The organism is Leucothrix arctica, assembly GCF_003172895.1.
Lineage (GTDB): Bacteria > Pseudomonadota > Gammaproteobacteria > Thiotrichales > Thiotrichaceae > Leucothrix > Leucothrix arctica.
Window position 1 is genome coordinate 57,672 of record NZ_QGKL01000029.1, and the last position, 115,343, is coordinate 173,014.

General features: G+C 44.8%; 113 protein-coding genes (2 of these 113 cut by a window edge). 51 read left to right on the forward strand and 62 right to left on the reverse strand.

What is annotated here, in order from left to right:
- The 4 genes in view from DKT75_RS09355 to DKT75_RS09370 are tightly spaced (at most 22 nt apart) and all read left to right on the forward strand, a layout consistent with a single transcriptional unit that may run on beyond the window.
- Positions 1-566: the 3' portion of a hypothetical protein gene (locus DKT75_RS09355; RefSeq protein WP_109823164.1), read on the forward strand. Its footprint begins 646 nt before the window's first position; only the last 566 of its 1,212 coding nucleotides appear in the window; the start codon falls outside the window, past its left edge; the stop codon is at positions 564-566.
- Position 567: 1 nt separating this feature from the next.
- Positions 568-753, forward strand: a complete 186-nt coding sequence (locus tag DKT75_RS09360; protein ID WP_109823165.1) for a hypothetical protein — start codon at positions 568-570, stop codon at positions 751-753.
- Positions 754-775: 22 nt separating this feature from the next.
- Entirely contained in the window at positions 776-1,060 is a 285-nt protein-coding gene (locus tag DKT75_RS09365; RefSeq protein WP_109823166.1) for a DUF350 domain-containing protein, read from the forward strand.
- Positions 1,053-2,615, forward strand: a complete 1,563-nt coding sequence (locus DKT75_RS09370; RefSeq protein WP_158278827.1) for a polyamine aminopropyltransferase — start codon at positions 1,053-1,055, stop codon at positions 2,613-2,615. The genes DKT75_RS09365 and DKT75_RS09370 overlap by 8 nt, the downstream gene beginning before the upstream one ends.
- 59 nt (positions 2,616-2,674) lie before the next feature.
- On the opposite strand, the gene DKT75_RS09375 is transcribed toward DKT75_RS09370, so the two are convergent.
- Positions 2,675-2,968, reverse strand: coding sequence for a hypothetical protein (locus DKT75_RS09375; RefSeq protein WP_109823168.1), 294 nt, complete (start codon positions 2,966-2,968; stop codon positions 2,675-2,677).
- Between the two features lie 429 nt (positions 2,969-3,397).
- On the opposite strand from DKT75_RS09375, the gene DKT75_RS09380 reads away from it, so the two are divergent.
- From DKT75_RS09380 to DKT75_RS09400, 5 genes are all read left to right on the forward strand, one after another.
- A complete protein-coding gene (locus DKT75_RS09380; protein ID WP_109823169.1) occupies positions 3,398-4,183 on the forward strand; it encodes a putative hydro-lyase in 786 nt (261 codons plus the stop codon).
- Positions 4,184-4,219: 36 nt separating this feature from the next.
- Complete coding sequence (locus tag DKT75_RS09385) at positions 4,220-4,954, forward strand: 5-oxoprolinase subunit PxpA (protein WP_109823170.1); 735 nt, start codon at positions 4,220-4,222, stop codon at positions 4,952-4,954.
- On the forward strand, positions 4,951-5,649 hold the full coding sequence (gene pxpB / locus DKT75_RS09390; RefSeq protein ID WP_109823171.1) for a 5-oxoprolinase subunit PxpB: 699 nt from the start codon (positions 4,951-4,953) through the stop codon (positions 5,647-5,649). Before DKT75_RS09385 ends, pxpB begins: the two co-directional genes overlap by 4 nt.
- Positions 5,646-6,611: a 5-oxoprolinase subunit C family protein gene (locus tag DKT75_RS09395; RefSeq protein WP_109823172.1), complete on the forward strand. Its 966-nt coding sequence runs from the start codon at positions 5,646-5,648 to the stop codon at positions 6,609-6,611. The genes pxpB and DKT75_RS09395 overlap by 4 nt, the downstream gene beginning before the upstream one ends.
- A gap of 61 nt (positions 6,612-6,672) precedes the next feature.
- Entirely contained in the window at positions 6,673-7,533 is an 861-nt protein-coding gene (locus DKT75_RS09400; protein WP_109823173.1) for a glutamate cyclase domain-containing protein, read from the forward strand.
- 70 nt (positions 7,534-7,603) lie between these two features.
- On the opposite strand, the gene DKT75_RS09405 is transcribed toward DKT75_RS09400, so the two are convergent.
- Complete coding sequence (locus DKT75_RS09405; protein WP_109823174.1) at positions 7,604-8,188, reverse strand: PhnA domain-containing protein; 585 nt, start codon at positions 8,186-8,188, stop codon at positions 7,604-7,606.
- A gap of 66 nt (positions 8,189-8,254) precedes the next feature.
- Entirely contained in the window at positions 8,255-9,865 is a 1,611-nt protein-coding gene (locus DKT75_RS09410) for a GGDEF domain-containing protein (protein ID WP_109823175.1), read from the reverse strand.
- A gap of 250 nt (positions 9,866-10,115) precedes the next feature.
- On the opposite strand from DKT75_RS09410, the gene DKT75_RS09415 reads away from it, so the two are divergent.
- The 8 genes from DKT75_RS09415 to DKT75_RS09450 all read left to right on the forward strand — a co-directional run bounded on the left by DKT75_RS09415 (position 10,116) and on the right by DKT75_RS09450 (position 19,407).
- Entirely contained in the window at positions 10,116-11,051 is a 936-nt protein-coding gene (locus tag DKT75_RS09415) for a DUF3179 domain-containing protein (protein WP_109823176.1), read from the forward strand.
- A gap of 125 nt (positions 11,052-11,176) precedes the next feature.
- The gene (locus tag DKT75_RS09420; protein ID WP_109823177.1) at positions 11,177-12,145 is read left to right on the forward strand and encodes a Bug family tripartite tricarboxylate transporter substrate binding protein; all 969 of its coding nucleotides are present in this window, start codon (positions 11,177-11,179) and stop codon (positions 12,143-12,145) included.
- Entirely contained in the window at positions 12,145-12,585 is a 441-nt protein-coding gene (locus DKT75_RS09425; protein WP_109823178.1) for a tripartite tricarboxylate transporter TctB family protein, read from the forward strand. The genes DKT75_RS09420 and DKT75_RS09425 overlap by 1 nt, the downstream gene beginning before the upstream one ends.
- An 11-nt stretch (positions 12,586-12,596) precedes the next feature.
- Complete coding sequence (locus tag DKT75_RS09430) at positions 12,597-14,102, forward strand: tripartite tricarboxylate transporter permease (protein WP_109823179.1); 1,506 nt, start codon at positions 12,597-12,599, stop codon at positions 14,100-14,102.
- A gap of 83 nt (positions 14,103-14,185) precedes the next feature.
- Positions 14,186-14,863, forward strand: a complete 678-nt coding sequence (locus tag DKT75_RS09435) for a response regulator transcription factor (protein ID WP_109823180.1) — start codon at positions 14,186-14,188, stop codon at positions 14,861-14,863.
- The gene (locus DKT75_RS09440; RefSeq protein ID WP_109823181.1) at positions 14,850-16,277 is read left to right on the forward strand and encodes a sensor histidine kinase; all 1,428 of its coding nucleotides are present in this window, start codon (positions 14,850-14,852) and stop codon (positions 16,275-16,277) included. The genes DKT75_RS09435 and DKT75_RS09440 overlap by 14 nt, the downstream gene beginning before the upstream one ends.
- Positions 16,274-17,341, forward strand: a complete 1,068-nt coding sequence (locus DKT75_RS09445) for an ABC transporter substrate-binding protein (protein ID WP_109823182.1) — start codon at positions 16,274-16,276, stop codon at positions 17,339-17,341. Before DKT75_RS09440 ends, DKT75_RS09445 begins: the two co-directional genes overlap by 4 nt.
- 89 nt (positions 17,342-17,430) lie before the next feature.
- Positions 17,431-19,407 carry a beta-propeller domain-containing protein gene (locus tag DKT75_RS09450; RefSeq protein WP_109823183.1) on the forward strand — a complete coding sequence of 659 codons (1,977 nt, stop codon included), beginning with the start codon at positions 17,431-17,433 and terminating at the stop codon, positions 19,405-19,407.
- 23 nt (positions 19,408-19,430) lie between these two features.
- Here the strand turns inward: DKT75_RS09450 and DKT75_RS22265 are convergent, their stop codons facing one another.
- Entirely contained in the window at positions 19,431-20,570 is a 1,140-nt protein-coding gene (locus DKT75_RS22265) for a sterol desaturase family protein (protein ID WP_109823184.1), read from the reverse strand.
- A gap of 173 nt (positions 20,571-20,743) precedes the next feature.
- Between DKT75_RS22265 and DKT75_RS09460 the strand changes: the two genes are divergently transcribed.
- Positions 20,744-22,144 (forward strand): Fic family protein, encoded by a 1,401-nt coding sequence (locus DKT75_RS09460; protein WP_211665319.1) that lies wholly within the window; start codon positions 20,744-20,746, stop codon positions 22,142-22,144.
- A 236-nt stretch (positions 22,145-22,380) separates the two neighbouring features.
- On the opposite strand, the gene DKT75_RS09465 is transcribed toward DKT75_RS09460, so the two are convergent.
- The 13 genes from DKT75_RS09465 to phnC all read right to left on the reverse strand — a co-directional run bounded on the left by DKT75_RS09465 (position 22,381) and on the right by phnC (position 32,527).
- The gene (locus tag DKT75_RS09465) at positions 22,381-22,935 is read right to left on the reverse strand and encodes an HD domain-containing protein (RefSeq protein WP_109823186.1); all 555 of its coding nucleotides are present in this window, start codon (positions 22,933-22,935) and stop codon (positions 22,381-22,383) included.
- On the reverse strand, positions 22,935-23,486 hold the full coding sequence (gene phnN, locus DKT75_RS09470; RefSeq protein WP_109823187.1) for a phosphonate metabolism protein/1,5-bisphosphokinase (PRPP-forming) PhnN: 552 nt from the start codon (positions 23,484-23,486) through the stop codon (positions 22,935-22,937). The genes DKT75_RS09465 and phnN overlap by 1 nt, the downstream gene beginning before the upstream one ends.
- Entirely contained in the window at positions 23,487-24,125 is a 639-nt protein-coding gene (locus DKT75_RS09475; RefSeq protein WP_109823188.1) for a DUF1045 domain-containing protein, read from the reverse strand.
- 13 nt (positions 24,126-24,138) lie between these two features.
- A complete protein-coding gene (locus DKT75_RS09480; protein ID WP_109823189.1) occupies positions 24,139-25,284 on the reverse strand; it encodes an alpha-D-ribose 1-methylphosphonate 5-triphosphate diphosphatase in 1,146 nt (381 codons plus the stop codon).
- Positions 25,277-25,975, reverse strand: coding sequence for a phosphonate C-P lyase system protein PhnL (gene phnL / locus DKT75_RS09485; RefSeq protein WP_109823190.1), 699 nt, complete (start codon positions 25,973-25,975; stop codon positions 25,277-25,279). Before phnL ends, DKT75_RS09480 begins: the two co-directional genes overlap by 8 nt.
- Positions 25,972-26,748 carry a phosphonate C-P lyase system protein PhnK gene (phnK, locus tag DKT75_RS09490; RefSeq protein ID WP_109823191.1) on the reverse strand — a complete coding sequence of 259 codons (777 nt, stop codon included), beginning with the start codon at positions 26,746-26,748 and terminating at the stop codon, positions 25,972-25,974. The genes phnL and phnK overlap by 4 nt, the downstream gene beginning before the upstream one ends.
- Entirely contained in the window at positions 26,745-27,593 is an 849-nt protein-coding gene (locus DKT75_RS09495) for an alpha-D-ribose 1-methylphosphonate 5-phosphate C-P-lyase PhnJ (protein WP_109823192.1), read from the reverse strand. The genes phnK and DKT75_RS09495 overlap by 4 nt, the downstream gene beginning before the upstream one ends.
- Positions 27,590-28,714 carry a carbon-phosphorus lyase complex subunit gene (locus tag DKT75_RS09500; RefSeq protein ID WP_109823193.1) on the reverse strand — a complete coding sequence of 375 codons (1,125 nt, stop codon included), beginning with the start codon at positions 28,712-28,714 and terminating at the stop codon, positions 27,590-27,592. The genes DKT75_RS09495 and DKT75_RS09500 overlap by 4 nt, the downstream gene beginning before the upstream one ends.
- Positions 28,715-29,284 carry a phosphonate C-P lyase system protein PhnH gene (gene phnH, locus DKT75_RS09505; RefSeq protein ID WP_109823194.1) on the reverse strand — a complete coding sequence of 190 codons (570 nt, stop codon included), beginning with the start codon at positions 29,282-29,284 and terminating at the stop codon, positions 28,715-28,717. It lies immediately after the preceding gene.
- Between the two features lies 1 nt (position 29,285).
- Positions 29,286-29,741, reverse strand: a complete 456-nt coding sequence (phnG, locus tag DKT75_RS09510; RefSeq protein ID WP_109823195.1) for a phosphonate C-P lyase system protein PhnG — start codon at positions 29,739-29,741, stop codon at positions 29,286-29,288.
- Between the two features lies 1 nt (position 29,742).
- Complete coding sequence (phnE, locus tag DKT75_RS09515) at positions 29,743-30,546, reverse strand: phosphonate ABC transporter, permease protein PhnE (protein WP_109823196.1); 804 nt, start codon at positions 30,544-30,546, stop codon at positions 29,743-29,745.
- Between the two features lie 67 nt (positions 30,547-30,613).
- Positions 30,614-31,624: a phosphonate ABC transporter substrate-binding protein gene (gene phnD / locus DKT75_RS09520; RefSeq protein ID WP_109823197.1), complete on the reverse strand. Its 1,011-nt coding sequence runs from the start codon at positions 31,622-31,624 to the stop codon at positions 30,614-30,616.
- Positions 31,625-31,678: 54 nt separating this feature from the next.
- Positions 31,679-32,527: a phosphonate ABC transporter ATP-binding protein gene (gene phnC, locus DKT75_RS09525; RefSeq protein ID WP_109823198.1), complete on the reverse strand. Its 849-nt coding sequence runs from the start codon at positions 32,525-32,527 to the stop codon at positions 31,679-31,681.
- Positions 32,528-32,920: 393 nt separating this feature from the next.
- On the opposite strand from phnC, the gene DKT75_RS09530 reads away from it, so the two are divergent.
- Positions 32,921-33,934: a serine/threonine protein kinase gene (locus tag DKT75_RS09530; RefSeq protein ID WP_109823199.1), complete on the forward strand. Its 1,014-nt coding sequence runs from the start codon at positions 32,921-32,923 to the stop codon at positions 33,932-33,934.
- Between the two features lie 17 nt (positions 33,935-33,951).
- Here DKT75_RS09530 and DKT75_RS09535 read toward each other — a convergent pair whose 3' ends face one another.
- Genes DKT75_RS09535 through DKT75_RS09565 form a run of 7 tightly spaced genes read right to left on the reverse strand, consistent with a single transcriptional unit; the run spans position 33,952 to position 40,667 of the window.
- Positions 33,952-34,548, reverse strand: a complete 597-nt coding sequence (locus DKT75_RS09535) for a chorismate--pyruvate lyase family protein (protein ID WP_211665323.1) — start codon at positions 34,546-34,548, stop codon at positions 33,952-33,954.
- A gap of 53 nt (positions 34,549-34,601) precedes the next feature.
- Entirely contained in the window at positions 34,602-35,294 is a 693-nt protein-coding gene (gene modC / locus DKT75_RS09540; RefSeq protein WP_109823200.1) for a molybdenum ABC transporter ATP-binding protein, read from the reverse strand.
- Position 35,295: 1 nt separating this feature from the next.
- Positions 35,296-35,979 (reverse strand): molybdate ABC transporter permease subunit, encoded by a 684-nt coding sequence (modB, locus tag DKT75_RS09545; RefSeq protein WP_109823201.1) that lies wholly within the window; start codon positions 35,977-35,979, stop codon positions 35,296-35,298.
- 2 nt (positions 35,980-35,981) lie between these two features.
- On the reverse strand, positions 35,982-36,797 hold the full coding sequence (modA, locus tag DKT75_RS09550) for a molybdate ABC transporter substrate-binding protein (RefSeq protein ID WP_109823202.1): 816 nt from the start codon (positions 36,795-36,797) through the stop codon (positions 35,982-35,984).
- Positions 36,748-38,784, reverse strand: a complete 2,037-nt coding sequence (locus tag DKT75_RS09555) for a transglutaminase TgpA family protein (protein WP_109823203.1) — start codon at positions 38,782-38,784, stop codon at positions 36,748-36,750. Before DKT75_RS09555 ends, modA begins: the two co-directional genes overlap by 50 nt.
- Complete coding sequence (locus tag DKT75_RS09560) at positions 38,777-39,739, reverse strand: DUF58 domain-containing protein (RefSeq protein WP_245923152.1); 963 nt, start codon at positions 39,737-39,739, stop codon at positions 38,777-38,779. The genes DKT75_RS09555 and DKT75_RS09560 overlap by 8 nt, the downstream gene beginning before the upstream one ends.
- A complete protein-coding gene (locus tag DKT75_RS09565) occupies positions 39,732-40,667 on the reverse strand; it encodes an AAA family ATPase (RefSeq protein WP_211665325.1) in 936 nt (311 codons plus the stop codon). Before DKT75_RS09565 ends, DKT75_RS09560 begins: the two co-directional genes overlap by 8 nt.
- Positions 40,668-41,343: 676 nt before the next feature.
- Between DKT75_RS09565 and DKT75_RS09570 the strand changes: the two genes are divergently transcribed.
- From DKT75_RS09570 to DKT75_RS09595, 6 genes are all read left to right on the forward strand, one after another.
- A complete protein-coding gene (locus DKT75_RS09570) occupies positions 41,344-42,474 on the forward strand; it encodes an AAA family ATPase (protein ID WP_109823205.1) in 1,131 nt (376 codons plus the stop codon).
- A 2-nt stretch (positions 42,475-42,476) separates the two neighbouring features.
- Positions 42,477-43,178: a hypothetical protein gene (locus tag DKT75_RS09575; RefSeq protein WP_109823206.1), complete on the forward strand. Its 702-nt coding sequence runs from the start codon at positions 42,477-42,479 to the stop codon at positions 43,176-43,178.
- A 92-nt stretch (positions 43,179-43,270) separates the two neighbouring features.
- On the forward strand, positions 43,271-43,855 hold the full coding sequence (locus tag DKT75_RS09580; RefSeq protein WP_109823207.1) for a thymidine kinase: 585 nt from the start codon (positions 43,271-43,273) through the stop codon (positions 43,853-43,855).
- 72 nt (positions 43,856-43,927) lie between these two features.
- On the forward strand, positions 43,928-44,347 hold the full coding sequence (locus tag DKT75_RS09585; protein WP_109823208.1) for a hypothetical protein: 420 nt from the start codon (positions 43,928-43,930) through the stop codon (positions 44,345-44,347).
- A 117-nt stretch (positions 44,348-44,464) separates the two neighbouring features.
- On the forward strand, positions 44,465-45,595 hold the full coding sequence (locus DKT75_RS09590) for a DUF3080 family protein (protein WP_158278828.1): 1,131 nt from the start codon (positions 44,465-44,467) through the stop codon (positions 45,593-45,595).
- Between the two features lie 74 nt (positions 45,596-45,669).
- Positions 45,670-46,647 carry a hypothetical protein gene (locus DKT75_RS09595; protein WP_109823210.1) on the forward strand — a complete coding sequence of 326 codons (978 nt, stop codon included), beginning with the start codon at positions 45,670-45,672 and terminating at the stop codon, positions 46,645-46,647.
- A gap of 125 nt (positions 46,648-46,772) precedes the next feature.
- Here DKT75_RS09595 and DKT75_RS09600 read toward each other — a convergent pair whose 3' ends face one another.
- Together DKT75_RS09600 and DKT75_RS09605 are read right to left on the reverse strand one after the other, a co-directional pair.
- Positions 46,773-47,825, reverse strand: coding sequence for an aldo/keto reductase (locus DKT75_RS09600; protein ID WP_109823211.1), 1,053 nt, complete (start codon positions 47,823-47,825; stop codon positions 46,773-46,775).
- Between the two features lie 142 nt (positions 47,826-47,967).
- On the reverse strand, positions 47,968-49,530 hold the full coding sequence (locus tag DKT75_RS09605) for an exonuclease domain-containing protein (RefSeq protein ID WP_109823212.1): 1,563 nt from the start codon (positions 49,528-49,530) through the stop codon (positions 47,968-47,970).
- A gap of 235 nt (positions 49,531-49,765) precedes the next feature.
- Between DKT75_RS09605 and bamJ the strand changes: the two genes are divergently transcribed.
- The 4 genes from bamJ (at position 49,766) to DKT75_RS09625 (ending at position 55,164) form a co-directional block, all read left to right on the forward strand.
- On the forward strand, positions 49,766-50,452 hold the full coding sequence (bamJ, locus tag DKT75_RS09610; protein WP_281271413.1) for a BamJ family beta-barrel-assembly machinery protein: 687 nt from the start codon (positions 49,766-49,768) through the stop codon (positions 50,450-50,452).
- A 220-nt stretch (positions 50,453-50,672) separates the two neighbouring features.
- A complete protein-coding gene (locus DKT75_RS09615; protein WP_109823213.1) occupies positions 50,673-51,611 on the forward strand; it encodes a hypothetical protein in 939 nt (312 codons plus the stop codon).
- A 227-nt stretch (positions 51,612-51,838) separates the two neighbouring features.
- Positions 51,839-52,633, forward strand: coding sequence for a sulfotransferase family 2 domain-containing protein (locus DKT75_RS09620; protein ID WP_109823214.1), 795 nt, complete (start codon positions 51,839-51,841; stop codon positions 52,631-52,633).
- Positions 52,634-53,091: 458 nt separating this feature from the next.
- Entirely contained in the window at positions 53,092-55,164 is a 2,073-nt protein-coding gene (locus tag DKT75_RS09625) for a toll/interleukin-1 receptor domain-containing protein (protein WP_109823215.1), read from the forward strand.
- A 53-nt stretch (positions 55,165-55,217) separates the two neighbouring features.
- Here the strand turns inward: DKT75_RS09625 and DKT75_RS09630 are convergent, their stop codons facing one another.
- The 3 genes from DKT75_RS09630 to DKT75_RS09640 form a co-directional block, all read right to left on the reverse strand.
- Positions 55,218-57,131 (reverse strand): PhoX family protein, encoded by a 1,914-nt coding sequence (locus tag DKT75_RS09630; protein ID WP_109823216.1) that lies wholly within the window; start codon positions 57,129-57,131, stop codon positions 55,218-55,220.
- Positions 57,132-57,239: 108 nt separating this feature from the next.
- A complete protein-coding gene (locus tag DKT75_RS09635; protein ID WP_109823217.1) occupies positions 57,240-59,198 on the reverse strand; it encodes a bifunctional 2',3'-cyclic-nucleotide 2'-phosphodiesterase/3'-nucleotidase in 1,959 nt (652 codons plus the stop codon).
- Between the two features lie 68 nt (positions 59,199-59,266).
- Positions 59,267-60,136: an alpha/beta hydrolase gene (locus DKT75_RS09640; RefSeq protein WP_158278829.1), complete on the reverse strand. Its 870-nt coding sequence runs from the start codon at positions 60,134-60,136 to the stop codon at positions 59,267-59,269.
- 154 nt (positions 60,137-60,290) lie between these two features.
- Between DKT75_RS09640 and DKT75_RS09645 the strand changes: the two genes are divergently transcribed.
- From DKT75_RS09645 to DKT75_RS09655, 3 genes are all read left to right on the forward strand, one after another.
- Entirely contained in the window at positions 60,291-61,211 is a 921-nt protein-coding gene (locus tag DKT75_RS09645; protein ID WP_109823219.1) for a DMT family transporter, read from the forward strand.
- Entirely contained in the window at positions 61,208-61,729 is a 522-nt protein-coding gene (locus tag DKT75_RS09650) for a thermonuclease family protein (protein ID WP_211665330.1), read from the forward strand. Before DKT75_RS09645 ends, DKT75_RS09650 begins: the two co-directional genes overlap by 4 nt.
- Positions 61,730-61,885: 156 nt before the next feature.
- On the forward strand, positions 61,886-63,718 hold the full coding sequence (locus DKT75_RS09655) for an ABC transporter ATP-binding protein (RefSeq protein ID WP_109823220.1): 1,833 nt from the start codon (positions 61,886-61,888) through the stop codon (positions 63,716-63,718).
- Between the two features lie 39 nt (positions 63,719-63,757).
- Here the strand turns inward: DKT75_RS09655 and DKT75_RS09660 are convergent, their stop codons facing one another.
- A complete protein-coding gene (locus DKT75_RS09660) occupies positions 63,758-64,171 on the reverse strand; it encodes a GFA family protein (RefSeq protein WP_109823221.1) in 414 nt (137 codons plus the stop codon).
- 166 nt (positions 64,172-64,337) lie between these two features.
- Between DKT75_RS09660 and DKT75_RS09665 the strand changes: the two genes are divergently transcribed.
- Together DKT75_RS09665 and DKT75_RS09670 are read left to right on the forward strand one after the other, a co-directional pair.
- Positions 64,338-65,417, forward strand: a complete 1,080-nt coding sequence (locus DKT75_RS09665; RefSeq protein ID WP_109823222.1) for a CNNM domain-containing protein — start codon at positions 64,338-64,340, stop codon at positions 65,415-65,417.
- Positions 65,418-65,588: 171 nt separating this feature from the next.
- A complete protein-coding gene (locus DKT75_RS09670; protein WP_109823223.1) occupies positions 65,589-67,208 on the forward strand; it encodes a glycerol-3-phosphate dehydrogenase/oxidase in 1,620 nt (539 codons plus the stop codon).
- A gap of 16 nt (positions 67,209-67,224) precedes the next feature.
- On the opposite strand, the gene DKT75_RS09675 is transcribed toward DKT75_RS09670, so the two are convergent.
- From DKT75_RS09675 to DKT75_RS09705, 7 genes are all read right to left on the reverse strand, one after another.
- Positions 67,225-68,298 carry a TRAP transporter substrate-binding protein gene (locus tag DKT75_RS09675; protein ID WP_211665331.1) on the reverse strand — a complete coding sequence of 358 codons (1,074 nt, stop codon included), beginning with the start codon at positions 68,296-68,298 and terminating at the stop codon, positions 67,225-67,227.
- A 59-nt stretch (positions 68,299-68,357) separates the two neighbouring features.
- Complete coding sequence (locus tag DKT75_RS09680; protein WP_109823224.1) at positions 68,358-69,662, reverse strand: TRAP transporter large permease; 1,305 nt, start codon at positions 69,660-69,662, stop codon at positions 68,358-68,360.
- 3 nt (positions 69,663-69,665) lie between these two features.
- Entirely contained in the window at positions 69,666-70,181 is a 516-nt protein-coding gene (locus DKT75_RS09685; RefSeq protein WP_109823225.1) for a TRAP transporter small permease, read from the reverse strand.
- Positions 70,182-70,266: 85 nt separating this feature from the next.
- Entirely contained in the window at positions 70,267-71,250 is a 984-nt protein-coding gene (locus DKT75_RS09690) for a TRAP transporter substrate-binding protein (protein ID WP_109823226.1), read from the reverse strand.
- Between the two features lie 198 nt (positions 71,251-71,448).
- On the reverse strand, positions 71,449-72,801 hold the full coding sequence (locus DKT75_RS09695; protein ID WP_109823227.1) for a sigma-54-dependent transcriptional regulator: 1,353 nt from the start codon (positions 72,799-72,801) through the stop codon (positions 71,449-71,451).
- The gene (locus tag DKT75_RS09700; protein ID WP_211665333.1) at positions 72,779-74,731 is read right to left on the reverse strand and encodes an ATP-binding protein; all 1,953 of its coding nucleotides are present in this window, start codon (positions 74,729-74,731) and stop codon (positions 72,779-72,781) included. The genes DKT75_RS09695 and DKT75_RS09700 overlap by 23 nt, the downstream gene beginning before the upstream one ends.
- Before the next feature lie 105 nt (positions 74,732-74,836).
- Complete coding sequence (locus DKT75_RS09705) at positions 74,837-75,178, reverse strand: DUF2853 family protein (RefSeq protein WP_109823228.1); 342 nt, start codon at positions 75,176-75,178, stop codon at positions 74,837-74,839.
- A 157-nt stretch (positions 75,179-75,335) separates the two neighbouring features.
- Here DKT75_RS09705 and DKT75_RS09710 point away from each other — a divergent pair, with 157 nt between their 5' ends.
- Positions 75,336-76,277: a metallophosphoesterase gene (locus DKT75_RS09710; RefSeq protein WP_109823229.1), complete on the forward strand. Its 942-nt coding sequence runs from the start codon at positions 75,336-75,338 to the stop codon at positions 76,275-76,277.
- On the opposite strand, the gene DKT75_RS09715 is transcribed toward DKT75_RS09710, so the two are convergent.
- Positions 76,266-77,339, reverse strand: a complete 1,074-nt coding sequence (locus DKT75_RS09715; RefSeq protein ID WP_109823230.1) for an aminopeptidase — start codon at positions 77,337-77,339, stop codon at positions 76,266-76,268. The genes DKT75_RS09710 and DKT75_RS09715 overlap by 12 nt on opposite strands.
- 121 nt (positions 77,340-77,460) lie before the next feature.
- On the opposite strand from DKT75_RS09715, the gene DKT75_RS09720 reads away from it, so the two are divergent.
- The 4 genes from DKT75_RS09720 to trmB all read left to right on the forward strand — a co-directional run bounded on the left by DKT75_RS09720 (position 77,461) and on the right by trmB (position 80,724).
- Positions 77,461-78,117, forward strand: coding sequence for a DUF3047 domain-containing protein (locus tag DKT75_RS09720; protein ID WP_109823231.1), 657 nt, complete (start codon positions 77,461-77,463; stop codon positions 78,115-78,117).
- A gap of 250 nt (positions 78,118-78,367) precedes the next feature.
- Entirely contained in the window at positions 78,368-79,018 is a 651-nt protein-coding gene (locus DKT75_RS09725; RefSeq protein WP_109823232.1) for a sugar transferase, read from the forward strand.
- Positions 79,019-79,247: 229 nt separating this feature from the next.
- The gene (locus tag DKT75_RS09730) at positions 79,248-80,018 is read left to right on the forward strand and encodes an AMP nucleosidase (protein ID WP_109823233.1); all 771 of its coding nucleotides are present in this window, start codon (positions 79,248-79,250) and stop codon (positions 80,016-80,018) included.
- Positions 80,019-80,058: 40 nt separating this feature from the next.
- Positions 80,059-80,724, forward strand: coding sequence for a tRNA (guanine(46)-N(7))-methyltransferase TrmB (gene trmB, locus DKT75_RS09735; protein ID WP_109823234.1), 666 nt, complete (start codon positions 80,059-80,061; stop codon positions 80,722-80,724).
- Here trmB and cobT read toward each other — a convergent pair.
- Together cobT and DKT75_RS09745 are read right to left on the reverse strand one after the other, a co-directional pair.
- The gene (gene cobT, locus DKT75_RS09740) at positions 80,704-81,720 is read right to left on the reverse strand and encodes a nicotinate-nucleotide--dimethylbenzimidazole phosphoribosyltransferase (RefSeq protein ID WP_109823235.1); all 1,017 of its coding nucleotides are present in this window, start codon (positions 81,718-81,720) and stop codon (positions 80,704-80,706) included. The two genes, trmB and cobT, sit on opposite strands and share 21 nt — an antisense overlap.
- A 9-nt stretch (positions 81,721-81,729) precedes the next feature.
- Positions 81,730-82,050, reverse strand: coding sequence for a 2Fe-2S iron-sulfur cluster-binding protein (locus DKT75_RS09745; RefSeq protein WP_109823236.1), 321 nt, complete (start codon positions 82,048-82,050; stop codon positions 81,730-81,732).
- A gap of 246 nt (positions 82,051-82,296) precedes the next feature.
- On the opposite strand from DKT75_RS09745, the gene nhaD reads away from it, so the two are divergent.
- Entirely contained in the window at positions 82,297-83,535 is a 1,239-nt protein-coding gene (gene nhaD, locus DKT75_RS09750) for a sodium:proton antiporter NhaD (protein WP_109823237.1), read from the forward strand.
- A gap of 77 nt (positions 83,536-83,612) precedes the next feature.
- Complete coding sequence (locus DKT75_RS09755) at positions 83,613-83,990, forward strand: DUF1294 domain-containing protein (RefSeq protein WP_109823238.1); 378 nt, start codon at positions 83,613-83,615, stop codon at positions 83,988-83,990.
- A gap of 15 nt (positions 83,991-84,005) precedes the next feature.
- Here DKT75_RS09755 and DKT75_RS09760 read toward each other — a convergent pair whose 3' ends face one another.
- On the reverse strand, positions 84,006-84,671 hold the full coding sequence (locus DKT75_RS09760; protein WP_109823239.1) for a glutathione S-transferase family protein: 666 nt from the start codon (positions 84,669-84,671) through the stop codon (positions 84,006-84,008).
- A 102-nt stretch (positions 84,672-84,773) separates the two neighbouring features.
- Between DKT75_RS09760 and DKT75_RS09765 the strand changes: the two genes are divergently transcribed.
- Together DKT75_RS09765 and DKT75_RS22375 are read left to right on the forward strand one after the other, a co-directional pair.
- Complete coding sequence (locus tag DKT75_RS09765) at positions 84,774-85,355, forward strand: LysR family transcriptional regulator (protein ID WP_245923154.1); 582 nt, start codon at positions 84,774-84,776, stop codon at positions 85,353-85,355.
- Positions 85,270-85,653, forward strand: coding sequence for a substrate-binding domain-containing protein (locus DKT75_RS22375; protein ID WP_281271414.1), 384 nt, complete (start codon positions 85,270-85,272; stop codon positions 85,651-85,653). Before DKT75_RS09765 ends, DKT75_RS22375 begins: the two co-directional genes overlap by 86 nt.
- Here DKT75_RS22375 and DKT75_RS09770 read toward each other — a convergent pair.
- The 9 genes from DKT75_RS09770 to glpD form a co-directional block, all read right to left on the reverse strand.
- The gene (locus DKT75_RS09770; RefSeq protein WP_109823240.1) at positions 85,628-85,978 is read right to left on the reverse strand and encodes a hypothetical protein; all 351 of its coding nucleotides are present in this window, start codon (positions 85,976-85,978) and stop codon (positions 85,628-85,630) included. The two genes, DKT75_RS22375 and DKT75_RS09770, sit on opposite strands and share 26 nt — an antisense overlap.
- On the reverse strand, positions 85,971-87,467 hold the full coding sequence (gene glpK / locus DKT75_RS09775) for a glycerol kinase GlpK (protein WP_109823241.1): 1,497 nt from the start codon (positions 87,465-87,467) through the stop codon (positions 85,971-85,973). The genes DKT75_RS09770 and glpK overlap by 8 nt, the downstream gene beginning before the upstream one ends.
- A gap of 82 nt (positions 87,468-87,549) precedes the next feature.
- The gene (locus DKT75_RS09780) at positions 87,550-89,265 is read right to left on the reverse strand and encodes an ABC transporter substrate-binding protein (RefSeq protein ID WP_109823242.1); all 1,716 of its coding nucleotides are present in this window, start codon (positions 89,263-89,265) and stop codon (positions 87,550-87,552) included.
- 26 nt (positions 89,266-89,291) lie between these two features.
- A complete protein-coding gene (locus DKT75_RS09785; RefSeq protein ID WP_109823243.1) occupies positions 89,292-89,570 on the reverse strand; it encodes a DUF2160 domain-containing protein in 279 nt (92 codons plus the stop codon).
- 11 nt (positions 89,571-89,581) lie between these two features.
- Entirely contained in the window at positions 89,582-90,385 is an 804-nt protein-coding gene (locus DKT75_RS22000; RefSeq protein WP_211665334.1) for a carbohydrate ABC transporter permease, read from the reverse strand.
- 3 nt (positions 90,386-90,388) lie between these two features.
- Positions 90,389-91,258, reverse strand: a complete 870-nt coding sequence (locus tag DKT75_RS22005) for a carbohydrate ABC transporter permease (protein ID WP_211665337.1) — start codon at positions 91,256-91,258, stop codon at positions 90,389-90,391.
- Entirely contained in the window at positions 91,251-92,345 is a 1,095-nt protein-coding gene (locus tag DKT75_RS09795) for an ABC transporter ATP-binding protein (RefSeq protein ID WP_109823244.1), read from the reverse strand. The genes DKT75_RS22005 and DKT75_RS09795 overlap by 8 nt, the downstream gene beginning before the upstream one ends.
- A gap of 6 nt (positions 92,346-92,351) precedes the next feature.
- Positions 92,352-93,440: an ABC transporter ATP-binding protein gene (locus DKT75_RS09800; protein ID WP_109823245.1), complete on the reverse strand. Its 1,089-nt coding sequence runs from the start codon at positions 93,438-93,440 to the stop codon at positions 92,352-92,354.
- 38 nt (positions 93,441-93,478) lie between these two features.
- Positions 93,479-95,020 carry a glycerol-3-phosphate dehydrogenase gene (glpD, locus tag DKT75_RS09805; RefSeq protein WP_109823246.1) on the reverse strand — a complete coding sequence of 514 codons (1,542 nt, stop codon included), beginning with the start codon at positions 95,018-95,020 and terminating at the stop codon, positions 93,479-93,481.
- Between the two features lie 174 nt (positions 95,021-95,194).
- On the opposite strand from glpD, the gene DKT75_RS09810 reads away from it, so the two are divergent.
- The gene (locus tag DKT75_RS09810) at positions 95,195-95,962 is read left to right on the forward strand and encodes a DeoR/GlpR family DNA-binding transcription regulator (protein ID WP_109823247.1); all 768 of its coding nucleotides are present in this window, start codon (positions 95,195-95,197) and stop codon (positions 95,960-95,962) included.
- Here DKT75_RS09810 and DKT75_RS09815 read toward each other — a convergent pair.
- The 4 genes from DKT75_RS09815 to DKT75_RS09830 all read right to left on the reverse strand — a co-directional run bounded on the left by DKT75_RS09815 (position 95,959) and on the right by DKT75_RS09830 (position 99,461).
- Entirely contained in the window at positions 95,959-96,465 is a 507-nt protein-coding gene (locus DKT75_RS09815) for a hypothetical protein (protein WP_109823248.1), read from the reverse strand. The two genes, DKT75_RS09810 and DKT75_RS09815, sit on opposite strands and share 4 nt — an antisense overlap.
- Before the next feature lie 76 nt (positions 96,466-96,541).
- Entirely contained in the window at positions 96,542-97,339 is a 798-nt protein-coding gene (locus tag DKT75_RS09820) for an ABC transporter ATP-binding protein (RefSeq protein ID WP_109823249.1), read from the reverse strand.
- Complete coding sequence (locus DKT75_RS09825) at positions 97,336-98,226, reverse strand: ABC transporter permease (RefSeq protein ID WP_109823250.1); 891 nt, start codon at positions 98,224-98,226, stop codon at positions 97,336-97,338. Before DKT75_RS09825 ends, DKT75_RS09820 begins: the two co-directional genes overlap by 4 nt.
- 41 nt (positions 98,227-98,267) lie before the next feature.
- Positions 98,268-99,461 (reverse strand): ABC transporter substrate-binding protein, encoded by a 1,194-nt coding sequence (locus DKT75_RS09830; RefSeq protein WP_109823251.1) that lies wholly within the window; start codon positions 99,459-99,461, stop codon positions 98,268-98,270.
- A 282-nt stretch (positions 99,462-99,743) separates the two neighbouring features.
- Here DKT75_RS09830 and DKT75_RS09835 point away from each other — a divergent pair, with 282 nt between their 5' ends.
- Positions 99,744-100,175, forward strand: a complete 432-nt coding sequence (locus tag DKT75_RS09835) for a hypothetical protein (RefSeq protein WP_109823252.1) — start codon at positions 99,744-99,746, stop codon at positions 100,173-100,175.
- A 92-nt stretch (positions 100,176-100,267) separates the two neighbouring features.
- On the opposite strand, the gene DKT75_RS09840 is transcribed toward DKT75_RS09835, so the two are convergent.
- The 3 genes from DKT75_RS09840 to DKT75_RS09850 form a co-directional block, all read right to left on the reverse strand.
- Positions 100,268-100,594 (reverse strand): hypothetical protein, encoded by a 327-nt coding sequence (locus DKT75_RS09840; RefSeq protein WP_109823253.1) that lies wholly within the window; start codon positions 100,592-100,594, stop codon positions 100,268-100,270.
- Positions 100,595-100,626: 32 nt separating this feature from the next.
- On the reverse strand, positions 100,627-101,511 hold the full coding sequence (locus DKT75_RS09845; RefSeq protein ID WP_146201350.1) for a hypothetical protein: 885 nt from the start codon (positions 101,509-101,511) through the stop codon (positions 100,627-100,629).
- Positions 101,512-101,871: 360 nt separating this feature from the next.
- On the reverse strand, positions 101,872-102,870 hold the full coding sequence (locus DKT75_RS09850) for an alpha/beta hydrolase family protein (RefSeq protein ID WP_109823255.1): 999 nt from the start codon (positions 102,868-102,870) through the stop codon (positions 101,872-101,874).
- A 144-nt stretch (positions 102,871-103,014) separates the two neighbouring features.
- On the opposite strand from DKT75_RS09850, the gene DKT75_RS09855 reads away from it, so the two are divergent.
- From DKT75_RS09855 to DKT75_RS09865, 3 genes are all read left to right on the forward strand, one after another.
- On the forward strand, positions 103,015-104,091 hold the full coding sequence (locus DKT75_RS09855; protein WP_109823256.1) for an AraC family transcriptional regulator: 1,077 nt from the start codon (positions 103,015-103,017) through the stop codon (positions 104,089-104,091).
- Between the two features lie 144 nt (positions 104,092-104,235).
- A complete protein-coding gene (locus tag DKT75_RS09860; RefSeq protein ID WP_109823257.1) occupies positions 104,236-106,812 on the forward strand; it encodes a helix-turn-helix domain-containing protein in 2,577 nt (858 codons plus the stop codon).
- Positions 106,806-108,119 (forward strand): type II toxin-antitoxin system HipA family toxin, encoded by a 1,314-nt coding sequence (locus DKT75_RS09865; protein ID WP_211665339.1) that lies wholly within the window; start codon positions 106,806-106,808, stop codon positions 108,117-108,119. Before DKT75_RS09860 ends, DKT75_RS09865 begins: the two co-directional genes overlap by 7 nt.
- A gap of 33 nt (positions 108,120-108,152) precedes the next feature.
- On the opposite strand, the gene DKT75_RS09870 is transcribed toward DKT75_RS09865, so the two are convergent.
- Positions 108,153-109,046 (reverse strand): LysR family transcriptional regulator, encoded by an 894-nt coding sequence (locus tag DKT75_RS09870; RefSeq protein ID WP_109823258.1) that lies wholly within the window; start codon positions 109,044-109,046, stop codon positions 108,153-108,155.
- Positions 109,047-109,175: 129 nt separating this feature from the next.
- Between DKT75_RS09870 and DKT75_RS09875 the strand changes: the two genes are divergently transcribed.
- Both DKT75_RS09875 and DKT75_RS21810 read left to right on the forward strand, forming a co-directional pair.
- Positions 109,176-110,372, forward strand: a complete 1,197-nt coding sequence (locus DKT75_RS09875; protein WP_245923156.1) for an MFS transporter — start codon at positions 109,176-109,178, stop codon at positions 110,370-110,372.
- Between the two features lie 93 nt (positions 110,373-110,465).
- Positions 110,466-110,627, forward strand: coding sequence for a hypothetical protein (locus DKT75_RS21810; protein ID WP_158278830.1), 162 nt, complete (start codon positions 110,466-110,468; stop codon positions 110,625-110,627).
- Positions 110,628-110,709: 82 nt separating this feature from the next.
- Here the strand turns inward: DKT75_RS21810 and DKT75_RS09880 are convergent, their stop codons facing one another.
- From DKT75_RS09880 to DKT75_RS09890, 3 genes are all read right to left on the reverse strand, one after another.
- Positions 110,710-111,594 (reverse strand): ABC transporter ATP-binding protein, encoded by an 885-nt coding sequence (locus tag DKT75_RS09880; RefSeq protein ID WP_109823260.1) that lies wholly within the window; start codon positions 111,592-111,594, stop codon positions 110,710-110,712.
- A gap of 12 nt (positions 111,595-111,606) precedes the next feature.
- Complete coding sequence (locus tag DKT75_RS09885) at positions 111,607-112,542, reverse strand: ABC transporter permease (protein WP_109823405.1); 936 nt, start codon at positions 112,540-112,542, stop codon at positions 111,607-111,609.
- Between the two features lie 81 nt (positions 112,543-112,623).
- On the reverse strand, positions 112,624-114,030 hold the full coding sequence (locus DKT75_RS09890) for a CmpA/NrtA family ABC transporter substrate-binding protein (protein WP_109823261.1): 1,407 nt from the start codon (positions 114,028-114,030) through the stop codon (positions 112,624-112,626).
- A gap of 354 nt (positions 114,031-114,384) precedes the next feature.
- On the opposite strand from DKT75_RS09890, the gene DKT75_RS09895 reads away from it, so the two are divergent.
- Complete coding sequence (locus DKT75_RS09895; protein ID WP_109823262.1) at positions 114,385-114,723, forward strand: TauD/TfdA family dioxygenase; 339 nt, start codon at positions 114,385-114,387, stop codon at positions 114,721-114,723.
- Between the two features lie 109 nt (positions 114,724-114,832).
- On the opposite strand, the gene DKT75_RS09900 is transcribed toward DKT75_RS09895, so the two are convergent.
- Positions 114,833-115,343, reverse strand: partial view of an aspartate aminotransferase family protein gene (locus DKT75_RS09900; RefSeq protein WP_109823263.1) — the 3' end only. It continues 824 nt past the right edge of the window; only the last 511 of its 1,335 coding nucleotides appear in the window; the start codon falls outside the window, past its right edge — the gene reads right to left on this strand; the stop codon is at positions 114,833-114,835.

The window sequence follows — 115,343 nt, forward strand, 5'->3', positions numbered from 1 at the left end:
GTGTTGGCACGGTTTTAAAAGTCGCTATCGCCTGCATCATTTGTTTGGTCGCTGGTTTCTTCGCGATGATGTCGATGGAATCAACGCTGCTTGAAATTCCGAGTCAAAACTTCAACAACGCCTCAATTAATAAATCCGTCGATTTAGGAACGATATCCCTCGAAGAATCTAGTTTAGTGGCGTTTTCCTTTAGGTCTTCGCGGCAAAGTAGAGACGGTATATTTGACGCTGACGTACTCATTAAAGACAGTGATAACACCGTGGTTACAGAGCTGCCAGTAGAGTTTTGGCGCGAGAGTGGCCGAGACAGCGACGGGGCTTGGACCGAAGACCAGTTCGGTGACGCACCTCGCATCAAACTACCTGCCGGTAATTTCCAGTTGAGTCTTGTGCCATCGGCCATGACTAATTGGAGTGAGTTGACGGTTAAAGGGACGGTGACTCGTAACGTGGTATCGACGCTGCCCATTATTGTTGCGGTGCTGTTCTTAGTATTATTACTCATTTTAGTGACGAGAAAGAAGTCCAAATATATCCAAAAAAGCACTGGGCTAAGGGGCAAATAATATGAGTAAATTAACCATGATTTTGATACTCATTTTCTGTGGCGCAGTGGTGATTTTGCCGCTTTGGGCATCGTGGAAAGGTATTGGTGAGTCTAGCGTCACCACAGAAAAAGATAAAACAACGGGTCGCATACTTTATGTCGGTTCACGCGGTTGGGTCGGTGGTGGCCCTTCTAGCGGTAAATAAATAGTTATTTTTGGAGAGTTTTATGAAATTACGTTTGATGGCACTAAGCCTATTATTACTAAGCACTGGCCCTGCACTTGCAGCAGACACAAGTATGTCTGGCCTGACCTCAGGCATTATCGCGACCGTGTTGTACTCGTTAATCGGTATCATCATGGCAACGATTGGCTTCAAAGTTGTTGACTGGTTAACACCGGGTGACCTTGCTGATGAAGTGGCAAACAAAGGCAACCGTGCCCTAGCCATCTTAGCTGGAAGTATGATTTTGGGCGTCTGTATCATTATCGCGAGTGCTGTCATTGGCTAATCCAGACCGACTGGGTGATAGCGAACCAAACACGCTATCACCTACGATTGCCGACCAGCGATTACTGTTATTTTCAATCTTCATCATCGCTGGCTGTAGCCTCATCTACGAACTGCTAATCAGCAGTCTATCCACTTACTTACTTGGCTCTGGCGTTGTTCACTACTCCGTCACCATCGGTCTATTCCTGTTTTTTATGGGCGTAGGTGCGTGGCTTGCACAGTATGTTCGTGGTAATTTGATGGATGCTTTTGTCCGCATAGAAATTGCATTGGGTTTAATCGGTGGCTTGTCTGCCGTACTGCTCTATGCGGCTTATGCATGGACGCAGTATTACTACCCCGCGATGCTGGTGGTTATTGCCGCGATTAGTATTTTGGTAGGTATGGAAATACCACTGCTAACCCGAGTAATTGAGCAAGGCCGAGGTATCCGCCAAGGTTTGAGTGATGTATTAGCAACAGACTATGTCGGTGCCCTACTCGCCTCTTTATTGTTCCCGTTTATATTATTGCCTTACCTTGGACACTTACTAACAGCATTTGCGATTGGCGCAGTCAATCTCTTGGTGGCACTCGTCGTTGTCTGGCACTTTAGAAAGCACCTCATGCGACCTAAGCTGCAAATAACTCATGCAGCACTGGCCGTTGGGTTATTGCTAGTTGCCAGTCTATTTTCAAATACTTTTACCGGCATATTGGAACGCTCGCTGTACCAAGACCCTGTTATTTTCAGCACACAGTCTACTTATCAAAAGATTGTCGTTACTCAGCGTGGGCGAGATACGCGACTGTTTTTGAACGGTAGCTTGCAGTTCTCAAGCATTGACGAGTATCGCTACCACGAACCATTAGTTCACCTACCGGCAAGTCATAGTCGCACACTGGAGCGCGCGTTGATTATTGGCGGTGGAGACGGTTTAGCGGTGCGTGAGTTGCTTCATTATCCTGAGCTAAAAGATATTGTGCTAGTTGACCTTGACCCTGAAGTAACCAACTTAGGTCGCAACTTTGACAAGATCACCACACTAAATAACAACTCACTCAAAGACCCTCGTGTCACCGTCGCTAACGATGATGCATGGCGCTGGTTGGAAAAAGACGGTGACTTGTTTGATGTCATCATCATTGACTTACCTGACCCAGACACAACGGACATCGCTAGACTGTATACGGTTGAGTTTTACAAAAAAGTAGCCCGTCGTTTAAGCGTAGGTGGGGTGATGATTACTCAAGCATCCAGCCCGTGGGTTGTACGTAATGCGTTTTGGTCGGTTGCAAGCACGCTCGACGTGGTGTTTGAAAACAGCCAAGCTGTGTATAGCCAAGTGCCATCATTTGGCCCTTGGGGGTATGTAATGGCGTCAAACGCGCCATTTGCCAAGCAACGTAATATCCCCGCAAGTACTCGTTATATTACCAACGATAACTGGCAGTTTGTGCTGAAACACCCGACTGATCTTCCACCGATTGAAATGCCCGCTAACTACTTGCAGACGCTTCCGCTAATGCGGTTTTATGCGGAAGGCTATCAAGCTCTGCAAAACGGTGAATAAAGGCTAGGCATAAAAAAGCCTCCCAAATGAGAGGCCTCTTTGACACTATCAATTATGGTTTAACGACGTTTTAGCAGCTTCTTACCGTGAGCAATTCTACGAACATTTCTGCCCGCTCTTGGCTTACTGGCAATCAGGCTACCTCGCGCTATTCGGTTACGTCCTGACAAAGGACGAGGGAGAGTATTCATGACTATCGGCGAATCCTTGCCGTGATGCTCTACAACCGTACCAATCATTGGCACTTTAACGGTTAGAAGAGAATCTTTTCCCACTTGTAGTGTGGCATTTGATGCCCCAATTTGCGTTAACGCAAGCAATGGCAACAAGTAGAACATTCCTTTTTTCATCATATTGTCCTCTTTAAGGTTTGGTAGAGAATTCTCGGGGGGATTTTTTTATAACGAAATAACGAGAGTTCTCTATACCTATAAGCGCAAGAGGCTCAAAAAAAGGCTCACTTAAATTTAAAATAAAAAAGAATTCGACTTAACCTTATAAATATGACTACAAAACAACCATATTGTAAGACGCAGGAAGTTACTTTGCTGACTACTCACGTTACCAGAGTCAGTCTCTATAAATAATGCCACTAATATAACTGCACCACTTTTCTACACAACGAATCAGAAAAGCGACAATAAACTATAAAAAACAACCAAAGCAGTGAAACCCACTATCAATAAATCAAATAAAAGGTTGAATGGCAAAAATAACACTATTCAAACAATAAACCCTTCACTACAATTATGAGACCCTTTTACAATCGGCAGTGGCTTATCATGACAACTGAACTAACACCCGCAGCACTTCGCCAACGCATTAGAAGTGGCGAGCACACAACGAACACCTCTGGTCTTTGTAACGGCTTTGTTCAATGTAATATGGTGATATTGCCAAAAGACTGGGCAACAGACTTTCTCAAGTTTTGCCAAGCAAACCCTAAGCCCTGCCCATTACTAGGTATGTCTGAAGCTGGCAGTTGGGAAATCCCAGAGCTTGCTGCAAACCTAGATGTCCGCAGTGACTTACCGAGTTATAAAATTTTTGAAGATGGTCAAGTGGTCAATGAAGTCACTGATATCGCTGACTATTGGCGTGATGACTTGGTGACATTCATGCTGGGCTGCTCCTTCTCGTTTGAAGAAGCACTCATTGCAGATGGTCTTGAAGTACGAAACATCGCAGAAGACGTCAATGTACCAATGTACCGTACTAACATTCCTTGCCGCACAGCAGGTCGCTTTAGCGGCACAACGGTGGTCAGTATGCGTCCGTTTCAAGCTGCTGACGCGATTCGCTCAGTACAAATTTGCACACGATTCCCATCCGTACATGGCGCCCCTATTCACTTAGGCGACCCTGAGCTTATCGGTATCGAAGATATTAACAAGCCTGACTTTGGTGATGCGGTTAGCATCCATGAAGGCGAGTTACCCGTATTTTGGGCATGTGGTGTTACACCACAGGTGGCGCTTGAACACGCAAAACCACCGTTCTGTATCACTCATAGTCCAGGCTGTATGTTGGTTACCGACATTCGAAACAGTAAATTAGCCATAATGTAAGCTGAAAAGCTCCTCTCGTTCTAACAGGATATGCACATGTCACTCACTCTAAACTGCGATTTAGGCGAAAGCTTTGGCTCATGGAAAATGGGCATGGACGAAGCGGTAATGCCACACATTCACCAAGCCAATATTGCCTGCGGCTTTCATGCTGGCGATGCGATCATCATGCAAAGTACGCTTAAACTTGCTAAAGAGCATGGCGTCACTGTGGGTGCTCACCCGGCTTATCCTGACTTACAAGGCTTTGGCCGACGCTCAATGAAGTGTAGTCGTACCGAGATCATTGCTTATATTCAGTACCAAGTCAGCGCGATTGAAGGCATGGCAAAGAATGCAGGCATGATTGTCGATTACGTCAAACCACATGGCGCGCTATATAACGACATGATGGCGCAAGATGAAGTGCGTGATGCGGTGATGGAAGCAGTCTCAAGCCACCACTCAAAGCCTGCGTTAGTACTACAAGCAACACCTGAACATGATCAGCACCTTGCTGAAGCAGAAAAGTACGGTTTAAAGCTATACTTTGAAGCCTTTGCTGACCGTTGTTATGACGATGACGGCAAGCTGCTATCTCGTGCCAAAGCTGGCGCAGTACACACTAAAGAAAAAATGATCGCGCAAGTGAAGCAGTTGTGTGAACAAGGGACAATTACTACCGTGAGCGGCAAGACGCTAACGCTACAAGTCGATACCTTATGTGTGCATGGCGATAATGATGCAGGTATCCAAGCTATATCAGAAATCAGAGCATTGGTTGACGCATGAGAATCGAGACGGCAAGTGAAAATTCTTTAATCGTCTACCTTGGTGATAGCACCTCGCCAGAAACTTCTGAGCGCGTGCAACAGGCTTCTACAAAACTAGCGGCTGCACTTGGCGACAAGCTGATAGACCAAGTTGCCTCTTATGCTTCGTTACTGGTTATTTTTGATCCGTTACGTTGTGACCAGCTTGAAATACGCGCCATCATCAAGCAAACACTCAGCGAACTAGGCGACACTAAAAAAGCATCTGACACGCCGTCGACTATCATTGAGCTACCTGTTTACTACAGCGAAGAGTCTGGCCCAGAGCTAAAGCTTATTAGTGAACATTCTGGTTTGAGTATTGAAGAGATAATAGCCATTCACCAAAGTATGACCTACCGTGTTTACGCGATTGGTTTTGCCCCTGGTTTTGCCTTTTTAGGTGAAGTGGATGAGCGTATTGCGATGGCTCGTTTAACGACACCACGCTTGAAAGTACCGCGCGGTGCAGTTGGTATTGCTGACCGTCAAACCGCTGTCTACCCTGACGTTTCACCGGGCGGCTGGAACCTAATCGGTCTCTGCCCTACCCGCATGTTTAACCCAGATGCTGACCCAACCATGCCTGTTAGCGTGGGTGACGAGGTTCGTTTTAAAGCAATCACTAAAGAGGCTTTTATTGAACTAGGTGGCGAACTAGGGGAATACAAATGAGCGTAGCAACTAACAACACAAACACCAGCGGTTTCAAAGTATTGCAGCCGGGCATCCTATCGCTAATTCAAGATAGCGGTCGCTTCGGTCAACACTCGATTGGTTTAACCACAGGTGGCCCACTAGACAAGCTGTCATTTGATTGGGCAAACCGTTTATGCGGTAACACTGCCAATGCAGCTACGATAGAAACTAGCTTTGGTGGCATCAGCCTAGAAGCACAAGTTGACACGCAAATAGCCGTAACCGGTGGTGACGCACAGCTCATGATTAACAATATCAATGTAGCTAGCTGGCGCACTCATGCCATCAAGTCTGGCGACAAGGTTGAGTTGAAGTTTAGCCAACACACGACTCGCCATTACATTGCCGTTGCTGGCGGCTTTCAAATCACGCCAATGTTTGGCAGTGCAGCAACCGTTGCGCGTGAAAAGCTCGGCGGCTTAAACGGTACGCCACTTAAGAGTGGTGACATTTTACCGTGCAATGCCAGCCAGACCACTCAGCAGCACATGCTCGCCAAAGAGCACCAGCCAGACTATAGTGGTGATGTGGTACTTCGTGTAGTGCTAGGCTACCAAAAGGATGCCTTTAGCCCGTTACAGCAGCGTCGTTTCTTTAATAGTGACTTTACGCTAAGTGACCGTTGTGACCGTATGGGCTTTCGTTTAACCGGCCCTGAGATAAAATCAGACATCAACGGAATTTTATCCGAAGGTATCTGCTACGGCGCGATTCAAGTACCCAGCGACGGCCAACCGATCATTTTGCTAAACGACCGCCAGACGATTGGTGGCTATCCCAAAATAGGCTCGGTGTTCTCGTTAGATATACCCAAATTAACGCAACGCACACCAGAAACAACGGTGCGTTTTGAAGCTTTATCGATGGATGATGCTCAGTGCTTATTGCACCTAGCGCACTACCGCTTTCAACAGACAAAAATAACCGCTATCAGTTAACACTGAGCGTATAGAAGGCCTAACGTTTGACCATTCGGCTTTCTATAAATAGGACAAAATTATGGCGTCAGAAAATAATACATTACCGTTCGCAACGATCGTCCAACGAGTCGAAGACTTGATGGTAGAGCGAGACCTGCGTGGCATGAAAAGCATCCAAAAAGTGCTTACCCCAGGTTATTACGAACGTGCAGCTAAGCTACTGCTTGACTGTAGAGGTACTGTATTAATCGGTACGGGCTTCCCTGTCGATGACACCTTTGAAACCGACGGCCCTGTCGGCGCCATCGCACTGTATAAAATCCTAGAACACCTAGGTGCTAACCCTATTATTGTGTGTGGTGACCCGCTATCTAGCAAGATTAGTCAAGATTACAACACCTACGAAATCAGCGTTGGCGACTTAAGCCAAGGCCGTGATGAAGCACTAAAAGCCCTAGATAAACTCAAACCTGAAATCGTCTTATCGATTGAGCGCCCAGGTTTATCAGCGACCGGTATTTACGCCAATATGCGCGGTGAAGATATCAGCGCTCGCTGCGCTTGTTTTGACTACTTCCTGATTGAAGCAGACTGCCCAACCATTGCTATTGGTGACGGTGGCAATGAAATCGGTATGGGGAATGTCACAGATGCATTAGCTAGCCTGTCTATTACGCCAGCAATGACTAAGTGCGATGAGTTACTTGTTGCCGATGTATCTAACTGGGCTGCGCACGGCTTGATTGCCTTGTTAGGTTATTGGCAGCATGAAGACTTACTGTCTTATATCAACACATTAGAGATACTAGAATATATTTCTGAGCGTGGCAGTGTAGATGGCGTAACGCGTGAAAACACCTTAACTGAAGATAGCCTTGCCTCTGAAGCAGGTCAGGAACTCATCGACAAATTACGTGCTATTACAGGATTTACGGTTTAACTGTTTAGTGAAATATTATTGTTAGTCGAGCAGCTTACATTACGTAAGCTGCTCACTGAAGCAATCGGCTTTACGCTGACTTCTTCACAAACTGCGTCAAGATAACAATACGCGTTCCATTCACACGTCCTTCAATGTGTTCCGCGTTGTCACTGACTAAGCCAATCCCACGCACAACCGTGCCGCGCTTAGCCACAAAACTTGTCCCTTTCACATTCAAATCTTTGATCAACGTAACGTTATCGCCCTGCTCTAGTAGCGCACCATTACTGTCTAAGTGACGTACCACCTCGTCATCGCTGTCACCTTCACCGGTTGCTTGTGCCCACTTTGCCGTGTCTTCTTCAAGGTACATCATGTCTAGCGCGTCTTGCGCCCAACCTTCTGTCTTACTCAAGCGTGACAACATGCGCCATGACATCACCTGCACTGCCGGTACTTGACTCCACATGCTGTCATTCAGACAACGCCAATGGTGAACATCAACCGTCTCAGGATCACTAATCTGGCCCAAACATGTTGCGCACAACAAGACTGACTCATCGGCACTATCGAGCGTCGTTGGCGGTACAGCAAATACGGCTAATGAATCAATCGCGGTACAAAGCTCACATTTCGACTCACTACGAGCCATTAGGATCTGTTCAGTGCTCATGATCGGGCAATCTCAAAAATTAGGTGTGCTAATTATAGCGGATTCTCTAATAAACCATTACGCCAATTAGTTAGTTTTCACGATATTTCGACCTGCTGCTTTAGCACGGTATAACGCCACATCTGAGCGTTTCACAATAGAACAAATATCATCCCTGTCAGACTTAAAGGCAGCAACACCAAAACTCGCGGTAATGTTGATAGTGACGTCATCGACTACTACACTGGTACTTTCAAGCGCTTGACGAATTTCCTCGGCTAAAGAGCAAGCTCCTTTTATATCTGTATCGGGCAGGATAACCGCAAACTCTTCTCCCCCCACTCGCCCCTGAATATCAGTCTCACGCACACGCCCAACAATAACTCGGGCAATGGTGCAAATAACTTCATCCCCGACTGCATGACCGTACTCATCATTAATCTTTTTGAAGTGATCAATATCAATCATAATGATAGACAGTGGTTCTTTATGCGCCTTGGTATGTTCAACGGCTTGCGCACCATACTCATAACAAGAGCGACGATTGCCCATACCACTCAACTCATCGGTATAGGCTTGTATAATTGCGGCGTCTTGGGCCTCTTGTAAGTTCTTTTTACCTACAATTTGGACTTGAACCTCCGCCGCTAGCCGACGGTTATTAAGGAATAAAATCCCGATAAGCCAACAAAGTAAAATAAAGCCGCCACCAATCCAAAGCAAAGAACGGTAAGTAGATTCAACATCGTTTTCTTGGTAAATAAAACCATCTAACGAGTAGTCTTTATCAATCGTATTAATTGAAGCTAACGTTGCTGCAGTCGCTTCCCAGCGTTCAATATTGTTGTGACCAATTTGAATAAGGTTTGGCAGCATTAGCGTCTCGATAACAGTCGCTTCCGCAAGCAGCGCTTGTTTAGTTTTGTTTTGACTATAATGCTCAATAATATGGTCGACCATTGCCACTTTGTTTTTTAACGCATAACGCCAACCTTGAATAGTTGCCGACCTAAAGCGCTTGGCCCTGCCTTTATACAACTCCAGTTCACGTTCACTAGTAATGATCACATCACCATAAAAATCAATATCATAATCAAGCGGTCTAATCGCATTAAACTCCACACCTGCTAACGCTAGCTGATACGGTTCGTTACTGGTAAAACCATACAGTGCGTCTACCGTTTTGTTTAACAGCAGATCGATACCAACCGTATCTTCACGGTTGTCTAATTGACTTAACTCAATACCCTGACTTTGAAACATTGCTTCAATTGAGACTAGAGGCAGCCCTGCCGACATCGTTTCAACACGCTTGCCGATCAAGTCCTTAACGACCTCCAAACCTGAGTCTTTTCGAGTCAACAACACAACAGGAGAATATTGAATAATACTGGCTAGCACGACTATTTTTTCACCAGCAACTCTTCGTTGCACAACTGAGCCAGTCGCATTGCAGTAATTAACTTTGGTGTGTAACAACGCTTCATTACAAACGACACCAGGGCCGCCCTCTAACAGGGTTACGTCTAGACCCTCGTTCTTATAAAAACCTTGAGATAACGCTGCGTAAAAGCCAGCAAACTGAAACTGATGAAGCCACGATAGTTGCACATTCACCTTGTCTAGCGGTTTCGCTAAGGCTGGGGAAACACACAAAAATTGGACGAATAAAATTACAATGAATGCAATCAGCTTCATATCATATAACCATGATCAATTGGTACTTCACGACTTAGAATAAATTTAGGGTAGTCACTTTAGGCACTAACTTAATAGTCAGACAATATATTTGAACAAATATTAATCCAATCAGCTACTTGCCTCATTTAGCTTAACATAAGTTATCACTGATGGTCCTCAAAGAAAATAAACACGGCCTCAGGAAACTGGTGCATCCACAACAATTTTCACCGCGTATTTTGTAGGTAGACACTTGAGAGGAAAAAAAATGACTCGTATAAATAAAAGCATACTTTGCATGCTCATCTTCGGCATTTCAGCCTCATTATCTGCGGCCACTAAAAACGACTTTGACCTCACTGGCAGCCTCATTCCTATCGATGAAATACTACAAGGCGGCCCACCTAGAGATGGTATTCCCTCCATTGATAAGCCGGTGTTTGTCAGTGCTAGCCAAGCCAAATTTATGCAACCAAAGGATCGTGTCATTGGCATCACTGTCAATGGTGAAAGTCGTGCCTACCCTATTAATATTTTGAACTGGCATGAAATCGTTAATGACACCATCCAAGGCAGGCCCGTGTCAGTGACCTACTGCCCACTTTGCGGCACAGGTATAGTTTATGAAGGGAATCAGGGCGGCCGCACACTAAAGCTTGGTGTATCAGGTCTTTTGTATAACAGTGACGTGCTGCTATATGACCGCCAAACCGAAACACTTTGGTCACAGATTTTATCCAAAGGCATCAGTGGGCCACTTAAAGGACAGAAGCTCACCATGATCGAGTCTTCACAAACTCGCTGGTCAAAATGGCTAAAGCAACACCCTAATACCAAAGTCCTTTCTACCCAAACGGGCTACTCCCGCGACTATCGTAGTTCGCCTTATGGCAACTATGACAACAACACTAACCTGTACTTCCCAGTCAGCCGTGAAAGCCGTCGTTACCATCCAAAAGAGCGTGTGCTAGGGATTACTATTAACGGTAAAACCAAAGCCTACCCTTTTAAAGAGCTCGCAAAACTTGGGACGACACAACTTAAAGACACCTTCCAAGGCCAAGCCTTAACCATCAACTTTGATGTACCCAATCGTGATGGGAATATAAGAGATGCCGCAGGAAGACCTGTCGAGTTAGTCAATGGCTTCTGGTTTGCGTGGTACGCATTTCACCAACAGACTGCTGTGTTTACCGTTAAATAAATGGACTGACTCGCGATAGCCTCCATTCATGACAGGTTCACGTCAGCTTGCTGTGAAATGATGAGATTTGCTCATTGCTTATTACAAGCAGTGAGCAACTTTTTATAAGGATGGAGGATATCAATATGAAGGCACCTGCTTTCAAGAAAATCGCTGCTGGCGTATTACTTAGTGTTGGCCTAGTGGGCAACAGTTTCGCAGCAGAATGTATCGCCCCTGCAAGTCCAGGCGGCGGTTGGGATTTCACTTGCCGTATTATCGGTAAAATCATGTACGAAATTGGCGCAGTTGATAAGCCAATTCAAGTCACCAATATGGCTGGTGCTGGTGGTGGTTTAGCTTATAACCACGTAGTTGCAGAGCGAAATGATGATGTAGATGTATTTATTGCAGCCTCTTCTGCAACGGCAACTCGCCTTGCTCAAAACGCATATGCAGGTAAGACAGCTGATCAAGTACGTTTTGTAGGCGCTATCGGTGCTGATCCAGGCGTTATCGTTGTTGCAGATGACAGCCCATACAAAAACCTTAAAGATCTATTAGACGCAATCATAAAAGACCCTAAGTCAGTTACCTTTGCAGGTGGTTCAGCGGTTGGTGGGTTTGATCACCTTAAGCCTTTGATGCTACTTCAACGTGCAGGCTTCACTGACGTTACTAAAGTAAAATACATCGGTGTTAACAACGGTGGTGATGCAATCACTCAAACAATCGGTGGTTTCACTCAAGCAATGACAGGCGACATGTCTGAAGTTGTTGGCTTCCTTAAAACTGGAAAAGTACGTGCTATCGCAGTACTAACAGAAGAGCGTGTACCTGGTTTTGAAGACGTACCAACTGCTAAAGAGCAGGGCTATGATGTTGTAGCAGTTAACTGGCGTGGTATGTACGTACCTAAAGGTGTAAGCGACGAAGTCTTCAACATGTGGGCAGAGCGTCTACAGAAAGTTGCTGACAGTAAGCAGTGGGCAGAAGCAATGACTGCAAACGGCCTAGCACCCTTCACTAAGGTCGGTGATGACTTCCAAGAGTACGTAACTAACGTAGTTAAAGAAATCAACACAATGTCTAAAGATATTGGAGTTATTAAGTAATGATGAGTGACCGTATTTTCGGTCTGATCGTACTATTTGTGGCACTGGCGTATATCGTCGGTGCCACTCAAATTCAGACTAGCTTCCTTTCTGATCCTGTAGGCTCCAAGACATTCCCAATGATGATTGGTGCGATTGCAGGACTGTGTGGCTTAGTCATGATGATTCGTCCAGATCCAGACCCAGAGTGGCCAGCAGGCCGCACATTTTTCGCACTGCTTATCGCTGTTGCGGTGTTAGTTGCTTATGCATTTGCCCTTAAACCGTTTGGGTTTATTTTCCCGACAGCGGTTGCAGCAGGCGTGCTTAGCTACCAACTTTCACCCCGTGCAGGTCCAGCAGCATTATCAGGAGTAGGCTTGTCCGTTGGTCTATTTATCGTATTTAAATTTGCTTTAGGGCTGGGTCTTATCCCATTTCCTGAAGGATTCTTAGGTTAAGGAGGAACATCATGGATATTATTGATAATTTAATTCTCGGGTTTTCCGTTGCCTTAACGCCTTTCACGCTATTTCTTGCCGTTGTTGGTTGTTTTCTAGGAACAATCATTGGTGCCTTACCAGGTCTTGGCCCGTCAAATGGTGTCGCTATTCTTATCCCTATTACGTTTAGTTTGGGACTAGATGCGACCTCGGCCTTAGTACTAATGACGTCGGTTTATTACGGTGCCATGTACGGTGGACGTATTAGCTCTATCTTGCTCAATATCCCAGGTGATGAACCCGCGCTCATGACCACCTTAGACGGCTATCCCATGGCCAAACAGGGCCGTGCAGGTGAAGCACTCGTACTATCAGGTGTTGCGTCATTCGTTGGTGCTTTTTTAGCAACACTAGGATTAATCCTACTAGCGCCTGTATTAGCAGAAGTGGCTTACTCCTTTGGCCCTGCTGAATACTTTGCACTGTACCTACTTGCCTTCTGTACGCTGGGTGGCATGTCATCAAACAACCAAGCGAAGTCAGCATTAGCCGCTTGTTTAGGTTTGGGTATTTCCATGATTGGTGTGGACAACTCATCAGGCATGGAGCGTTTCACAGGTGGCAACTTGCACCTTATGGACGGCATCGACTTCTTAGTCGCTATCGTTGGTTTATTCGCGATTGCAGAAGTGTTCTTCTTTATCGAAAGTCATGGTAAGTCATCTTCCATCGGTATCAAGCTTGAAAAAGTGGTCATCCCTTGGAAATCCATTATGGAAACAAAATGGGTCATGCTACGTTCTAGCCTGCTTGGATTTGTTGCCGGTGTTCTTCCCGGTGCAGGTGCTTCACTCGGTAGCTTCATGGCTTACATGTCAGAGAAAGCGATTGCTGGTGAAAAAGGTGGATTTGGTACAGGTGTGCCTAAAGGTGTTGCTGCACCAGAAGCTGGAAACAATGCTGCTGCAGGTGGTGCGTTAGTACCGATGCTGACGCTAGGTGTTCCAGGTTCAGGTACGACTGCTGTACTACTTGCGCTACTAATGACACTCAACATTACCCCAGGACCGACGCTATTTGCTGAAAGACCTGAAGTGGTTTGGGGGCTTATTGCTTCACTATTGATAGCCAACGTCGTGTTGCTGTTAATGAACGTGCCAATGGTTAAGATCTTCGTTCGTGTACTTCAAGTACCACCATGGATCTTATTACCAGGTGTAACTATGGTGTCATTCGTGGGTATTTACTCACTGTCTGGTAGCTACTTCGACCTACTATTGATGGTTGGTTTCGGTATCCTTGGTTATGCACTACGTAAGCTAGACATCCCAACAGTACCAGTCATTTTAGGTATTTTGTTAGGAAGCAATATGGAAGACGCACTGCGTCGTGCCATGGTGATTGCAGATGGTGAGTTCACTTACCTATTCTCTTCACCGATTGCGATTGGTTTATGGATTGCTGCGATCGTAGGATTTGTTGCGCCAATGTTCCTTCGTAACATCTTGAAGAAGCCACAACGTATTACTGATTAAACGCTCCATCTCGTAAGAATTTGGGTGCTCGCCTTTGAGCACCTTTTTTCTTATCCCTTCATTAGCTCTGGTAGACTGAATCTATGAGAATTCTACTAGTTGAAGATACTCCCGACTTAGCCGAAGCAATTATCGAACGACTTCGTGTTGATGGTCATGCTGTTGATTGGATGCCCGACGGCGAGCAAGCCAATAAACTATTAACCTACGAAAGTTATAGCCTAGTGATACTCGACCTTGGCTTACCCAAACTCGATGGCATGAGCGTCCTCAAGCTCATTCGTTTACGCAAAGACACCACGCCCGTTTTAGTACTCACTGCCCGCTCAGGTATTAGTGACCGTGTTGATACCTTAGACCTTGGCGCTGATGATTACCTCGTCAAACCCGTTGACCTACGTGAACTGTCTGCCCGTTGCCGTGCTTTAATTCGACGTAATATGGGTGAATTTTCGAGTATTGTGGAATACGGCAACCTCAGTTTTGACCGTGCTGCAGCCAAGGTTCAAGTCAGTGATATCTTTATAGAATTACCCCGACGTGAGCTGAGCATTCTCAGTTTATTGTTAAGCCATCAAGGCCGTACCCTTAGCAAAGCCCAAATAGCCACCGAGCTTAGTTCCTTCGATACTATCGAGGAAATGCCAAGCGATAACGCTATCGAATCTTACATCGCTCGGTTAAGAAAAAAACTGTCAACCAGCAACGTACGCATCAAAACGCTACGCGGCATAGGATACCTGCTGTATGTTGAAAAATAGCGGCTCACTACGCGTACGGCTCGCCATACTATTTGGGTTGGTCCTACTTGGCGGCGGCTTATTGGTTCTGCTGACCACCAGCAACTTTGCCAAACAAGCAGCAGATGAAGCCTATGACAAACTACTCGCCAGTGCCGGCTTCACCGCTATGGAAAGTCTTAGCGTAATAGAAGAAGAGATTAACTTTGACCTTCCCTACGCGTCACTAGACACCCTCTCGTTATCTCAAGATGACCGCGTTGTCTACCGACTCAAAAGCGAGAACAAAGGCCTGCTAACGGGCTACGACAAAATACCTGAACCAAACGGTTTTGATATGTCGGCTGACTTTAGTCAAGGTAAGCCTCACTTCTTTACAGCCAACTACCAAGACGAGCCGTTTCGATTTATCGTACTTGAGCGACTACTTGTTGAGTCAGGTGTGCAAGAAAAAGTTTGGCTACAAATGGGACAAAGCAGCCTTGCCAGAAGCGAACTCGCTCGCGATCTCACCTTAAAATCGTTAGTTGGCATTTTGGGGCTGATTACTTTAGGACTGCTGTTTGTATGGCTAGCTGCGGGTTGGTCACTCAATCCACTGCTTAAAGTGGAACAAGAACTCCTACAACGTCAGCCGACTGAACTTAAACCGCTGATAACCGAAGTACCTAGTGAAGCGACTCACTTGGTTGAAGCCATCAACCGATTTATGGCCAGACTGCAACGCAACCAAGATCGTAATCACGCCTTCATTGCGGAAGCAGCACACCAACTACGAACACCACTCGCTAGCTTACAAGCACAAGCAGAACTAGCCGCTGACGAAACCAATCCTGACCAGTTCCGTCAGCGTGCCGAACGCATTCTTCGAAACGCTCAGGAAACAAATAGTCGCATCAACCAATTACTCAGTTATGCCACGCTAGACCATCGAGTGGACGTACTCATACCCAAGCCAGAAGTGCTCGAAAACATCGTTGCTAAGTGCCTCGCAGACATGGCACCGATCGCTATTACTAAAGGTGTGGAGTTAAATTTTGATAATGATATTGGGCCAGTAAAAGTGACCGCTGACCCTGAAGCCATCCGCGAAATTCTACGCAACCTAGTGGATAACGCCTTAAAATACGGACAAGCAAATGCCAGCAAAGCCGAAGTACACGTTGGTTTACAATACGCAGAAGACAAAAACTGGGTAGTACTACAAGTTCGTGACTACGGCATGGGCTTACCCGAAGAGCTACTACAACAAGTTACTCGACGCTTTGGTCGTGGTGAGTTTCGCCAACAAAGTGGTAGCGGCCTCGGCCTCGCAATTGTTGAGCAAATCATGCACGGCATGGGCGGTAAGCTGGAGTTAGAAAACGGCATCAAAGGTGGTTTGAAAGCAAGGCTCTTATTACCGCTTAGCAAACCTGAGGAGTTAACAACATGAGACGTTTTTTGCGAATAACGCTATGCCCGATGCTACTGCTATTAACGATATTAAATACTCTACAAGCAGGTACTTATCCTGCAACGACGCAACCAGAGACAACCTTAAAAATCCTTTCGAGTACCGATGAACGTGTCATGAAAACACTCATCGCTGACTTTCAACAACTCTACCCTCAGGTTGCTGTTGAGTACCTTGATCGCAATACAGTCCCCCTCTTTGACTTATTTTTAGAAGAGTACCAACAAGGCACAACCGCTGATCTCATCATTAGCTCAGCCATGGACTTACAAATCAAACTGGTTAACGACGGCTATGCCGATACCCACTCCATGCAATCACTTGAATGGCTACCAGACTGGGCGCAATGGCGTAAACAAGCCTTTGGCTTTACCTACGAGCCTGCGGTCATCGTTTACAACAAACGCATGTTACAAGGCGAAGCTATCCCACAGAGTCGTTTTGAGCTTATTGAAAAGTTACGCGACCAACCTGACTTTTTTTCAAAGCGCGTGGGAACCTACGACATTACACGGAGTGGCTTCGGCTACCTGATCGCCAGTCAAGATGCTCAGCAAGCCAGCACTTGGGGACGACTCACCGAAAATCTAAGCAAAGTAAAAGTAAAGCTCTACGACAGTACTAGCGCCATGCTCAACGCCGTACAAAATAATGAGCTACTGCTTGGCTATAATGTACTAGGGTCTTATGCGTATGCCGCCAGCGAACAGTCAGATAATCTCGGTATTATCTTTCCCAGTGACTACACCCTAGTGATGTCGCGCGTTGCTTTTGTGTCAAAACGAGCAAACAACCCAGACCAAGGCCATAACTTTTTGGACTATCTACTTTCTGAACGCGGCCAACAATTACTCGCCAACAAGGCAAGACTTTACCCGATACACCCTGATATTAAAGGCAACGTGACTTACTCCGGTCTTCAACAAGCGGCGCAAAGCCGTGGCCCGTTAAAACTGATCAAACTTGGCCCTGCATTACTCACCTATCAAGACCGAATGAAGAAGCAAAACTTCTTACAAGAATGGGAAAATGTCCTGCGTTGATTACGGTTTATCAATTGAAGTGAACGTAAATCGTGTTCGCGTTAACTCACCTCATATAAACTATAAAATCTATCCCTCGGTCAAACGCAATGTCGCCTTTTTTTAAAATTAGCCTAATGCTGACCGCCGCTATTATTCTACTATCATGCGGCGGTGCGGATGCCCCAAGCCTGCTGATTGACAGCAACGACAACAAGCCACAAAAACTAACTAAAGCCAACTCCTCTGACGAACTAGAAGACAAAATAAAAGCCTCGCTAATGTCTCATTATGGACACATATCTGAGTCAGAATATTACCTAGCAAGTGCGGAAGATAACCAAAGCGCTGTTATTACTTCTTCCACCAACACACAAGAAGCGTCGGTAGATGAAGCTGACCGACTGAAAACTGACGGCGAATACCTCTATTTTAGTAAGGTTACTAGCGCTGAAATAAATATAATTAAAGCTAATGAAAATGAGCCGGAACTCGTTGGCTCATTGGCAATAGACACCGTTAATGACGGCGTAGTGTCAGGCTTATACTTACTTGAAGACCCTAAGCAGTTAATCGCGATTGCCGGTGATGGCCCGTTTAACGCATCAATTTGGGATAACTGGTTTCAGCCAAACTTCTGGAAAGAACGCAAAACTGAACTATTCACAATAGATGTAAATGACCCAACTTCACCACAGCAAACTCACAAGCTAAGTGTCGATGGACAACTTATTAGTAGCCGCAAAATAGGTAATACACTTTATCTCGCGACTCGCCATACGCCACACATAACTGACTTAATTGACTACCCTGCTGACGATAGTGACGTGGCGAGAAATCAACAGTTGATTGAATCATCATCACTCTCAAACCTGTTACCGCAGTACCAAATTAACAGCCAAGCGTCTCAGCCTTTGTTTGGCCCTAACGAGTGCTTTGTAATAGATGCTGCCACGTCAAACTACCAACAAAGTAGTGTGATTAGCTTACTAGCAATCGACTTGAGCAACCTGCAGTCAAAGCCTACGGGGCAATGTTTTTCAGGTGATACCGAAACACTGTATGCCTCAAGTGAAGCGATCTATCTTGCGACGACTCAGTACAGTTACACTGATGACGGTGACGGTCTTGTTTACGACGGCCAACCCTACACAAACATTCATAAGTTTTCACTCGCTGAGACAACACCGAGTTACACAGGGACTGGCTCTATAGCAGGTCATCTTGGTTGGCAGCAAGACTTGAAGCCATTCCGTATGAGTGAGCATGAAGGCGTATTGCGCGTCATTAGCTACGTTGGGGAACAAGCTGATAGCGAGAGCTCACCTGCGCGCTTGTATACACTCGCTGAAAGTAGCACTGACAACACACTGGAAACACTAGCGAAACTACCTAACGCGACTCGCCCAGCGCCGCTTGGAAAAGTGGGCGAACAAATTTATGCGACTCGTTTTATCGGTAAGCGCGGCTACCTTGTTACCTTCCGTATGACCGATCCGTTATACGTACTTGACCTGTCTGACCCTAGCGACCCGTTTATTGCGAGCGCACTAGAAATTGATGGTTACTCAGACTACCTACACCCTGTTGGTGAAAACTACTTACTAGGTATTGGTAAAAGTGCTGTGGCAGATACCACTGATGGTGATGGCCGTGGTGCGTGGTATCAGGGTGTAAAACTGTCATTGATCGACATTAGTAACCCTGCTGAACCGTTTGAAAAGCAAACCATCGACATTGGTAAGCGTGGCACTCAAACAGCTGTAACACGGACACATAACGCATTTACGTCGTTACAGAAAGGCGACACGCTACAAGTCGCACTACCTGTTAGTTTGCATGAGTCAGTCGATGAGCGCATTGCTCATGACTTCGGCGAACCTTGGTTTAATTACCAGTGGACGCGTGACGAACTACACCGCTTAAATATTAATACGGTAAGTGGTGAGATCACCACGTTGCCTACCGTTGTTGCTACACCGGCTAACCCTAACCCGTATTACAACTGGTCATGGCCTTATGACCGCTCTGCGATTATCGACGAGTCAGTGTACTACTTGCATGAAGACACGGTTGTTGCTTACTAATAAGCAGCTCTGCCAGGCTTCAACTACTTCTTATAAAACTGCTGCAACGGATAAAACATCTGCCCCAAATACGTCTTTGGTAGCGGTTTAGTGGTTCCGTAATCTGCTGGCCAATACTCTCTTGGTAAGTGCATTGTGTTAAACATCCAGTCAAACAAAATAGTGTGTGCTGAGTAGTTAGTATCTATCGCTGGCTTCTCTGAGCTGTGGTGCCAATGGTGGAACTGTGGCGTCACAAACACGTACTTTAGCGGGCCAAAGTTAATACCTAAATTGCAATGGATAAACACTGCTTGTAACGCTGCAAACGCGACGTAAATGTTTAGTGCTGTTTGATCTGCACCCAATAGATAGAGCGGAATCATCACCATCGCACGCTCTGAAAACACCTGTATAAAGTGACCACGAGACCCTGCTAACCAGTCTAGGTTTTCAACGGAATGATGCACTGCGTGAACAGGCCAAAGCCAACTAACCTCGTGATATAAACGATGCTCCCAATACAACACAAAGTCAGCACACAAAACGATTAAACCAACTTGTAACAGTATCGGCATCGACTGAATGGACTCTTGCACCGAGGCGCTAATCGCCCAGTCAAAGTGACTCGCGTGGTAGTTTCCGTAAAGAATAATCGCGGAAATAGCTAAGTGATTAAAGCAAAAATAGAACAGGTCTAGTCCCCACTCATCTCGCAGAATCACTTGGTTTTTGTACTTAGGAAATAGCTTCTCTGCCGTGACAAAGATAAACGCAGACCCTAGAAAGGCTAGGATCAACCAGTCGACACCTAAAGAAAGATGCATGGGCTCAACGTCGCTGACAGGTACTTTGTAACCGCCCAATAAAAAAGCCACCACCGTCAGCCCAATACCGATAGAGCCGAGCGAGCGAAACTTCTTTAGTACGAACGTGATACCGCCAAAAAATAGCGAGAAATACATGCCGTACTTCAGCACGTTTTGAAGCGTCTCAGCGTCGTAGACTTGTCTTAGCTCAGTCGTTGTTAGATAGGATGGAAAGAGGTACGCCAGCACACCGAGCAAGCTGAGCGCGCCGAGAAGTACTGAGCAGTAGCCGCTGATTTTACCTTCGCCTAGGCGAAACTGCTTGCTGCTGTCTAGCTCAACATCACGATCTTTGTATCTGTGGAACTTACTCATTTCGACCCAGCCTCTCACCACTAAACTTAGACGAATGATTCTACACAGAATAGTTAACCGCTGAATAAACGTAGGTACTAACGGTTTTAGCTTAACGAAAAGTGGCGCGATAGGTTTTATAGTTGCGCGATAAATGTTTTAATTGCGTATAAATACTTATTGCGCAACTTATTATGAACCACGCAACTATGGCGACTAAAGACAGCAATACCATCATTACTTGCCTTCAAAGCAGCGATGAAAGCCTCTCCGCGCAACAAATACTTGCGCAACTCGGTAATGGCCTACCCCTGCGCACTTTACAATACCAACTCAAAAAACTCGTGCAGCAACAAAGCATCGTACAGACAGGTAAAGGACGCGCGACTAAATACAGCTTACCTAGTCACTCATACCCAAGCATCGAACCTAGACAAGCCGACTTGGTCAATGAGTCAGACGAACCTTTCACTGTGTCTGCCGAAGCTAAACAAAGCCAAAGTTACCTGCGCCAAGCAATTAACAAACGCAAAGTGGTGGGTTACGACTACGACTTTTTAAACAGCTACCGCCCTAACGTCAGCAACTACTTAACTGACAGCGAACGCAAACACCTCAAAGACATCGGTAGTCAAAAGATAGCGCCACAGCCCGCAGGCACTTATGCCAAGCACATCATGAACCGCTTGCTCATCGACCTGTCTTGGAACTCCAGTCGACTCGAAGGTAACACCTACTCGTTGCTCGACTCGCGACGACTTATCGACTTTGGACAGATCGCTACCGGCCACAAACCGCTTGAAGCGCAAATGATCTTAAACCACAAAGACGCCATCGAGTTTTTGGTCAACTCCGCTGAAGACATAAGCTTCAATCGCTACACCCTACTCAACCTTCACGCGCTACTGGCAAACAACCTACTCGCAGACACCAAAGCCGCGGGTAGACTTCGTCACATTCCTGTTGGCATAGAGCAGTCCGCCTTCTTACCGCTGGAAGTGCCGCAGCTTATCAATAGCTACTTTGACCAACTACTCGCAACCGCTGCTGCGATTAAAGATCCATTTGAGCAGTCTCTATTTGCCATGGTGCAACTGCCTTACTTACAAGCCTTTGACGACGTGAATAAGCGCGTGTCACGACTGGCTGCGAATATCCCTCTGATCAAACACAACTACGCACCACTGTCTTTTGTTGAAGTGCCTGAGAAACTATATGTGGAAGCGACGTTGGCGGTGTATGAGTTAAACGATACGCGTTTGCTAAAAGAAGTGTTTATCTGGGCGTATGAACGCTCGGCTGAACGCTATGCAGCCGTGAGACAGTCGCTTGGAGAGCCTGACCCACTGCGTTTGCGCTATCGTGAGGCTTTAAAAACGGTGGTCAGTGAAGTGCTGAATGGAGCAATGAATCGTCAAGATGCGTTTGCGGTTGTTAAGGCTTGGAGTGAGTCACAGATAGATCCGAGCGAGGCTGGGGAGTTTCAGGCGATGGTGGAGAAAGAGCTGTTAAGTTTGCACGAGGGGAATTTTGCGCGTTATGCGGTTAGGCCTTCGGCGTTTGAGATTTGGGTGAAGGTTTGGAACAATGCTTAAATCTAGAGAAAGCCCAAGTGTTATATCGAGACGCTATACCTATTTATCGCTAGTTTCTCTAACCAGTAGTCTGGCCTCTTTGATCGATAAGCAATGGCAAAACCTCGATCAAACCATCACTCTCCCTATAATAAACGAGAAAAGGGAAAGAGGCACAACACATCGACGCATACCAATATGAGGGGGAATAAACTGAAGTATCAAATGAAGTCGGAACTAATACGACTAAGGTCAACCTAAACCACTGTAGCCTCTAAGACTAGCGAGTCCAACAACGCAGCATAGTCTTCGATCGTCTTTTCCGTCTCAAAACCTGTTACTTTCGCGGCATCATCATATCGGCGTAATTTAGCAGCATCTGCATACCAGCGGTTACACTCAAAACGCTCCTGCTCCGCAATGTTCATAAAACCACCTTGTAACTCCATACTGTATTTTGACGCAGGTGATAATAACTTGAGATAACTAATATCAACCGAGCATAAGTAACGTTTAGCACGTACATGCAATCGCACTGGCTCAACAACCGACTTAGGAAAATAATGCTTTAACCAATCAGCTGCTAAACACTCATGCAACTCATCAATCTCTTCTTCGCTTGCGGTACCTGCAAATTTAAGATGTCCGATATCATGCAATAAACAGGCCGCCACCAAACTTGGCGCAGCATTATTTTTCTGAGCTAAAGCCGCTGTTTGTAACGCATGCGAGGTTTGCGAAACCGCTTCCCCATAACTGTTATCGCCCTTATCGTTAAATAGACGAATAATCTCTTTGCTTATAGCTGTCATCACTTCTCCCTCAAGAAGTCAAAAAACTGTTTAGTTGCTATAGCCACTGACTCACTGTTATCCAAAATTTGGGTATTTTCAGGGAATACATCAACCAACGATGCTGAGCGACTAAAGCGAGCTTCTAGCTCCTCAAGAGACTCACGCCCCCTCTTAATCAAACGCTCTTTCAGTAAATGACTCGGCACTTCTATATTTATAGTGATTAACTCGGGAAACAACTCAAGCGCCCTTGGCAAGTACTCACGAGAGCCATTCACAACGACGTTCATGCCGGAGTTAATCCAAGTATTGAGCTCGGTACCAATGCCGTAATGTAATCTGTTAGCGTGCCAATGCATCACAAAGCAATTCGCTTTGCGTCGCTGAACAAACTCTTCTTCGGTTAAAGAAATGTGATTCTCATTTTGGTCACTGGCAGCACGCGTAATATAACGGTGTGCCACAATCAAGCGATCTTCTCGCTGAGCTTCCTCACGTATTGCCCGTAGAATGCTGTCCTTACCACTCCCAGACGCGCCCACGATAAAGAATACTTGCCCTTTTTTCACTTATGAATCCCCAAAGTACACACGCTCTAGATTAACGAATTGCGAGTCACGATCAGACTGGCCAAACATACAAATATTGCTACAACGAGTGATTTTATTAGCGGCTGAAAAACGATCGGTTAACAACTCAAATAACTCAGCGCGTTTGACGTCATTCTCTATATCGTTGGTGAGCGTCAAATGAAACTTGAACAGTTCCATCACGTAGGGATAGCCCCACTTTTTACGAAGCGCTACTTCCTGAAGCGTCAAACTACTATTTGGTCTTTTTTGGTAGTCCTCTTCAGTTAAAGGTGCTCTGAAATTATCAAACTCACGCACACAATTAGCTGCTAGCGTATCTAACTCGACACAAGGCTGATCTGGAACTAAAGCAATAAACTTTCCAATAGTAAGCACTTTCAAGGGCGGTATCTCAAAACTCTTTTGGTCCACAGCAAAGTCTCGAAGTGCATCAACTAGTTCAGCATGCGTTTTATTATTTAGCGAGAATGGTGCTTTAAGTGTGCCGTGAAAACAGTATGAAGCAGCTCTTGCGGTAAACTTCCAATAATCTGAGTCACTGAACCAATCAGAGCTAAGCTGTGCCAGCTCAGAACTCTCATCAGGCGCATAATAAATTGCGTATCGTGTACTCATATTGAAACCTCCATTAATAGACTTGTAGTCCCGCCACCCAAGTGCCTTTGACCAGCGGTATATCTTCAAACAGCCCGACTCTAACAAGGTCAGCACGCTTGCCTGAGACTATTTCACCGCGGTCAGACAAACCAATGGCCTTAGCTGGTCCAGCAGTCACCATACTAATCGCTTGTGGCAAACTAATATTGTCTATCACTTGGGATAAGGTAAATGCAGCAAGTAATAAACTACTTGGCACATAGTCTGACGACAAAATATCAACCAGTCCCAAGTTAGCTAGCTCACGCGCAGATACATTGCCTGAATGAGATAAACCACGAACAACATTCGGAGCACCCATCATCACCTTCAGGCCTTTCTCATATGACACACGAGCCGCTTCTTCTGTCGTTGGAAACTCCGCAACCATCATGCCTAAAGCCGCTGACTCATTCGCATGAGTAATGGTCGCATCATCGTGACTGGCTAAGGCAATTCCTCGATCACGACAGTCTGCTGAAACAATTTGACGGTGCTTATCACTATACTGCTCTGCATTCGCTAGCTGACGTTCAATAAATGCATCCATTTCAGCATCAGACAAGCTATATTTGCCTTGATAATACTCGTAATATTTATCAATTTTGACAAACTGACGTTGCCCCGGTGAGTGGTCCATCAACGATACTAGTCGCAACGCTGGTGACTCTCGGAACTGCTCCCAAAGCGTCAACAACTCTGGGTAGACTACCTCACAACGTAGATGTAATAGGTGTTCAGCTCTCAACAAACCCTGCTCACGTGCGGTATCAATCGCAGATGTCATTGACGACAACAAACCAACCCGTTGCGCGCCATCATTCACTTCACCCAGCGCAATTGCATCCAATACCGTGGTGATACCAGCCGCAACAACCTGTGCATCATGGCCTAATACCGCAGGAATAGGTGGCCACTTCACGCCCGGACGAGGTTTCATGTGGCGCTCTAAGTTGTCCGTATGTAACTCAACCAAACCAGGAATCAAATAATCACCCTGACAGTCAATTGCACCGTTTGCATCAATCATCACTTCACTGACGTCAACGATTTTTCCCGACTCAACGACGACAGTACCGTGAATTACTTCATTTCTAAGCACAATCTGTGCGTTAGTAAACACCTGTTGATTAATCACTCGTATCGTCTCCCACCGTTAAATCATAGTAGTCATCAGCAACCGCTTCACGAACTACTGAGTCATGAAAAATGCCTAAGATAGCAACACCCTGTGCTCGTTTCTCATTAATCATCTCAATCACGACATCCCTGTTTGCCTCATCCAACGAAGCCGTTGGCTCATCTAAAAGCAATAAAGGGTGATCTGAAATAAAGCCATGAGCGATATTCACACGTTGCTGCTCACCACCCGAGAACGTCGCGGGTGCTAACATCCACAAACGCTCAGGAATATTCAATCGGGTTAAAATAGAGCGGGCTTTTTCAAACGCTTCTTCTTCACCAATACCACACTCCAACAATGGATTCGCGACGATTTGCAATGTTGTTACACGCGGCACAACACGCAAAAACTGACTGACATAGCCCATGGTATTTTTACGAATATTTAAGATAGTGCGTGGACTAGCGTCACATAACTCAACCCGTTCGCCTTTATGGTGGACATAAATCTCACCACTGGCAGCGATGTAATTACCGTAGATGGTTCTAAGTAAACTACTTTTTCCCGCCCCCGATGGGCCTCGAAGCACCAAGCAGCTACCTGCTTCTAAGGAAAAGTTCACGCCCCATAGCGCAATAATTTTGGCATCACTTTGGTGATGTAATGTGAAGCTCTTTGTAAGATCTTTAACGGTCAATATGGTCATGGCTGAAGTACCGATGAAACTAATAACTGGGTGTACGGATGCTGCGGATCATCTAATACCTGATCCGTAAGCCCCGTTTCGACCACACGGCCTCGTTGCATCACCATCAAGCGATGCGCCAGCAACCGTGCTACTGCAAGATCATGTGTGACAATTATTACAGAGAGGTTATATTGACTCACTAGTTTTTTTAATAAGTCCAATAAACGCGCCTGTACCGACACATCTAAGCCACCCGTTGGCTCATCCATAAAAATCAGTTTTGGGTGTGTCACTAAATTTCTAGCAATTTGCAACCGTTGCTGCATCCCACCTGAAAAGGTTGTTGGCATATCATCAATACGATCAATATCGATCTCGACATTTTCCAACCACGTTTCCGCTTGCTGACGAATGCTGCCGTAGTTGCGCTCACCATTTTCCATTAAACGCTCACCGATATTCGCACCTGCACTGACGTTTAACCGCAGACCATCCCTTGGACTTTGATGAACTACACCCCACTCACTGCGAGTGAGTTGTCGACGTTGCGACTCTGGTAGCTCATACAGGTCTAACAAACCTTTAATATCTGAGAAATACTCAACGCGCCCTGCATCAGGTGTTAGCTGAGTTGATAAGGCTTTTAGTAATGACGTTTTACCTGAACCAGACTCACCCACTACACCCAGCACTTCACCGGGAAACAACTCAAAGTTTATCTGCTCACACGCGACATAATCGCCATAATGAACGGCCAAATCTTCGACCTTTAATAAGGCTTGTTCGATCATCGCTGGCCTCCCTGCTCGGCTTGGCGTGTTTGGCAATAATCACTATCCGCGCAAGCAAATAGGCGCTCACCATGATCATCTACCACGATTTCATCAAGGAAGGTATTATCTGCACCGCACAGCGCGCAGCTATTTTCCCAGCGTTGAACTTCAAACGGATGATCTTCAAAGTCTAAGCTCTTCACTTTGGTATAAGGCGGCACTGCATAAATACGCTTCTCACGCCCCGCACCAAATACCTGCAAGGCATGCATATTGTCCATTTTTGGATTATCAAACTTTGGAATCGGTGACGGTCGCATTACATAACGATCATTCACCATCACGGGATAATCGTAGGTATGAAGAATTGCTCCATAATGCGCGATATCCTCATACAATTTCGTATGCATAATGCCGTACTCACTCAGCGCATGCATCTTTCTCGCTTCCGTTTCTCGCGGCTCTAAAAAGCTCAGCGGGTCAGGAATCGGCACTTGGTAGATTAATATTTGGCCTTTCTGCAATGGTGTTTCCGGAATGCGGTGACGCGTTTGAATCAAGGTCGCCTCAGTTGTTTTTTCCGTGGTTGCAACACCTGTCGTACGACGGAAGAACTTACGAATACTCACTGCATTGGTAGTGTCGTCCGAGCCTTGATCGATGACTTTCAAGGTATCATCTAGACCAATCAAACTAGCCGTTAATTGAATACCACCCGTTCCCCAACCATAAGGCATAGGCATTTCACGCGAACCGAAAGGCACTTGATAACCAGGAATTGCCACCGCTTTTAACAGGCTACGACGAATCATGCGCTTAGTCTGCTCATCGAGGTAAGCAAAGTTGTAATCTGGATCGCTCATTCCGTAGTCTCTTTATTATCAGCAGAATCATTAGCTCGTAACTTACGAATCAGTTCCAACTCTGATTGAAAATCAACATAGTGCGGTAGCTTCAAGTGCTGTACAAAGCCCGATGCTTCAACGTTATCGCTATGCATCAACACAAATTCAGGATCTTGCGCAGCCGATTTTACTGGCTCACCCAGCTCTTCAGCACGCAACGCACGATCAACTAAAGCCATCGCCATCGCCTTACGCTCGCTATAGCCAAAGGTCAAACCATAACCCCGAGTAAACTGCGGTGGCTTATCCTTGCTACCTTTGAATTGATTGACCATTTCGCACTCAGTCACTTCAATCTCACCAATACAAATACTGAAACCCAGCTCTGGCGGTGTAATTTCAACCTCAACATCACCCAAACGAATCTCACCCGCAAAAGGATGGGTATGACCATAACCGCGCTGTGTGGCATAACCTAATGCCAGCAAAAAACCTTCATCACCACGCGCTAGATTTTGTAAACGCACATCACGATCAGCAGGTAACTTAATGGCTTCACGTGTGATGTCATCCACTGGAATATCATCAATAGGCTGTTCTTTTTCAATCAAGCCTTCTTGATTCAGAAGATCCATGACACGGGGAATGACTGCTTCAGATGTTTCGCTATCCATCTGTTCATTCAATATTTCCAGCTCAGCCGATAAGCCTTTATCGCTGGTATCTTGCTCAGCCACCATCAACTTAAAGTCGAGTAAGCGATGCGTGTAATCGTAGGTTGGCCCTAAAATCTGCCCACCTGGTAAGTCTTTAAATGTCGCGGAAATACGGCGTTTAATATGCATATTCGCCGTGTCAATCGGTTCTGTCGTCGCCAAGCGTGGTAGCGTTGTTCGGTAAGCCCGCAATAAGAAAATGGCTTCAACCAAATCTCCCTGCGCCTGCTTAATCGCTAGTGCCGCCAAGCTAGGGTCATAACAAGAACCCTCTGTCATCACTCGTGAAACCGATAATGATAGCTGCTGCTCTATCTGCTCAACTGTTAACTCAGCCAGCGACTGCTCACCACGACGACGCTCTGCCAGTAAGGCATGTGCTTCATCAATGGCCTTTTCTCCGCCTTTAACTGCTACGTACACTTAGTAAACCTCTATCTGTGTGGTACGCGGAAGCGCAATCACATCATTTCCATCAACAAGAATCATATCGATACCACAAGGCGCTAATACTGATAAGGCCTGACGTTGATCCAATAATGGCTCAGGCAAGCCCAGCGCTAGCTCGACATCATTCTCTATCCCTGGCCCCGTTAAACGACTCAGCTTGCCTTGAAAGCTCGTTTCAATAATAAGCGTGCAATTACCATGCGGCTGCTCTTCGGTACCCACTGAAAACAATGTTAGATCAGGAATAGCACCAATATCTGTAACTACTGCAAAGGACGCGTCCTGCGTGTTTCTAGTAACTACAGCACCTACATGAAAATCTAGATAGTCTAATAACGCGCGTTGTCTTACATCATCGTCCAACCAAAGCGATGTGCTTTGATCAACTAACGTCAGCAGTATTGACAATGTTGCGTTAGCAATTGGCAGCTCTACATCAATGCTGGGCAGTGTGACCTTAGTTCCCGGCTCAGACATGGCTTTTAAAATATGCCGGAAACACTGCTGTGAATCATGAACCGAATCTTGAAATGCGGCTTGCATGTTAGTCACTCTCTCCTCGAACCATCGTGAAAAATTCCACGCGGGTTTTGTCAGTTTCTTGGGATTGTTGTTTCTTATTACTGTGTAGGCGTTCAGCAATCGGTTGAATAACACTTTCTAACAACTTCGACTGTAGCGATGGTTGTTGCAGCAAAGCATCAAACACTGCTGCCAATTCCGCATGGCGTTTATTGCGACCAATAAGATAGCCGTGCCCTGCGGTGTCACCCAGTAAAATACTAGCGCGAGTCATAGTTGTTTCACCTAAGTTAAAACGTTGACCAGTTCCGCCAGCACGCGCTCTGACCATCGCCAAGCCTGACTCCGCAGGCCGCAACCAACGATAGTCTGGTGATTCTGCTAATGCCTCGAAAGCCGTTTCTAACTCCTCAGGTAATGCCTGAGACAACATGCTTATCCAGTGCTTTCGAGCTGCTTCGTTTTGAGATAGATCCATCTTAAATCGCCCACTTACGTAGCTGTTGTGACAATAAATCCAATAACGTCACTGTCGCAATAATCACGATCATCACCGCAGCTGTTTCTGGGAATTGGAAGCCACGAATGCTCTCCCACAAAATCACGCCGATACCACCTGCTCCGACCATGCCGACCACAGACGCTGAACGTACATTCGACTCAAAGCGGTATAGTGAGTAAGAAATCCATAACGGTAACACTTGAGGAATCACACCGTAGATAATCTCTTGCACAGGGCTTGCGCCCGTCGCTCGTATTCCCTCAACGGGTGATGGCTCGATTGCCTCAACTGCTTCTGAGAACAGCTTGGCAAGCACGCCAGTGGTATGAACAAATAAAGCCAGCACACCTGCGAATGGACCTAGCCCAACAGCGACCACAAATAGCATGGCAAATACCATCTCATTGATCGCACGCGCGGCATCCATAACTCGGCGCACTGGCTGATAAACCCACCAAGGCACCATGTTTTCTGAACACAAAATCCCTAATGGGATCGAGACCACGATCGCGAGTGCCGTACCCCAGACTGCAATCTGTAGGGTAATGATCATCTCTTTGATATAAAAATCGAGGTCTTTAAAATTAGGAGGGAAAAACTCACTGGCAAACTGCGCCATATTATCCGCATCTGTCCAGATAGCACTTGGACGCATTTCCGCGCCTTCCCACGAGAGCGCGAGCAGCGCGATAACAACGCCCCAAGCAATAAGATGGAACAACGAACGCTTGGCGCTTCGCTTAGGTAGTTCTGGCAGTGCGGTGTGTGTAATGGCAACCATGAGTTTTTCCTAAATAAGAAAGCGGGTCTCAGCACGCGCTGATCCCGCTAAGTTATTATTATGATTATTAAGACGATTTTTTCGAGATCGCTGCCATTTTCTGGTTCAGCGAATCTAGCTGTGCATCGATTTCTTTAAGCTTTGCTGCTTTTTCTTCAGCAGAGATCTTCTCGTCCTTAGCCACCTTATTGCGATCTTTGAACAAAGACAGCTGACGGATAGGCAGTAACTGGTCGTTTGATGAGTCGCGGAAAGGTGCCCAATCTAGTGCCGCAAGCTTTTCCTTTTCAGCAACAACATCATCACCTTTAACACCGTAGTTCATGATGAAGCTTTTGACCTTAGACTTGGTCTCGTCATCTAGCTTTACGCGCCATACGATAGGATCAGAAGGGATTAAAGGAGACTTCCAAAGGACTTTAAGGTTCTTTAGTTTCTCAGGATGTGTCTTCTCAAGACGAGACCAGTTCTCAGTATTGTTAGTCGCGAAATCAATCTGCTTGCTAGCAACCGCTAGCAAGTTAGTCTGGTGGTTTGAGTTAAGCACGCGCTTGAAGATACGCTTAGGATCAACGTTGTTCTTCGTCCAAACGTAGTAACTAGGCACTAAGAAACCAGATGTTGAATTTGGATCACCGTTACCGAAAGATAAATCTTTAGCATTAGCCAGAATATCTTCAACAGAGTTTAGCTTGCTGTCTTTATGAGCGACTAGCAGACTCCAGTAACCAGGGTTGCCCGTCACGTCTACTGTCTGCGCGAATATTTCACCACCAGAACGGTCAACCGCAACCATTGCCGACTTGTTACCAAACCAAGCAATATCAACTTTGTCATAGCGCATCGCTTCGATAACGCCCGCATAGTCTGGTGCGAAGAAAGGCTTCACTTCAAAGCCTGTTTTCTTCTCCATATCCTCTAGGAATGGCAGCCATACTTTTTTAAGGTTTTGCGATGACTCAGTTGAAATAATACCAAAGTTCAATGTCTTTTTAACGTGGCTATCAGCTGCTGCAGTACCTGCGAACAGCATTGTTGCTGCTAGGCCGATTACGCCTAAAAATTTTCTACGTAACATGTATCTAACTCCAAAATTAAAAATATCGAGCAAAAATAAACGCTGCCACCCCTATTAAGCGTTTGCTGCTAAGGGTTGAACAGTATTGTCAGTTGAAACCGATGTGGAACGATCATTACTTGGAAATGCATACATCTCAGAAGCAGATGTCGCACCGTATAATTTATCTAATTTTTCGGGGGTAAGCTCTGAGCTCGGGCCGTCATACACAACCACACCATCTTTGAGTGCTACCGTGCGTTTGCAATAGCGAATGGCATAATCGACTTGGTGCAATGACACTAATACCGTCATACCTTCCTTGTTTAAATCAGCCAGTGCATCCATCACCTTGCGTGCAGACTCAGGGTCTAATGACGCAATTGGCTCATCGGCTAAAACAATAGAAGGCTTCTGCACTAGGGCACGCGCAATCGCAACACGTTGTTGCTGACCACCGGATAGTGTTGATGCGCGTTGAGTCGCGGTATGCTCCATGCCTACACGCTGCAACGCTTGCATCGCTAAGTGCTTATCAGCGGTATAAAACAATCCTAGCAAGCCACGCCACTTTGGAATTCGACCTAACGACCCCATTAAAGTGTTGAGCAACACAGAGAGACGATTAACGAGGTTGAACTGCTGGAAAATGAAGCCCACTTGAGCGCGTTGTTGGCGAACATCTTTAGCGAGCTGACCAGAGGCTTGTAGTGTCTTGCCGAGTACGTCGACTTTCGCACTACTAGCCTTATCTGTCTTTAGAAGACCTGCAATAACACGCAGTAAGGTTGACTTACCTGAGCCTGATGCTCCAATAAGTGCGACCATTTCACCCTTGTTAACGGTTAGGCTAACGTCAGATAACGCGGCTTTATCAGATCGAAAATGTTTGCTAACTTGAGTAACGTTTATTGCGACAGTCATATCTACTACCCCATTTGAGTGAGCGCAGATTAGCGTTGCTATGTGATGCTTTTATTACAATAATATTTTGTTTTTATGACGATGAATTAGAAACTATATTGAGATGATTGAGGCCTCATATGTTGAGCGTATTAATTTTAATCACTACGCTATTCTTGTCGACCCGTGAGCTTTAGCTAAATTAACTCTCTATAATGAACTTTTCGCACAATTCAAGATATCAAAAAAAGACACAAACTAGCGAATACTCAATCAACAATTAACTTAATTTCAGGTTTTAGTCTTTAATGCTTTTCTTCTTATCAACAGCAAAGCTTAAAAGCCGAATTACAAGCCTTCACACCAAGAACAAGATAAACTCCACCAAACAACTAACACCACAAAGGCAAGACCATGAATGTGCTAGAACCAGAAAAAGAAAACAAAGCCGTCAACGCCTTTCAAAACCTATCACCTGACGAGATTTTAGATGCGGTAGAAAGCCAAGGTATGATGCCTGATGGCGGCTTACTCGCACTCAACAGCTACGAAAACCGCGTGTACCAAGTCGGTATAGAAGACCAGCAACCGATCATTGCTAAGTTTTACCGCCCTAGCCGCTGGGACAACGCTGCAATACAAGAAGAACATGACTTTACCCGCGCTTTGGCTGCTGACGAGTTACCCGTCGTTGCGCCCATTTATAACGATAAAGACGAAAGTATTCACCAGCATGAGGAGTTTCGTTTTTCCTTATATGAGCGTAAAGGTGGCCGTACACCTGAGCTAGACAACCCTGACCAGCTCGAAGTGATTGGCCGTTTTCTAGCGCGTATTCACTTACACGGCGAGCAAACTGACTTCGTTCACCGTCCAGAAATCGACATCAATACTTACGGTGTTGAGCCTTCGCAGTTTTTGCTCAACGAAAACAGACTTCCCCCTAGTATCGAAGCGGCTTATGCGAGTTTGATCGACGATTTACTCGGCAAGATTCGCCATCACTTTAACGCGGCTGGATCAGTCCAGTCCTTGCGTATTCACGGTGACTGTCACCCTGGGAATATTCTCTACCGAGACGATATACCGCACATTGTTGATTTTGACGACGCGCGAATGGGGCCTGCGATTCAGGATATTTGGATGTATTTATCGGGCGACCGCTTTTACAGACAAGAACGTTTGATGGATATTTTGATTGGTTACACTCAGTTTCGTGAGTTCAATGCGCGTGAGTTGCACTTGATTGAAGCGCTGCGAACGTTGCGGATGATCAACTATGCAGGATGGTTGGCGAAACGTGCTGATGACCCAGCATTCCAACTGGCATTCCCGTGGTTTTATACACCGCGTTATTGGGATGATCATATCTTGGCGCTTAAAGAGCAGTCTTCCGCATTGGACGAACAACCACTCATTTGGGACTAAATACGGCTATTTGACGGTTATACCTGAAAAGAAGCTTCTGGGAATTTCTCAGTAATTAACATGATCGGCTGACCGCCCGCATAGATTCTGTAAGTACGCGAGATCAGCGGCGCGTCTTCTGGAAGGTCATAATACTGAGCAATTTCACCCATCGGTTCGCGCTTGCAGGACAGTATTTCGCGGAAAGACTCGGTGCGAGATTCAAGTATCAACAGACCAATCGGTTTGCGCGTTGTCAGTAAGGCGTCGCGCATTGCTGGGCTTAGGCGCTCAGGGACTAGCACCGACTCTGCGTAAATATAGTTCTTATGACTACACTTACCTCTCAGCAAAATCTTTCGAGCAATGACCTCTGTGCCTTCATCAATATCTAGGTAAGGTATCGCTTTATTTGCAGGAATCACTTCTTCGTAAAGCTTCACAACCTTCATCGATTCAGACATTTGCGCTTCAAGTATGTCAGTCACCGTACCGTCGGTGGTGAGCAAAATACGCTGAAACGGTGACATCGCTTTTGGATCTAAACTGCTTTGACGCATAGAGTCTTGTAAATCAATGCGTAACATTCCGATACTGTGTTGCTGGTCGTTGCTGTTCACGGTTTGTTTAGTCACTTGATGCGGCTCTTTATTTAGTCCAAAACAGGAGTATATCGGTGACGCGCCAGTTAGTAACCCTCATCCTCAAGTAAGTGATGTTGGGTCGTTTTTATGTCGCCACTGGCAATGACTTTGCCCTCATCCATAATCACCAAGTAGTCTGCTAAACGACGTACCTCGGCAGGTGAATGACTGACGTATAACACGGGGATGTCTAGCTCACGGTGAAGCCGCTCCAAGAACGGTAATATTTCACGCTTGCGGCGAATATCGAGTGAGGCTAAAGGTTCGTCCATGAGTAATAGTTCAGGGCAAACGGCTAGTGCCCTAGCAATAGCAACACGTTGCTTTTCACCTCCTGAGAGGCTGTCTGGCATTCGGTTTAACAAACCTTCTATACCTAGTAATTCAACGGCTTGGTCGAGTGCCTTTTGTGCTTGTGGTTTGCCACAACGAGTCGCACCAAAGTTGAGATTCTTTATCACGGACAAGTGTTCAAACAAGCTCGCTTCTTGAAAGACGTAACCAATCGGACGTTTGTGTGTTGGTAAGTAAATCTGCTTTTCGCTGTCTTCCCAGACTTCGCCATTTACCTGCAAGTAAGCACTATTGGGTGACTCTAAACCTGCGATACAGCGTAGTAAGCTGCTTTTACCGCAACCTGAGTGGCCGTAGATGGCTGTTACGCCTGTTGCGGGTAGTTGCTCATTTACATTTAGCTCGAAGTCAGAGCGTCGTAATTTGTAAGCTAATTTGATCATGCTAGACCCGAATCCGCGCTGGCGTCTTTATCACTGTATACATCAGCAGTAACACCAAAAACGAAAACGCCAACAGTATCGCTGCCAAGCTATGTGCTTGAGCGTAGTCCAAAGCCTCCACATGGTTATAAAGCTGCACCGACACTAGTCGCGTTTTATCAGGAATATTCCCACCGATCATAAGCACCACCCCAAACTCACCCACGGTATGCGCAAAACCTAATATGCCGCCCGTTAGAAAGCCTGACTTGGCCATTGGCACAACCACCGAAAAGAAGCTATCCAAACGACTAGCACGCAAGGTGGCTGCCACTTCCAACGGTCGTCGCCCGATAGACTCAAAGGCGTTTTGCAACGGCTGCACCACAAACGGTAAGGAGTAAATACACGATGCCACGACTAACCCTGCAAAGGTAAACGGCAATGTGCCAAAACCTAAGGCTGTCGTCACTTTACCGACAGGCCCTTCTGGCCCCATAAGCACCAATAAGTAGAAGCCTAAAACAATCGGTGGTAGTACCAATGGCACGGCAATCAATGCGCTACAAAACGGCTTCCATTTGGAGCGTGTAGTCGCCAACCACCAAGCCAATGGCGTGCTGATAAATAACAGAATAAGTGTGGTGAGGCTGGCAACTTTAAAGGTTAACCAAAGTGCGCCGTAGTCAGCTGAAGTGAGAGTCACGGTCAGTCATACCCGAAAGAACGTATCAGTTTTTTCTCACTATCGCTATTGAGAAACTCGGTCAATGCACTAGCTGCTGGGTTATCTGAGGCGGTTTTTAGTATCACGGCATACTGCTCAATGGCGGGGTAACAGTCGGTAGGTATCAACCAATGACTGCCCTGCTCACTTTCATCTAAATCTTTAATTTGTGACAGCGCCACGAAACCCAATGCTGCATTGCCTGTTTGAACAAACTGAAAGGTTTGAGCTATGTTTTCACCCATCACGACTTTGTCTTTTAGCGAATCAGTCAGCTCTAGTCGTGCTAATACCGACTTAGCCGCTGCGCCATAAGGTGCCAGTTTTGGGTTAGCCATCGCAAAGTAGTCAAAGTCACCCTGCTCTAGCACACCACGCAACGCTTCGGTGCTTTCCGTACTTTCCACAGCATCAGACTTCGCTGACCACAAAACCAAGCGCCCTTTTGCATAGATAAACTCACTGCCTTTAACAGCTAAGCCTTTATCTATAATTCGGGTAACTTTGTCTTTATCCGCAGAAAGGAATACATCAAACGGTGCGCCGTGAGTGATTTGTGCGAGGAGTTTGCCAGACGATCCAAACGCCAACTTAGCTTGGTGTCCAGTCTCAGCTTCAAAACGCTCAGCGATCACCTTCATCGGTTTTATGAAGTTAGACGCAACCGCCACCAATACCTCATCGGCAAATAGTGGCGGGGCACTCAGGCACAATAGTGCAAGCAACGCATTGTGCGCTAGCTTAGCTTTAGCGTAGCTCTGACAGTAACTGACGCATTTTTTTAAACGATTGATCATGTGCTTGGTCGGCGTTATCCACGTAACAAATTTGCTGGTAGATCAGCGAGAAGCTTCGAATAGTATCGGACTTTTCGGGCCACTGCGAGCTAGCAATTACCGCAAATTCGGACGGTGTTTGTTGTTGTTCACGAATAATACCGTGCTTCGCTAAACGCTTGCAAAACTTACGGTAAAGTTGATGTTCGTACGACTCGTAGCGCTGTCGTTTAAGCAGCCCTAGCATCACAAACCAGAATAGGAAAATGCCAATAAACAACGCACCAACCAGTGCAGCCAACGGTATAGAAGACATTTTATTGAGAATAGTCTGCAATAAATTTGCCTGTGATTCACTATCGTAACCTAACACCCAGCGCCTCCAGCCATATTGAATCGAGTCCATTTTTTTGCGAATGCCATCTAGCCATTCAAACTTTTGAGCAGAGAAAAACTGTCCTTCCAAGAACGAACCTTCGTGTGATAACGCCTCTTCTAAACCGCTTTCAACACGGCTTGGTGAAACCATTCCGGTTGGGTCATAACGCTTCCAACCCTGTCCTTTTATCCAAACTTCAGCCCATGCATGCGCATCGTATTGGCGAACAGCGAGGTACTGCCCTGCTTCATTCCACTCACCACCTAAGTAACCCACCACCATACGTGCAGGAATACCCGCAGCTCGCATTAAGTACACGAAACTTCCTGCATAATGCACGCAAAAACCGCGTTGTGACTCGAACAGGAACTTATCAATCGTATTGCTATTACCCAGTAATGGCGGCTTTAACGTGTAGTAGTATTCTTTCTCTGTGAAGCGCGTCATGACTTTGTTCACATAGTCTTCGTCGCTCGCAGACTCAGCGCGCCATTGCTTAGCGGCTTCACGTGTTTTGTTGTCACCCCTTGACGGCAGCGCTAACGCTAAACGTCTGGTTTGCTCACCCAGATTTAGATCTCGCTTAGCATTGGGATAGGTTTTGGCATTGAGTAAAAACGGCGTCACTACATCATTTTTTGCCATGATTCGGTAGTCACCAAGCTGCTTCACTTGCTTATCCAACGTGAGTGATGGCGTCAGTGTAAATAACCACGGCTGACCCGTTTTCTCATAAATCACGTCGTATTCTAGCGGCTCACCCTGCTGCGTAATATTCGTCTCGCTCCACGGCATATGCTGGTCGTAGTACATGCCTAACTCAAAGCTGTCGTAAGCATTATCAAGCTGTTGCCAGCTTTTACCGTCAAAGTTATTGAGTACCAAACCACGCCAATATAATTCATGCTGCGCGGGTCGCTGACCTTTAAAGCTCACTCGAAACGCTAACTCATCAGACTTTGCTAAGTTAGCAATATCGCCCGGTGTAATCGTGTCAGTCACACCCGTTTTCGCTTGGCTTTCAAAGCTCGGGATCACCCATAACGGGGAGAAACGCGGCATAAAGACAAACACTAAAATCATCAATGGCAGACACTGAAACAGCATCATGGTCGATAAGCCGAGGTTTGAACGGGTTGCGTTTTGGCTGAGTTGTTGCGCAGAAGACTGCTGGTTAGCAATCAATGCAGCCGTCAAAATTATCAACGCAACGACACCGTAAGCACCCGCTAATATCGACTGACTAAACAAGAAACCAACGGCCACAAGGAAGTAGCCGATAAACACCACAACTAGCGCATCGCGTTGCCGTATGACTTCCAATGACTTAAAAGCGAAGCCGAGTAATAACAGCGAGACCATGGCATCTAGCGATAACAAGCGCATACCACTTACCCAGATGCCCGCGACACCTAAGGCTAAGATAAATAAATTCAGTAATAATTTGGGTTGTGCCGCATTACCTTTGATGACGCGTATACGCCAGTAAGTGGCCACTAACATCACCGGAATCAACCAGATCGGTAAGAAAAATGCGAACGGCAGCATCACCACTAATTGCGCGGCTAGCAGCCAGATCATGCCTCGATAGGTGATCTGTTGTGAGATTTTGTAATGCTTATCAATCATTGCTCACCTCCTGCGACGGCAAACCGTATAGCGCAAGCGCAGTTAGGCACAACACTTTATGCGTTTCACCACTGCCCGGCTGTAGAACAGCACCAGGAATTCGTAGGCCAAATTGTCGTTGTTGTTCGTGAAATGACAATACCATCGACGACAGATGCGACAGTCGTAACTCAACACCGTTGATGTTTAAACTGTCCCAATCCAACCACAATTCCTGCCCTTCGTAATCAACAAAGGACTTGGTGTAGAGGTCACCTGTTTTTGCGTATTGTCCCCAATGAATATGCTTTGGTGAGTCACCTGCTTGGTACTCACGAACACCTGCAAAGTCATTGGAACCATTCAGTATTTCTACGCCATTCTCAGCTTCATCTTCAACATTACGGTTATCCGCTTGATTCGTTTGCTCAATCGGTTCTGGATAAACAATGCCTTCGACGTCCATGGTGATATACGACCATGCAGTCGCAAGTCCTGTGGGATAACGAGTAAATACGTCAATGCGCGGTGGCGAAAAACGGCCTCGCTCCTTAGTACTGTGAGAGAGTTTGATGCGTGTAGATTGCTGATCTAGCAAGTTTACTTCGACTAAATCTTCATTGCGCCACCCAAAGAAAATAGCACTTTTGCGTTGTTTTAATGGACGAGAAACTTCGAGTTCCAACACCATTTTTTCCCCTGCGAAACAAGGCTCAGCGGCAACGGCTTTGACGGTTAAGCCTGCAAGGTTGCGGTAGCAGTAAAATATATTGATAACTAACAAACCAATCAACCAAAAACACACCACGTAAACAAGTGAATTTTGGAAGTTGATACCGAGCAAAAACAGCAAAATAATCATCACGATCAACGCAAGGCTTACCCTACTCGGTAGGATAAAAATCTTGCGCTGCGTGAGGGTTACTTCTGCTGCTTTTGGTAAGCGTTTATTAACCCATTGGTCAAAATTAAACACCCACTCCCCCGACCACATCTACTGAGTTCAAAATGTGTCGAGCAAGCTGGTCGCCCTGAGTTTCACGACGGCCAACTAAACGATGACCAACCACTGCGACAAATACTGCCTGTACGTCTTCGGGTAATACGTGATCACGCCCTTGAATAAACGCCCAAGCCTGTGCGCTACGCACTAAAGCCAACGCGCCACGAGGCGACAGACCCAACAAACACAAATCACGCTGACGTGTTTGAGCAACCAGTCGCTGGATGTAATCTAATAAGGTTTCTGACACTTTAATCTTAGGCACAAGCGCTTGAATCGCGAGTAGATCTTCTTTGCTAATACACGACTGCATAGCAGCCAAAGAACCACGACCATGCTTGCCAAGTAATAACTGACGCTCCGCCGCTTGGTCTGGATAGCCCATCGACACACGTAATAAAAATCTATCTAACTGCGACTCAGGTAACGGAAATGTACCTGACTGGCTTTGAGGATTTTGAGTAGCTATAACGAAAAATGGCGCTGGCAAAGTATGTGTTTCACCTTCCACACTCACTTGTCGTTCTTCCATGGCTTCTAGCAAGGCACTTTGCGCACGAGGTGTCGCACGGTTGAGCTCGTCTGCTAAAAATATTTCACTAAAAATTGGCCCTGCGCGGAACTGAAACTGACTTTCTTTGGCATCAAAAACGGTTGCACCAATGACGTCTGCGGGTAGCAAGTCACTGGTAAACTGAACACGTTTATAGTCCAACCCCATCACATTGGCCAAACCATGTGCTAGCGTGGTTTTACCCATACCGGGTAAATCTTCAAGCAATAGGTGGCCACCGGCTAAAAGTGCGGTTAGTGAGAGTCTAACTTGATTCGATTTGCCCAAAATAACGTGGTTAAGTTGGGCAGTCGCTTTTTGAATTGACGCTTGAAATTGTTGGCTCACAGTGTGTTCTCAGGGGTTGTGTTATTTTTATATAGTCACAACTCTAGAACACACTTTAAGCAATTTCAATTCGACCTGCGGAGCGGTCTATTTCGGCACTTGTCGCTCCCTCGCAAAAGAGAGGACATCCTTGTCCGTTACTCCCTGACCATCCGTTGCGTCAGTGGTGAAGAGAATAGCCAGTCCTGAACTTATAGCTCGCGCCAAAGTTATTAAAGGTTGGTAACGGCAGATAAAGCGTAAGGTATTCATATCTACCCCCAATAGATGAAAGGAAGTAGTCCGACACACTAGGAATTTTTAGTATGACCCTGAAAATCTAACATATGAATAACAGGGACTTAAGAGAGTATGCATTGTGTAGATAGTTACCGAGCTCTATTCATACATAATATGAGTGAAGATGAGCAAGACTCTATGGTATTTGCAACGGCTAATAGTTTATAAGGTTAAAATTAGCTCATTGACTAGAAAACTTGCCAACTAAAAATTCTTCACACGGTTACCTCGAAACATTTATATGAACTTGGTATTCCCCTGTACAGTTCTGCTAGACTACTAACATTCGTCATATGTAACAGTATTACTAAATTTTTTTTTGACTATGTTACGCAGATCTTAAATCGTAGCTAATATTTGTAAAAAAAATTCATTGACTCCACCTGAGTAATTTAAAATGATCATTCAAGAAATATACTACTTCGATGCACGAAGAAAAATTGAAATAAAGGAAATGAAATTTGACAAGTTTAATGCATTAGTTGGTGTATCAGGTGCTGGAAAAACGACAATAATTAGAGCTATTGATGCAATTTTAAATATTGTTTCTGGGAATTCCGAGCCTGCAGATAATTGGAAGATTTCCTTTCTGGATGATGATAATAATGAAATAGTTTGGGAAGGTATTTATTCAAAAAATATTGAATTTGACGACAAAGGTGATGATATTTCTGAACTTACTGCAGAGTCATTGTTTAAAAACGGTGAAGAAATAATTAATCGGCGCAAGAGTAGTACAATTTACAATGGAGAAAAACTACCGGTTATTGATAAATACAAAAGCTTAATGTATGTACTTAGAGATGACCCTTTAATAGCTCCTATCTATAAATCGCTTAAGTCAATAATAATAATCTTGAATAATTCTACTGGACATTCTCATACTGGTGCAACAGCAATATTTAATCCAAAGTCAATTGAAAACACCAAAAAAAGAATAAATAGCAATAAAGAAGACATCCTGAAAATATTAAATGAAGAAAAAGCGAACTGTAGAAAAAGAATTTTTTACATTCATAAATACAGATCAGATATGTTTGATGAATTTCTTTTTACTTACACAAACATTTTCCCTGATGTAGTAAATATAATTCCTGAAATAAAAAGATCAAGATCAAATAAAAGCCCTAGAGATACTTCAGCTCTATACATTAAACTTAAAATGAAGTCTGGAGCAATAGTCGAACAGAGCGAGATATCTTCGGGTATGTTTAAAACTATGATGATTTTATCAGAGCTTATGTTTGGAAATAAAAAATCCCCAATAATTATTGATGAAATTGAAAACAGTTTAGGTATTAACTGTTTATCTGAGATTGCTGCAGAGCTGAAATCCTCTGAAAATCAGATAATAATCACGACTCATCATCCGCAAGTTATCGAAGGTACAGACCCTAAGTTTTATAGAATAATTAAACGCGACGGGGGGGTTATTACTTCAGATCCTGCTGAGGAAATAAAAGGCTCATCAAGTCACCATGATAGATTTATTCAGCTAATAAATAGCTCCCAATACAAAGGTTTTTGATTGTGAAATCATACTTTTTATTTGAAGGCTCAAGCTCAGAACCTCAAGTATATCCATACTGGCTTTCGGTTCTTTTACCCAATATTGATCAATACACCTCTGATACATATGAAAATTTCAAGAATTGTGACTCAGGATTTTTCTTCATTTCAGGAGAGGGATATCCACAAGTTTTACAACGAATTGAAAACTCAGTTAAAGATATTCAAGATATTGGCGACATTGATTATTTTTTTGTAGTAATTGATTGTGATGAATCAAATACTACTACTAGGGAGAATGAAATATTATCAACGATAAGTGATTATTTATTACCAGATAGGACACGTGTTATTCCAATAGTCCAAAATAGATGTTTTGAATCTATGCTTCTGGGTAATCAAAGGATAATACCTAGGCAAAGCACCCAACCTCCTCTTTCTCATTATATTAATTACTACGATACCAGCTCACACGACCCTGAGTTAATGGGAAATTTTAATGATAGTTTCACTCATGCTCAATTTCATGCAGTCTATTTAAAAAAAGCAACAGTTGCTAAAAGAATTAGATACGCAAAGAATAATTGTGTAGGTGTCATGAATGAGCCCTACCTAAACTCTTTGATTTTAAGGTTTAAAGAACATGGTCATATAGACTCATTTGGTAGGTTTATTTCTGCAGTAAACTCTATGAGAGAAAAGTTAGACTTACCTCACATCTAACTTTTTCTTCGTACCCCAAATACTAGCAATCACCGCTAAAAATAGGCACACTGCATCCGCCCATTTTCCTATTCTCTGGCGGATTCTTTACCATGGCTAAACTCTACTTTTACTACTCCACAATGAATGCTGGAAAGTCCACCACCCTCCTTCAGTCGAGTTTTAACTACCGTGAGCGCGGCATGGACACGCTGTTACTGACCGCCGCATTTGATGATCGTTTTGGTAAAGGCAAAGTCACCTCTCGCATCGGTTTATCGCAAGAAGCGGAGTTATTTCATGCTGAAGATAACTTGTTTGAAGTGGTTACCGACTACCATTTCACCACGCCTATTAATTGTGTATTGGTTGATGAGGCGCAGTTTTTGACTCAAGAGCAGGTTTGGCAGTTGAGTGACGTCTGTGACTCGTTGAATATTCCGGTGCTGTGTTACGGCATTCGTACTGACTTTCAGGGGCAGTTATTTACGGGTAGCCAGTGGTTACTTGCGTGGGCAGATGTGCTGGAAGAGTTGAAGACGATTTGTCACTGTGGCAGCAAGGCCAATATGGTGGTGCGTGTCGATGAACATGGTGAAGCCGTGAAAGATGGTACTCAGGTTGAGATTGGCGGGAATGATCGCTATGTATCGCTGTGTCGCAGGCACTTTAAAGACGCTTATTTAAAAACCGCTTAACAAACTGAGTAGGGATTATTTATGCTCATGATGACCTCTCTACACTAGAACCACCACGCGGTAGAATCAGCTATGGATTTAAAATACCAACAGCTCCAGAAAATACAACAAGGCAACCTTCTCCTGCGTCGCCTTAGAAAGTACGCTGCACTCTATGGCGTCGGTTTTTTCTTGTGGGTTGGTCATCTCTGGCAGCTACTGTTAGAACACTTAAAATACATCGATGCGACAACCAATCACTGGCTATGGCGCTGGACTATTGGCTTATTTCAAGGCCAGCCTCCTCCTAAAATTTACCCTATTGTTTACGCTATCGACATCATGGGATTAATCGTGTTTTTGGCTGCGACAACCTATGCCATTTATTGGATATACGCGGACTGTTACTGTCAGTCTATCGAAACACAGACGAAGGTTTCATTTAAAAAACACTTAGCGATAGCGGTAGTGGTGAATATCGTTACCTACAGCGTGTTGCGTTTGGTTGCCTGAACACTGATATAGTTAATGCTTACCGCCTCAGTACTACATTTATCATCTATATTTTCTAAACACTGCCAAAATACCCGCCTTCTCGACTTAAAAACTGAATGCGACTATATTTTACCAATGAATTTACGAATCGTATTCAATGGTAAACGTTTGACTAAGCGTGCAAAACTGACACGCGCCTTAGCAACACTGAGCCTTCTAACGTTACTGGCCGCCTGCCGGGCATCCGCGCCTCAAGCGATGCTGGAAGATTATGCCGCTCGCATGAGTACCGTATTGGATACTGAGATTAACTTATCACTGACTCAAGCTGCACTCACACTCCCTGCTTTCCCCGCTAAACGCGAGCGCTTGTTACAAACGACAGAGTTACGTGAGAACTTGTGGGATGTGTTGGATTTTCGGCAGTGCGACATGTTGCAGCTGATTTCAGAGCGCAACAGCTCACTGGGTAAAGTCATGCAGCCCAGCCAAAAGATGCGTTATGAATTACGCTTTATAAAGACGTTACAAAACTGTCGCGAGACGCTGAAAGCGATAGAAAATCCCGATGATACACAGCTTGCCTTTCAGTCTCGACTTGAGGAGATTTACCAGACCAAACGTGACAATTTATCGCTTGAAGTTTGGAACGGTATTTATGGGTCAAATGAAATTGACCAGCACTTTAAAGTCGGCAAACCACCGCTACCATTGACCGCAGATAATAATGGTCATGTGCAGCAGGCCTTCGAGCAACTGGCTGAACTAGCGACTCTCAGCAAGTTTGACGCCATTACCCTACCCGTCTGGTTAGATAAGGTTGAAGCGCCTTATGAAGTGATGCATCGCAGTGAATTTGGTTCACACTTGCTGAGCAGTTTGAGCATGATGACCCAAACGCTGGACCGTACCGCAGCAGCAATTGAGGAGCGACTTAAACGTAAACCGTTCTGTTTTCCAGACCATCAGCCACCTCACGCAAAGACGTTAAATAATGTATTTCATAAGTATTACGCAGGCAAGGTTCAGCCTTATATGGCAGTGATTCAACGTCAGGGAAAACCTTGGTTTGTGCTGCATGATAATCTGATGAGCCAGTTGCCAGCACCCTCTGCTATGCAAAACTATCAACAGCAAGTAGTGGGTGTAAGCGTTAAAAATAGTCTTTGGGGACAATGGGTGCAAGCGCGAAAACGGCATACAAACGCTTGGCAGAAGATTTTAGGGCAATGCAATATGATGCCGGGTGCTTCTGATCGTCGCTAGTTGCTCATCAAAATTGCCTAATTTTCTAATAAATGGCAAAGTAACGGCTTAATAAACGTTGAGCATAAAAAGTCATGATAATTAATAAAAAACTAGTGACCCTAACCCTATCAAGCGTTATTTGTGCGTCACTTGCTGGTTGTGGTGGTAGCAGCAGTGATACATCCGGGAGTAGTTTTAACGGTGGTGGCGTTGAAGAAATTATTGGTATCGCAATCACTCAAAGCAATGCTGATGAGATCATCGCGGATGGTATTGCAAACCCTATAAAACTCACATCAGATCTATTATATTTCGGAAATGAGTTAGATATTGACTCACTTGAAATAGCCTCTTCAACTGATAACTCCGCAACTTATAACTGTACGTCTGGAGGCACTGTAACCATTACTGAAGTAGGGACAACGACAACAACTTCGTCTTCGCTTGTCTTGGATTATGATAACTGCGTACAGGACGATGTGCACTTCCATGGTGAATCCGCCGTACAAACAACGATGACGTCAGGCACTCTGGCTGATTTTGGTTCGAAGGCCGATGATTGGCATGGGACAAAAACCTCGTCACTGACAGAGCTCGAAAGAACGACATCGACTTCTAACGGAACAACTAACGTAATCAATGGTGATATCGTTATTGAGTCATCCTACATCGCAGATACTCAGGTTTTTCAAGATCACTTGACCAGCGAAAACTTGTCTTATGATGTAACGGCTTCAGATGCGAGAGAGTCTAGTTACGACTTTAAAAACTTAAGTTTCGTATCTACTGAAGATGAAATTAATGGCACTGCAGTATTATCAATCAACTTCATCGCTGATCATGCTTCTGACGACTTTAACATTGGCGAAATGCAAATGGCTACTGAGCCTGCACTGACACTAGAGTCGAGCGTGTTACAAAGTGGAGAGGTTGTATTCACAACAGGCGTATCTTCACTTTTACTTGAAGCAGTTGGTAACGACAACATCGATGTAGCACTAGATCTTGACGGTAACAGTACTTATGACGTGACGCTGTCGAGCACTACATGGTCTTCATTTTTTGATTAAGACTTAACTGCCTTGAGTTAGTACATAGGGCATAAAAAAGGGGCTGTATTTACAGCCCCTTTTTCGTACCAAATAAACGAGTCCACTCTAACAAACAAGCATCCCGTTATTTCATTCTAAACAACTTAAAACGGCACAGGGTATTTACGGTGAATCGCGGCAATATCAGCCTTCAACTCATCGCTTAACTCAAGATCAAATGCATCAATATCTTCTTTCAACTGCGCCATAGTCGTTGCACCAATAATCGTCGATGTCACACCATCAACCTGATCACACCAAGCCAATGCTAGCTGAGCCGTTGTTATGCCATTTTTTTCAGCAAGCGCTTTGTACTCTTTCACCGCGTCATTCGTGACGTCATTATCACGGAACAACCAGTTACGCTGCTCCATCGTCCAACGACTACCTTCAGGGCGAGAGCCATCAATGTATTTGCCGCTCAATGCACCTGCCGCCAATGCCGACCAAGGCAAGTAAGCAACGTCAGCGTGAACACAATTCTCAATCAGGTACGGCCAATCCTTTGTGTGAAGCAGGCTAAACTCGTTTTGAATAGAGGTGACTCGTGTCAAATTGTGCTCTTCGCTCAAACGAATATATTCGTTAATGCCCCACGGTGAATCATCTGATAAACCAAAGTGACGGATCTTTCCTGCTTTCACGCTAGCATCCAGCGCCTGCAAAATCTCCAACATCTGTGCTGAATGAGCAGCAGTATCGACACTGGTAAAGTTAACCATGTTTGGGTGATGCTTCGAGAAATGTGGCGACTCACGGTTTGGCCAATGCAGCTGGTAAAGGTCAATATAATTGGTTTGTAAACGCGCCAAAGAATCATCGATAGCCTTGATAATTGCTTCGCCCGTAATCTCGCCACCATCACGAATCCACGGTAAACCCACACCTGCAATTTTAGTTGCAAGGATCACTTCACCACGTCGACTTGGGTTAGCGCCCAACCAATTACCAATGATGGTTTCTGTTTTTCCGTAAGTCTCTGGGCTAGGTGGAACCGCGTACATTTCAGCCGTATCCATGAAATTTACACCACGAGATAACGCGTATTCGATTTGCTCATTTGCGTCTTCTTGGGTGTTTTGTACACCCCATGTCATGGTACCTAAACACACGCGAGAAACAGATAGGCCACTCGAGCCTAATTTGCTGTATTTCATTGGGTCGTCCTATCCTTGTTCAGAAAAATTCAGAGTAGCACTAGGCTAACTCCAATGTAAGAAAAGCTATCAGTCGTAACTGACATTCAAGCCACTAGGCACAACGCTTTAAATGACGCTTAGATTGCTTGTTTTATGTATTCTACTCAAAATATTCAACGGTCTGTAATACCCTCACCTTTAAATTATTGGTTTTCATCAGCTCTGGGTTCAGTAAAAATCGCACCAAAATAAGGTAAGTATCAAGGTCAAAGTCGACGTTTTCATCGGGTGAACTCTCCGCATCTTTACTCAAGTCACACGTTTGGGCCTCTGCAAAAGTAAAGCCCAATTCATACAACTCTTCTTGGCTACTCACCGCACGAATATAACGCCATTCATTCAATAAATGCCATGCTGAGTTGTCTTCACCTTCACCGCGCTCTTCCAATAAAACAGCGCTAGGCCATGGCCAGACACGGTAACGCAGTTCTTTCAACGCAATACCCACCCGCTCATTATAAGCGTCTGATGCTTCTTTTTGACAGCAAGGGCCGAAGCAACGTTTTAACTGATAACCAAAACACGCGGTGCGCATGGCAGGCTTTTCACTTGTTTGTAGTGCGCAAAGCTTCTGACAAAGGAAATAGTATTGCGCCAGCTTTTCCAGTCGCTCGGTTGCCTGGTTACGCGTTCGAAACAGCCCAAACTGGCCTGATAATTGTGCATTACCCGATGTGTCTTTCACGGTCACAATGCGTATACAGTCGTAGCCCAACTCATCACGCACCTTTTGGAATTGATAGAGCTGTGTGACTTTCTTTAAGCGTCGATTGAAGTAAGGGTTTAACGCCTTAATTTCACGACTTTCCAATAGCTGAGCACCCAAGTCACTAGGGGTCGTTTTAAAATCAATGTGCGCTATTTTGCCGCTCATTTGTAAGTCTTTAGGGTTGCTATGATCGGAGTTGAAGTGACTCATCACTCGGTCACGAAGCGTCACCGACTTACCCACGTAAAGGATATTGCCTTGAGTATCATAAAAATAATACACGCCGGGGGTACGCGGCAGTTTATCTATTTCAGCCGCATCTAAGTGCATGGGTAACGCAGGACGTTTGAGTAACCCGATGCAAACAGCATCGATTTCTTGGTCGTCGTAAAGCTGACTCGCTTTCAAAAACAGCTTCCAAATCACCTCTGCATCGTCCATCGCGCGATGACGACTCTCGACGTTAAACTCAAATCGCTTGATAATTTCACTGAGACTGTGTCGCTTAAACTGTGGGAACAGCTTGCGACTCACCTTGACCGAACACAGGGGTTTAGTGCTGTATTTAATACCTACGCGATTAAACTCGTTCTTCAAAAAGCCATAATCAAACCGTGCGTTGTGGGCAACTAACACGCGGCCTTTCAGCTTCTCATGCAACTCATCTGCGATGGCTGAAAACAGCGGTGCATCCTTTATATTTTTAGGGTTAATGCCCGTTAGGGTCTGGATAAATTGTGGTAATGGCACCTCAGGGTCAACGAGTGTATTCCATCGTTCTACAATTTTGCCCTGCTCTACGATCAACAGGCCCACTTCAATAATACGGTGAAAGGTAACTTTACCACCGGTTGTTTCAAGATCTAACAACACCATCTGCTCGGGAAAACCGTCAGATACTGTTGTGCGTGGTGGTTGATCTTTAGGTTGAAGTAAGTCGAGTTGTTCAGTCATGAATAAGCGTTGCCCTTTGGCTCAAGTATTATTTATTGTGGACTATTTTTTATATGATTTATAGAAACCTGTTTAAACCTACGCTGTTAATGAGTTGATTGAAAATCTAACAAGATGGCAATATCTGAAATGTACAATTTTCATATATAATGGTTGATACAAATTGGTAAACGTAGTGTCTCATTAGTCACTGCGATCATGATTTAATAATTAAAAGTAAACTTAGGATAAATACATGAAATTAGTTCCATTAGCTTCTGCACTAGCAATATCAGCCGTATTTTCAACGGCTATGGCAGCTCCTCTTGAGTCGCTTGACCAACGTCTAAGCTACATCATGGGTTCAAATGTTGCGGCGCAGTTTAAGCGTGATGACATCAAATTTGACAACGAAGCGTTTCAACTAGCGATTGAAGAAGTGATGAATGATAAAAAACAGTCACTGTCAGATGCTGATAAGCAAAAAACGATTGCTGAGATTCGTAAAGTAAGTACTGAAAAGCAGGCTAAAAAAGCGGCTGAACAGTCAGCTAAAAACGTGAAAGCGGGCAAGGCTTACCTTGAAGAAAATGCTAAGAAAGACGGTGTTGTTGTCACTAAAAGTGGCCTTCAGTACAAGCAGATCACTGAAGGAAAAGGCAACAAGCCAAAGTCGACGGATAAAGTAAAAGTACACTACAAAGGTACGCTTATTGACGGGACTGAGTTTGATAGCTCTTACAAGCGTGGCCAGCCAGCGACATTCCCTGTGACGGGTGTTATTAAAGGTTGGATCGAAGCACTTCAGCTAATGAATGAAGGTGATAAGTTCCAGTTGGCTATTCCTTCTGAGCTTGCTTATGGCAAGCGTGGTAGTGGTGCGAAAATTGGGCCTGATACGACATTGTTGTTTGATGTTGAGTTGATTGAGATTGTTAAGTAAGCGATAAGACATATAGATTTTAGAGCCAGCTACTTTAGTTGTAGTTGGCTCTAATCGCTCCTCAGCTAAGACTACAACACGCCAATAAGCACCTTTCAAAACAAACCATTTATCTCTATCACCTTGACTAAGCGTATAGTTTTTGTATATATGTTAGCTATGCAAAGCAATGACGTTTTGTATAATCAGCGGCCTTACGAGCCACTGGCGGAGTTATCAAGTGTATGGATTAAAACAGAAAAATGGCGTATTGCTATTACTCAGTAGTCTCCTTATTGCTTCGGCACCTTCCGTAAGCGCTGCCAGCGCGCCAAGCTTCGAACAACGTCTCACCACATTTCTTACCAAACTCAGTCAGCCTATTCTTGCCTCATCTACCCACAAACAAGCGTCTATCCCTAGCGCCAACATCCAATATCAAGGTTGTCAGAACTACCCGTATCACAATACTGGTAGTGCACAGACCAGCCATAAAGTACTGACCAACGACATAAAACAAGGCTTAGAAAAAGGCCTCTCTTGTTTAGCGGGTAAAAGTCCAGCGGGCCAACTACACCCTTACCACGAGTACCAAGCACTAAAGCTCATGAAAGTGCTAGAGAGTGATAAAACTAAAACGGTACGCTGTGTTGAAGACGAGATTTTTGCCTACGCTATCGCGAATACACCTGTAAACCCTCACCGAAAACCACACCCGCAAGACAAACTCACCGCTGGTTTGCCCTACCCCGGTATTCTTGTGGATACCTTTCGTTTGAGCGGCGCTATTTCTAATAAACATGACGAGGCGACTTATCGCGACTTTTACAACTTGGATGATGAACAGATAAATGTCATTAATACGGGAAAGCCGTTGAAACTTGCAGGAATGCATCGTTATAAAAAGCGCGATGGTTTGATGTTTCATGAAATGATTCATTGGCTGGGGCATGAACATTCGAGCATTTACCCTGATACGACTCACCTTTATGAAACTTGCTGTTTTGGCGGCAGTGACTTCATTTCGGACGAGACTAAGAATAAAAACTTTCAGCAGCAGGCCTGTAATATTTTGAAAGACGATGAGTTGTGGGGGAAGTCAGAGTACCAGCAAATGAGACTTTGGAAGTACAAAGAATATGATCAGCTTAAGCGCGCTATGCGTGGGTATAGCGATTAATCCACCCATGTCATACTTTGGGAAGCCGAGACACTATTACAAACAGCAACTGATGGCACTAAAATAACCACTCAGCATTGTGCCTATCCGATAGACTCAGAAGAACTATTTGATATGCTATCCAAAGCTGGCTTTAAAACAATTGAAGCCTCTCCTATCGAAGAAGCCTTATACGTCGATGCCTACTTAGCATTTAAGTAGGAGTCATTATCAGGAGCACCTCTACCATGAACAAGTTTAAGTATGGCGCATCGTCAACACTCGTTGGACTTGAGAAAAACAAAGCACACCAGTTTGCACTGAGTCACAGCATGATGCTGCACTCAAAAAATGCTTTGTATTCATTCATCCCCAAAAACGCCTGCTCAACACTTCGCCTCAGCGTAGCAATCTACAATGGTTTTGTTGAAGACACTGATCATAGACACTGGATTCACGCTAATAATCACACCTTTAACGCAACACTCGGCGAGGCTATAAAGACAGACTACACCTTTGTTATTTTACGCTGTCCGTTCCGACGTTTAGCGTCTGTATTTTTAGACAAATTTGTTGCCAAAGAGCCTGATGCTTGGCAGTACCGCAGCCTTTTAGATTACAAGGTAAAGCTGGATGACTTAACCTTTCGTGAGTTTGTATTTTCTCTTCAAGACGCTGATATTATAGAAGAAAATATTCATTGGCGAGAGCAAAGTGCATTTTTGATTTATCAGCAATACTCAGATTACTTCTCACTTGAGCAGCTACCCAAAGCGATTAAAACACTAAAACAAACAATCAACTTTGATGTAGTAGATGCACGCTCTCTAACGAGTCACGGAACGGGGCATTATGATTCACTGAATGATCAGTCCTATGCAGATATTGCTGCTTTTGATATAGCCCTGATGAAACGTAGTGGGCAATGCCCTTCTCATGAGTCGCTATATGACAAAGAGTTGATAGAAGTTGTGAAAGAACTTTATGAGAAAGACCTAGAGTTGTACGTAGAGAAATTTGGAAAGAGTGATTTATTGTTTTAAGGGATATGAAGGTTCGTCATTCAGTAGTAACACTCGCTCGTTGATTTAGGCGCTCCCAAAACTCATTACCTACAGCAACAGAAGGGCCAGAACTTAAGCCTTCAGCAACGCATGCTCAAGCTTTTCCTCAACAGCTCTCTGCTTATCAGCGCGGATCAATGCACTAATATAATCACTTGGGTTGTTGTAGTCAGAGTGACTCGCCTGCTCTTTTACAAATTTTTTAAGCTACCGGACAATGAAATATTTATAGTCGCCTTGGCATAACTCCCTGTTTAATAAGGCCAGACTAGCATTGGGGAAAAGTTTGTCAATTTATGAAAAACACAGTTTATAAAAACTGACGCTGTTACACCTACTTAAAAGTAAACCTTAAAATCTTGCATAGTGAATAACCGTCCACTAATCTCTTGCTTGATAAAGCCACATAATTCACAAAGTTTGAGTACTTATCACCAATGGATTCGATTTTTATTAGTTATAGCCACCAAGATGAAAAATGGAAAGACCGTATCCAGAGCCACCTAACTGTGCTTGAAAAAAACGACAAGCTCACTATTTGGGATGATAGACAAATCGCACTCGGTGGTGACTGGCTAAACAATATTGAACAGTCGCTCGAAAAAGCTACGATTGCACTGTTGTTGGTAAGTCGCCACTTCTTAAACTCTGACTTTATCCGCAACAAAGAAATCCCTGAGTTATTACAACGTAGCGAGCAAGATGGCTTAAAAGTAATACCTGTAATGCTGACACCCTGTAGCTGGCAACAAGTTACTTGGCTATCAAAAATTCAGGGATACCCAAAAGACAATAAGCCGCTATCAGGTTTGACGGAACACCAGATTGATGAAGCACTGGCAGCACTCGGTAATCGTCTAGTCGAGACTCAACCATCAACTCCCTCAAGCACAGCAGCAGCAGTGTATACACCAATCACGCCATCACATAACGTTTCTAGTACCTCTAATATAAATGCGAATGACAACGCTCAACCCATTGTTGCTAACGACAGTGCCAACATCACCGTCAACAATAACCAAGGGATTTCCCTAGAAGAGTATGAAGCAGGGTTACTACGACAAGAAAAACGCTTGCGTGAAGAGTTTCGTAACAACACGGGAAGCCCGACAGAACTAAAACGTCTAAAAGCTCAATTAGATGCGGTCTCTGACAACCTCCTCAACCTACAAAGTAGCTATGAGGAATCTCAGAAACTCCTTCAAGAAGCTGATCAAGCACTGGAAATACTCAAAAACGAACTACCTGTCGCGCAAGTAAAAAAAGCACAAGCTCTATTGGCAAAGAATGATACAGGAGCAGCCAAAGAAGCATTTAATGATATCGTCGAAAAAGGCAGCCCCTCAATGGCATTGGCAGCCTATGAAAGCGGTAGACTGGAAGAAAATGACATCAACTACGATAATGCAATGAAGCAATATAGCATCGCGGTTACGCTTGAGGATAGCAATCCAGACTATCTTTCAGCTGCGGGAACGATGGCACGCACACTAGGTGACTACTCCACATCACGAAAATGGCTTGAGATTCTACTGAAATTACGAGAGCAAGCTGGCGGTAAAACAATAGATATTGCATATGCTCAACATGATTTAGCTTGGGTTTATGAAGATATGGGCGAATATAAAAAAGCAGAGACTTTATATAAGCGCTCAATCTTTATAAAAGAGAGCTCGATGGGAAAGAATCACCCGGAAGTGGCTACTACTTTGAATAACCTAGCTGGGTTATATCAGACACAAGGCGAGTACCTAAAAGCAGAACCAACCTTTCAACGCGCACTTGATATCACAGAAAAGTCGATTGGAAAAGAAAACACAGACTTCGCAAGAACTTTAAATAACCTTGCTTTGCTTCACAAAGATCAAGGTTATTATGAGAAAGCGCAACCACTCTTTCAACACAGCCTCAAAGTCTTTGAAAAGTCATTTGGTAAGGAACACCCAGATATCGCAGTAGCTTTAAGTAATCTCGCTCAGTTATATTGTGAGCAAGATAAGTATGAAAAAGCAGAGTCCCTCTTTAAGCGCTCTCTAAAGATAAGTGAGAAGTATTTCAACAAAGATCATCTGGAGATAACAAAAACCCTAAATGGTCTTGCTGGCTTATATCATAATCAAGGCAAGTACATTAAGGCAGAGTCACTATTTCAACGCTCCCTTAAAATCTATGAGAGCTCTCTTGGTAAAGAGCACCACTATGTCACAGTCACTCTAAACAATCTTGCTTGGCTGTATCAAAACCAAGGCAAATATGAAAAATCGGAACAGCTCTTTCAACGCTGCCTTCAGACCAAGGAAAAGTCTCTAGGAAAAGAACACCCTTCTCTCGCTGTGACTTTAAACAACTTAGCCTTACTTTATGATAAACAGGGCAAGCTGGAGCTATCACTTGTCTACATTAAACGTGCAATCACTATTTTGGGGAAAAAGCTTCCTGTCACACACCCTCATTTGATGCACAGCAATCAAACCCTTAAGTTTCTCCAAGCCAAACTAGCCATCAAATAAAGGGGGCTGCAAAAAGCAGCCCCCTCTTCAACACCTAATTAGCACTAAGCTAATCAAGCACCAATCAAACCACCATCATCTTTAGTAATCGCAATCACCGAAGAGCGTGGCACTGAGTCACCACCACCAGGGAAATGCGACGGCTTAGCCTTCTCACCCGGATGCTGAATACCAACAAACATCGTCTTACCATCTTCAGACCAAGTTGCACCAGTCACTTCACAAGCAATCGGGCCTACCATGAAGCGGCGAATCTCACCTGTAGCTGGGTCAGCACACAACATCTGGTTGTTACCTTGACCTGCAAAGTTTTCCTTACTGCTGTAGTTACCATCAGTCTGGATCCATAGACGACCTGCTTTGTCGAAGATGATGCCGTCTGGCGAGTTGAACATATTGTCAGGCGTTACGTTTGCAGAACCTTTACGAATGTCCTGATGTACAGCTGGATTACCCGCTAGTACAAACAAATCCCAGTCAAACGTGTCAGCGGCATGGTCTTCATCAGCCGGAGTCCAACGAACAATTTGGCCGTATAAGTTACCCTTGCGTGGGTTTGGACCAGCAACTGGCGTTTCATCACCACCCGCATTAGGTTTGATCGCACGGTTTTTATTGTTAGTTAGCGCGCAATACGCCTCAACCTTTGTTGGATTAGCCGCAACCCACTCAGGGCGATCCATAGTCGTTGCACCGACTACACTACCCGCCATGCGCGCAAAGATTAGAACCTCTGCTTGAGACGCAAAGCCAGCTTCTTTTGTAAGACCGTTTTTGCCGTGAGTTAGCTCAATCCACTCGCCTTTACCCGCAAGCTTATCGTCAGCTTCGCCAAACTTAGCAACGTATAACGTACCTTCGTTGAGTAGCTTGTCATTGTTAACCTTATCGCCTTCAACGTACTTGTCGTTAGACACGTAACGATACAAAAACTCACCACGCTCATCATCACCCAAATAGACCACAACGTGGCCGTCTTTAGCGATTACTAGCTCAGCATTCTCATGCTTGAAACGACCTAGCGCAGTACGTTTTTTAGGGGTAGATGTTGGGTCCATTGGGTCAAGCTCAACAATGTAACCTGCACGGTTTGGCTCGTTCGGGTTCTTGCTGATGTCAAAACGCTCATCATACTTAAACCAGTTGTAACCCCAGTCTTTGTTACCAACGCCGTAACGTTTTTTATGATCACCACCGTCAAACGCTTCATCCGTTGACGCGAAGTAACCGTTGAAGTTCTCTTCACACGCTAGGTATGTGCCCCAAGGTGTACGGCCGTTTCCGCAGTTATTCCAAGTACCCAGTGACTGAGTACCTGTCTCGTCAGCAGCCGTTTTTAGTAAGTCATTTCCAGCCGCTGGACCAGTGATTTCCATTGGCGAGTCAGCAGTAATACGACGGTTTAATTTAGCATCAACCTGAAGTGTCCATTTGCCATCAATAAGCTTTGCTTCAAATACGCTAAGACCGTGACCGGCTTTACCTTTACGTACGTCATCCGCAGTGTTAATACCTGTCGGTGAGATAATGTCGCGGTTTACATACTCGTTATTGACAACGAATACACCATGAGTCTCAGATGTTTGGAACAACGACATACCATCATTGTTATCACCGAACGCTAGTTCCTGACTTGCGCCCGTGCCGCGTGTTTTTTGGTCAAAAGGAACACCTTTTGAAAACAGTGGATCACCCCATGACGCCAACACATTCCAGCTATAACCTTCTGGTAATGTGATCGTGTCAGACGTAGACATTGGAATGTTATCGAAGCCCATCATTTTGCTCATCGCTTTTGCTTGAGCCGTCTGTGGAAAGCCAGACGCTGCAACAAATGCAGTCACACCAAATGCAGCCCCTAGGCCGAGGAAACCACGACGAGAAATAGCACGGTCGATTAGCTCATTAAACTGAGACTTGTCTTCACGTGGGTAGTTCTGATCATCAAAATCGTTAAAATCACTCATTGCCTTGCTCCAGATTATTTATGAGACAAAGACTAACGGTGAATTGTGACAGCAAAGTTACATGACACAAAAATCATGACGACTTTCGTGTCATGTTTAACCAGTACCTTATTTAGACAAGTCCAACTTGTAGACCGCAAAACCATCCGCATCTAATTCATCAGTCGCGACAAGCTGCGGCAAAGTATCAGCAAACGCACTCGCTTCTGGAAGGGGTGACGATCGAAGCGTAACAACGACAGAATCATTGATCGCCTTGAAGCGCCAGTTATTATCAGCTGATGGATCAAAACCGTCCGCGTTCGCTGCCGCTTGCTCTGTAATGTAATCAGCAACTACCTGACGGTTCTCATTCGGTGCTTTTATAGCGGTTGTCTCTGCCCCAACATTTGGGAAGTTACCGCCACCTGAAGCACGATAGTTGTTAGACACAACCAAGAACTCTTGCGCGTCATCAATCGCTTTTCCTTCGTACTGCAACTCAACGATACGGCTTGCAGTCTCGTTAGCAACCGAGCCATCTTTAATATACTTAGCCGGTTGCGTTACGTCGATTTTATAAGTCACTCCATCAATCACGTCGAAGTTGTAACTTGGAAACTCGGTATTAATCAATGGTTGGACGTCAGTACTTGTCGCATCAATTTGGTTAAACTGGCCTGCTGACATCTCTAGCCATTCACGTACTTGTGCGCCTGTAAGCTTCAAGATTTGTAGTGTGTTTGGGTAGATGTATAAGTCAGCAACGTTACGATAGGCAATATCACCCGCAGCAACATTAGTGAAGTCAGCCGAGCCTTGGCGACCGGCACGGAAAGGTGCCGCCGCAGATAATACGGGCAGTCCGTCATACTCTGTACCAGCAATCAATTTCTTGCCGTACCAAATCTGAGCATCACTCACGATCTGAATAGATGGGTCGTCCTGCGCTAGCGCAAAGAAACTATTAACAGGTGCAGCTATTTTCGCAAACGGCTCGCTTACCCACTTATCCGTCGCGGCATGTTCTTCAGCAACCGTTGCTTCCAACGCCTTGTCAGATGTTGTTTCTGCGACTGATCGTAACTCACTGCTAAAGCCTTTAACTGCCCATTTACCGTCCTCTTGAGCCAGCTCAAGGTCAATCAAACCTATGTGGTTAGCCCAAAAGCCCGGCATCACGGCAGGGATACCATTAATGCTGCCTTTTACATTATCAATGCCTTGCGCTTCAAAGCCGTTATAAGCCTTGCCGCCAGGGAATATGTTGTGTGCGTGACCAAACATAATAGCGTCAATGCCCGCTACTTTAGATAAGTGATACGTTGCGTTCTCTTGCATTGCTTTCGCATCAGAGATGTCTAATCCGGAGTGAGGAATCGCAACCACAATGTCTGCGCCCTGCTTCTTCATGATCGGCACCCAAAGCTTGGCCATTTCGACCATGTCTTTAGTGATGACTTTGCCTTCAAGGTTCTCTTTGTCCCAGTTCATGATCTGTGGTGGCACAAAACCAATAAAGCCAACTTTTAAGCGATGCTCTTTACCACTCTCATCTTTTAACAGCTGATCAGTAATCAGGTAAGGTCGATACGCAGGCTTATCATTCGCGGGGTTGTCATCACCATCATCAATAAACACGTTAGCACTGATATAAGGAAAATTAGCGCCTGCTACTGACTTATGCAGGAAATCTAATCCAAAGTTAAACTCATGATTACCAATATTACCCACCACATAGTCCAACGTATTCATCGCTTTAAATGCAGGGTGAACTCGACCGTTTTCGATACCTTGACGCGCCATGTAGTCACCCATCGGGCTACCTTGCAGCAAGTCACCATTATCCACGAGTAAGCTGTTGGTTGCTTCTGCACGCGCTTGTTTGATCAGTGTCGCAGCTTTTGACAAGCCTATTTTCTCTGACACTTTCCCTGTGAAGTAGTTGTAATTCAACAGATTCATGTGGATATCAGTAGTCTCCATCAAACGCAGCTTTAGCGTAGGAGAGTCAGTCCCTTCCGCTAAGGCAATATCTGTAGAAAACAGTAGAGCGGCTGCGATGGCAGCACTTAGTGGTTTAATCATTCTATTCACGTTCACAGTCCTATTTATTGGTTATTGTTCAAGTGTAAGTTGCCTAAATGACAAAGCCATTAACGCAAACTAGGCAATCGAGACAAAAAGCCTGCTATGTCTTTGAAACTGTCTGCACGACCGCGAAGTGGCTGTGCGATAGCGCCCAAAATAATGACATGACCTATATTAGGGTACATCTGTATTTCGACATAATTATCTTTAGCCCCTAGCGCTTCAGCAAATGTTTGCGTGTGATATGGCAATACTCGAGTGTCAGCCCCACCATGCAATAACAACGTCGGCGCTAAACCTGGGCGGATATAGTCAATTGGCTGCGATCGCCCTTGAGCATTGGCAAATACATCCTTCACCTCAGGGTTTTCCAAGGTTAAGTCATAGGGTCCAGACAGTGCAATTAACCCCGCAACGCGACTCTTCACACGCTCTTTGTTTAAGTAACGACGGTCTGTAAATAACAACGCCGCACTGTGCGCCCCTGCCGAATGCCCCATCAAGATGAACTCATTCATCGGTCGACCAATCAATTGTGGTGACTTTATCTCAGCTGCTTTGATTGCTTTCGCAACGTCGTCAATAAACACAGGGAAGCTCACTGCGGGGAACAGTTGGTAGTCAGGAATAATAACGGGGTGGCCTAACTGCGTCAGTGCATGACCAATAAATTTGTAGTCCGATTTTGCGCCAGTACGCCACGCACCACCGTAGATAAAGACGATAGGCGTTTTACCTAGATCTACGTTTGGACGGTAGATGTCCATGTTTTGACGCGAAGATTTGCCGTAGTTAAGCGACTGCACCGTATAGTGATTTTCCGAAAGACTCCCGTTGATTAGATCAGCAGGGTTAAAAGAGCATGCAGATAGAAACAGCAAACTGCTTCCAAGCACTAATAAAAGACGAGTAATACATAACGTTCTTTTTCGCATATTAAATCCCAACATCCACAGTAGTTTAAGTAAAGATAGCACTCATCAAAGAAAAGATAATAAACATACCTTATATATTTTAAATACACCGTTTGGTTTATCAAAGATTAGTCGTTAGTATCGAAAGATACCCATCAACAAGTGGCACGGTGCAATGAAAACTAACTACCTAGATCGCCTATCTCCCTATCTGTTACTCGTGCTTACCACACTTTTTTGGGCTGGAAACTTTAACCTTGCGCGTGGAATATCGGGAGATGTTCCCCCGATGGGGCTGTCTTTTTGGCGTTGGGTCATTGCCTTTATCATCTTCATTCCTTTTGCTTACCGCCCCATGAAAAAAAGCTGGGAGTTGATGAAGCAGCACTTTGGTCTGGTGTTTTTCCTGTCGCTACTGGGCGTAACTCTGTTTAACAGTCTGGTCTATATCGGGCTACAAAGTACGACGGCCATCAACGGCGTACTCATGCAGTCGGTGTGCCCCATAATAATAATTTTGTTATCCACGCTGATCTTCGGTGACCGGTCAACACTCATGCAATGGGTAGGTGTTTTGATATCCCTGACAGGTGTAGGTGCTATCTTAGTGAAGGCCGATATCACTGCGCTTGCAGGGCTTCATTTTAACCAAGGCGACCTATGGATTTTACTGGCTGTTTCCTGCTGGGCACTTTATACCGCACTGCTACGAAAGCTTCCTGCCGCCCTTAAAGGTGTTCCGATACTAGGCTATACCATGGTGATTGGGATCATGCTGATTGCCCCTTTTTACGTGTTCGAGTCACTCACTTTTAAAACGATGCCTGTCACACTCACCTCGGTTAGCAGTATTGCTTACGTATCCATTTTCGCCTCGTTACTCGCATTCCTATTTTGGAACAATGCCGCGAGTCGCCTAGGTGCAAACAGAACTGGGCAATTCATTCACCTAATTCCTGCGTTTGGTCTGACTATTTCGACGCTGGTACTAGGCGAGCAGCTACAGAATTATCACTACATCGGCATGACCTTAGTTGCGTCAGGTTTAATCTTGGCTAACCTAAAGACTAAGCAAAAAGTACTTAAGACGGCATGAAGACAATCAAGTATCTGTCGTGGGTGGTCATGCTCACCGCGGTCTCCGTCATACTATCGTTTTTGTTCAATGTATTTGATGTGCCGCGCCCCAATTGTAACTTGGAAGGGAAAGTCGTAAAACTTGCCGATGGCGACAGCATTATCGTGCTAGATCGCGATAACGTGCAACACAAAATACGCCTAGCAGGGATTGATACGCCAGAGCGTAAGCAGCCTTATGGCAACATGGCTAAGCAGTTTTTATCTGACAAAATAGCAAACGAAGTCGTCTGTGTAGGATGGTATAAAAAAGACCGCTATCAGCGTTTAGTTGGGGTGATTTTATTTAATGATGAAGACGTCAACTTGTCCATCGTTAAAGCAGGCTTAGCTTGGCACTACAAAGCCTACCAAAAAGAACAAAGTGAGTCGGACCGTGAAAAGTATGCGGACGCTGAAACCTACGCAAAGAAGAAGCGTCTTGGGCTTTGGAAAGACAGACGTGCCATTGCGCCATGGGAGTGGCGTCGTCGGTAACCGCTAAACAGTGAAGACGAAATTACCATCTACACACAGGCTATCTATCTTTAGTTTAATAAGCTGAGTCAGGTTTAATCTAAGCTTTATAATCCCCCCCTATATTTACCCTAGCTAACAGTAGGACTTTTCATAAACATATGGTAAAAACGCTTCATGCTGACTAAATATTTCTCGACATTGCTCGACCCAAAAGGGCCCGATGACATTAGCCAACCGCCTAGTACGGTCTTTGCTTTTCTTCGTTATTACCTCATGCCAATTAAGGGCGTCATTTTTGCCACGTTACTGTTTTCTGGTATTGCGACAGGGACAGAGCTGATGCTTTATTTGTACCTTGGTAACCTTGTTGATTGGATGACAGTGGGTAATCCTGCGACCTTTTTCCAAGAACATAGCACTGAGTTAATTTGGATGTTGGTGGTCATTGCCGTCATCAGACCCATTTCCTTACTGATTGCTCGAGCGCTCATTAGTTTTGCACTCGTCGTCAATTTGGGTAGTCGTATCCGATGGCACAATCATCGTTATGTCGTCAGACAAAGTCTGTCATTTTTCCAAAATGATTTCGCAGGACGCATTTCACAAAAAGTTATGCAAACGGGTAACGCCGCACGTGAAGCGGTACTTAATGTCATTGATGGAGTTTGGTTACTCGTCGTCTACTTAGTGGGTATTGCTTGGCTGTTTACCGACGTGGACTGGCGACTGCTAGTACCAGTGGTGTTATGGATTGTGGGCTATACCTTAGTCATCGTATTTATGGTGCCTTCAGTACGAGGCCGCTCGGCTCAAGTGTCAGAAGCCAACTCTCAATTTTTAGGGCAGATGGTTGACGGGTATACCAATATTCAGTCGATTAAGTTGTTCGCCACTGACCAGCAAGAAGATCACCACGCCGGTGGCTACCTCATTAAACTAGCCAATGCATTTCATAGTTTGATGAGCGCTATTGTCAATATGACCGTGGTGTTGACAGTATTGAACACCTTCCTCATCACGAGTACCGCAGCTATTTCCATCTACCTTTGGCAAACAGACGCGGTGAGTGTCGGTACGATTGCGATTGCTAATGCATTGATTATGCGTGTCAACCAGATGTCAGGCTGGATACTAAGAACCATCAATGCCTTGTTTGAGCAAATTGGGACGATACAAAACGGTATTGAAACCATCTCTAAACCCCATGAGATCGTTGATGTGGCGGGTGCTAAGCCGCTCAAACTTTCACAAGGTGCCATCACTTTTGATAACATGAGCTTTAAGTACAACGAAGATAATCAAGTGATTGAGCAGTTCCAGCTGAGTATTAAAGCGGGCGAAAAAATTGGAATCGTTGGACGCTCGGGTGCAGGTAAGTCAACCTTAGTTAACTTGCTGTTGCGCTTTTATGATGTTAACTCTGGCCGTATTTTAATCGATGGCCAAGATATTTCGAAGTGCACTCAACAAAGCCTACGTGCTGAGATTGCGATGGTGACACAAGACACGTCGCTACTGCATCGCTCTGTGAGAGATAATATTAGCTATGGCAAGCCGGATGCGACGGAGGCACAAATCATACAAGCCGCTAAGCTTGCTGAAGTTGATCAATTCTTACCGCAGCTAGTTGACCCACAGGGTAACCGTGGGTATGACTCACTTGTTGGTGAGCGTGGTGTAAAACTATCCGGCGGACAACGTCAGCGTATTGCGATTGCGCGAGTGATTTTAAAAGACGCGCCTATTTTGGTGTTGGATGAAGCAACCTCAGCACTAGACTCAGAAGTTGAGCAAGCGATTCAAAGTCAGCTAACGCGCTTGATGGAGAAAAAGACGGTTATTGCTATTGCTCATCGTTTATCGACTATCGCAGCCATGGATCGTTTGGTGGTGATGGATGCAGGTAAGATTTTGGAGATAGGGAGCCACCAAGAGTTACTCGATCAAGGTGGTCTCTATGCACAGCTGTGGGCTAGACAATCGGGTGGATTCTTAGCTAAAGGCTAAAGATAAAAGAGCCGCTATAACATATATAGCGGCTGTGAATTATTTACTCGGAAACTCGTCATGGCATGCTGCCTTGACACCATCATCAAACCATCCTGCCCGGTTTTTCCAAAAGATATTTGCCTTAGGTCGAATACCTGGGTCTTCATCCAACGTTCCGGCAGGAATAATGACAGCAGTACCCGCACCATTTAAATAAGGAACAACTGAGCCACAGTTAGAACAAAAACATTTACCAAAAGCAGGAGGGTTTGGAAGGTCATAGCGTTTAATATTAGCCTCACCTGAAATTATTTTTAAGTTCTCTGGTGCCGTAAAAATATTGGCAACATGTGCGCTACCGCTGGCTTTTTGGCAGCGCGTGCAATGACACAACATAAAGCCTTTAAACTTACCGGATACTTCGTAGCTCACTTCGCCACACAGACAACTCCCTTTGATTGCTTCAGACATTACTCTCTCCTTATATTTTCGATATTTATGACGCTGGTATTACTGTCGCTAAGATACCTCATTAACAACGAATAAAGCGTGTGAAATTCTATATATGATTATTTTTTTCCGAGCAGCACTCTTTGCGTTAGAATAACTGTAATTAAAATAAACGATGGCCTTGCCCATGATCTCTCTGCTCATTATTTTCTTCTTTATCGCTCTATTATTTTCATTCCTTTGCTCGTTATGGGAAGCGGTTTTACTCAGTATCACGCCGTCATACGCGCAGATCAAACTTAAAGAAGGCTCGGCTGTTGGCCGCAAGTTACAAGAATTTAAAGAGAATATCGACCAGCCACTTGCTGCGATTCTCACACTCAATACGATTGCACATACTGTTGGTGCGTTAGGTGTAGGTGCTCAAGCAGCACAAATTTGGGCAGACTCAAACCCGATTATTACTGGGTTTGTTGTGCCAGCGTTTATGACGTTTGCGATTTTGGTTTTCTCTGAGCTGATCCCTAAAACGTTGGGTGCTAACTACTGGAAAGAGCTGTCTAACTTTACCGTCAAGTCACTGACACTTCTTATCAAAGCACTTTATCCGCTAGTTTGGTTCAGCCAGTTGCTAACTAAGATGCTTAAGAAAGAAAAAGTAGATGCGGTGTTTACTCGTTCTGACTTCTTAGCCATGACGGAGTTAGGTACGAAAGAAGGTGTCTTTGAGTCATCAGAGTCACATCTGATCAACAACCTCCTACAGTTCAATACAGTACAAGCAAGTGACGTTATGACGCCTCGCACGGTGGTTATAAAGGCAGATGCTGGTCAAACGATTGCAGACTTCTACAAGCTGCACCCTAACCTACGTTTCTCCCGTATTCCTGTTTATGAGACGGGGCACACTGATCATATTCAAGGCTTCATTTTACAAAATGAAGTACTGCAAAAAATGCTAGATAACGAAGGTCATTTGCTGATATCAGAGATTCAACGCCCTATTCCCTTGATTCCTGAAAACTATCCTATCCCTGATTTGTTTAATGACTTTTTAGAGAAGAATGACCACATCGCAGTCGTTGTTGATGAGTTTGGTGGCATGGATGGCATTGTTTCAATGGAAGATGTGATTGAAACAATGTTAGGTCGTGAAATCGTTGATGAGATGGATAACACCTCAGACATGCGTGAACTTGCGCGAAAGCGCTGGAAGACACGTGCAGCTAAGTATGGCTTGATTGAAAGCGAAGAAAAATCGCCTTAATTAGTCAGACTGAGTCATACGCCTAGCTTGAATAATCACTTATTCAGGTTTGGCGTCACTCGTTTGTGAATGAGTTTAGTAGCTTACCCATACTGAAACGAACGTAATATTGATAAAACGAAACAAAGCGAACATACTCTTATGTAAATATTTATTACGCGTGGCCACCTCATGAACTTAAGAACAAGCAATATCGAACGCCTAAAAAAAGAAGATCACGTCTTTGATGTACTGGTTTTAGGTGGTGGCATAAACGGCGCCGTTTCTGCAGCTTCACTCTCGGCAAAAGGTGCAAAGGTTGCATTAATAGACCGTGGTGACTTTGCTGGACTCACAAGTTCCAACTCATCAAACCTTGCATGGGGCGGTATCAAATACCTTGAGTCTCACGAGTATTTACTGGTTAACAAGTTATGTAAAAGCCGTAACCATCTCATGCGCAGCTACCCTTCCACCGTCAAAGAAATTCGGTTCTTAACAACGATTGCTAAAGGGTTTCGTTTCCCTACAAAGTTCGTTTACTTAGGCACTATTTTTTACTGGATGATTGGCCGTTTCTTTACTCAACGCCCTGACTACATGAGCGTTAAAGAAATAGAGAAACGCGAGCCTGCGATCAACACATCAAATGCTGAAGGTGGCTTCGAGTATTCTGATGCTTACCTTTATGACAATGATGCTCGATTTGTCTTTAACTTCATTCGTTCTAGCATGAACTACGGCTGCGTTGCTGCTAACTACGTTGAGTCACAAAATGCGGTACGTGAAAATGGCATTTGGAAAGTCTCAGCACGCGATAATATGACAGGCGAAACATTCACAATCCGTTCAAAAGTATTGATCAATGCCTGTGGCCCTTATGTTGATACGCATAACAAGATCACTGAGCAAAAAACTGAACATCAACACCTGTTCTCGAAAGGTATTCACCTGATCATTGACCGTGTGACGGAGCAGAAGAAGATCCTCGCATTCTTTGCCAGTGACGGTCGTTTGTTCTTTGTTATTCCAATGGGTAACAAAACATCGATTGGTACAACCGACACTCAAGTGCAAAGCCCTGATGTCAGCGTGACTGAAGAAGACCGTGAGTTCGTTCTCGAAAACATAAACTCGCTACTCGACTTTGATACACCAGTGACTAAGAAAGACATCATCGCGGAACGTTGTGGTGTGCGTCCTTTAGCTCAAAAAGGCGGTGACGGCATTGCGAACTGGGTGCAGTTATCACGTAAGCATGCAGTTGATCAGAACAAGGCAGACCAACACATCAGCATCTTCGGTGGTAAAACAACGGACTGCATAAATGTAGGTAATGAAATCGCTGACTTGGTCAAAGATATGGGAATCGAGTTACCGCATGAAAAATTCAAATGGTATGGCGAAGATAGTGATGCCGTTCGCGACGAGTTTTATCATCAAGCTAAACTAATGGAGCTTGACGCATACACGGTTGAAGGATCATCTGAGCCATTAACACAGCGCTTGTGGCGTCGTTATGGTGGTCGTTCTTTAGAGCTTCTGGAAGACATTCGTCGTGATTCCAGCAAGGCACAACGCTTGATGAAAAATGCAGAATATTTACGCTGTGAGATTGAGTACACCGCACAGCATGAAATGATAACTAAGCTAGAAGACTTTATGCGTCGCCGCTCTAAGATTTCTCAAGTGGTTCGTCATGAAGATATTATCGACGCACCCGGCCTGAAAGAGGCCTGCAAAATATTCTTTGGGGATGATGCAGAGGCGAAGTTACAAGAGTATGTCGATGCGGTTGAGAGTAGCCGTTAAAGCAGACTGAGCTTTATTATTCAGGCTTGATGCTTGCCCTTAGATCCAACACTTTCCCAACCGTTCTATTCCAGTTAGCCGTACACTCAGGGCCACAGCGCTTCACCCATCTTGGTAAAATCACATCTCGTGCAACCTTGTCTCTTATCGCCAAATCAGCAGCCAACGGCTCTACCAAGGTCATATTCCCAATCTCACCTAAACTACATGGCCCCGTTGATAAACAGGCCAAGGCTACTTCATCTTCGGTTGCGGTTTCTCGCCACATTTCATCAGTCAGCTTGTTCATTTCGTTTTGTAAGGTGGTTTGTAGCGGCTTATCTAGCAGATTCCACTTGTCCATATTCATCGCGCCAAAGGCTAAACCCCAACCCACACGCAACTTAAAACCATAAGGTGCTATTTCATATAACTGGGTGGTATAGGCTGACATAGTGCCAGTGATCGCACAGTCTATTGAGCCATTCAACAAGGCATCAGGCACTTCTTTATAAGGTGCATTGACAGGAGTCGCGCCAACACCTTCAACAAAATCACTTAGGGTTTCCAAGTAAACACGGATGCGCTTACCCTTTAAATCGTGGATACCACTCACCAAACTTTTGCACCAAATCATTTGGCTAGGGAATGGGTAAAGTGTCATCAACTGAGCATTGTATTTTTCTTTAAACGCTTGTGACAATGTAGGGAAGTAAGACTCGGACACTTGCCTCTGCACATCAATATCTTGAGTCAGAGATGAGAGATCAGCGCCTTCGAAAATAGCGCTTTCAGGAGAGACATAACCAGGCAGGCCAAATGCAAAATCAAAAACGCCCTGCTTTACTAGACGCATAATCTCTATGCCTTGCAAATCCAATTCGGTCTGCGGCGTTATTTCACTAACAATTTGCTTATCGGTAACTTGAGCCACACGTTCATTCCAGAACGGTCCCTCATGTTTTTGGTAATTTGTGAAGTAGCCCCATGTGCCAACCGCTTTAATAATGACGGATTCAGCAGCGAATGCCGAAGAGAGCTGGCAAAAAAACAGGCAAAAACTAAGTAATACCATGCGGACATGCTTATTGGAAATCACAGAAAAAACCATAGGATACTCCGAGGAAACTAAGCCCAGAGTATCCTGATTTTTGCTTACTGACCAGTACCTTATGAGGACATAAGTGTTGGTAGGTAAAGCACCAGATTTGGAAATAGGGTAATAATCACGATAGCGCTGGCTATGATAAAGAAGAACGGCAAGGCGGCTTTAGCCACATAGAAAATATTCTTACCAGTGAGCGCTTGAATAACGAATAAGTTAAACCCAACTGGCGGTGTAATCTGTGACATTTCCACGACCAATACTAGGAATATGCCAAACCAAATAAGGTCGATATCTGCCTGAATAACCATAGGTAATACAACCGAAGTCGTCAGCACTATCACCGAGATTCCATCTAGGAAACAGCCCATAATCACAAAGAATATCGTCAGATAAACAATCAAACCAATTGGCGATAAACCTAAGGTTGCAATCCACTCCGCTAGTGCGTTTGGTATCCCAATAAAGCCCATTGCTAATGTCAGAAAGTGAGCGCCTACAAGGATCAAACCTAACATACACGAATTCTTAACCGCCCCAACGATGCTGCCACCAAGACCTGCCCAGCTGAAACTGCCCAGCATTGCAGATAATAACAACGCACCTGCCACACCCAGAGCAGCAGCCTCTGTTGGCGTAGCAAAACCTTGGTAAATTGACCCTAAAACACCACCAATCAATATCATAATAGGGATCAACTTTTTAAGTGAGTTGATTTTCTCTTTAAAGGTATAGGTCTTTTCATCCGCTGTGTTGTTTGACTCTTTGTTGAGCAAAGTCCAAATAACAGTGTAAAGCATGAACAACACGATCAACACTAGGCCAGGTAATGCACCTGCCAAAAACAAACGCGCAATAGAGACTTCGGCTGACACACCATAAACAATCAAAATGATTGACGGCGGTATTAATAGTCCCAGCGTACCGGAACCCGCTAAGGTACCAATTGCCATTTTCTCGCTGTAACCACGCTTCTTAAGCTCAGGTAATGTCATCCGTCCGATGGTTGCTGCAGTAGCCGCTGATGATCCCGACACGGCCGCAAAAATACCACAGCTTAAAATATTAACGTGTAATAACTTCCCAGGTAACTTTGATAACCAAGGCGATAACCCTTCAAATAAATCTTGTGATAAACGCGTTCTAAATAAGATCTCTCCCATCCAAATAAACAAAGGCAGAGCTGTCAATGACCAGCTAGTCATCGCACTCCAAGATGAGGTGCCCAGCAATAAGCCGATACTGTTATTTTCGATCAACAATAAGCCTATGACTGAAACACCTGTTAGCGTCAGTGCAACCCAAATACCTGAGGTCAGCATTAGTATTAGGCAAACGAATAAAATAAAGCCAATAAATGTGATATCCATGATTTACTCCATGCTCTCTAAGCTTTCTTCATTTGAGAGGTATTCGGGGGTCTTTCCTTTCAACATAACGAGAGTGTTATCCAAAATAGCGATGAATAAAAATAAGGAACCAACAGCCATAGGAAGTTGAACCAACCACAGATCCACAGCTAAGTAGGTATCTGATACTTCCTCATAAATGTAAGACTCATAAACCGTGTAGATTGTGTAAACCATCAAAAATCCACTAATTAGCAGTCCAATAAACAGGTTGAATATCTCAAGGATGCGGCGAGTAGATGCCGATAATCGTATTAGCAATATCGACACTCGAATATGACCACCGTTGTTAAAGGTGAAAGCCAACCCAAAAAAAACGGTTGCTGACAATAACCACCCAGCAAAATCTTCGGATGAGGGAATCACGTACTCCATCGATCTAGCCACGATTTGCGCCAAAATAAGCAGCGTCATCGTAACCAAAGAAGCACCTGATAAAAAAAGAGATGTGAAATAAAAACAGCGTTTCAGTAATTGCATTGCCAATATCCATTAACTAGAAAAAAACGACTCTGGGAGTAACCAACTCACAACCCAGAGTCGCTGTGGTTATGACGTGTTGGCTTTACTGAGCATTAAACTCATTAACAATGTTGATACCCGTCTGACCAGCTTCTTGTAACCATTCGGTGACCATAACTTCACCAATCGCACGCATTTCTGTTTGCAACTTTTCAGTTGGCTCAGCAACGGTCATGCCGTTCTTTTTTAAAGTAGCTGTATCTTCAACTGCCAGCTGACGACCTAGAGCCCAACCTTTCTTTTCTGCATTAGCAGCAGCAGTCAAAATCACTTGCTGCGTCTCTTTATCAAGACCATCAAAGAAACGTTTGTTAACAAATGTCATGTTCTTTGGAATCCAAGCATGAATAGTCGTGAAGTTTGAAATGTAGTCCCAACTCTGACCATTAACACCGGTACTTGGCGAGGTGATCATTGCGTCAATCGCGTTAGTAGTAAACGCTTGAGCAACGTCACTGAAAGGAATGTTTACAGGGGTTGTATCCATTAAGTCCGCTAGACGCGAAGTTGTTGGGCTGTATGCACGCATTTTTAAGCCCTTTAAGTCACTTAGACTTGCAACAGACTTTTGCGTGTATAGATCCTGTGCTGGCCAAGGTGCAGCATATAGCAGCATCAACTTATCTTTATCAAGGGCCTTTTCTAGCTCTTTCTTTGAAGCTTTATACAGCTTCTCAGCACCGTCAAAATCAGTCGCTAAGAATGGGATATTATCTAACTTGAAGATAGGGGCGTTGTTACCCAAACGACCAATAAAGACTTCACCAATTTGAACTTGGCGTGACTTAACAGCACGGTGGATTTCAGGGTGTTTGATCAGAGAACCACCAGAGTGAACCTTGATGGTCAGCTTGCCATTAGACTTCGCATTAACTTCTTCTGCAAAGCTACGCGCTACTTGAGTGTGGTGCGTACCATCGCCATAAGGTGTTGGAAAGTCCCAACGATCAGCAGCACTTGCAGTAAATGATGCGACTGTTAACGCAGACACACATAGAGTTACCAAACTGCGAGTTAAAAAATTCATGTAAATCCTCCAAAGATTATATTCCGGCAACGAAAACTCATTGCTTAAAAACATAACTGCAAGCGCTGTGCCAAGACTGAAAAAAGTCTAAAAGTGCCCGTTACTGCTTGCTCTGGAGATTTTAATAAAAGAAATAACACATTAACTGAGTCAATTTTGACTCAGTTATATTTAAGCCATTGAGTCAAAAATGACTCACTAAGAAAGATAGTCATTACGATCCAAACCATGCTTCTTCATACGCAGATAAAGCTTCTTTCGGGGAACCCCTAAAGCCTCAGCGGTTTGTTCTGCATGACCATTATGTTCAGTTAGCGCAGCGTCAATTACTGCTAGCTCGTGCTTATCCATACTCTCTTCAAGGTTACCTGACCCAACAACGGGCGCTGAATCTTGCTCAGTGCTCACTGGTAAACCTAAAAACCAACGCTCAGCGACATTGCGAAGCTCGCGTATATTACCAGGCCAACTCTTACCGCTTAAACGATGCAATAAACTATTGGGAATAGGCTCCGCTTTGCGCCCAGAGCGCTGGCTCGACTGCTCAACGAAGTGCTTAAATAACAAAGGAATATCGTCTTTTCGCTGTGCCAACGTCGGAATATCCACACTGGCAACATTGATGCGGTAGTAAAGGTCTTCCCTAAACTCACCCTTTTCAGCCGCCTCTCGTAAATTGACTTTGCTGGCAGCCAGTACGCGTATATCTACATTCACATCAGTATTGCCACCAAGGCGCTGTAACACGCGCTCTTGTAATACCCTAAGCATTTGAACTTGTAGTGATGCTGGCATACTTTCTATTTCATCCAAAAATAGTGTGCCACCATTAGCGTATTCGATCTTACCGATGCGTTTTTTCAAGGCGCCAGTAAACGCGCCACTCTCATGGCCGAACAGTTCACTCTCTATAATCGATTCAGACAGCGCGCCACAGTTGATTGCCACAAAAGGCTTATTCGCACGACTGCTAAAGTCATGCAAACACCGAGCAACTACCTCTTTACCCGTGCCTGTTGCTCCGTTGATGATGAGATCAACATCTACCTGCGCCAGTTGTAGCACCATTTCGCGCAGTCGTTGTAGCTGAGGCGTTTGACCAATCATGCGTGACTCAATCACGTGTTGACCGTCAACGGCTTGACGCAACCTTCGATTTTCCAACACTAGCTGACGCTTTTTACTCGCCCGTTGAATAGTGTTGATCTGATGCTCTGAGTCATTAGTTTTTTCCAAAAAATCATATGCACCCATACGAATAGCCTGAATCGCAATGGCAATATCTGCGTGCCCACTAAACATAATCACGGGAATATCTTGGTCGATGTCTAAAATAGCCTGTAATACATCAATACCGTCCATGATATCCATACGCACATCACAAATGATTACGCCCGGCCACGTTACTGAGCATTGAGCAATACCGTCTTTAGGATCTTCATAGGCGCTCGCCTGATAACCCTCTAGCTCTAGTGTTTGCAGCATCGCATCGCGAACGATTGCTTCATCATCAATAATGATGACCTGATTAAGATTGTCCAGATCGCTCATGAATTCCTTGTGTGTGTCGAGGTAGCTGTAAACAGAATGTCGCACCGATTTCCTGCTCGGTATCGATACTTAACTTACCGCCAAAATTTTTCACCAGATTATAAGAAATAGATAAACCTAAACCGAGATTTTGGCCACGTTTTTTAGTCGTGAAGAACGTGTCAAACACCTGCCCTCTCAGCTCTTTGGCAATGCCTCTACCATTATCACTTACCTTGATATCCACAATATCATCCTGTCGTTCACAGATAATTTGAATACGCTTTTCATCGTTATCAGCCACTGCATCTAAAGCATTAGTTACGAGGTTAACTATGACCTGTTCTAACTGAACGGGATCTGCATATACCTGTGTATTAGCAATTGATTTATCAATATCTAAGGTAGTTTCTGCCAGTATTTTATGACCACTTAACATCAACATCGCATTATCAACTGCTTGTTTTACTTCGACCACCACCACATTGTCCTGCTGGCCTTTTGCCAATGACTTTAGTTGGGTAATGGTAGAAATAATGCGCTTCGTTAGCAGCGTAATGTGCGTCAGGTTTTCCTCTGTTTCTTTCAAACGCCCCATCTGAATCAAACGAGAGCTATTGTGGGTGTAATGACGAATCGCCAACAGCGGCTGATTAATTTCATGAGAAATGCCCGCTGATAGCTGCCCTAATGCGGCCAACTTACCTGACTGTACTAGCTCTTCTTGCAAGGTGCTAAGCTGGTCACGGAAGCTCATCAATGAGCGCGCCATTGCGCCGATCTCATCATTACCACCAACGGGGACGTCTTGTTCTAAATTTCCTTTCGCAATTGATCTCATCGCAGTATTCAGCGTGGTAATACGCCCTACGATATTGTGCCCGATATACAACCACACGATCAGAATCGAAAAGAGCAAGCTGCCACCCACCAAAAATATCGCCCAAATACGACCTTGCTTAATCGTTGCCTGTACGTTTTGAGCAGCTTCTTGTGCTGCTAATTCGGCTTGTCGAGACTGCTTACTGAGTTCGGTATTCAGTGTATTCAAGTCTCTGCGAATTTTCGCTAATTGTAGCTGACCATCTTCTTTGTTTAAGCGCTCGTCTCGACGTATTGAAAATATATTATTTGAGCCCTGGGCCAATAACATCAGATCTGTAATCGACTGTCTGAGTCCCTTATAGCCTGTTAGGCGCTTTAGGCGAGTCAGGTCTTTATTCAAGCTATCAACAACTTCACCCGAGTGAATACGAGTAGCAATAAAAGAACTCAAGTCAGGTAAATGCTGTACGCGATCAATCAAACTAGCCAGCAAGTTAAAGTCCGCTTTCACGCGATACAACACTTCTAAGCTGCCATCTAGCAACAGGGGTGGCCGTGGTTGCTTGTTATAATCAAAACGGCTTGGTCGCTTACGCTGTGCGTTCTTAATCAGGCTATCTATATCACTGACAAAAGTAGCAGCTTGCCACCGTAGATCCTCACTAAATGCTTGTTTAGCCTTATCTAGATCAAGTTGTTTACTAATGTTTTGGTTAAGCCTTTCTAGCGGCTCAAGTAAGGTTTTGATATGCGCAGCAATCGCTGCTTGATTTAGATTATCTGGCGTCGTGTCGGAAGCTTGTGGCAGAAGACTCAACATTGCTTCTACGTTCTGGTTCAGATCACGCCATATTTGTTGCTGTGTTTTTTCATCTTTTGCCGCGAGCAGTGTAGGCGCTCTAACGGTTATGCTGGTGCCATATTCTTTCAGTTCAGCCATCAGTTGCAACGAGTGCATATTCACCTGAACAACGCGACTTAACTCTTGTTCAATGCGATTGTAAGAGACCCACCCAACATTACTTGCCAACAGTGTGAATACCGTCAATACCGCAAACGCTAGGAATGAGCGACCACGAATTCCTAACCACTTTGCCTTCGTTATATTTTTATCAGGTAGCATCATGACTAATGATTATATCGCAAAGTGGGCTTCCCCATCCTATTGATGAGCGCACAAAAAAGCCGCTACCCAGTAAAACTGAAAGTAGCGGCTCTTCAACAAAACAAATTAACTGTAAATTGATTCTTTCTTAAAGTGCTTAGCTAGCATGTAGTAAATAACTGCACGATGCTTGTTCGGGTTTGATTTGCCGTAGGTTGCAATAACTTCAGAAATTGCTTTGTCCAACTCAGGTCCGTCAGCAAGACCTAACTTCTTGATCAAGAAGTTGTTCTTTACTGTATCTAGTTCAGTCTGGTCGCTACCAGCAACTGTTGATGCATCTTTGTTGTAGATAGATGGGCCACAACCGATAGTTACCTTCGTTAGAAAGTCCATGTCAGGTGTGATTTTGCATTTTTCTTTTAAATCCGTTGCGTACTTAGCAATTAAATCATCTCTTTTACTCATGACATCCTCAGTTTTTTAGTTTATTGGTGCGCTTACTGTACATCACTCTTTATGACAGTACAAAAAATACAATGCCCTACCTTAACTCTGCTATAAGAAGCTGCACCTAAAACAAGAGTATGCTAACGTCACACACGTATACATATCGAAAATAATCATGGCACAGCACTACGACATTATTGGTGACATTCACGGTTGCAACAATACGCTTATCTCTATGCTAGAAGCGTTAGGTTACGCAAAAAAAAGTGATTACTATCAACACCCTAACCGTAAAGTAATTTTCGTTGGTGACTTCATCGACAGAGGTCCACTGCAGTTAGAAACTATACGCACCGTGCGTGCAATGGTCGCTGCCAATCAAGCACATGCCGTGATGGGCAACCATGAATTCAACGCTATCGCCTACATAACTCCTGACAAAGTCGAAGGTGGTTATTTACGCGCACATACCAGTAGAAACAGGCGTAACCACCGTGCTTTTCTCCAAGCGATGGAGCAACACCCAGAACAGTATGAAGATGTCATCAATTGGTTTAAGACTTTACCGCTCTGGTTAGACTTAGGTAATTTACGCATTGTTCACGCCTGCTGGGACCAGTTAGGTATTGATCAGATAAGTGAAACCTACTCCGCTGACGGCTTAATGGATGAAGCGTTATTCATTGCCAGTAACGACCCTAGCAAGTGGGAATTCCATGTGGTGGAAAACTTACTCAAAGGTAAGACCATTAAGCTGCTAAACAACCACACATTCACAGACCCAAATGGCATTACTCGTGACAACATGAGAATCCGCTGGTGGGATAATAAAGCCACGACCTATAAGTCTGCCTTTATGGGCGCTGCTCGTGACATTGAACATATCAACGATACCGCGATTGATACCGAGCACCTCATCATTTATGAAGAAGATGAAGTGCCGCTACTGATCGGGCACTACTGGATGCAAGACGAGCCAGCGCTGCTCGCACCCAATATTGCCTGTGTTGATTACAGTATCGCTAAGCGTAACGGCAAGCTCTGCGCCTATCGCTGGGATGGTGAGTCTAAGTTAGACTCGGCTAAGTTTATTTGTGTACCACGCCTAGAGTCTTAACGCTTTAAGTTGCTGAGTACGCGCTTCCTTAGATAGCTTTGACAGCGCCTCTACTGCCTCATAAAAACGTAACCAATCACTTCCAGAGCGCTCAAATAGCGTTTCAAATGCTGATACCCAACCATGGTAATCCCCAAACAGCACTAGAGAGGCATTGTTAAGCGGCTTAGCAATCCAACGGTCATAACCGTCACTGCCACCACCCTGTTGTCTCAATAGCTTATAGTCGGCCCGTAAGGCGTCAAAGCCATCTTTTTTAACCTTGGCTAACGCATCCTTATCTGTGGTATTTGTGCGTTTATAAGCCTCAGCCAGTAATTGACGGTGCTTAAGAATCAACGTGACGACTGCTTTATTGCGCTGCTTTGTCTGCTGATACTTTGAGATAAGCGCTTCACTATCTGACGCTTGTGTTTTAGCCCAACTTTCAATGCCCATAAATTCAACCGCTGTCGCAAACGACTCATTAAACGCAGTATCACCGGCTTGGTAGACTTGCTGATGCGCTAACTCGTGAAAGATTAAACCAGCCAAATCAAGATCAGAACGATTCAGCATCGAACTAACCACTGGGTCAGAAAACCACCCTAAGGTTGAGTAGGCAGATGCTCCACTTAACACAACATCATGTCCCTTTGACTTGAGTTGGTCGGCAAAGGCCTGAGCGTCGGCCTTATCAAAGAAGCCTCGATAAGACACACAGCCCGCGACAGGGAAACAGTGCTGCATGGGCTTGGTACTGTAAGCCTCAGTTACCACAACATTCCAAACCACTGCTGGCCGCTTAAGATCTACGTATTGTCGATAACTGCCGTTATCAGGCAACTTTAACTCACTCACCGCAAACACGCGTGCCCGCTGGATAATAGCCAAACGACGAGCTAACTCTGGCTTTGTCGTGGGGTCTTCAATAACCGTGGTAATAGGCGTTCGGCCAAGCATGATTTTGCTGTGCCCGATGGCCGCTTGAGAATAAAACTGCACTGACTCACACGCACTCAGCCCAAGCAAAATCAGCAGCGCCCCACCACCCACTATAAACTTAACCAACCGTTTACTCATATCCCCTAGCCCCTTATGGTTATCGCATCTGACTACGATTCGTTCGCGTAACTGTTAACAACATGAACTAATGATTGTAGTGATGTCTTACACATTACAATATTAATAAAGGTGTACAACAATGAAAAGTAAGCTATTACTCGCTGCCAGTCTATTATTTACCGCTAACGTCGCTTTCGCAGAAGGTGAACGCGTTAATATTGGGGATTTCTCTAAAGGCTCTATCGCAGGCTGGGAAGTTAAAGAATTCGCTGGCAAAACAAACTATGAAATTAAATACCAAGGCAACCGCAACGTACTGACTGCAAAGTCAACAAACGGCGCAGCGTCAGCACTTGGTGTACGTAAGAAAATAGACCTCACTAAGACACCATTTCTCAACTGGAGCTGGCGAGTTGACACCCCATTACCACCACTAAAAGAAGCAACTAAAGCCGGTGATGATTATGCGGCACGCGTCTACGTAATTATTGATGGTGGCTTGTTTGTATGGAAAACACGCGCACTCAATTATGTATGGTCAAGTAAGCCAGACAGCCGTGGCCAAAAGTGGAACAACCCTTTCCTACCTCGTAACGCACGCATGTTATCTGTTCGTGACAGCCGTAACGGCCCAGGACAATGGTTAACTGAAAAGCAAGACGTCGCTGCTGACTTCCAGAAGTTATATGGCTTTACACCGCGCTCTATCGACGGTGTAGCGATTATGACCGATGCTGACAACAGTAAAGGCATTGCTGCTGCCTCATATGGCGACATATATTTTACCGCAAAATAATCATATTCAGACACGGTATTAGGCTAGATAAACTGGCCTAATACCGCTCATCTTTTATTCAGTTAGAATTAACCACTTATCCCATTTCGGGGTGCGCTCCCATCCCCCTTGGCTTATATTTAACTCACAGCAGTGCAACTAATGAAGCTTAATCCCCCCAGATGGCTTCAAACGTCAACATAAGACGTCCTAATAATTAAAATAATGCATTGGAAACAACCTACGGGTTGAATCCTAAGGAGCAACAAATATGAGTGTTACTACAACAGATTTAAACAATTACACTTTAAACGATATAGATTCACGTCTACCAAGCAACTACTTAAGCACCAAACGTGCCTTAGACATTATTGCGATCACCACAGTACTGCCATTCATTGCTGTTATTATGGTACTTACGGCTATCGCAATTAAGCTAGAGTCTTCAGGCAACGTCTTTTTCTGGCAGAAACGTGTTGGAATGAACGGTAAGGTATTTAATATGCTGAAGTTTCGCAGTATGACTTCAGACTCTGAAAAGCACGGTTCTCAGTTCGCTCAAAGCGATGATATGCGAGTAACTCGTGTCGGGAAATTTATTCGTAAGTTTCGCGTTGATGAGCTTCCACAAATGTGGAATGTAGTTAAAGGAGATATGAGTATTATCGGTCCACGTCCTGAGCAAGAAAGTTTTGTTAACGAATTCAATCAAACGATTCCTAACTACTCTCTTCGTCACATCGTTCGTCCTGGAATCACTGGTCTTGCGCAAACTGAGCAAGGTTATGTTGCAGATGCAAACGGTACAGTGACTAAGCTTAGATATGACCTATACTACATCCGTAATCTGTCATTTATGACTGATTTTCAGATCACTTTAAAAACGATCTACACTATTCTTACTGGTTTTGGCGCACGCTAAAATTGTTTGAATATAACCCTTCGTTAGGTCAAGGATGACTTAGCAAAGGTACCTACCCTCCCCAGCGACTTAGTCGCTTTTTTTGTACCCGTAATTTGTACCCCTTTGATAATTAAGTACTACCTTCATATTTAATTATTTCGGTGTATAGTAATCACCTACATTTTTGCCAAACTTCTATCAGTGGAGTTTCATCAATGTTCAGTTACCCCAACATAAGGAAATAATAATGAAAACTAAACAAGAAATAGTTTCAAACTGGCTCCCTCGCTACACAGGCGTCTCTGTAGACGCTATCGGTTCGTATATTTTGTTAGTCAACTTTAGTAGCTACGTTAAGTTGTTTGCTGAGTGGAATGATGTGCCGGTCGATGGTCAAGATCGTAACATGATTAGCGCAACGGCTAATGACATCACCATTATCAACTTCGGTATGGGTAGCGCAAACGCTGCTACCATCATGGATTTGCTAACGGCGGTTAAACCGAAAGCTGTCCTATTCTTAGGAAAGTGCGGCGGTCTAAAACAAAAAAATGAATTGGGTGATTTGATTCTCCCGATTGCAGCAGTACGAGGCGAAGGTACGTCAAACGACTATATGCACCGAGATGTACCTGCATTGCCTGCCTTTAGCCTGCAAAAAGCAGTGTCTACCACCATACGTAATCATAATTGTGACTATTGGACAGGGACGGTTTACACTACAAACCGCCGAGTTTGGGAGCATGATGAAGATTTTAAAGAGCACCTTCGTCAACTGCGCTGCATGGCTGTCGACATGGAAACAGCAACATTATTTGTTGCAGGCTTCCATAACGAAATACCTTCTGGTGCGTTGCTACTAGTTTCTGACCAGCCGATGATTCCTGATGGTGTTAAGACAGAAGCTAGCGACCAAGTTATTACAGAGAACTTTGCAAACCGTCACTTGCAGATAGGTATCGACTCACTAAACGAGTTGAAAAATGCAGGCGCTACGGTTAAACATCTTCGTTTTTAATAGCGACCTTTTCAAACCTAATCATTAGTACTTATTGTTCATGAGCGCAGATTCTAGAGAGATTTATAGTAACCAGACGGGTATTCACGACAATCTTCAAAAGGTTGTTTTGAGGCACTTACAGTCTCCCTTTTTGAAGCCTCCTGCTCAACATACGATTGATGCGTTTGAAGCAGTTACTCGTACCATTGCAACAGAGTCCAAGCCGTTAATTATGGACTCTTGCTGTGGCACGGGCACTAGTAGCCGTTTGATTGCAGAGGAAAATCCTCATGCTTGGGTGATTGGTTTAGACCGCTCCTCAAAACGCTTAGGTAAAGAGTACGAAGATAAGCTGCCTGATAATCTGATCATGGCGCAAGCCGATTGTGTCGACTTTTGGAAACTCGCAAAAGAAGCCAATTGGACACTCGAAAAACACTTCCTGCTCTACCCTAACCCTTACCCAAAGTCAGTACAGCTTAAGTATCGCTGGCATGCGCACCCTGCGTTTACAGACTTGTTGGCACTAGGTGGTTTATTGGAAGTGCGAAGCAATTGGAAAATATATATCGAAGAGTTTTGTGAGGCGCTTAAACTGGCAGCGCAGGACTCAGAGGGGTGTGAGTTGTATGACCCCGCCGGACAATACACTACGCTGTTTGAGCGCAAGTACTGCCAAAGCGGGCAACCAGTTTATCGCTGTTTAAGCACTGTCAGCCGTTGAAACACCTGCTGACTCAAAGCTTGCCATATCACTTAAAAATGCAACTGCACTCTTAATCAACGGGTAAGCAACGGCACAACCTGTGCCTTCACCAAGGCGTAAACCAAGATCAAGCAGTGGCTCTGCATCTAACGTGTCTAACATCAAACGATGCCCAGACTCTCCAGACGTGTGGCAGAAAATAGCGTTGTCTTTCAGCGCTGGCTCAATAGCCGCAGCAACCATGTATGCAGCTGTTGCGATAAAGCCATCAACCAGTACAACCATACCCTGCTTCTGAGCTTCTAACATACCGCCACAGATTTGCGCGACTTCAAAACCACCGTAAGTTTGCAAGACCATACGCGGGTCAGAAATGTCACCGTGTCGCTCTTTAGCTTCAGCGAGTAGCTCAAACTTGCGATGCATCCCCTCATCATCCAAACCTGTACCACGACCGATACAGCGCTCTAACGGAAGACCACAAAGCGCGCTCATGATCAAGCTAGCCGAGGCTGTGTTACCAATCCCCATCTCACCAAAACCGATAATATTACAACCGTTTTTAGCAACATCAGCAACAATAGCAGCCGACTTGTCAAAACACGCCTGTAACTGCTCAGCCGTCATCGCTTGCTCAGTAATGTAACTCGCGGTGCCATATGCAATCTTGGCATCGATAAGGTGTGGCGCGTCGGCAAAATCGAAATTAACACCCGCATCAACCACTTTTAAAGCGATATCATTTTGCTGACAAAAAGCATTAATCGCTGCGCCACCATTCAAGAAGTTCATCACCATTTGGAAAGTCACTTCTTGCGGGTAAGCACTCACGCCGGCCTTTGCTGCGCCATGGTCACCAGCGAACGTTAAAATCGTTGGATTACTTAACGTAGGCGTCAGACTCTGTTGAATCTTAGCGACTTGAAATGCGACTTTCTCAAGCGTACCTAGAGAACCCACTGGCTTAGTTTTGCCGTCGATCGCTTGCTGTATTTGCTGGTCAAAAGTGCTCATATTAGCCTTTTAGAATTGTGATTCAGGTAGGTGAACTTTTAGGCCTTCCATTTCAGTAGTAATCGTAACCTGACAGCTTAAACGACTGTTCTCTTTCGGGTTACTCACGACTTCCAGCATCTCTTGTTCCATCTCAGTTGGTGCTGAAACTTTGCTAACCCATGCATCATCAATATAGACATGACACGTTGCGCAACTCATTGCTCCGCCACACTCTGCCAAAATACCGTCAATACCATTATTAACCGCGCCATCCATCACGCTGCTGCCAACGGGAACATCTGCTTCGTGCTGTGAACCGTCAAATGCTACATAAAAAACTAAAGCCACTGTCAGCCTCCTTATTATATTGAGTTAATTGCGACGTATTATACCAAGCTTTTTGCACGTTAAACAAAAGGCTCGAATTAAAAAGGACTTGCCTCAAAAGTAAGCGGCCATAACGACTAAGAATGTGAACATAAAAGTGGTAAATATCGGTTGCACTGATAGCCACTCAGGCAGAATATAGCGGCTAACGACTGACCGAATTACACAGCCATAGCTGTACTAACTGCATTTTGTAGCGAGAACCACATGAATACCCTACTACTCATTTTGATTGGCTTAGGCTTCCTCAGCATTGTTATCGAAGATCTTACTCATATAAACAAAGCTAAAACCACCCTGTTTTTTGGTAGCCTCGTTTGGCTGCTGTACTTCATTGGTCAGTCACCGCACACAGAAGAAGTGCATCTCGCGCTCAATGAAAACCTATTGGAAATTGCCACCTTATGGCTATTCCTATTATCTGCCATGACCTTTGTTGCCTACCTCAACAACCGCAACCTTATCTCCGGCATCGTCCTCAGACTGCTGCCCCAAAAACTGAGCAAACGCACCTTACTATTTATGACAGCCCACTTTGCGTTTGTGTTCTCATCGTTGGCCGATAACGTCACGAGTACTTTGGTGTGCATGAGTTTGTTGTTGCCACTCAACTTATCGAAGAGTGACTTCCTCCGCTTTGCTGCGGTGACAGTGTTTGGCGTTAACTCTGGTGGCGTCTCGCTAATCACGGGTGATGTGACGACGCTCATGGTGTTCATGGCAGACAAAGTGACTATCCCTAACTTGCTACTACTTATCGTACCCGCTTACTTTGGCTTAATAGCCTTAACGCTAGTGTTAGGTTTAAAGCTGGAAGGCGATGTCATCGTTGAACATGAAAAGAAGAAAATCCCGGGAATAGATCTAATCGCTGGCGGACAGTTTCTCCTAACCATCGTCGCTATTCTTGCCCTAAATATTATGTATGACGTGCCGCCTGTACTGACATTTTTAGTGTCTTTAGGGCTGCTATTCTTAATCATGCAGTTCCTCAACGGCGATGAAGACATGATGCGCAATGTTCGCATGATCGAGTTCGATGCGCTGCTATTCTTCCTAGGTGTATTGCTGATGGTCGGCATGCTGAAGCAGCTTGGCACACTGAGTAACTTAAGTGATTTGTACACGATCATGCCTACTCCCATCGCAAATTACGTACTAGGCTTACTCTCGTCATTAGTGGATAACGTGCCACTAACAGCGGCCGTCTTACACTCTGAAGTGAGCATGGATGACGGTAACTGGTTGAGTCTTGTGTATGCAGTTGGTGTAGGTGGTTCGCTACTGATCATTGGCTCTGCAGCAGGTATCATTGCGATGAGTAAGGCAGGACATGAGTTGCTAAGCTTCATGAGTTACGCACGTTTTTCAGGTCACTTGCTATTGGCGTATACCATTGGGTTTGCAGCCAGCTGGGGAGTCGGCCACATGTTAGCCTTGGCTTAGTAACACACAAGCAAGCTTGTTACCGCATGTATATCGTGCGGTAACACTCCTTCTACACAACACAAAGGATCAAACGAATGCGAACTTTCTCAATATCGCTAAGCTTGTTATTTCTACTGGCTTTGGGACTTTTAACGTTATTTGGAAAGCTGCCAACCATTGCGCTTGCAGCCTATCTCGTGCTCAGTTTGATAACCTTTGTCATGTACTGGAAAGACAAAAACGCCGCTCGAAAAAACGAGCGACGTACACCTGAAAACACACTGCATTTACTGGCGTTATTTGGTGGCTGGCCGGGTGCGTTAATTGGTCAACAAAGGCTGCGTCATAAGACCCAAAAAGTATCTTTTAGAGTGGTGCTTTGGTTAACTGTTATTGGCAACCTAGCCATGCTAACTGGCTTCCTTTACGCAATAGACTCACTGTCTTTCTTAGAAAAGTTAGCCGTACAATAACGTTAGCTTGAAGCCCTAAACTGTTTCTGCACACGCCTCATACTCATCAAGTACCCACTCTTCCTGCTGTGCAGCAGCCAGCCACTCTTGCATTTCAGGTAGTGCTTTCATCGCTTTAGCCCAGTTATTAAAGGCAGGTGAAACGTCCAAGCCATAGCCCAACACGCGCCACATAACGGGTGCATACATCGCATCGACAATACCGAACTGACCACATAAGAAGTCACCTTCTGGCTTATCAACCGCCTCAAACTTCGCCCATAAAGCAGCAATTCGCTCCAAATCACCTTGTATTAGCGCCAACTGCTCTTTAGATAAACGCTTATTGCTACGGCAGTTCATTGGGCAAGCTTGACGCAAATTCATAAAACCTGAGTGCATTTCACTACTCACACAACGCGCTAAGGTACGCAGCGAGGCACTTTCAGGCCACAACTGACGGTCAGGATACACTTCAGCTAAGTGTTCCATGATCGCTAAACTATCCCAAACGATTGCACCATCATGTTCTAGTACCGGCACTTGTGCAGGAATAGCGAAGCGCTCGCCCAACTTATCCAAACTGTCACCGTGATAAAAAGGAAGAATGGTTTCTTCAAAAGGAATGTTCGCCACCTTCATCGCAATCCAAGTGCGTAGTGACCACGACGAGTAATTTTTATAAGCGATATAGAGGTGCATATTTAATTCCTTGCTTCAAATTTCAGAAGCGTTAACTATAGAATGGCAATAGAAACATAAAAAGCGAATATTTCAGACTTAATCATTCGGATAATCAGCACAATGACACCTCACCAAGTTCGAAGTTTATTAGCCGTTGCAGACCTTGGTAGTGTCAGACTCGCTGCTAAATCCCTTCACCGTGCGCCATCCAGCATATCTGCTCAAATCAAAGAACTTAGCTTGGAGCTCGGTATCGACTTATTTGAGCCAGTGGGACGACGTATCGTATTGAGTGCTGCTGGTAAGCAGCTATTACCTAGTTTTCGGCAGTTTAATTTACTGGTCAACGACATCACTCAAGAAGCCCAGAGCATTGCATACGAACCGAAAGGTGAATTAAAACTGTTCGCCCCTAGTTCAATGTGTATTTACCGTTTGCCAAAGCTGATTGAAGCACTTCAACCAGCTGCACCTCAAATTGAAGTTTTACTGACGCATGAGCCTTTCGATTATGTGCGAGCTTTACAGCATGGGGAGATTGATGCAGCCATCATCATGGAAACAGAGGAATCAGAACAGTGGCACTATCATTATATAAACGATGAAGATGTGATTTATGTTTGTCACCCTCGAAGCTATCAAAAAAACAGCACTATCACTAGAAGCTTTATCGCAACTGCCACTCATCACTACCGACCCTGACTGCAGTTATAGAATCCATGCGGAAGCTCACTTTAAAGCGCATAATTTGACCTTAAAGCCTCGTCAATCTTTTGCAAATGCAGAAGTTGTGCGCCGTTGTTTATTAGCAAACTTAGGGATAGGTTTGCTGCCGGCCTGTGTGGTCGAAGAAGACTTAGCGGATGGAAAGCTCATGCAACTGAACGTGGAGAGCGTACCTTATAAGTTTCGCTCTTCGTTAATTTATCCTAAGAAGCGGAAGTGTTCGCCTAAGTTGTTAGCCTTGATTGATGTTATAAATCACTACACGGACAAGTGATTGCGGGAAGGTAATCCAACTGCTTCTCACGGAATAACGCAAATGCCAATTGCACTTTATCATCTACATAACCGATAGCATCCGCGTCGGTATCTAGTGACTGAGACTCTTTAGATTCGTACAACCAGCCACCACAACCAAAACCTACCATTGGTAAATCTGCTGGCTCAATAGAGGGATCTTCTGCTATTTCTACAAGCAATACATTACTTTTTAGCTGCAAGTACCATGAGTATCCATTTACACGTCCACGGGCTTTAGTCTGAGCGCCTAATACTAAGTGCCCAGACCAATTTTCACCGGTGATTTTAAGCGTATCAGCCATAGCTAATCGTACTCTCAACCGCCCGCTTCCAACCATCATACTTCTTAGCTCTAAGCTGCTCATCTATCAATGATTTAAAGCTTCTGTCCAAAGCCCACTCTTTCGCAAACTGCGCAGGCTCAGGATACAAACCCGACTGATACCCCGCCAAATAAGCAACACCCAGAGCAGTCGTCTCCAACACTGTCGGACGGTCAACTTCACAATCCAACATATCCGCCAAAAACTGCATCGTCCAATTAGATGCTGTCATTCCACCATCCACTCGCAACACCAACTCAGTATCCTGCAATTCGCCACTATCCGCTCGCATCGCATCAATCAAATCTAAGGTTTGATAAGCCACACTCTCAAGCGCTGCACGGGAAAACTCATTTGGCCCTGTATTTCGAGTAATGCCAAACATCGCACCACGCACATTTGGGTTCCAATAAGGCGCACCTAAACCAACAAATGCAGGGACTAAATACACGTCTTCTTTCGGGTCAGCCGCCTTTGCCATTGCCTCTGTTTCAGAGGCTTCTTCGATCACACCAATACCATCACGCAACCATTGAACAGCCGCACCCGCTATAAATATTGAGCCTTCTAATGCGTAAACCGTCTTACCATCAAGTTGATAAGCGATGGTTGTTAATAGATTATTTTTAGACGTTACTGCTTTGTCGCCAGTATTAACCATGGCGAAACAGCCTGTGCCATAAGTGGACTTCATCATGCCCGGTTCAAAACACGCTTGCCCGACCATAGCTGCGTGTTGATCACCCGCAACCCCACCGATGTGAATTGCCGCACCCAACTCTGACTCTGCACAGTGACCAAAGTCAGCAGAGCTATCTTTCACTTTTGGCAATAAGCTTTTAGGAATTTCAAACGTCGTGAGAATCTCGTCATCCCACTGTCCTTCGTGGATGTTGTAAAGCATCGTACGACTCGCATTACTCGCATCCGTGACATGGTGTTTGCCACCCGTCAGTTTCCAGATCAGCCACGTGTCTACCGTCCCTGTATATAACTCACCATTGGCTGCGCGCTCTTTTGCACCGTCTACGTTTTTAAGCAACCAATGTAGTTTTGTACCGCTGAAATAGGGGTCGGCACGTAAGCCTGTTTTCTCAGTAATCATGGCTTCTAAGCCCTGATCTTTTAAGCTTTGACAGAAGTCTGCAGTGCGGCGGTCTTGCCAAACGATGGCGTTATACAGTGGTTCGCCCGTGATTCTATCCCATAGCACTAAGGTTTCACGCTGATTAGTGATACCGATACTCGCGATATCTGAAGGCATTAAACCTGCTTCTTTTATCGCTTGAGCAAACGTCGATTTAACCGTATTAACTAAGTCACTTGGATCGTGTTCAACCCAGCCAGAGTTAGGGAAATGCTGAGTAAACTCTTCTTGCGCGCTAGCAATCGCCTTTAAGTCTTTATCAAAAATAATACAACGGGTAGAGGTCGTGCCTTGATCGATAGCTGCAATAAAATGACTCATATTTTCTCCTACTTCAAACGTACAAAAAAGGGACTAGCGCCGTGGCGCTAGTCCCTTAGTTTAACTCAAGTTTTAAAACTAATTAACTCTTAGTCCAAGACTTGATCAACTCATCATAATCGATGGTTTCTGGCTTTGGCTTTTCATTGCTAAGCTTCGCTTTTGGCGAGCCCGGCTGGCTTAACCAGTAGTCACGAGATTTCTTCTCGTTCAACTTAGGACCACAGTCACCCTGTACATTTGCTCGCTCCAAACGACTCATGATTTTGTCCTGAGCTTCAGCCAATGACGTCATTGCTTCTTGAGGTGTTTTCGCACCTGATGAAGCATCACCAATGTTCTGCCACCAAAGCTGCGCTAGCTTAGGATAGTCAGGAACGTTAATACCAGTAGGCGACCACTGTAGACGAGCTGGCGAACGATAGAATTCAACCAAACCACCTAACTTAGGCGCACGTTCAGTGAAACTTTCATGCTGAATATCACTCTCACGAACGAACGTTAAACCGACGTGACTCTTCTTCAAAGAAACCGTCTTAGACACAACAAACTGTGCATACAACCACGCCGCTTTACGACGCTCAGGTGGTGTGTTCTTCATTAATGTCCAAGAACCTGCATCCTGATAGCCTAGCTTCTGACCTTCTTCCCAGTACGCGCCATGAGGTGAAGGAGCCATACGCCACTTAGGCGTACCATCTTCATTCATAACAGCCTTTGCACCTTCTGGATCAACCAATGATGCTGTAAATGCTGTGTACCAGAAAATCTGTTGAGCAACACCACCCTGACTTGGCACAGGGCCAGACTCCGAGAATGTCATCCCTTGTGCATTTGGTGGCGCAAATTTCTTTAACCACTCAACGTACTTAGTCACAGAGTAGACCGCCGCTGGGCCGTCTGTTGCACCACCACGCTCAACTGTTGAGCCGACTGGACGACAACCTTCTGCACGAATCCCCCACTCATCAACTGGCAAACCGTTTGGAATACCTTTGTCTCCAGCACCTGCCATTGACAACCAAGCATCGGTGAAACGCCATCCTAGTGATGGATCTTTCTTACCGTAGTCCATGTGACCGTAGAACTTCTCACCATCAATCTCACGACCCGTAAAGAACTCAGCGATGTCCTCATAAGCAGACCAGTTAACTGGCACACCTAAGTCATAACCATACTTCGCTTTAAAGTCAGCTTTGATGTCTTCGCGCTTAAACAGGTCATAACGGAACCAGTAAAGATTAGCGAACTGCTGATCAGGAAGCTGGTAAAGCTTGCCGTCTGGGCCTGTTGTAAATGACGTACCAATGAAGTCTTTGATGTCCAGCATTGGGTTAGTAACATCTTTACCATCACCAACCATATAGTCAGATAAAGGTACAACTTGCTGGTAACGATAATGCGTTCCGATCAAGTCTGAGTCATTGATGTAAGCATCGTAGATACTCTTACCCGATTGCATTTCAGTTTGCAGTTTTTCAACCACATCACCTTCACCAATCAGGTCATGAGTGACTTCAATACCTGTAATTTCTGCAAAGGCTTTAGCTAGCGTCTTTGCTTCGTACTCATGCGTTGCAATCGTCTCTGACACAACATTGATCTTCATGCCTTTGAAAGGCTTAGCAGCGTCAATAAACCACTGCATCTCTTTCAGCTGATCATCCTGTGACAGGGTTGATGGTTGAAACTCTTCCGTTACTAGACGCTTAGCCGCGTCCATATCTGCCATCGTCACCTGCGAGTAGCCTGAAAACAGGACTGCTGCAATGACCGTTGATAACAATTTAACTTTCATTTTCCTTCCTCCGTGATTACGATTTTTTACACCCAACGAAATACACAAAACGCGTAGATGCAACACACTAACAATGCCCACCACAACGGTGAACCAAACATTGCCAACCAACCTAAACAAATAAATGCGCTGCCTAGCAATGACATAAATAACCGGTCGCCCGGTGTTGTTTCGAACCGCAAGATGCCCATTTTTGGCGACTGCGGATACTTAATTGAAAAGATCGTCATACCGATCAGTGCTAACACGATAGAGCCGAAAAACGCGCCGGTCTGCCATGTCCATCCCATCCAAGCTAAATCCATATCTAATCCTCCTAGACGCGGCCTAAGGCAAAGCCTTTAGCGATGTAGTTTCGAACAAAGTAAATAACCAATGCACCCGGTACGATTGTCAAAATACCTGCTGCGGCAAGCACTCCCCAGTCCATCCCCGCGGCGGAAACGGTTCGTGTCATGGTTGCAGCAATTGGCTTTGCAACTACCGACGTCAAGGTACGTGCAAGCAGTAACTCTACCCATGAGAACATGAAGCAGAAGAACGCCACTACACCGATACCTGATGCAATCAATGGCATGAAAATACGCGTGAAGAATCGTGTAAAGCTGTAGCCATCAAGGTAAGCCGTCTCATCTATTTCCTTTGGAACACCAGACATAAAGCCTTCCAAAATCCATACCGCTAACGGTACGTTAAACAGACAGTGAGCCAGTGCTACCGCAATGTGTGTGTCAAACAAACCTACCGAGCTGTAAAGCTGGAAAAATGGCAATGCAAATACTGCAGGTGGTGCCATACGATTTGTTAGCAACCAGAAGAACAAGTGCTTATCACCCATGAAACGGTAGCGAGAAAAAGCATAAGCTGCGGGTAGTGCCACACAGATCGAGATTACCGTGTTCATCAACACATAAGTAATGGAGTTGATGTAACCCGAGTACCAACTTTTGTCGGTAAAAATCGTCATGTAGTTTTCAAAGGTGAGATTTTGAGGCCATAGCGAGAAGCTATTTAAAATCTCGTTATTAGTCTTCAAACTCATGTTCAGCAACCAGTAAATCGGCAGCATCAAGAACAGGATATAGAGGAACATCACCATACCACTTTTAGTCACTTTCATAGTTTAGCCCTCCTTCTTGTCTAGGCTGTTCATCACGGTGTAGAAGATGAAACTCATTAACAAAATAATTAAGAAATAGATCAACGAGAACGCTGCTGCAGGGCCAAGGTCAAACTGACCGATTGCCATTTTCACTAAGTCTATTGATAAGAATGTGGTCGAGTTTCCTGGGCCACCACCGGTTAATACAAACGGCTCGGTGTAGATCATGAAGCTGTCCATAAAGCGCAGTAACACTGCGATTAGCAACACTCCATGCATCTTGGGTAGCTGGATATAGCGGAACGTTGCCCACTTACTCGCACCATCGATACGGGCTGCTTGGTAGTAAGCTTCAGGGATAGATTGCAAACCTGCAAAACAAAGCAGTGCAACCAGTGACGTCCAGTGCCACACGTCCATTACAATAATGGTGATCCATGCATCAACTGCATTTTGTGTGTAGTTATAGTCGAGGCCGAGTGCGGCAATGGATGCACCGAGTAAACCGATATCAGCACGCCCGAAGATCTGCCAGATCGTTCCTACTACGTTCAAAGGAATCAGTAACGGCAGTGAGATCAGTACTAAACACAGTGACGACTTCCAACCTTTTGACGGCAAGTTCATGGCAATAAAAATACCGAGCGGCACTTCAATCGCAAGAATAATAGTACTGAATAAGAACTGACGACCCAACGCATCATGGAAGCGCGATGAGGTCATGATTTCTTCAAACCACTCAAATCCTGCAAAGAAGAATTGGTTGTTACCAAAGGTATCTTGAATCGAATAATTCACTACCGTCATCAACGGTAATAGCGCACTAAAGGCGACCAGTATCACCACTGGTAACACCATAAACCACGCTTTGTTATTCCATGTTTTAGTCATGAGACAACCCTCCTTCGACTAGCCAATCATTGGAATAGATATTGATACGGCTCTGATCGAAGACCATGTTAGTAAAATCATCGGTAATAGCGACGTTTTCAGGAACGATCGCGCTAACGTCATTACCATTAAAATCAACATGAACAATTTTATGACGACCAATATCTTCGATGCGTTTAACACTTACTTTGAAGCTACCCGCACTCGGTGCTGCACTTAACGTGACAAACTCCGGACGAATACCAAGCTCCACTTTGTCGCTGTCTTTAATCTCATAGCTTGCTGCTAACTCAACCGTTTCACCTGCGATAACTGCCTGCGAACCAGTAATTTTAGCGTCTATAAAGTTCATACCTGGACTGCCGATAAAGTATCCAACAAAAGTATGTTGTGGCTTATCGAACAACTCTTCTGGCGTACCGATTTGAACAACATAACCGTCATGCATCACGACGACTTTATCTGCAAAAGTCAGTGCTTCTGTTTGGTCATGTGTTACATAAATCATTGTACGTTTTAAACGTAAGTGCAGTGATTTCAACTGCATACGTAAAAGCCATTTTAGGTGTGGATCGATTACTGTTAGCGGTTCATCAAACAAGATAGCAGCAACGTTTTCGCGCACTAAACCACGCCCTAGAGAGATCTTTTGTTTAGCATCCGCAGTTAAACCACGGGCCTTTTTATTCAAGACATCCGTCATTTCCAGTATTTCAGCGATGTTTAGCACACGCTCTTTTATGGTTGCTTCGTCATGCCCACGATTACGCAATGGAAACGCCAAGTTGTCATATACAGACATCGTGTCATAAACAACTGGGAACTGAAAAACCTGAGCAATGTGACGTTCTTCTGTTGGAAGATTAGTAACATCCACGCCGTCAAATAAGACCTGCCCTTTACTCGGATGTAGTAACCCAGAAATAATATTGAGTAAGGTAGACTTACCACAACCCGACGCACCTAGTAGCGCATACGCTTTGCCGTCTTCCCAAACGTGATCGATTTGTTTTAGTGCGTAATGACCTTCTTCCGAAGCATTCGGGTCATAACTATGCGCTAAACCTTTTAAGTGAATTTCTGCCATAGCTTTCTATGCCACCTTCGCTAGTTCTGGTGCGCGCACCATTTGTTCGTTTTCATCAAAGATATAAGCATTCGATGGGTCAACATAAACCGTCAATGTTGATCCTGACTCTGGGTGATGAATACCGTGTGCCAAAGAGACCCAGCGCTGATCACCATGTAGTAGATGAACGAAGCTTTCTGAGCCCGTGATTTCAACGACGCTAACAGTCACTTCAATGGCTAAAGCATCATCGCTAGGACGGTGCAGCATTAAGTGGTTTGGGCGAATACCGACCGTATATTGGCCATTATCTAACGTAGTAAAAGCACCTGTTGCAGTACGTGTCTGCTCACCTTGGACATGTAACTCCCCCCCTTGTTTGGTGATTTTTAAGAAGTTCATGGGTGGTTCAGAGAATACGCGAGCGGTCGTCATATCTTTTGGATTACGGTAGACGTCTAGTGTTTTTCCGAACTGTGCGATTCTGCCTTCGGACATCGCTACCGTGTTACCACCTAGCAATAGTGCTTCGGTTGGCTCAGTCGTCGCATAAACAAATACGGCACCTGACTCGGTGAATATTTTTGGCATTTCTTCACGAAGCTCTTCGCGAAGTTTATAATCTAGGTTAGCCAATGGCTCATCAAGCAGCACTAAGTCTGCATCTTTAACCAAGGCTCTGGCGAGTGCACAACGCTGTTGCTGTCCACCTGATAACTCCAACGGCTTACGCTGTAGCATCGGCGTTAGCTTCATCAACTCTGAAGCTTCCATGACTTTTTTATCAATGGCTTTATTACTTAAACCACGAATGCGGAGAGGAGATGCAATGTTCTCGTAAACCGTCATCGCAGGATAATTAATGAACTGCTGGTACACCATCGCAATATTGCGTTTTTGTACAGGCACGTCATTCATTCTGTCGCCATTCCAAGAGATATCTCCCGTCGTCGGCTTATCCAGTCCCGCCATTAAACGCATTAGGCTCGTCTTACCCGCTTGAGTAGGACCTAATAATACGTTTAGGCTTCCTGCGGTTAAGGTCAGGTCGAGTGGGTAAATATGTGTATTACCGCCAACGACACTGGATACCTGTTCCAGCTTAAAGCTCATGCTCTCTCCTCCTTGTAATTACTTAACGCTAAATATCGTTAGCCAACGTTTGATACCACTTTGCTTACTTCTGACTGCTGCGCAAACCAGTCAGCCACTTCAGTACGCTCACTTTCTGTCATGTGTAAACCAAGTTTAGTACGTCTCCACAAAACATCTTCAGAAGTTGTTGCCCATTCCACATCTTGTAGATAAACCAACTCTGTTTCGGTCAATGTTGCGGCAAAAGATTGCCCAAGATCTTCTTTAACCTTCGCACCTTCCAGTAAACGCCATGCCAGCATCCCGTAAGCTTTGAACAATCGCGTTGCCCACTGCTCACTCAAAAATGGAAAATCACTCTGTAACTTAGCCGTCAGCTGATCCACTTCTGAAACACCAAACTCACCACCTGGTAAGCTTGCCTCACTCGTCCAAGCCTTACCCATATTCGGTAAGTAATTGGCTAGCTTCTCCAGCGCGTCTTCCGCTAAATGACGGTAAGTTGTTATTTTTCCACCGAAGATATTCAATAATGGCGCTTTACCTTCAACATCCGATACTTTCAACACGTAGTCACGGGTGGCTTCTTTCGCTTCGCTCGCACCATCATTAAACAGAGGTCGCACACCCGAGTAAGTCCAAACAACCGACTCACGTGTGATTGATTTTTTGAAGTAAACACTGGCTGCATCACAGATATATTGTGTTTCTCTTTCCGTGATTTCCACGGGAGTATCCATACTGTCGTGTTCTTGGTCGGTCGTCCCTAGCAAAGTAAAGTCTTGCTCATACGGCACCGCAAAGATGATGCGGTCATCAGCATTTTGAAAAATATAGGCACGGTCATGGTCGTAAAGCTTAGGAACAATCACGTGACTACCACGGACTAAACGAACATTCTTTTGATCTGCTTTTCGCTCATTAATAGCGCCCAATAACTCATCAACCCAAGGGCCTGCGGCATTGACCAAGGCTTTCGCTTTGATCATTCGCGATGAGTTATCAATATTTGATTTCACCGTGACGTGCCAAATACCGTCTACACGCTCTGCATGGGTACAGCGAGTTTGCGTGTAGATATCAGCGCCATGCCCTTTGGCATCCAAGGCGTTGAGTGCAACTAGTCGTGCATCGTCGACCCAGCAATCTGAGTATTCGAAGCCCTTTTTGAACATATTAATCAAAGGCTTGCCGCACTCATTAGTGCGAAGGTCTAACGTTTTAGTCGCGGGTAACAGCTTTCTGCCACCGATGTGGTCATATAGGAATAGGCCACAACGCAGCAGCCAAGCTGGGCGTAACTCTTTATGGTGAGGTAATACAAAGCGCATCGGCCAAATAATATGAGGTGCGCTTTTTAATAATATTTCGCGTTCGGTTAACGCTTCACGTACCAAACGAAACTCATAATGTTCTAAATACCTTAGGCCACCATGAATTAATTTTGTACTTGATGAGGATGTTGCTTGAGCTAAGTCGTCTTTCTCAAAAAGAGCCACCGATAGACCACGACCCGCAGAATCCCTAGCGATACCGCAACCGTTGATGCCGCCGCCAACAACAGCAACATCGTATGTTGTCTCTAATGATTTCCTCATGTCACTCGAACCTTACCGAATAATTTATGCTTCGAGTATGTTCGAATATTTTCGTTTTAGCAATTGAATATTCGTTTTTTGTTTATTTTATTTCGTTATGAGATATGTCAGATAAATTTGAATCAACTTTTAAAGAAATTTCAGATATGCTTGCGTGTCAAAAGGGGAAGATACATGCAGCTATCACTACGCCAGCAACAGATAATGAATGTTGCGCGCCAAGATGGAAGAGTCACTGTAGACGGACTGGTACAGTCATTTGACGTCACACCACAGACCATTCGAAAAGATTTAAACTCACTTTGTGCCGGCAAATTATTAGTTCGGGCACATGGGGGGGCAATACTCGCATCAGGTACTGAAAACGTACAATATGAACAACGTCAGGCATTATATTCCGAAGAAAAGAAACAAATCGGTGCACTGTGTGCAGCCCAAATTCCTGACAATAGTTCGCTGTTTATTAATATTGGCACAACAACTGAAGCCGTTGCGAGTGCGCTGTTAGAGCACCATAACCTGATGGTGGTGACTAACAATCTCAACGTCGCGAACATCTTGCTACAAAACACCAGCTTTGAAATTATCATTGCAGGTGGTGTGTTGCGACATCGTGATCGTGGTATTACGGGGGAAGCGACGGTAGACTTTATCAAGCAGTTCAAACTGGACTATGCGGTAATCGGCACATCCGCTTTAGATGAGCAAGGCGCCCTGCTCGACTTTGACTACCGTGAAGCGCGAGTCACACAAACGATTCTCAGTAATGCGCGTGAACGCTTTTTGGTGTCTGATAAAGGAAAACTAGAACGTACTGCGCCCGTAAGAGTTGGGCATGTGTCTCAACTAACAGATGTATTTATGGATGAATGCACCTCGGACGAGCTACAAGTAGTGTGTGAACAGCACAATGTAACTATTCACACACCTGATAAGCCTTAAAGATCGGCTACTTTACCAATATGCTTCAGTGCTGCTTTGTACCACTCTTCGATTGAAGGGTGGTCAGCCAAACCAAGCTCAGCAAACTCATCAGCTTTACTATCAACCGTCACACCCAACAACTTAAGCGCTTCGTTAACTGCACTTGGCGCGTCAGCTAGCGTTTGTTTAGGCTCAAAAATAACTTCGCCAAACTCCCAAACCATTGCTGAGTCATGACCTGTTTCACTGTCCGACTGGATATAAGCAACCTTACCCACCTGCGACAACATATTTGCCACCCACATCGCAGACGTAGTCAGCTCTGAAAACTCTGCATGCGGTGTATCCGCTTCACCCGTCACCTCTGCCAATCGTTCACGCAACTGTGGCGTCATTGGTACTAAACCAAAGCCCTGCGACAAGCCAATCGACTTCGCTGGCGGTGGTGTTCCTTCGTTAAACCCGTGTTCAAACTCTCGAACTACGTCTTCTATAGCAATAAATCCATGTAGTGAATGCATGTTACATCTGTACCATTTCAGCAACGTCTAGTTGCCGTTTAGTTTTAGGAATGGGTAAGTCTTTGCTAACGCTATATTAGCTCAACAACAAGCTGTCATCTGACAACTCTTGACCCTGTTGATTTTGCTTAAACAGGTCTAATAAGTCACGCACGGTCAGGCCTTTACGCTCATCACCCGACACATCAAATACGATCTTCCCTTCATGCAACATAATCGTACGCGTACCGACTTCCAACGCCTGTTGCATACTGTGCGTGACCATTAGTGTGGTTAGCTTATTTTCTTGAATAATTTGATTGGTTAGGTCAAGTACAAACGCGGCTGTCTTAGGGTCAAGTGCCGCCGTATGCTCATCTAACAATAGAATTTTTGCAGGCTGTAACGACGACATAAGCAAGCTAATTGCCTGACGTTGACCACCTGAAAGCAGTCCCATTTTATCGCCTAAACGATTCTCTAAACCCAAGCCTAAACGCGCTAACTGCTTCTTAAACACCTCACGGTTTTTATCGTTTAAAGCACTCACAAAACGAAACTTCTGACCACGATGCCACGCGAGTGCCATGTTTTCTTCGATGCTTAAGTTCTCACAGCTTCCAATTAACGGGTCTTGAAACACGCGTGAAATCAAGCCTGCTCGCTTTGAAACGCTCCACTTTGTGACGTCTTGATCACCAATCAACACCTTACCTTTACTCGCACTAATATCGCCACTTAAGGTGTTAAGGGTCGTTGATTTACCCGAGCCATTACTACCAATAACCGTGACGAACTCACCTTCATTAATTGTTAAATCAATACCTTTAACCGCACGTGTTTCTAACGGTGTGCCCGCGTTAAAAGTAACGTGGATATTTTCTAGGTAAATCATGCCTTAATCCTCGCCATGATATTAGACTTGAGCCTTGGCGCAACGATCGCAAAGGCAACCAGTACCGCAGTAACAAGGTTAAGATCTTGTGCTTTCAAACCGATAAAGTCAGCATTCAACGCAAGCGCAATCGCGAAACGATAGAGGATAGAACCAACGATACACGCCAGTAACGCCAACATAATAGTCTTGGTACTCATGACCGCTTCACCACCGATTACCGAGGCTAAACCAATCACGATAACACCCACACCCATAGTGATATCTGCACTACCTGCTGACTGTGCAAACAAGCTTCCCGCCACTGCGACAAGGCCGTTTGACACTGCCATACCAATGATAATCATACGGTCAGTATTGATACCTTGAGACGCAGCCATTCGAGCATTTGCACCCGTCGCACGCATCGCTAAACCCGGTTGAGAGTTTAAAAACCAAAGTAGTATAAAGAACACAACTAACACAATCACCCCAAAGACAATGGGCGTAGACGTGTAATAAGGAATAGACCAGTCATCCGTCGGTGATAACACCGTATTTTCACCGAGTAGTGCCACGTTGGGCTTACCCATAATGCGGAGATTGATCGAATATAACGCTATCATCGTCAATATCGACGCCAATAGATTAAGAATTTTTAGTTTTACATTCATCAATGCCGTGACGATTCCCGCCAACATGCCCCCTCCAAACGCAGCTAGCGTTGCTAACCAAGGGTTCATGCCTGACACGATCAATACCGCGCTAATGGCAGCTCCCATTGGGAAGCTACCATCGACGGTTAGGTCAGGAAAATTCAGAATTCTAAAGGAGAAAAATACTCCAAAAGCGACTAATGCAAAAATCAAACCGCTCTCTAAGGCCCCAAAAGCCGCAATCGAACTCATCCAGTATCCTTACCATTGTTGGTTTTATAAATTAATAGTGATTACTTTTTTATAGCTGCAGCTGCTTCTCTTGCCGCTTCTACTGCTGTATCTGCGACTTCTTTAGCAACTACCTCTGCTTTAGCTGCTGCTTCTTTAGCAACCTCTACTGCTTTGTCAGCCGCTTCTTTTGCCATCGCCATTTCTTTATCAGACTCAACCTTAGCGGCGGCGTCTGCTTCAGCTTTTGCCGCTGCTTCCATTTCTGCTTTTAGTGACTCTTCACTGATCACCACTTTAGCCGACTCAACAAACTCTTTAGACAGTCGTACGCCCATTTTCAACGCTGACTCTGGGTTAACAAATAACTCAGTCTTAGACACGCCTTGAGGAATGATGTCGATTGTCTTTTGGCCTTTCAAAATAGAGACAACGATCTTTCCAGTTTGGCGACCAAGGTCATAGTAGTTGAAGCCCAATGCAGCCGCTGCACCACGTTTTACTGAGTCAGTATCTGCTGCAATCACCGGAATCTTAGCTGCGTATGCAACCTTGATAACTGACTCAAAAGCAGACACAACTGTGTTATCTGTTGGAATGTAAATCGCGTCAACCTTACCCACTAACGAGCGAGCTGCTGCCAATACGTCAGATGACTTTGGAGAACTACCTTCAACAACCGTCATACCTAGCTCTGGCGCATACTGCTTAACAAGCTCAATAAGTACCACTGAGTTAGTTTCACCAGGGTTATAGATAACACCCAAACGTTTAGCCGTAGGAACGATCTGTTTTACTAGCTCCATCTGAGCTTTTACAGGAGACAAGTCAGAAACACCCGTCGCGTTCTTATTCCCTTCTGTGACAGACTTAACCAGCTTCGCACCAATTGGATCAGTTACTGCCGAATACACCAATGGAATACCACGTGCAGAAGCAGCTAATGCCTGAGCCGACGGAGTCGCTATTCCAACAACAACATCTGGATTTTCACCGGCAAATTTCTTAGCAATTTGTGATGCAGTTGCAGGCGCGCCCTGCGCACTTTCATAAGACCACTTCAGGTTTGTACCTTCAACGTAACCTTGTGCTTCTAGCTCGTCTTTAACACCTTGGCGAGCTGCGTCTAACGCTGGATGCTCAACAATTTGAGTGATTGCAACATGCTTGTCAGCGGCGAATGATGCCGAAGTCATACCCAGTAATAGTGTACCTGCTGCCAACGTAAAGGCTTTTGATAATTTGTTCTTAATCATGTGGCGCTCCTCTTGTTTTTTTAGTCGTGATACCTCGCAACGTGGGGAGTAGGAAGTTGCTAACTAATACACCACGTTATAGATAACTTGAATCTACGCTAGTAAAAAAGATACGTCAATTATGAGTAAGCACGATAAAAAGGAACAATTCCTAACAATAAAATCATCTCTACTCCAATTGAATCAGTGAGCTTATTTACTCACTTTCTGCGCTTAACTAGATAAGCGGTCATAAGAAACCTCTATCAAACACTATCAATCAAAACATCGAGGGAGTTCGATATGAGTACTTTAAAAGTTGCGGAAATTTTATCTTTAATTGGCATGATGCTATTGCCAGCAGTGACCATGGCAGGTAGTTGCAAAAATATAGACATTACCATTCAGGATCATACGGGTGGTGAGTTCAAAATTAAGAAAATATGGCACTATGACTATGCGTCACAGGAGTGGCGTACCAACATCGCCGCGAATAGAAACCTGCAAAACAACTACAGCACCACTTACCGAAAAGACCTTCAAAAGGTAAAAGGTGAAATGACGAGAGTCGCCGTTTTATACCACCAATATGACATTCAGGTGGAACGGTGGGCACAAAGCGCAAGCTTTGCCTGCCACAAAGGAGATAGTGTCGTCGTTAATGCAGATGAGCCCGGTACGATGGCTATTTTTGAACGGCCACCTATGGAAGGCAGGCCAATTGCTAGCTACTAATTCACTGTCACCTAATCATCAGGCCAAACGCTACGGGTACTTTATAAGATAACCCGTAGCGGTTAATGGTAAGAACTAGCACCCATCAGGCATTAAGTTTTTATTAGCCCCACCACCTCATCCAAAGCACCTAGCAAGTTATTGATGCTCCGAACAGCGAGTAATAAGTTACTTTCCTTTTCAATAAACTTATCAAGCTTAGCGGTTACTTCCTTAAGCTCATTCCCGCACTTTTTGTTTATCTCTGCAAGTTTGACTGCCTCAATATCGATAATTCTCTTGGTGATGCGATGTAAGTTGTTCGCATACTTTTCCTGATCATCTAAAGACCAACCTTTAAGCTCATAAGCAGCAACCTCATACAATTTGTTACGAGCGTTACGCAATGAATCTAATGACTCTTGTACAAGTATAGACATCTGTTTCTCCCCATTCAGACTTAATGATTTATCTATTGAATAATGCTTCTAGATTGATCTCTGGATTCGTCCAAAGCATCAAGTGTTTCTAAAAAGTCATTAACATCCACTAACATCATATCAACCGCACCAATATCTCTTTTGCCGCGCAAAATATCTTCCCAAGCTTGACGCAGTGCTTCATGCGCTTCTTTAACACTTGCAAAAATTGGCGCTGACTGTTGTAACTCAAACCACTGACGACGACTCTCTACCCAAGTCGATTCATCGAAGTGCTGACCTTTAGTGTCTATATAAGGAGCAACCACATTTTCATACAAGTACATACGACTCCTGGTATCCAGTCGATCCTGCAAAATACCTAAAATCTTTGCTAGCTGCTTTTCCTGAAGTAATAACTGTTTGGCGATAATTGGCGCATCTCGCTTTAACGCTGCTTTAATATTGGCAGCATAATAAGAACCAATCATCATGCTTCCGATTTTACTGATATAACCTTCTTCACTTTCAGTGAGTACCGCTTTTTCTCCAGAAGAACGCGCATGAATACGGCTACTAATCCTTCCGACGTTAACCCCAACATCATTTTTAAGCTCAGAGTCAGCAAGCCCTTGAAGGTTTAAAAAATAGCTATTCATCAAGACAGTGTGACCACGAAAAGTATTAATTTCACCGATCAGATCTTGCAGAGTTTCGTTCTTCTCCTCGAGCATCTTTCTTGGATTCGTTCCATTTCTAGTACGCACCAAGATCTTCGAATCAACATTGATTACCTGCTTAATTGTTTCATCAAGCAACTCATTCACTGTCTCGGTATAAGCAACACTAGACGCAGATAAATTTTGGCTTTTAGTAACGGTGTTACTTGAGCAAGCTGTTAGAGAAATAATTACCACCCCCGTGGAAAGTAGACTCAATCTACTCCTTAGCACATACCCTAATAATCGCATTACCTACCCCTTTTTAACCAAAAGCCCCATTTCAAGATCAAACAATAACCAATTTATGTTTAAATTTAAAGCACTAAATACTATTTACGGTGCTTATATATGTAAAAACTTTCTGTAAGCGGGTGTGATTTCTACTACAGTAATTACATCACTATTACATGGAAGTATATAAATCGGGTCGTACCGCACTAGACCATGCAACGTTGAAAAAGCACTACGACATTATGGTGATTTGCGATGAATTAAAAACAGATACTGTTTTAAGTCGTAACGGCTAGTGAGAGCGGGCATTAACAATAACGCCCGCACTTATTATAAAGCTCAGTATTACTTAAGCGTCTTACGCAAAAAATCTAGCACTAACTCTTGATGCTTAAGCTGAAACACTGCTCGATCAAATCCTTCTTTATCCACACAAATCATCTCCCATAACCTCGGCTTAGCCGCTTTTAGTTCAGCGTTACATGGCTTCATAAAAGCAAAATGTCCAGCATCTTCAACATTATATATTTCAGGATTATTCTTCAAACCAGCTAATATAGGAACAACATTGCTTTCATAAGGCACATTCACATCCAACGCGCCTGACCATATTTGCATTGGGACATTAATCATATTTAGGCTCGCTGCTGTATAAGCAAAACCAAAGGCAGGCGCAACGGTTACAACCGCTTTAATTCTTTTGTCTTTGCCTGAAATATCCTGCCCAGACTTAGCCATACCACTGTTTTCAACCTCTTTATCCAAACCCATTTCACAGACCCTCTCTGTTGGCTGTTCGTCACAAAAGTCAGTTAACTGCTTAACATTAACCTCCGCTCCCGCCAACGACATCACCGTATAACCACCCGCTGAAAAGCCGTAGACTGCGGTTTTCTCAACATCAAGCGCTGCACGCTGCTTCCATTGTGTGTGCATATAATCAATAACCCGTGACACATGGCGTGGGCGATCAACCATCCAACGCGACGCAGGGTAACTTTCATCATCGTCGTTGTTACCGGTATGAGTCGGTGCGGCTACCACAAAACCTGCATCCGCTAAGCTCTTTGCGAGGTCGGCATGCCCTCCCATCCAACCACCAAAACCATGAGAGATAATGACTAATGGTAGCTTCTCTCCTTTGACTTTTCCCTTACGCGCCAAGGCTTGCCTGAAAGGCGTGTTTGGTTTTGTCGGCGCTACCGAATCACTGGGATACCAAATACCAACCTCCAATGTTTTATCATCGGGATCAGGAACGTTTTGGAACTGAAAACCTGTACTCATCGCAGCGTGATTAAGGAGTAAACCGAAACCAATACCTAATAATTTTAAAGACGTCATATCATTACCTTCCAAGATTGTTTGTCATGAGTCCAACTTACGCTTCACCCTGCTATTGCGCGCCCTAGATCGTGATATAGGTCGTTCCAAATCAAGATATAGGCCATACTCAAGCTGTATTTATAGAGAACTAATCATCTTATTATGTTGTTTATTCCGCTCCCCTTTGTACTGACATTGCTCCTGTGCATTATTCTGTTTCGGCTCTACCAACAGCGCGAAACCTTGCCTTCTAGTCAGCTATTTTTAACGCTGATTAGCACCTATACACTTGGCACAGCATTGGTTGGTATTCGTTGGGGATACGGCATTACGGCAGTGCAACCAATCATGGCTGTATGCGCGGTGAGTTGGGCGATTTTGGCGTGGCTGTGTTTTCGTAGTCTGACTATCGAAGGTGCTTCAATAATCTGGCGAAAGGACTACGTACATGCACTTCCTGTCGTAGCAGTCCTATTACAAATACTGCTTATGCCTGATCTGATTGATATACTCATCATCGCGACAGATGTGTTTTATGGATACCTACTGCTAAAGCTTGCACGTCAAGGCCAGAGCGCTTTAAAAACAGTTCGACTAGAACAAGTCACGACGGTGCATAAAGGCCTTTACGCTACCGCTTATATATTAATGTTATTTGCAGTACTTGATGTCGTTATCTTTATCGATATTGAAATCTTCGGCGGCAAGTACGCAGCCAGCTTAATCACCTTTGCCAATATCCCTATGATCTTTGCTTTGGGTTTTGTTGCGTCATTGGCGAGTCAAAGTCAGCCTCAAACTAGAGTAGTCGAAGCTAATGGTGAGTCGGTTTTAAAAAGTGTACCCGACCAAAGTGCAACGAAGGAAACTGAAAGAGCAGACACTGACCTTAGTACTGATAAAGCACTGGTTGAACGCCTCGATAAATTTATGCGTGAGACAGAACTGTACAAAGACGTTGATCTCAACCTCGCCAAACTAGCGCGTAAGTTTGGCATCCCTACCCGCCAAATATCCGCAGCGGTTAACAAGGTCAAAAGTATCAATGTCTCGCAGTATGTCAATGCTTACCGAGTGCAGGCACTTTGTGAGTTACTGGAGTCGAGTGATCAACCGATTATTCAACTGCAACTAGAGACAGGCTTCCAAACTAAGTCTAACTGCAACCGTGAGTTTTTAAGAGTGACGGGACTTAGCCCAAGTCAGTGGCGAGAGCAAAAGCGTCAACCAACTAGCTAACTCACTTAAAGTGGGAGGTGCTTTTACTATCAAAGTATTGACGTTAAAAATTGCATGCACCCTTTAACATAGTTAACATTTTTATTGACATAATTGATAACAAAAACATACCCTGATCGTTCAATCCAACGATAGGCAAAACCTGTGTCCACCACCATTGAATCTGAACTCTTTATCAAAAGAGTCAAACAGCTATTACAAAACAAACGTTGGACACAATCAGAGTTAGCGCAAAAAACAGGATTGTCGACCCCACAGCTTTCCCGCTTGTTGTCTGGTAAAAACAAGCGCGTCCAGCAAACAACTATCGATAAGATACTGCATGCGTTTGAGCTGACACAGGCGCAATTCTTTGAGCAGAGCACAATGCCCGAAGTCAGCCCACCCACGTTAAATACCAACAGCATGTACTCCGACCGCTTACCCACGGTTTCAGGCAAGTTTATTGGCCGCGAGCGCGAGCTAGCTGTTTTAGATGATGCCTTAGCAAATCCTGAAATCAATATCCTGCAATTCATCGCACCCGGTGGTACGGGCAAAACAAAGCTTCTGCGCCATTGGTTAAATAACTCACGCGACAAAGCGCCCGTGATGATTGCATGGTCGTTTTATTCGCAAGGTGCGACGGTTAATAAACAGCTTTCGACTAGCCCGTTTTTCAAACACGCTTTAAACCTGCTGCAAGCAGATCAGCACACTTTCTCTTCGGACGAAGAGAAAGGCGATTATCTTGCGAATTTATTGCGTGCTCGCCAGTGTTTATTAGTCCTCGATGGGCTAGAGCCAATGCAACACGCTGACCCTGCTAACCGTGGCGAGCTTAAAGATCGCGCACTCAGTCGTTTACTGAAAAATTTAGCAGGTCAGCCGAGCAAGCTGTGCATCATCACTAGCCGTATCGCGGTGTATGAACTAAGCGATCGCAACTCGGTGCTGTCATATAACCTGCAAAATCTTGAAACTTCTGACGGTATTAACTTGCTGGAGTCGCTAGGTGTTAAAGGCCCACGCCAAGCTATTCGCCAAGCGGTTATCGACTACGCTGGACATGCGTTAGCGTTGAGCTTATTGGGAAACCTACTCAGACTGCGTTACCAAGGTAATATTAATAAGCGAAATGTGCTGCCGCCGCTGATTCAGGGCAGCCGAGATAAGAACAGCCGCCATGCATTCAAAGTCATGCAAGCGTATCAAGACTGGTTTGCTGGCACAGCAGAACTCTCATTACTGTATCTGCTAGGCATGTTCGATCATCCAGTGACGCTGTCTGCGCTAGAGGCCCTTTGGCAGGCAAACATTAAAGACCTCACTGAGGGTATTTCTGAAGAAGATTGGTATCAAGCGATTGATAGTCTGCGTAATGATCATCACATACTCACCCAAGCTGAGTTTGACGATGACCATCACAACTTCCAATCGCTAGACTGTCATCCTCTGATACGTGAGTACTTTGGCCAGCAGTTAGCGAGCAAGCAACCAGAGACGTGGAAGCAAGCGCACCAATGCCTCTATGAATACTACAAAGCAGTCCCTGATAAAGAGCAGCCGGATACCCTAGAAGAAATGCAGCCGCTGTTCCATGCGGTTAAACATGGGTGTACCGCAGGGCTTTACGAAGAAACTTTTGAGGATGTTTATTGGCAGCGTATTTGCCGACAAAACGAGTTATACCTCACGGTTAAACTGGGTGCCTTTGGCGACGAGTTAGCGACGATTGCCAACTTCTTTGCAGTGCCTTGGGATACTTTTAAAGGTGACTTGCCCGATGAATATACCTACTTCTTGACGTCATCCGCAGCGATGAGTTTGAAGGCGCTAGGGCGTATTAAAGAAGCACATCGCCCTGCAAAAAAACTCCTTTCTATTATCGTGAGTTTTGGACAGTGGGAAGCCGCAGCAACCTACTCGGAAGACCTTTGCCAACTTCAGCTCACATTAGGCAACCTGAGTGAGGCATTAGAAACTGCCAAGCTTGGTTTGAGCTATGCAGACAACTCAGAAGATACGCTTAAAAAGGCGATATCCCGCGCTGTTTATGCCCGCGCATTATACCAAACGGGTGATACTGAAGGTGCATTGGACTATTACCAAGCCTGTAAAACCATTCAACAAGAAGGCAATTTAGAAGCGCCCTACCTTGATGCGGTTTGGGGATATGGTGAGTTGTTGATTGAGCAAGAACAGTTGGATGATGCGACACAAAGCACGCTTGAAATTAACCGATGGTTTACTCAAGCCAAGCCGTCGTCAGCCTCTTTATTACCGTTGACGCTTAATACGTTAAACCTTGTGAGAGGCGCATTGGCACAAGGGGAGTACTCGCTTGAGGCTATAGATCAAACAGTTAACTCCCTCCGTAACTTAGGTCGCAAAGACTTATTGCCGCTAGGACTTATTGCCCGTGCTGCTCTATGTCGTGAAACTGGCTTATTTGTGCAAGCGCATCAGGACTTGGCGGAAGCATTTGATATTGCATCACCCTCAGGTATGCGGCTTTATTTAACTGACTATCATCTAGCCATGGCGAAGTTGCTATTAAAGCAGTGGCAGCAACAACTTCTGGATGATACCACCCAAGATAAAATCCAAGATCATATCGCTCAAGCAACCGTGCTGATTGATGAGACTGGCTACCACCGACGAGATAATAAGGTGGCTGCACTCATCGGCCCAAGCGCTATTAAGCCCGAAGCACAACAAGAGTGGAGCGAAGAATGGTGAAAACACTAACGGTTTTAATGAATGGTTTGTTGATCGGTCACCTTCGCAAATCTAGCGAAGGCGGTATGTCTTTTCGCTATGATGAGTCATGGCTAACCACGCCCGACAAGCGCCCTATTTCAATGCATTTACCGACTGAGCCAGCGCTGCACACGGGCGATCAGGTGTATAATTTTTTCGACAATTTACTGCCTGACAACCCTGCGATTCGAACGCATATACAACAACGCTTTGCTGTACGCAGTAACCACCCTTTTGATTTATTAGAAGCGATTGGTAAAGACTGCATCGGGGCTATTCAACTGTATCGCTCAGATGAAACGCCTCATTTATTACGCGCCATTGTCGGTACACCGCTCTCCGAAGATGACCTAAAACAGAAAGTCGCTTCAAGCAGAACCGCACCACTAGGCATGACACCTTCACACGAAGATTTTCGAATATCATTGGCAGGTGCGCAGGATAAAACCGGTTTTCTTTGGCATGACAATCAATGGCAAACGCCCGAAGGCACAACGCCGACCACGCATATTATTAAACTGCCGATTGGTAAGATTGACCATAACTCGATTGATCTCACCGACAGTGTTGATAATGAGTGGCTCTGTTTAAACATTTTGCGTTTATATGGATTGGACATTACCAATGCTGACCGCTTAACCATCGCCGACACTACCGTGCTGGCTGTTGAGCGCTTTGACCGTCGGCTATCCAGAGATAAAAGCTGGATCATGCGCTTGCCGCAAGAAGACATGTGCCAAGCCCTTGGTTACTCTTCTGGGCAGAAGTATCAAGCAGATGGTGGCCCCGGCATGGTGGAAATCATGAAGCTACTTGAGCGCTCGGACAATGCTGAAAAAGATCGTCATGACTTCATGAAAATCAACTTTCTGTTTTGGTTGATGTGCGCACCTGACGGACACGCTAAGAACTTCAGTATCTTTATACTGCAAGGCGGCAAGTTTAAAATGACACCTTTTTACGATGTGCTTTCGCTTTACCCGCTCATGGCTAACCGCCAGATCAATCAGCGTGATATCAAAATGGCGATGGGCTTAAAAGGCAGCAAGCAGTATTACAACTGGTATGGCCCAAGTCTTACTATTGATCATGTTCTCTCAACAGCAGACCAGTGCGGCTTTAGTCGCGACATCATGTATGACATTGTGAAGACGGCTTTGGCTCAGACTGAGGAAGTGATTCAAAAGGCTGAGCAATTGATTCCGAGCGACCTTTCTCGTGACGTGAGTAACTCGATTTTTGATGGTATGCGCACGACAGCAGCGCGACTAGAAAAGCAGTTATAGCCAAGCATTTTAACCGCCATTAAGCTGACAAACTCAGCCTAGTGACGGGCTTCCTCGATGACTTTCTTCAATCATAAAGTCACGAAACGCACGGTTAGCCATCGATAAATATCCCTGCTTTCGCCACGCAACTTGTATGTCGAGCAGGAAGTCTTCAGTAAACGGAATCGCCACCAAACCCTCACCCTCTTGCAAGACGATATCCAAAAAGGCAGTGATACCAAACCCCTGACGCACAAATGATTTCATCAATGGAATCAGATTGGTTTCGATACTCACATTGAGCTCAATACCCGCTTTCTCTGCTAGCTGATCGATCAATTGACGGTGAAAATATCCCGGCTTAAATATCGCTAACTCTTCACGCAAAAACTCCTCAACACCAATAGTTGGCCGAGAAGCAAAGCGATGATCTTCCGCAACGGCAGCCACCATTGGCACCTGCATAATCGAAACGCCTTCTAGTGACGGCAAAATCGTGTCTGACTCGACAAAGGCTAAATCCACTTCCCCCTGCTCCAACATCGACTGCAACTTCACTGTGCCTGCATCCACGATCGACAGTTTAATGTCTGGGTAACGGTGTCGAAACGCCATCAAGAGCGATGGAAAATGATATGAACCCAACATCCCAGGAATACCGACACGCACCAAGCCACTCTCCAAACCTTGCAGCTCGTTCATGGCATTACGTGCATCATCAACCCGCTGCGTCACGGTTTTGGCGTGACGATAAAGTACCTCGCCCTCGTCGGTTAAACTGAGGCGACGCTCCAAGCGGTTAAATAAAGGAAAACCAACCTCCTGCTCCAGCCGTTTAATCGACATACTTATCGCAGGCTGAGCAATCGACAGTGCCGCTGCTGCACCGGTGAAGCTACCGCAATCAACCACCGCACAGAAATAACGTAAGACCTTACTTTCCATCAATAACACCCTTGCTCTCAGTAGAACTCATGCAACATATAATGATACAAACCATCACAAACATATATTTTTATTATATTAAGCGGATCTTTATACTCACGCATCCTATTATTTGTACCGATGACGCTTATGAATACACAGCAACTGACACGCGCTATTGTTGCGCTCTGCCTAGGCTCTATTGCCGTATTCATTAACTTGTATGCGGCTCAACCTTTACTGCCTGTATTCGCTAACGAGTTCCAACTTACCGAGCTAGAGGCCGCTCGTAGCTTGACGATCAGCACTTTCATGCTGGGTCTTTCTCTACTGTTTTATGGGCCGCTGTCTGACGCGATTGGTCGTAAAGTTATCATGTCCGTGACTTTGGTCTGTATCACCATTACAAGCTTTGCCTTGAGTTACGCGAGTAGTTATGAAGAGCTACTGTTGTTACGCGCCTTACAAGGCTTCTTTCTAGGCGGTATTCCTGCAACCGCGGTCGCTTATATTGGTGAAGAGTTTCCTCGTGCTAAAGTCGCCGCGATCATTGGGTTCTACATCAGCGCTAACTCTATCGGTGGTATCACAGGGCGCATACTGGGTGGTTTTGTCAGTGACTTAGCCGACTGGCAAACGGTATTTTTAGTAGTAACCGTGATCAACACTATCATCACTAGTTACTTCATTTTGGCACTGCCTGCCTCAGTGTCGTTTATACCGCAAAAGCTACGTCTCAGCTCTACCGTTCACAAACTTTATGGACACCTATGCAATCGCCAATTGCTGGTCGCGTACTTCATTGGCGGCTTTCATTTTATGATTGTTTTAACGCTGTATAGCTACATCATTTTTGTATTGGCTGACGCACCCTACTCACTCTCTTCAAGTTGGCTGGGCCTACTATTTTTAACCTATGCGAGCGGTACAATTGGCTCTGCTTTCATTGGCACAATAGATAAGAAAATCTCCTGTGCGCGACGCATTATAATGGGCACATGCTTCATTATCGTCGGCACTCTTTGTACTCTCCAAGGCAGCTTAATGATGATAATTAGCGGCTTGCTTATTAGTACCTTTGGCTTTTTTGTGGCGCACTCAAGCTTATCTGGATGGGTCAACACACATGCCATTGGCGCTAAGGCCAGCGCCTCGTCGTTGTACTTGGTTTTTTACTATATGGGTGCAAGTTTGGGCACGCGCTACCTTAACCCTTTTTGGGATTTGGCAGGCTACCCTGGGGTCGTTGCAGCATCAATTGTGACGCTAAGTGGTGTATTGGTCGCGGGTGCTTGGCTGTGCAGACAGGAATGCCGCAACAAAGCGACTACGTTACAAACAATTTAATAAATTACAGACTATTGATATAGATCAAGTTATTCATTGAGATTGCCTGATACAGTTAATTCATTACTTAATAACTCTATTGGAGAGACTCTTATGACTTACTTATTTAGCCTATCTGGCGCTCTAGTTATTCTGACAATACTTGCGATGATTTTTGGTATGGGTTGGTTAGCCCATAAAATGTATAAGCTTTCTGCTAAGCCTAGAGTTGAGATTGTACATGATGATATTGATGATCACGCGCCACAACACTAACAGTAGTTTTAAGGCAAAAAAAAGACCTCCAAATAGGAGGTCAAATCACTTCAAGGTACAACAAGGTAAAACTTAAAATTCTTTACTTAACAGATACTAATGCAGGTGATACTTCTTTCTGCTCTGCCATAACTTCCTCAACAGCCTTTTCAACCACAGGCTCTGGCACTGCTTCAGCTTTTTGTCCATGACGCTCATACAAGAAACTCAACACAGCCTTACGGCAGCGAATGTATTCTGGCGTCTCAGACATCGCCACTCGATCACGAGGGCGCTCAAGATTTACATCTAGAATTTCACCGACGGTAGCCGCTGGGCCATTGGTCATCATCACGATACGATCAGACAGTAGTACCGCCTCATCCACGTCATGCGTGATCATAATCACGGTGTTACCCAAGTCCTTTTGAATCTCCATCAACGAGTCTTGCAAGTGAGCACGTGTTAACGCATCCAATGCACCAAATGGCTCATCTAGAAGCAGTACTTGTGGCTCCATCGCCAATGCACGAGCGATACCGACACGCTGCTTCATACCGCCTGAAATCTCATCAGGACGTTTGTGCATCGCATGATCCATGTGAACTAGACCGATGTTGTACTCAATCCATTCCTTCATTTCAGCTTTTGTCTTCTTGCCTTTGAAAACACGCTTTACTGCTAGCTCAACGTTTTCATAAGCAGACATCCAAGGCAGTAATGAATGGTTCTGGAATACAACCGCACGCTCTGGACCCGGCTCATTAACTTCTTTACCGTCTAATATAATGCCACCTTCAGTAGCCTGATAAAGGCCAGCAACAAGGTTTAGCACGGTTGACTTGCCACAGCCCGAGTGTCCGATAATCGACACAAACTCGCCTTTGGCAATCTTTAAATTTACTTTATCTAGCGCACGATAAGGGCCCGTTGGTGTTGGGAAATCAATAGACGCTTGCGAAATTACTAAATGTTCTTTAACTGTCATTGTCTTATTCCCTTAACGTAGTGCTTGTGACTTATCCCAAGATGCATACTTCTGAATCACTAGCATGCCTCGGTCTAGTAAGTATCCTAAGATACCGATCACGATAACCGCGACCATAATACGTCCCAGTGAGTTAGAGCTTCCGTTCTGGAATTCATCCCAAACGAACTTTCCTAAACCTGGGTTCTGCGCCAGCATTTCTGCGGCAATCAGTACCATCCAAGCAATACCAAACGACAGACGTAAACCTGTGAATATCATTGGTATAGCTGACGGCAATACAATCTTTACAACATGCGTCCACCAGCTCAGGCGTAGTACCTTACTAACGTTCTGCAAGTCTTGACTAATATTGGCTACACCGACAACTGTGTTGATAAGCGTTGGCCATAAACAACACAGCATGACGGTGATCGCCGAGGTGACAAATGCCTTTTCAAACATCGGGTCATCCGACACATAAGTCGCACTCACGATGATGGTTACGATAGGCAACCATGCCAGCGGAGAGACCGGTTTGAAAATCTGTATCAGCGGGTTAATCGCTGAGTAAACAGTTTGGCTCAGGCCAGCAACGATCCCGATCGGAATGGCGATTAATGAGGCTATGATAAAACCAGTCATCACCGTCAATAAGCTCGTCCATATCTGATCGAAAAACGTCGCCTTACCCGTGTATGGGCGTATCTTAACAACAGCATTTGGATCTTTCTCTAACTTTGCAGCATTACGTACTTCTTGACGCTCTATGAAAGCAACTTCTTTTGCACGTGCTTCTTGGTGTTCATCTACCAATCCCACAAACTGCTGGAACACTTGACTCGGGCCAGGAACAGCACCGAGAGATGTGACAATCTTGGGAGCACCCACCTGCCATATACCAAGGAAGAGAAAAATTCCAATTAGCGGGATGGCTGCATTTTTAAGTGCTGGTAAAAACCATTCCATACTAAATGTTTTGCTAGCGTTATCGTTACGCTCAGACATATTCATTCACCTTTATTTCTTTTTAAGCCCAGTTAAAAAACCTTACAGCTTGTCTTCGCCTTTCAGACCAATCGGGAAGGATTTTAGGTAGTCGTTTGGCTTTGTTCCGTCAAACGTAATGTTGTCGATAAACTCAGTTTGTGGCTTCTTAAATCCTGTCTCTGTCGTAAAGTCAGGGAAGTCAGCCGCTTTTAACGTACCCGCATCAATTAGCTCTTTTGCAGCTTTTGCATAGATGTCAGGACGGTAAACGCTCTTAGCTGTCTCTTCGTACCAAGCATCATCTTTAGCATCAGAGATCTGACCCCAGCGACGCATCTGCGTTAGGTACCAAACAGCGTCTGAGTAGTAAGGGTATGTTGCGTTGTAACGAAAAAATACGTTGAAGTCAGGGATTTCACGCTTGTCGCCTTTCTCGTATTCAAATGTACCCGTCATAGAGTTAGCAATTACTTCCTCATCTGCACCAACGTACTCTGGCTTAGCTAGGATTTTTACTGCTTCTTTACGGTTAGCATTGTCGTTAGCATCCAACCACTCACCTGCACGGATAAGTGCTTTAACTAGACGAATAGTCGTATTTGGATACTTGTCAGTGAACTCTTTGTTCAAACCAAATACTTTCTCTGGGTTATCTTTCCAGATCTCGTAGTCAGTAATAACCGGTACACCGATTCCTTTAAATACAGCCTGTTGGTTCCATGGCTCACCTACGCAATAACCGTGGATCGTTCCTGCTTCCATTGTTGCTGGCATTTGAGGTGGAGGTGTTACAGAAAGCTGAGCCATCGCGTCAATTTGACCAGATGTGTCGCCTTTGTGTGGTGCATAGTAACCAGGGTGGATACCACCGGCTGCTAGCCAGTAACGTAGCTCATAGTTGTGAGTCGATACTGGGAATACCATGCCCATTTTGAAAGGCTTACCTTCGTCGATAAACTCATCAACAACTGGCTTGAGGTAGTCAGCTTTAATTGGGTGAACTGGCTTGCCGTCAGCCTGCATTGGTACGTGCTTCTTCATTCGCTCCCAAATATCATTGGAAACCGTGATGCCGTTACCGTTCAAATCCATTGAAAATGGTGTAACGATGTGAGCTTTTGTACCGTAACCGATCGTTGCAGCAATTGGCTGACCCGCCAACATGTGTGCACCGTCAAGTTTACCGTCGATAACACCATCAAGTAGAACCTTCCAGTTCGCTTGAGCTTCTAGTGTTACGTAAAGACCTTCGTCTTCGAAAAAGCCTTTTTCATAAGCAATTGCTAGTGGAGCCATGTCCGTTAGTTTGATGAAACCAAACTTTAACTCTTCTTTTTCTGGCTCGCCTACTTCAGCGTGAACCGAGCTTGCGCCTAAAATTGAAGCTCCAATCGCTACACTAACTGCTAACGCACTCAAGCTGCGTTTGATAAATGAGCGACGTGCGTTTTGCTGACCTTTCAACATGCTTAACACCTTTATTAATCGTCAAAAAACAAAAACGCCCCGTCCTACGCCACCTAGAATTACCTTGTGGTTCAGTACGGGGCGTCATTACCCTAAAATTGCGAACTTCGACATCTTTGCCTGAAGTTATTGCGTTCCATCATCGTTGATGAACTGCTGATTAACTTAATGCAAAGGACGTGCCAATTATTGGAAAACAGCGCTAAAAGACAGTTGGAAAGCGGTTTCTGACTGTTTTTAACAGGGTATTTGAGTGATAGCGTTGTGCGCAAAGATGGGGCAATTGCAAAATAAAATAGGGGTAACTGTGCTTTGCTATGGGGCAAAAATCAGTTTTAGCGATACTTTAAAGTCATCTACCACTATCATCCTGTGATCAACCTTGATCATCTTGGCAATATTGTTGAGATTAAATATAACGCACATATAGCGGAGATTTTTGATCTACCGGAGTCGGTTATGCATGACTACTACGTGGCATATCGTGACCTTATGCAACGTTTACAGCTCCCTAAGTACCAGATTCAAATCGAGTTAGTTGAAGGTATGATGGCGGTGTTTGATAACCGTCGAATGCTGCATGGACGTCAGTCTTATGAAGCGACGGGTAAGCGCCATTTGCGGGGTTGTTATGTTGACCGTACTGAGTTTAAGAGTCGGCTGCGCGTGCTGGCGAAGCGTTACACGTCGTAATAGTTTGTTGCGCTATGAGTCAGATACTTAACTAACTTTAGTGCGAAGATCGCAATAGAGTATTCTAAATCAGAACCGTTATTTGCTTTTTCAGTACTTATACGACTCTTTAGCTAGCGTTCTTAGTAACAATCGCTTCAGCCAAGGCTTTGTCAGCGGTGTCTTCCAACCACGCTAAGTCTACATGTCTATGTGACTCACAGATAAACCAAGGCTCACGCGAATCAGGTTCCAGCATGATGCCGTACTTGATCAGGTTCATCGCAAACTCTGTGTAAAGCTCACTGTCCGTCGCCTTCCAGTCACGGTAGTTAGTCGGTACAACGTCACCAAAGTGGATACCAAACATAGAGTCTGGTCCTGCGAATTTATGGGTAATGCCATGCTTTGTGAATACACGACTCAACACTTGCTGAATGTCAGCGCCTGCTTTGTTGATGGTGTCAAGTGCATCTGTTTCATTAAGCACGGTTAGCGTCGCTTTTGCTGCACTAAGTGCGACCATATTGGCAGTATACGTTCCGCCATGAGTCACACCTTTCACACCAAAGCTAATCACATCCATCACATCTGCACGTCCACCAAAAGCAGCTACTGGGTAACCATTACCCATCGCTTTT

What these genes read in the sequence shown, in the direction of transcription:
- DKT75_RS09640 (WP_158278829.1), bottom strand. Translation starts at nt 60,136, where the DNA reads ATGCGAAAAAGAACGTTATGTATTACTCGTCTTTTATTAGTGCTTGGA.
- DKT75_RS09590 (WP_158278828.1), top strand. Translation starts at nt 44,465, where the DNA reads ATGAATTTACGAATCGTATTCAATGGTAAACGTTTGACTAAGCGTGCA.
- DKT75_RS09635 (WP_109823217.1), bottom strand. Translation starts at nt 59,198, where the DNA reads ATGATTAAACCACTAAGTGCTGCCATCGCAGCCGCTCTACTGTTTTCT.
- DKT75_RS09380 (WP_109823169.1), top strand. Translation starts at nt 3,398, where the DNA reads ATGACAACTGAACTAACACCCGCAGCACTTCGCCAACGCATTAGAAGT.
- DKT75_RS09725 (WP_109823232.1), top strand. Translation starts at nt 78,368, where the DNA reads ATGAGTGTTACTACAACAGATTTAAACAATTACACTTTAAACGATATA.
- DKT75_RS09410 (WP_109823175.1), bottom strand. Translation starts at nt 9,865, where the DNA reads ATGAAGCTGATTGCATTCATTGTAATTTTATTCGTCCAATTTTTGTGT.
- DKT75_RS09600 (WP_109823211.1), bottom strand. Translation starts at nt 47,825, where the DNA reads ATGAAATACAGCAAATTAGGCTCGAGTGGCCTATCTGTTTCTCGCGTG.
- DKT75_RS09870 (WP_109823258.1), bottom strand. Translation starts at nt 109,046, where the DNA reads ATGGAAAGTAAGGTCTTACGTTATTTCTGTGCGGTGGTTGATTGCGGT.
- DKT75_RS09835 (WP_109823252.1), top strand. Translation starts at nt 99,744, where the DNA reads ATGAGTACTTTAAAAGTTGCGGAAATTTTATCTTTAATTGGCATGATG.
- glpD (WP_109823246.1), bottom strand. Translation starts at nt 95,020, where the DNA reads ATGAGGAAATCATTAGAGACAACATACGATGTTGCTGTTGTTGGCGGC.
- DKT75_RS09885 (WP_109823405.1), bottom strand. Translation starts at nt 112,542, where the DNA reads ATGGAATGGTTTTTACCAGCACTTAAAAATGCAGCCATCCCGCTAATT.
- DKT75_RS22375 (WP_281271414.1), top strand. Translation starts at nt 85,270, where the DNA reads ATGTTTGTCACCCTCGAAGCTATCAAAAAAACAGCACTATCACTAGAA.
- DKT75_RS09585 (WP_109823208.1), top strand. Translation starts at nt 43,928, where the DNA reads ATGGATTTAAAATACCAACAGCTCCAGAAAATACAACAAGGCAACCTT.
- modA (WP_109823202.1), bottom strand. Translation starts at nt 36,797, where the DNA reads ATGATCAATCGTTTAAAAAAATGCGTCAGTTACTGTCAGAGCTACGCT.
- DKT75_RS09765 (WP_245923154.1), top strand. Translation starts at nt 84,774, where the DNA reads ATGACACCTCACCAAGTTCGAAGTTTATTAGCCGTTGCAGACCTTGGT.
- DKT75_RS09375 (WP_109823168.1), bottom strand. Translation starts at nt 2,968, where the DNA reads ATGATGAAAAAAGGAATGTTCTACTTGTTGCCATTGCTTGCGTTAACG.
- phnG (WP_109823195.1), bottom strand. Translation starts at nt 29,741, where the DNA reads ATGGATCTATCTCAAAACGAAGCAGCTCGAAAGCACTGGATAAGCATG.
- DKT75_RS09710 (WP_109823229.1), top strand. Translation starts at nt 75,336, where the DNA reads ATGGCACAGCACTACGACATTATTGGTGACATTCACGGTTGCAACAAT.
- modC (WP_109823200.1), bottom strand. Translation starts at nt 35,294, where the DNA reads ATGATCAAATTAGCTTACAAATTACGACGCTCTGACTTCGAGCTAAAT.
- DKT75_RS09405 (WP_109823174.1), bottom strand. Translation starts at nt 8,188, where the DNA reads ATGAGCACTGAACAGATCCTAATGGCTCGTAGTGAGTCGAAATGTGAG.
- DKT75_RS09660 (WP_109823221.1), bottom strand. Translation starts at nt 64,171, where the DNA reads ATGTCTGAAGCAATCAAAGGGAGTTGTCTGTGTGGCGAAGTGAGCTAC.
- DKT75_RS09495 (WP_109823192.1), bottom strand. Translation starts at nt 27,593, where the DNA reads ATGAGCGATCCAGATTACAACTTTGCTTACCTCGATGAGCAGACTAAG.
- DKT75_RS09700 (WP_211665333.1), bottom strand. Translation starts at nt 74,731, where the DNA reads ATGATGCTACCTGATAAAAATATAACGAAGGCAAAGTGGTTAGGAATT.
- DKT75_RS09780 (WP_109823242.1), bottom strand. Translation starts at nt 89,265, where the DNA reads ATGAAAGTTAAATTGTTATCAACGGTCATTGCAGCAGTCCTGTTTTCA.
- DKT75_RS09400 (WP_109823173.1), top strand. Translation starts at nt 6,673, where the DNA reads ATGGCGTCAGAAAATAATACATTACCGTTCGCAACGATCGTCCAACGA.
- DKT75_RS09800 (WP_109823245.1), bottom strand. Translation starts at nt 93,440, where the DNA reads ATGAGCTTTAAGCTGGAACAGGTATCCAGTGTCGTTGGCGGTAATACA.
- DKT75_RS09815 (WP_109823248.1), bottom strand. Translation starts at nt 96,465, where the DNA reads ATGCATTCACTACATGGATTTATTGCTATAGAAGACGTAGTTCGAGAG.
- DKT75_RS09655 (WP_109823220.1), top strand. Translation starts at nt 61,886, where the DNA reads ATGCTGACTAAATATTTCTCGACATTGCTCGACCCAAAAGGGCCCGAT.
- DKT75_RS09685 (WP_109823225.1), bottom strand. Translation starts at nt 70,181, where the DNA reads ATGCAATTACTGAAACGCTGTTTTTATTTCACATCTCTTTTTTTATCA.
- DKT75_RS09880 (WP_109823260.1), bottom strand. Translation starts at nt 111,594, where the DNA reads ATGACAGTTAAAGAACATTTAGTAATTTCGCAAGCGTCTATTGATTTC.
- DKT75_RS09450 (WP_109823183.1), top strand. Translation starts at nt 17,431, where the DNA reads ATGTCGCCTTTTTTTAAAATTAGCCTAATGCTGACCGCCGCTATTATT.
- phnL (WP_109823190.1), bottom strand. Translation starts at nt 25,975, where the DNA reads ATGACCATATTGACCGTTAAAGATCTTACAAAGAGCTTCACATTACAT.
- DKT75_RS09865 (WP_211665339.1), top strand. Translation starts at nt 106,806, where the DNA reads ATGGTGAAAACACTAACGGTTTTAATGAATGGTTTGTTGATCGGTCAC.
- DKT75_RS09825 (WP_109823250.1), bottom strand. Translation starts at nt 98,226, where the DNA reads ATGAGTTCGATTGCGGCTTTTGGGGCCTTAGAGAGCGGTTTGATTTTT.
- phnK (WP_109823191.1), bottom strand. Translation starts at nt 26,748, where the DNA reads ATGATCGAACAAGCCTTATTAAAGGTCGAAGATTTGGCCGTTCATTAT.
- DKT75_RS09360 (WP_109823165.1), top strand. Translation starts at nt 568, where the DNA reads ATGAGTAAATTAACCATGATTTTGATACTCATTTTCTGTGGCGCAGTG.
- DKT75_RS09680 (WP_109823224.1), bottom strand. Translation starts at nt 69,662, where the DNA reads ATGGATATCACATTTATTGGCTTTATTTTATTCGTTTGCCTAATACTA.
- DKT75_RS22000 (WP_211665334.1), bottom strand. Translation starts at nt 90,385, where the DNA reads ATGAAAGTGACTAAAAGTGGTATGGTGATGTTCCTCTATATCCTGTTC.
- DKT75_RS09690 (WP_109823226.1), bottom strand. Translation starts at nt 71,250, where the DNA reads ATGAATTTTTTAACTCGCAGTTTGGTAACTCTATGTGTGTCTGCGTTA.
- DKT75_RS09695 (WP_109823227.1), bottom strand. Translation starts at nt 72,801, where the DNA reads ATGAGCGATCTGGACAATCTTAATCAGGTCATCATTATTGATGATGAA.
- DKT75_RS22265 (WP_109823184.1), bottom strand. Translation starts at nt 20,570, where the DNA reads ATGAGTAAGTTCCACAGATACAAAGATCGTGATGTTGAGCTAGACAGC.
- DKT75_RS09760 (WP_109823239.1), bottom strand. Translation starts at nt 84,671, where the DNA reads ATGCACCTCTATATCGCTTATAAAAATTACTCGTCGTGGTCACTACGC.
- bamJ (WP_281271413.1), top strand. Translation starts at nt 49,766, where the DNA reads ATGAAATTAGTTCCATTAGCTTCTGCACTAGCAATATCAGCCGTATTT.
- DKT75_RS09715 (WP_109823230.1), bottom strand. Translation starts at nt 77,339, where the DNA reads ATGAGTAAACGGTTGGTTAAGTTTATAGTGGGTGGTGGGGCGCTGCTG.
- DKT75_RS09720 (WP_109823231.1), top strand. Translation starts at nt 77,461, where the DNA reads ATGAAAAGTAAGCTATTACTCGCTGCCAGTCTATTATTTACCGCTAAC.
- DKT75_RS09650 (WP_211665330.1), top strand. Translation starts at nt 61,208, where the DNA reads ATGAAGACAATCAAGTATCTGTCGTGGGTGGTCATGCTCACCGCGGTC.
- DKT75_RS09605 (WP_109823212.1), bottom strand. Translation starts at nt 49,530, where the DNA reads ATGACTGAACAACTCGACTTACTTCAACCTAAAGATCAACCACCACGC.
- DKT75_RS09620 (WP_109823214.1), top strand. Translation starts at nt 51,839, where the DNA reads ATGAACAAGTTTAAGTATGGCGCATCGTCAACACTCGTTGGACTTGAG.
- DKT75_RS09665 (WP_109823222.1), top strand. Translation starts at nt 64,338, where the DNA reads ATGATCTCTCTGCTCATTATTTTCTTCTTTATCGCTCTATTATTTTCA.
- DKT75_RS09785 (WP_109823243.1), bottom strand. Translation starts at nt 89,570, where the DNA reads ATGGATTTAGCTTGGATGGGATGGACATGGCAGACCGGCGCGTTTTTC.
- DKT75_RS09430 (WP_109823179.1), top strand. Translation starts at nt 12,597, where the DNA reads ATGGATATTATTGATAATTTAATTCTCGGGTTTTCCGTTGCCTTAACG.
- DKT75_RS09850 (WP_109823255.1), bottom strand. Translation starts at nt 102,870, where the DNA reads ATGACGTCTTTAAAATTATTAGGTATTGGTTTCGGTTTACTCCTTAAT.
- DKT75_RS09365 (WP_109823166.1), top strand. Translation starts at nt 776, where the DNA reads ATGAAATTACGTTTGATGGCACTAAGCCTATTATTACTAAGCACTGGC.
- DKT75_RS09675 (WP_211665331.1), bottom strand. Translation starts at nt 68,298, where the DNA reads ATGGTTTTTTCTGTGATTTCCAATAAGCATGTCCGCATGGTATTACTT.
- DKT75_RS09855 (WP_109823256.1), top strand. Translation starts at nt 103,015, where the DNA reads ATGTTGTTTATTCCGCTCCCCTTTGTACTGACATTGCTCCTGTGCATT.
- DKT75_RS09630 (WP_109823216.1), bottom strand. Translation starts at nt 57,131, where the DNA reads ATGAGTGATTTTAACGATTTTGATGATCAGAACTACCCACGTGAAGAC.
- DKT75_RS09395 (WP_109823172.1), top strand. Translation starts at nt 5,646, where the DNA reads ATGAGCGTAGCAACTAACAACACAAACACCAGCGGTTTCAAAGTATTG.
- DKT75_RS22005 (WP_211665337.1), bottom strand. Translation starts at nt 91,258, where the DNA reads ATGACTAAAACATGGAATAACAAAGCGTGGTTTATGGTGTTACCAGTG.
- DKT75_RS09465 (WP_109823186.1), bottom strand. Translation starts at nt 22,935, where the DNA reads ATGACAGCTATAAGCAAAGAGATTATTCGTCTATTTAACGATAAGGGC.
- trmB (WP_109823234.1), top strand. Translation starts at nt 80,059, where the DNA reads ATGAGCGCAGATTCTAGAGAGATTTATAGTAACCAGACGGGTATTCAC.
- DKT75_RS09795 (WP_109823244.1), bottom strand. Translation starts at nt 92,345, where the DNA reads ATGGCAGAAATTCACTTAAAAGGTTTAGCGCATAGTTATGACCCGAAT.
- DKT75_RS09385 (WP_109823170.1), top strand. Translation starts at nt 4,220, where the DNA reads ATGTCACTCACTCTAAACTGCGATTTAGGCGAAAGCTTTGGCTCATGG.
- DKT75_RS09770 (WP_109823240.1), bottom strand. Translation starts at nt 85,978, where the DNA reads ATGGCTGATACGCTTAAAATCACCGGTGAAAATTGGTCTGGGCACTTA.
- DKT75_RS09440 (WP_109823181.1), top strand. Translation starts at nt 14,850, where the DNA reads ATGTTGAAAAATAGCGGCTCACTACGCGTACGGCTCGCCATACTATTT.
- phnH (WP_109823194.1), bottom strand. Translation starts at nt 29,284, where the DNA reads ATGCAAGCCGCATTTCAAGATTCGGTTCATGATTCACAGCAGTGTTTC.
- DKT75_RS09555 (WP_109823203.1), bottom strand. Translation starts at nt 38,784, where the DNA reads ATGATTGATAAGCATTACAAAATCTCACAACAGATCACCTATCGAGGC.
- DKT75_RS09625 (WP_109823215.1), top strand. Translation starts at nt 53,092, where the DNA reads ATGGATTCGATTTTTATTAGTTATAGCCACCAAGATGAAAAATGGAAA.
- DKT75_RS09810 (WP_109823247.1), top strand. Translation starts at nt 95,195, where the DNA reads ATGCAGCTATCACTACGCCAGCAACAGATAATGAATGTTGCGCGCCAA.
- DKT75_RS09570 (WP_109823205.1), top strand. Translation starts at nt 41,344, where the DNA reads ATGATCATTCAAGAAATATACTACTTCGATGCACGAAGAAAAATTGAA.
- phnD (WP_109823197.1), bottom strand. Translation starts at nt 31,624, where the DNA reads ATGTTACGTAGAAAATTTTTAGGCGTAATCGGCCTAGCAGCAACAATG.
- nhaD (WP_109823237.1), top strand. Translation starts at nt 82,297, where the DNA reads ATGAATACCCTACTACTCATTTTGATTGGCTTAGGCTTCCTCAGCATT.
- DKT75_RS09580 (WP_109823207.1), top strand. Translation starts at nt 43,271, where the DNA reads ATGGCTAAACTCTACTTTTACTACTCCACAATGAATGCTGGAAAGTCC.
- DKT75_RS09820 (WP_109823249.1), bottom strand. Translation starts at nt 97,339, where the DNA reads ATGATTTACCTAGAAAATATCCACGTTACTTTTAACGCGGGCACACCG.
- DKT75_RS09840 (WP_109823253.1), bottom strand. Translation starts at nt 100,594, where the DNA reads ATGTCTATACTTGTACAAGAGTCATTAGATTCATTGCGTAACGCTCGT.
- DKT75_RS09875 (WP_245923156.1), top strand. Translation starts at nt 109,176, where the DNA reads ATGAATACACAGCAACTGACACGCGCTATTGTTGCGCTCTGCCTAGGC.
- DKT75_RS09475 (WP_109823188.1), bottom strand. Translation starts at nt 24,125, where the DNA reads ATGAGTACACGATACGCAATTTATTATGCGCCTGATGAGAGTTCTGAG.
- DKT75_RS09755 (WP_109823238.1), top strand. Translation starts at nt 83,613, where the DNA reads ATGCGAACTTTCTCAATATCGCTAAGCTTGTTATTTCTACTGGCTTTG.
- DKT75_RS09530 (WP_109823199.1), top strand. Translation starts at nt 32,921, where the DNA reads ATGAATGTGCTAGAACCAGAAAAAGAAAACAAAGCCGTCAACGCCTTT.
- DKT75_RS09595 (WP_109823210.1), top strand. Translation starts at nt 45,670, where the DNA reads ATGATAATTAATAAAAAACTAGTGACCCTAACCCTATCAAGCGTTATT.
- DKT75_RS09420 (WP_109823177.1), top strand. Translation starts at nt 11,177, where the DNA reads ATGAAGGCACCTGCTTTCAAGAAAATCGCTGCTGGCGTATTACTTAGT.
- DKT75_RS09425 (WP_109823178.1), top strand. Translation starts at nt 12,145, where the DNA reads ATGATGAGTGACCGTATTTTCGGTCTGATCGTACTATTTGTGGCACTG.
- DKT75_RS09705 (WP_109823228.1), bottom strand. Translation starts at nt 75,178, where the DNA reads ATGAGTAAAAGAGATGATTTAATTGCTAAGTACGCAACGGATTTAAAA.
- DKT75_RS09645 (WP_109823219.1), top strand. Translation starts at nt 60,291, where the DNA reads ATGAAAACTAACTACCTAGATCGCCTATCTCCCTATCTGTTACTCGTG.
- glpK (WP_109823241.1), bottom strand. Translation starts at nt 87,467, where the DNA reads ATGAGTCATTTTATTGCAGCTATCGATCAAGGCACGACCTCTACCCGT.
- phnE (WP_109823196.1), bottom strand. Translation starts at nt 30,546, where the DNA reads ATGGTTGCCATTACACACACCGCACTGCCAGAACTACCTAAGCGAAGC.
- DKT75_RS09435 (WP_109823180.1), top strand. Translation starts at nt 14,186, where the DNA reads ATGAGAATTCTACTAGTTGAAGATACTCCCGACTTAGCCGAAGCAATT.
- pxpB (WP_109823171.1), top strand. Translation starts at nt 4,951, where the DNA reads ATGAGAATCGAGACGGCAAGTGAAAATTCTTTAATCGTCTACCTTGGT.
- DKT75_RS09670 (WP_109823223.1), top strand. Translation starts at nt 65,589, where the DNA reads ATGAACTTAAGAACAAGCAATATCGAACGCCTAAAAAAAGAAGATCAC.
- DKT75_RS21810 (WP_158278830.1), top strand. Translation starts at nt 110,466, where the DNA reads ATGACTTACTTATTTAGCCTATCTGGCGCTCTAGTTATTCTGACAATA.
- DKT75_RS09460 (WP_211665319.1), top strand. Translation starts at nt 20,744, where the DNA reads ATGAACCACGCAACTATGGCGACTAAAGACAGCAATACCATCATTACT.
- DKT75_RS09730 (WP_109823233.1), top strand. Translation starts at nt 79,248, where the DNA reads ATGAAAACTAAACAAGAAATAGTTTCAAACTGGCTCCCTCGCTACACA.
- DKT75_RS09445 (WP_109823182.1), top strand. Translation starts at nt 16,274, where the DNA reads ATGAGACGTTTTTTGCGAATAACGCTATGCCCGATGCTACTGCTATTA.
- phnC (WP_109823198.1), bottom strand. Translation starts at nt 32,527, where the DNA reads ATGACTGTCGCAATAAACGTTACTCAAGTTAGCAAACATTTTCGATCT.
- DKT75_RS09830 (WP_109823251.1), bottom strand. Translation starts at nt 99,461, where the DNA reads ATGATTAAGAACAAATTATCAAAAGCCTTTACGTTGGCAGCAGGTACA.
- DKT75_RS09890 (WP_109823261.1), bottom strand. Translation starts at nt 114,030, where the DNA reads ATGTTGAAAGGTCAGCAAAACGCACGTCGCTCATTTATCAAACGCAGC.
- DKT75_RS09415 (WP_109823176.1), top strand. Translation starts at nt 10,116, where the DNA reads ATGACTCGTATAAATAAAAGCATACTTTGCATGCTCATCTTCGGCATT.
- cobT (WP_109823235.1), bottom strand. Translation starts at nt 81,720, where the DNA reads ATGAGCACTTTTGACCAGCAAATACAGCAAGCGATCGACGGCAAAACT.